The 96,357-nt window shown below is 70.5% G+C and carries 97 protein-coding genes (1 of these 97 only partly in view); 64 read left to right on the top strand and 33 right to left on the bottom strand.

Annotated features, from left to right (window positions below):
- The 8 genes from DN771_RS15655 to DN771_RS15620 all read left to right on the top strand — a co-directional run.
- Positions 1-944, top strand: a 944-nt coding sequence (locus tag DN771_RS15655; protein ID WP_162942005.1) for a tetratricopeptide repeat protein, incomplete at its 5' end; no start/stop codon positions are given.
- A gap of 35 nt (positions 945-979) precedes the next feature.
- Positions 980-1,423 carry an NUDIX domain-containing protein gene (locus tag DN771_RS15650; protein WP_116998473.1) on the top strand — a complete coding sequence of 148 codons (444 nt, stop codon included), beginning with the start codon at positions 980-982 and terminating at the stop codon, positions 1,421-1,423.
- Positions 1,420-2,745, top strand: coding sequence for a replication-associated recombination protein A (locus tag DN771_RS15645; RefSeq protein ID WP_116998472.1), 1,326 nt, complete (start codon positions 1,420-1,422; stop codon positions 2,743-2,745). Before DN771_RS15650 ends, DN771_RS15645 begins: the two co-directional genes overlap by 4 nt.
- On the top strand, positions 2,742-3,098 hold the full coding sequence (locus tag DN771_RS15640; protein ID WP_116998471.1) for a hypothetical protein: 357 nt from the start codon (positions 2,742-2,744) through the stop codon (positions 3,096-3,098). The genes DN771_RS15645 and DN771_RS15640 overlap by 4 nt, the downstream gene beginning before the upstream one ends.
- Positions 3,099-3,114: 16 nt before the next feature.
- Complete coding sequence (locus tag DN771_RS15635; RefSeq protein ID WP_116998470.1) at positions 3,115-3,465, top strand: hypothetical protein; 351 nt, start codon at positions 3,115-3,117, stop codon at positions 3,463-3,465.
- Complete coding sequence (locus DN771_RS15630; protein WP_116998469.1) at positions 3,465-4,889, top strand: FAD-binding oxidoreductase; 1,425 nt, start codon at positions 3,465-3,467, stop codon at positions 4,887-4,889. The genes DN771_RS15635 and DN771_RS15630 overlap by 1 nt, the downstream gene beginning before the upstream one ends.
- Positions 4,880-5,749, top strand: coding sequence for an FAD-binding oxidoreductase (locus DN771_RS15625; protein WP_116998468.1), 870 nt, complete (start codon positions 4,880-4,882; stop codon positions 5,747-5,749). Before DN771_RS15630 ends, DN771_RS15625 begins: the two co-directional genes overlap by 10 nt.
- Before the next feature lies 1 nt (position 5,750).
- Positions 5,751-6,653 (top strand): phosphotransferase, encoded by a 903-nt coding sequence (locus DN771_RS15620; RefSeq protein ID WP_116998467.1) that lies wholly within the window; start codon positions 5,751-5,753, stop codon positions 6,651-6,653.
- Between the two features lie 82 nt (positions 6,654-6,735).
- On the opposite strand, the gene DN771_RS15615 is transcribed toward DN771_RS15620, so the two are convergent.
- The 3 genes from DN771_RS15615 to DN771_RS15605 form a co-directional block, all read right to left on the bottom strand.
- Complete coding sequence (locus DN771_RS15615; protein WP_116998466.1) at positions 6,736-7,149, bottom strand: hypothetical protein; 414 nt, start codon at positions 7,147-7,149, stop codon at positions 6,736-6,738.
- 125 nt (positions 7,150-7,274) lie between these two features.
- Positions 7,275-8,672, bottom strand: coding sequence for an aldehyde dehydrogenase family protein (locus DN771_RS15610; protein ID WP_116998489.1), 1,398 nt, complete (start codon positions 8,670-8,672; stop codon positions 7,275-7,277).
- A 59-nt stretch (positions 8,673-8,731) separates the two neighbouring features.
- The gene (locus DN771_RS15605) at positions 8,732-9,919 is read right to left on the bottom strand and encodes an amidohydrolase family protein (protein ID WP_162942004.1); all 1,188 of its coding nucleotides are present in this window, start codon (positions 9,917-9,919) and stop codon (positions 8,732-8,734) included.
- A gap of 159 nt (positions 9,920-10,078) precedes the next feature.
- On the opposite strand from DN771_RS15605, the gene DN771_RS29580 reads away from it, so the two are divergent.
- Both DN771_RS29580 and DN771_RS15590 read left to right on the top strand, forming a co-directional pair.
- Positions 10,079-11,284 carry a (Fe-S)-binding protein gene (locus tag DN771_RS29580; protein ID WP_162942003.1) on the top strand — a complete coding sequence of 402 codons (1,206 nt, stop codon included), beginning with the start codon at positions 10,079-10,081 and terminating at the stop codon, positions 11,282-11,284.
- Positions 11,281-11,469, top strand: coding sequence for a hypothetical protein (locus DN771_RS15590; protein ID WP_116998464.1), 189 nt, complete (start codon positions 11,281-11,283; stop codon positions 11,467-11,469). The genes DN771_RS29580 and DN771_RS15590 overlap by 4 nt, the downstream gene beginning before the upstream one ends.
- Positions 11,470-11,521: 52 nt before the next feature.
- Here the strand turns inward: DN771_RS15590 and DN771_RS15585 are convergent, their stop codons facing one another.
- A complete protein-coding gene (locus DN771_RS15585) occupies positions 11,522-12,556 on the bottom strand; it encodes an LOG family protein (RefSeq protein WP_116998487.1) in 1,035 nt (344 codons plus the stop codon).
- Here DN771_RS15585 and DN771_RS15580 point away from each other — a divergent pair.
- Positions 12,555-14,213: a molybdopterin-dependent oxidoreductase gene (locus DN771_RS15580; RefSeq protein WP_116998463.1), complete on the top strand. Its 1,659-nt coding sequence runs from the start codon at positions 12,555-12,557 to the stop codon at positions 14,211-14,213. The two genes, DN771_RS15585 and DN771_RS15580, sit on opposite strands and share 2 nt — an antisense overlap.
- 38 nt (positions 14,214-14,251) lie before the next feature.
- Here the strand turns inward: DN771_RS15580 and DN771_RS15575 are convergent, their stop codons facing one another.
- Complete coding sequence (locus DN771_RS15575; RefSeq protein WP_116998462.1) at positions 14,252-15,010, bottom strand: SDR family NAD(P)-dependent oxidoreductase; 759 nt, start codon at positions 15,008-15,010, stop codon at positions 14,252-14,254.
- A 236-nt stretch (positions 15,011-15,246) separates the two neighbouring features.
- Here DN771_RS15575 and DN771_RS29575 point away from each other — a divergent pair, with 236 nt between their 5' ends.
- Entirely contained in the window at positions 15,247-16,128 is an 882-nt protein-coding gene (locus DN771_RS29575; protein WP_205528614.1) for a hypothetical protein, read from the top strand.
- A gap of 96 nt (positions 16,129-16,224) precedes the next feature.
- On the opposite strand, the gene tal is transcribed toward DN771_RS29575, so the two are convergent.
- The 3 genes from tal to DN771_RS15555 all read right to left on the bottom strand — a co-directional run bounded on the left by tal (position 16,225) and on the right by DN771_RS15555 (position 20,048).
- Complete coding sequence (tal, locus tag DN771_RS15565; protein WP_116998461.1) at positions 16,225-17,334, bottom strand: transaldolase; 1,110 nt, start codon at positions 17,332-17,334, stop codon at positions 16,225-16,227.
- A gap of 69 nt (positions 17,335-17,403) precedes the next feature.
- Positions 17,404-19,377 (bottom strand): transketolase, encoded by a 1,974-nt coding sequence (gene tkt / locus DN771_RS15560; RefSeq protein WP_116998460.1) that lies wholly within the window; start codon positions 19,375-19,377, stop codon positions 17,404-17,406.
- Between the two features lie 251 nt (positions 19,378-19,628).
- Positions 19,629-20,048, bottom strand: coding sequence for a hypothetical protein (locus DN771_RS15555; protein ID WP_162942001.1), 420 nt, complete (start codon positions 20,046-20,048; stop codon positions 19,629-19,631).
- Between the two features lie 125 nt (positions 20,049-20,173).
- Between DN771_RS15555 and DN771_RS15550 the strand changes: the two genes are divergently transcribed.
- Positions 20,174-20,749, top strand: a complete 576-nt coding sequence (locus DN771_RS15550) for a superoxide dismutase (protein ID WP_116998458.1) — start codon at positions 20,174-20,176, stop codon at positions 20,747-20,749.
- 87 nt (positions 20,750-20,836) lie between these two features.
- Here the strand turns inward: DN771_RS15550 and DN771_RS15545 are convergent, their stop codons facing one another.
- Complete coding sequence (locus DN771_RS15545; RefSeq protein ID WP_116998486.1) at positions 20,837-22,204, bottom strand: pectin acetylesterase-family hydrolase; 1,368 nt, start codon at positions 22,202-22,204, stop codon at positions 20,837-20,839.
- A gap of 114 nt (positions 22,205-22,318) precedes the next feature.
- Between DN771_RS15545 and tgt the strand changes: the two genes are divergently transcribed.
- From tgt to DN771_RS15435, 22 genes are all read left to right on the top strand, one after another.
- Positions 22,319-23,416, top strand: a complete 1,098-nt coding sequence (tgt, locus tag DN771_RS15540) for a tRNA guanosine(34) transglycosylase Tgt (protein WP_116998457.1) — start codon at positions 22,319-22,321, stop codon at positions 23,414-23,416.
- Between the two features lie 84 nt (positions 23,417-23,500).
- On the top strand, positions 23,501-24,115 hold the full coding sequence (gene yajC / locus DN771_RS15535) for a preprotein translocase subunit YajC (RefSeq protein ID WP_116998456.1): 615 nt from the start codon (positions 23,501-23,503) through the stop codon (positions 24,113-24,115).
- Positions 24,112-25,902: a protein translocase subunit SecD gene (secD, locus tag DN771_RS15530; protein ID WP_116998455.1), complete on the top strand. Its 1,791-nt coding sequence runs from the start codon at positions 24,112-24,114 to the stop codon at positions 25,900-25,902. Before yajC ends, secD begins: the two co-directional genes overlap by 4 nt.
- Positions 25,902-27,170, top strand: coding sequence for a protein translocase subunit SecF (gene secF, locus DN771_RS15525; RefSeq protein ID WP_162942000.1), 1,269 nt, complete (start codon positions 25,902-25,904; stop codon positions 27,168-27,170). Before secD ends, secF begins: the two co-directional genes overlap by 1 nt.
- Positions 27,171-27,620: 450 nt before the next feature.
- Positions 27,621-28,190: an adenine phosphoribosyltransferase gene (locus DN771_RS15520; protein ID WP_116998453.1), complete on the top strand. Its 570-nt coding sequence runs from the start codon at positions 27,621-27,623 to the stop codon at positions 28,188-28,190.
- A gap of 3 nt (positions 28,191-28,193) precedes the next feature.
- A complete protein-coding gene (locus DN771_RS15515; RefSeq protein ID WP_116998452.1) occupies positions 28,194-30,464 on the top strand; it encodes a RelA/SpoT family protein in 2,271 nt (756 codons plus the stop codon).
- A 60-nt stretch (positions 30,465-30,524) separates the two neighbouring features.
- Complete coding sequence (locus tag DN771_RS15510) at positions 30,525-31,457, top strand: tyrosine-type recombinase/integrase (RefSeq protein WP_116998451.1); 933 nt, start codon at positions 30,525-30,527, stop codon at positions 31,455-31,457.
- 518 nt (positions 31,458-31,975) lie between these two features.
- A complete protein-coding gene (locus DN771_RS15500; RefSeq protein WP_116998449.1) occupies positions 31,976-32,266 on the top strand; it encodes a hypothetical protein in 291 nt (96 codons plus the stop codon).
- 243 nt (positions 32,267-32,509) lie between these two features.
- On the top strand, positions 32,510-33,958 hold the full coding sequence (locus tag DN771_RS15495) for a DnaB-like helicase N-terminal domain-containing protein (RefSeq protein WP_116998448.1): 1,449 nt from the start codon (positions 32,510-32,512) through the stop codon (positions 33,956-33,958).
- Positions 33,959-34,075: 117 nt separating this feature from the next.
- Entirely contained in the window at positions 34,076-34,369 is a 294-nt protein-coding gene (locus tag DN771_RS15490; protein ID WP_116998447.1) for a hypothetical protein, read from the top strand.
- Positions 34,366-34,641, top strand: coding sequence for a preprotein translocase subunit YajC (locus DN771_RS15485; protein WP_116998446.1), 276 nt, complete (start codon positions 34,366-34,368; stop codon positions 34,639-34,641). Before DN771_RS15490 ends, DN771_RS15485 begins: the two co-directional genes overlap by 4 nt.
- Positions 34,631-34,840, top strand: coding sequence for a hypothetical protein (locus DN771_RS15480; RefSeq protein ID WP_116998445.1), 210 nt, complete (start codon positions 34,631-34,633; stop codon positions 34,838-34,840). The genes DN771_RS15485 and DN771_RS15480 overlap by 11 nt, the downstream gene beginning before the upstream one ends.
- On the top strand, positions 34,837-35,229 hold the full coding sequence (locus DN771_RS15475) for a hypothetical protein (RefSeq protein WP_162941999.1): 393 nt from the start codon (positions 34,837-34,839) through the stop codon (positions 35,227-35,229). Before DN771_RS15480 ends, DN771_RS15475 begins: the two co-directional genes overlap by 4 nt.
- Positions 35,226-37,073, top strand: a complete 1,848-nt coding sequence (locus DN771_RS15470) for an HK97 family phage prohead protease (protein ID WP_116998443.1) — start codon at positions 35,226-35,228, stop codon at positions 37,071-37,073. The genes DN771_RS15475 and DN771_RS15470 overlap by 4 nt, the downstream gene beginning before the upstream one ends.
- Positions 37,070-37,348 carry a hypothetical protein gene (locus DN771_RS15465; protein WP_116998442.1) on the top strand — a complete coding sequence of 93 codons (279 nt, stop codon included), beginning with the start codon at positions 37,070-37,072 and terminating at the stop codon, positions 37,346-37,348. The genes DN771_RS15470 and DN771_RS15465 overlap by 4 nt, the downstream gene beginning before the upstream one ends.
- The gene (locus tag DN771_RS15460; protein WP_116998441.1) at positions 37,345-37,812 is read left to right on the top strand and encodes a hypothetical protein; all 468 of its coding nucleotides are present in this window, start codon (positions 37,345-37,347) and stop codon (positions 37,810-37,812) included. The genes DN771_RS15465 and DN771_RS15460 overlap by 4 nt, the downstream gene beginning before the upstream one ends.
- A gap of 10 nt (positions 37,813-37,822) precedes the next feature.
- The gene (locus tag DN771_RS15455) at positions 37,823-40,468 is read left to right on the top strand and encodes a hypothetical protein (protein WP_116998440.1); all 2,646 of its coding nucleotides are present in this window, start codon (positions 37,823-37,825) and stop codon (positions 40,466-40,468) included.
- On the top strand, positions 40,465-40,737 hold the full coding sequence (locus tag DN771_RS15450) for a hypothetical protein (RefSeq protein WP_116998439.1): 273 nt from the start codon (positions 40,465-40,467) through the stop codon (positions 40,735-40,737). The genes DN771_RS15455 and DN771_RS15450 overlap by 4 nt, the downstream gene beginning before the upstream one ends.
- Positions 40,734-41,156: a hypothetical protein gene (locus tag DN771_RS15445; RefSeq protein WP_116998438.1), complete on the top strand. Its 423-nt coding sequence runs from the start codon at positions 40,734-40,736 to the stop codon at positions 41,154-41,156. Before DN771_RS15450 ends, DN771_RS15445 begins: the two co-directional genes overlap by 4 nt.
- A gap of 113 nt (positions 41,157-41,269) precedes the next feature.
- Complete coding sequence (locus tag DN771_RS29570) at positions 41,270-41,563, top strand: hypothetical protein (RefSeq protein WP_162941998.1); 294 nt, start codon at positions 41,270-41,272, stop codon at positions 41,561-41,563.
- Complete coding sequence (locus DN771_RS15440) at positions 41,560-43,074, top strand: hypothetical protein (RefSeq protein WP_162941997.1); 1,515 nt, start codon at positions 41,560-41,562, stop codon at positions 43,072-43,074. Before DN771_RS29570 ends, DN771_RS15440 begins: the two co-directional genes overlap by 4 nt.
- A 30-nt stretch (positions 43,075-43,104) precedes the next feature.
- On the top strand, positions 43,105-43,428 hold the full coding sequence (locus tag DN771_RS15435) for a hypothetical protein (protein WP_116998436.1): 324 nt from the start codon (positions 43,105-43,107) through the stop codon (positions 43,426-43,428).
- 29 nt (positions 43,429-43,457) lie between these two features.
- On the opposite strand, the gene DN771_RS15430 is transcribed toward DN771_RS15435, so the two are convergent.
- Together DN771_RS15430 and DN771_RS15425 are read right to left on the bottom strand one after the other, a co-directional pair.
- Positions 43,458-43,715, bottom strand: a complete 258-nt coding sequence (locus DN771_RS15430; protein ID WP_116998435.1) for a hypothetical protein — start codon at positions 43,713-43,715, stop codon at positions 43,458-43,460.
- Positions 43,705-44,280 carry a hypothetical protein gene (locus DN771_RS15425; protein WP_116998434.1) on the bottom strand — a complete coding sequence of 192 codons (576 nt, stop codon included), beginning with the start codon at positions 44,278-44,280 and terminating at the stop codon, positions 43,705-43,707. Before DN771_RS15425 ends, DN771_RS15430 begins: the two co-directional genes overlap by 11 nt.
- 397 nt (positions 44,281-44,677) lie before the next feature.
- Between DN771_RS15425 and DN771_RS15420 the strand changes: the two genes are divergently transcribed.
- From DN771_RS15420 to DN771_RS15410, 3 genes are all read left to right on the top strand, one after another.
- A complete protein-coding gene (locus DN771_RS15420) occupies positions 44,678-45,211 on the top strand; it encodes a hypothetical protein (RefSeq protein WP_116998433.1) in 534 nt (177 codons plus the stop codon).
- 74 nt (positions 45,212-45,285) lie between these two features.
- On the top strand, positions 45,286-45,996 hold the full coding sequence (locus DN771_RS15415; protein WP_116998432.1) for a RelA/SpoT domain-containing protein: 711 nt from the start codon (positions 45,286-45,288) through the stop codon (positions 45,994-45,996).
- Between the two features lie 32 nt (positions 45,997-46,028).
- A complete protein-coding gene (locus DN771_RS15410) occupies positions 46,029-46,247 on the top strand; it encodes a hypothetical protein (protein WP_205528613.1) in 219 nt (72 codons plus the stop codon).
- Positions 46,248-46,321: 74 nt separating this feature from the next.
- Here the strand turns inward: DN771_RS15410 and DN771_RS15405 are convergent, their stop codons facing one another.
- The 3 genes from DN771_RS15405 to DN771_RS15395 form a co-directional block, all read right to left on the bottom strand.
- Positions 46,322-47,305: a tyrosine-type recombinase/integrase gene (locus DN771_RS15405; protein WP_116998431.1), complete on the bottom strand. Its 984-nt coding sequence runs from the start codon at positions 47,303-47,305 to the stop codon at positions 46,322-46,324.
- On the bottom strand, positions 47,302-47,781 hold the full coding sequence (locus DN771_RS15400) for a hypothetical protein (RefSeq protein WP_116998430.1): 480 nt from the start codon (positions 47,779-47,781) through the stop codon (positions 47,302-47,304). Before DN771_RS15400 ends, DN771_RS15405 begins: the two co-directional genes overlap by 4 nt.
- 170 nt (positions 47,782-47,951) lie before the next feature.
- Positions 47,952-49,166, bottom strand: coding sequence for an outer membrane protein assembly factor BamB family protein (locus DN771_RS15395; RefSeq protein WP_116998429.1), 1,215 nt, complete (start codon positions 49,164-49,166; stop codon positions 47,952-47,954).
- A gap of 175 nt (positions 49,167-49,341) precedes the next feature.
- Between DN771_RS15395 and hisS the strand changes: the two genes are divergently transcribed.
- From hisS to DN771_RS15345, 10 genes are all read left to right on the top strand, one after another.
- Positions 49,342-50,586 carry a histidine--tRNA ligase gene (gene hisS, locus DN771_RS15390; protein WP_162941995.1) on the top strand — a complete coding sequence of 415 codons (1,245 nt, stop codon included), beginning with the start codon at positions 49,342-49,344 and terminating at the stop codon, positions 50,584-50,586.
- A 443-nt stretch (positions 50,587-51,029) separates the two neighbouring features.
- Complete coding sequence (locus tag DN771_RS29565; RefSeq protein ID WP_162941994.1) at positions 51,030-51,200, top strand: RNA polymerase sigma factor; 171 nt, start codon at positions 51,030-51,032, stop codon at positions 51,198-51,200.
- A complete protein-coding gene (locus DN771_RS15380) occupies positions 51,197-52,387 on the top strand; it encodes a hypothetical protein (RefSeq protein ID WP_116998426.1) in 1,191 nt (396 codons plus the stop codon). Before DN771_RS29565 ends, DN771_RS15380 begins: the two co-directional genes overlap by 4 nt.
- Positions 52,388-52,534: 147 nt before the next feature.
- Positions 52,535-54,283 carry an aspartate--tRNA ligase gene (gene aspS / locus DN771_RS15375; protein ID WP_116998425.1) on the top strand — a complete coding sequence of 583 codons (1,749 nt, stop codon included), beginning with the start codon at positions 52,535-52,537 and terminating at the stop codon, positions 54,281-54,283.
- A gap of 96 nt (positions 54,284-54,379) precedes the next feature.
- Complete coding sequence (gene fbaA / locus DN771_RS15370) at positions 54,380-55,471, top strand: class II fructose-bisphosphate aldolase (protein WP_116998424.1); 1,092 nt, start codon at positions 54,380-54,382, stop codon at positions 55,469-55,471.
- 111 nt (positions 55,472-55,582) lie between these two features.
- Positions 55,583-56,704 (top strand): sulfate ABC transporter substrate-binding protein, encoded by a 1,122-nt coding sequence (locus tag DN771_RS15365; RefSeq protein WP_205528612.1) that lies wholly within the window; start codon positions 55,583-55,585, stop codon positions 56,702-56,704.
- A gap of 46 nt (positions 56,705-56,750) precedes the next feature.
- On the top strand, positions 56,751-57,632 hold the full coding sequence (cysT, locus tag DN771_RS15360; RefSeq protein WP_116998423.1) for a sulfate ABC transporter permease subunit CysT: 882 nt from the start codon (positions 56,751-56,753) through the stop codon (positions 57,630-57,632).
- 1 nt (position 57,633) lies between these two features.
- A complete protein-coding gene (locus DN771_RS15355; protein WP_420810930.1) occupies positions 57,634-58,488 on the top strand; it encodes a sulfate ABC transporter permease in 855 nt (284 codons plus the stop codon).
- Between the two features lie 118 nt (positions 58,489-58,606).
- Positions 58,607-59,623 (top strand): sulfate/molybdate ABC transporter ATP-binding protein, encoded by a 1,017-nt coding sequence (locus DN771_RS15350; RefSeq protein WP_116998422.1) that lies wholly within the window; start codon positions 58,607-58,609, stop codon positions 59,621-59,623.
- A gap of 23 nt (positions 59,624-59,646) precedes the next feature.
- The gene (locus DN771_RS15345; protein WP_116998421.1) at positions 59,647-61,002 is read left to right on the top strand and encodes a peptidoglycan-binding protein; all 1,356 of its coding nucleotides are present in this window, start codon (positions 59,647-59,649) and stop codon (positions 61,000-61,002) included.
- 673 nt (positions 61,003-61,675) lie between these two features.
- Here the strand turns inward: DN771_RS15345 and DN771_RS15340 are convergent.
- Positions 61,676-62,857: a DUF1015 family protein gene (locus DN771_RS15340; protein WP_116998420.1), complete on the bottom strand. Its 1,182-nt coding sequence runs from the start codon at positions 62,855-62,857 to the stop codon at positions 61,676-61,678.
- Positions 62,858-62,891: 34 nt separating this feature from the next.
- Here DN771_RS15340 and DN771_RS15335 point away from each other — a divergent pair, with 34 nt between their 5' ends.
- From DN771_RS15335 to recN, 5 genes are all read left to right on the top strand, one after another.
- Positions 62,892-63,719 carry an HAD-IIA family hydrolase gene (locus tag DN771_RS15335; protein WP_116998419.1) on the top strand — a complete coding sequence of 276 codons (828 nt, stop codon included), beginning with the start codon at positions 62,892-62,894 and terminating at the stop codon, positions 63,717-63,719.
- Positions 63,720-63,729: 10 nt separating this feature from the next.
- Positions 63,730-64,212 (top strand): hypothetical protein, encoded by a 483-nt coding sequence (locus DN771_RS30080; protein WP_193615374.1) that lies wholly within the window; start codon positions 63,730-63,732, stop codon positions 64,210-64,212.
- A 71-nt stretch (positions 64,213-64,283) separates the two neighbouring features.
- Positions 64,284-65,063 carry a TlyA family RNA methyltransferase gene (locus DN771_RS15325; protein ID WP_162941993.1) on the top strand — a complete coding sequence of 260 codons (780 nt, stop codon included), beginning with the start codon at positions 64,284-64,286 and terminating at the stop codon, positions 65,061-65,063.
- Positions 65,060-65,920, top strand: a complete 861-nt coding sequence (locus tag DN771_RS15320; protein ID WP_162941992.1) for an NAD(+)/NADH kinase — start codon at positions 65,060-65,062, stop codon at positions 65,918-65,920. The genes DN771_RS15325 and DN771_RS15320 overlap by 4 nt, the downstream gene beginning before the upstream one ends.
- A gap of 159 nt (positions 65,921-66,079) precedes the next feature.
- Positions 66,080-67,678, top strand: a complete 1,599-nt coding sequence (gene recN, locus DN771_RS15315) for a DNA repair protein RecN (RefSeq protein WP_116998416.1) — start codon at positions 66,080-66,082, stop codon at positions 67,676-67,678.
- Between the two features lie 80 nt (positions 67,679-67,758).
- Here recN and DN771_RS15310 read toward each other — a convergent pair whose 3' ends face one another.
- Positions 67,759-68,439 carry a carboxymuconolactone decarboxylase family protein gene (locus DN771_RS15310; RefSeq protein WP_205528610.1) on the bottom strand — a complete coding sequence of 227 codons (681 nt, stop codon included), beginning with the start codon at positions 68,437-68,439 and terminating at the stop codon, positions 67,759-67,761.
- A 212-nt stretch (positions 68,440-68,651) separates the two neighbouring features.
- Between DN771_RS15310 and DN771_RS15305 the strand changes: the two genes are divergently transcribed.
- The 4 genes from DN771_RS15305 to DN771_RS15290 are packed head-to-tail and all read left to right on the top strand — an operon-like array spanning position 68,652 to position 72,271.
- Positions 68,652-70,304, top strand: a complete 1,653-nt coding sequence (locus DN771_RS15305; RefSeq protein WP_116998415.1) for a CTP synthase — start codon at positions 68,652-68,654, stop codon at positions 70,302-70,304.
- A complete protein-coding gene (locus DN771_RS15300; protein WP_116998414.1) occupies positions 70,301-70,870 on the top strand; it encodes an NUDIX hydrolase in 570 nt (189 codons plus the stop codon). The genes DN771_RS15305 and DN771_RS15300 overlap by 4 nt, the downstream gene beginning before the upstream one ends.
- Positions 70,870-71,793, top strand: a complete 924-nt coding sequence (locus tag DN771_RS15295; RefSeq protein ID WP_205528609.1) for a site-specific tyrosine recombinase — start codon at positions 70,870-70,872, stop codon at positions 71,791-71,793. The genes DN771_RS15300 and DN771_RS15295 overlap by 1 nt, the downstream gene beginning before the upstream one ends.
- A 13-nt stretch (positions 71,794-71,806) precedes the next feature.
- Complete coding sequence (locus DN771_RS15290; RefSeq protein WP_116998412.1) at positions 71,807-72,271, top strand: HD domain-containing protein; 465 nt, start codon at positions 71,807-71,809, stop codon at positions 72,269-72,271.
- 67 nt (positions 72,272-72,338) lie between these two features.
- Here the strand turns inward: DN771_RS15290 and DN771_RS15285 are convergent, their stop codons facing one another.
- From DN771_RS15285 to trpS, 3 genes are all read right to left on the bottom strand, one after another.
- Positions 72,339-73,082: a hypothetical protein gene (locus tag DN771_RS15285; protein ID WP_116998411.1), complete on the bottom strand. Its 744-nt coding sequence runs from the start codon at positions 73,080-73,082 to the stop codon at positions 72,339-72,341.
- A 48-nt stretch (positions 73,083-73,130) separates the two neighbouring features.
- Positions 73,131-74,381: an MATE family efflux transporter gene (locus tag DN771_RS15280; protein ID WP_276113778.1), complete on the bottom strand. Its 1,251-nt coding sequence runs from the start codon at positions 74,379-74,381 to the stop codon at positions 73,131-73,133.
- A gap of 61 nt (positions 74,382-74,442) precedes the next feature.
- A complete protein-coding gene (gene trpS / locus DN771_RS15275) occupies positions 74,443-75,429 on the bottom strand; it encodes a tryptophan--tRNA ligase (protein ID WP_227462367.1) in 987 nt (328 codons plus the stop codon).
- A gap of 70 nt (positions 75,430-75,499) precedes the next feature.
- On the opposite strand from trpS, the gene DN771_RS15270 reads away from it, so the two are divergent.
- From DN771_RS15270 to aroA, 5 genes are all read left to right on the top strand, one after another.
- On the top strand, positions 75,500-76,276 hold the full coding sequence (locus DN771_RS15270) for a segregation and condensation protein A (protein WP_116998408.1): 777 nt from the start codon (positions 75,500-75,502) through the stop codon (positions 76,274-76,276).
- A gap of 20 nt (positions 76,277-76,296) precedes the next feature.
- The gene (gene scpB, locus DN771_RS15265; RefSeq protein ID WP_116998407.1) at positions 76,297-77,178 is read left to right on the top strand and encodes an SMC-Scp complex subunit ScpB; all 882 of its coding nucleotides are present in this window, start codon (positions 76,297-76,299) and stop codon (positions 77,176-77,178) included.
- Positions 77,179-77,190: 12 nt separating this feature from the next.
- Complete coding sequence (locus DN771_RS15260; protein ID WP_227462366.1) at positions 77,191-77,991, top strand: pseudouridine synthase; 801 nt, start codon at positions 77,191-77,193, stop codon at positions 77,989-77,991.
- A 99-nt stretch (positions 77,992-78,090) separates the two neighbouring features.
- Positions 78,091-79,173, top strand: coding sequence for a prephenate dehydrogenase (locus DN771_RS15255; RefSeq protein WP_162941990.1), 1,083 nt, complete (start codon positions 78,091-78,093; stop codon positions 79,171-79,173).
- Positions 79,170-80,456: a 3-phosphoshikimate 1-carboxyvinyltransferase gene (gene aroA, locus DN771_RS15250; RefSeq protein ID WP_227462365.1), complete on the top strand. Its 1,287-nt coding sequence runs from the start codon at positions 79,170-79,172 to the stop codon at positions 80,454-80,456. Before DN771_RS15255 ends, aroA begins: the two co-directional genes overlap by 4 nt.
- A gap of 31 nt (positions 80,457-80,487) precedes the next feature.
- On the opposite strand, the gene DN771_RS29560 is transcribed toward aroA, so the two are convergent.
- Positions 80,488-81,321 carry a class I SAM-dependent methyltransferase gene (locus tag DN771_RS29560; protein WP_162941988.1) on the bottom strand — a complete coding sequence of 278 codons (834 nt, stop codon included), beginning with the start codon at positions 81,319-81,321 and terminating at the stop codon, positions 80,488-80,490.
- Between the two features lie 480 nt (positions 81,322-81,801).
- Here DN771_RS29560 and DN771_RS15240 point away from each other — a divergent pair, with 480 nt between their 5' ends.
- Positions 81,802-82,347: a hypothetical protein gene (locus DN771_RS15240; RefSeq protein WP_116998403.1), complete on the top strand. Its 546-nt coding sequence runs from the start codon at positions 81,802-81,804 to the stop codon at positions 82,345-82,347.
- A 365-nt stretch (positions 82,348-82,712) separates the two neighbouring features.
- Here the strand turns inward: DN771_RS15240 and DN771_RS15235 are convergent, their stop codons facing one another.
- The 10 genes from DN771_RS15235 to DN771_RS15190 form a co-directional block, all read right to left on the bottom strand.
- Positions 82,713-84,737, bottom strand: coding sequence for a hypothetical protein (locus tag DN771_RS15235; RefSeq protein WP_116998402.1), 2,025 nt, complete (start codon positions 84,735-84,737; stop codon positions 82,713-82,715).
- On the bottom strand, positions 84,731-85,309 hold the full coding sequence (locus DN771_RS15230; protein ID WP_116998401.1) for an HAD family hydrolase: 579 nt from the start codon (positions 85,307-85,309) through the stop codon (positions 84,731-84,733). The genes DN771_RS15235 and DN771_RS15230 overlap by 7 nt, the downstream gene beginning before the upstream one ends.
- Positions 85,306-86,109 carry an ATP-binding cassette domain-containing protein gene (locus DN771_RS15225; RefSeq protein WP_205528608.1) on the bottom strand — a complete coding sequence of 268 codons (804 nt, stop codon included), beginning with the start codon at positions 86,107-86,109 and terminating at the stop codon, positions 85,306-85,308. Before DN771_RS15225 ends, DN771_RS15230 begins: the two co-directional genes overlap by 4 nt.
- On the bottom strand, positions 86,106-86,879 hold the full coding sequence (locus DN771_RS15220) for an ATP-binding cassette domain-containing protein (protein WP_116998400.1): 774 nt from the start codon (positions 86,877-86,879) through the stop codon (positions 86,106-86,108). Before DN771_RS15220 ends, DN771_RS15225 begins: the two co-directional genes overlap by 4 nt.
- Positions 86,876-87,832: an ABC transporter permease gene (locus DN771_RS15215; protein WP_116998399.1), complete on the bottom strand. Its 957-nt coding sequence runs from the start codon at positions 87,830-87,832 to the stop codon at positions 86,876-86,878. The genes DN771_RS15220 and DN771_RS15215 overlap by 4 nt, the downstream gene beginning before the upstream one ends.
- Complete coding sequence (locus DN771_RS15210) at positions 87,829-88,779, bottom strand: ABC transporter permease (protein WP_116998398.1); 951 nt, start codon at positions 88,777-88,779, stop codon at positions 87,829-87,831. The genes DN771_RS15215 and DN771_RS15210 overlap by 4 nt, the downstream gene beginning before the upstream one ends.
- 111 nt (positions 88,780-88,890) lie before the next feature.
- Positions 88,891-90,612, bottom strand: coding sequence for an ABC transporter substrate-binding protein (locus DN771_RS15205; protein ID WP_116998397.1), 1,722 nt, complete (start codon positions 90,610-90,612; stop codon positions 88,891-88,893).
- A 55-nt stretch (positions 90,613-90,667) separates the two neighbouring features.
- On the bottom strand, positions 90,668-91,777 hold the full coding sequence (locus DN771_RS15200; protein WP_116998479.1) for an isopenicillin N synthase family dioxygenase: 1,110 nt from the start codon (positions 91,775-91,777) through the stop codon (positions 90,668-90,670).
- Between the two features lie 133 nt (positions 91,778-91,910).
- Positions 91,911-93,017 (bottom strand): P1 family peptidase, encoded by a 1,107-nt coding sequence (locus DN771_RS15195; RefSeq protein ID WP_116998396.1) that lies wholly within the window; start codon positions 93,015-93,017, stop codon positions 91,911-91,913.
- 79 nt (positions 93,018-93,096) lie between these two features.
- A complete protein-coding gene (locus DN771_RS15190) occupies positions 93,097-94,284 on the bottom strand; it encodes a M20 family metallopeptidase (RefSeq protein WP_116998395.1) in 1,188 nt (395 codons plus the stop codon).
- A 124-nt stretch (positions 94,285-94,408) separates the two neighbouring features.
- Here DN771_RS15190 and DN771_RS15185 point away from each other — a divergent pair, with 124 nt between their 5' ends.
- The gene (locus DN771_RS15185) at positions 94,409-95,101 is read left to right on the top strand and encodes an alpha/beta fold hydrolase (RefSeq protein ID WP_116998394.1); all 693 of its coding nucleotides are present in this window, start codon (positions 94,409-94,411) and stop codon (positions 95,099-95,101) included.
- Here DN771_RS15185 and DN771_RS15180 read toward each other — a convergent pair.
- The 3 genes in view from DN771_RS15180 to DN771_RS15170 are tightly spaced (at most 10 nt apart) and all read right to left on the bottom strand, a layout consistent with a single transcriptional unit that may run on beyond the window.
- Positions 95,083-95,907, bottom strand: coding sequence for an SDR family NAD(P)-dependent oxidoreductase (locus DN771_RS15180; RefSeq protein ID WP_116998393.1), 825 nt, complete (start codon positions 95,905-95,907; stop codon positions 95,083-95,085). The genes DN771_RS15185 and DN771_RS15180 overlap by 19 nt on opposite strands.
- Complete coding sequence (locus tag DN771_RS15175) at positions 95,900-96,154, bottom strand: hypothetical protein (protein WP_116998392.1); 255 nt, start codon at positions 96,152-96,154, stop codon at positions 95,900-95,902. Before DN771_RS15175 ends, DN771_RS15180 begins: the two co-directional genes overlap by 8 nt.
- A 10-nt stretch (positions 96,155-96,164) precedes the next feature.
- On the bottom strand, positions 96,165-96,357 hold the end of the coding sequence (locus DN771_RS15170) for a hypothetical protein (protein ID WP_116998391.1). 377 nt of this gene lie beyond the right edge of the window; only the last 193 of its 570 coding nucleotides appear in the window; the start codon falls outside the window, past its right edge; its stop codon occupies positions 96,165-96,167.

The raw sequence follows: 96,357 nt of genomic DNA, 5'->3' as shown, positions 1-96,357 counted from the left end.
GCAGCGGCTCCGGCCGTGCCGGGCGATCGGGCCCCAGCCGTGACGGCCGGCCGGCGCGCGGCGGCCGCGGTCGGCCGGAACGGGCACCCGAGCGCGAGCTCACCGCCGCGCAGAAGCGTGCCGCCGAGGTGCGGGCGCGGCGCGAGCCGCGCACGCCCCGCGATCCCGACGCCGAGCGGCAGCGGATCGAGTCACGCGAGATCGAGCAGTGGATCGACGAGGGCGAGGCGTCCGACCTCCGCGAGGAGGCCGCCGAGGCCGCGGCGCGGGCGGGTCGTCCGGCACGAAGCAAGCCGCGGGCCACGCCGCCGATCGATCCCGAGGTGGCTGCACAGATCTCCGCCGAGGCGTCCGACCGCCGCGTCGCCGAGCGGATGATCTCGAGGCTCGGCCAGGCTCAGGATGCCCTCGACCACGACCGGCTCGACGAGGCCCGCCGGGTGATCGGGCCGATCGTCAAGACCGTGCCCGGCGTCGCCGCCGTCCACGAGGTGTCGGGCCTGGTCGCCTACCGGCTCGGCCGCTGGCGAGACGCGGTCCGGGATCTCGAGGCCGCTACCGCCCTCAAGCCGAACGTGGAGCTGCTCCCCGTGCTCGCCGACAGCTACCGCGCCCTGCGTCGCTGGACCGACGTCGATCGGGTCTGGCTGGAGATCCGCGAGGCGTCGCCGGCGCAGGCGGTCCTCGCCGAGGGACGCATCGTCGCCGCCGGTGCGCTCGCCGATCGTGGCGATCTGGCCGGCGCGATCCGCACGATGGGCAACGTGCCGGCGTCGCCGAAGCGGGTGCGTGACCACCACTTGCGCCTGTGGTACGTGCTCGGGGATCTGCACGACCGGGCGGGCAACACGCTGGAGGCGACGCGCTGGTTCGAACGCGTCAGCCGCCACGACGCCGACTTCGTGGACGTCGCCCAACGCCTCCGGTCGCTCGGCCGGCGTTGACGCGTTCGGCCCGGCCTGGTTCGTAGGCTCGGGTCGTGGCCAGTCGTCATTTCCGGGCCGGCATCGTCGCCGTCGTGAGGCGGTCCGACGGCGCGATCTGCGCATTCGAGCGGGCCGACGCGCCCGGGAGCTGGCAGCTGCCTCAAGGGGGCATCGAGCCAGGTGAGGAACCCACCGACACGGCGTGGCGCGAGCTCAAGGAGGAGACCGGCCTCACGGCGTCCGACGTCGAGCTCGTGGCCGAGTACGGCGAATGGGTGGCCTACGTGTGGCCCGAGCGGGTCGCCGCCGGCCGCAAGGGGATGGGCCAGGTGCAGCGCTGGTTCACGTTCCGGCTGGTCGACGACGGCGTCGAGCCGACCCCCGACGGATCGGAGTTCACCGCGTGGCGGTGGGTCGACGAGGCCTGGCTGATCGACAACGTGGTGGCCTTCCGCCGCCCGGCGTACGAGCGGGTGCTCGGCGCGGCATCGTCGTGAGCGACGACCTGTTCAGCGCGGCGGCGAGCGAGCGGCTCGCCCGGCAGGCGCCACTCGCGGCCCGCCTGCGCCCGCGCACCATCGACGACGTTGTGGGGCAGGATCACCTACTCGGCCCCGGGCGGCCGCTGCGTCGCCTCGTCGAGACCGACGCGTTGTCGTCGGTCCTGCTCTGGGGCCCACCCGGAACCGGCAAGACGACGCTGGCGCTGGCCGTCGCCGGAAGCACGTCGAAGGAGTTCGAGCAGCTGTCGGCCGTGACGGCGGGCGTGAAGGACGTGCGCGAGGTGATCGAGCGCGCCCGGCAGCGGCTCGGCGAGTTCGGTCGCGGCACGATCCTGTTCCTCGACGAGATCCACCGGTTCAACAAGGCCCAGCAGGATGCCCTGTTGCCCGCCGTCGAGGACGGCACGCTCACGCTGATCGGAGCGACCACCGAGAATCCCTTCTTCGAGGTCAACCCGCCGCTGCGCAGCCGGTCGACGCTGTTCCGGTTGGAGCCGCTCACCGCAGACGCCCTGGGCGTGCTGATGCGGCGCGGCGTCGAGGCGCTGGGCACCACGGCCGACCCCGAGGCCGTCGACCTCATCGTGGCCCGATCCGGCGGCGACGGGCGCCAGGCGCTCACGTCACTCGAGGTCGCCGCCGCCCTCGCTCACCCGCGTCCGATCGGCCTGGCCGATGCCGAGGCCGCCCTGTCCACCAGCGCCGTCCGCTACGGCCGCGACGACCACTACGACGTGGTCAGTGCGTTCATCAAGTCGATGCGGGGTTCCGATCCCGACGCCGCCGTGTACTGGTTGGCGCGGATGCTCGAGGCGGGTGAGGACCCGCGCTTCATCGCCCGCCGGATGACGATCTTCGCCAGCGAGGACATCGGCATGGCCGATCCGCAGGCGTTGCTCGTCGCCGTCGCCGCTCACCAGGCGCTCGAGTTCGTCGGCCTGCCCGAAGCGCAGCTCAACCTGTCGCAGGCGGTGGTCCACCTGGCCACGGCACCCAAGAGCAACGCCAGCGCGATGGCGATCTGGAACGCCCGCAGCGATGTCGCCTCGGGCGCGCTCGGTGAGGTTCCCTCCCACCTGCGCGACAGCCATTACCAGGGGGCGAAGGTACTGGGCCACGGTGCGGGGTACGAGTACCCTCATGCTCATGAGGCCGGCTGGGTCGCTCAGCAGTACCTGCCCGATGAGCTGTCGGGCCGCACGTGGTATCACCCGACCGACCATGGCCGAGAACGCGACGTCGCGTCGCGCATGCGACACGATCGGCCACGAGATGCCAGGCAGGAGCCGCAGATGAACCAGGAGGATCCGTCATGAGCGCCGGCGAACTGGCGCTCGTCGTCGGGGCGGTGCTGTGCGCGCTGGCGTTCGCCGCCCTGGCCGTCACGCTGGTGAGGGTGCGCGACACCGTCGGTGAGCTGCGCACCGAGCTGCGCGATCTCCGTCAGACGAACCTCGACACCCGTGCCGCCGTCGTCGACGCGCTCGACGAGGCGCGGCGCGACCTCGACCGGTTCGATCACCTGTTGGGTTCGGCCGAGGCGATCAGCGGCGCGGTGGGTCGGACGAACCGGGTCGCCCGGGTGGCCATGTCCACGCCGGCGATCAAGGCGGCGGGTGTCGCCACCGGGACGTCGCGAGCGATCAAGCGTCTGCGGGGGCCGGCATGAGCCACCGGGGTGAGCGATGAGCCGCCGGGCCGTCTGGTTCGTGGGTGGGGCTGCCGCCGGTGCATCGGGGGCGGTCTACGTCAAGCGCAAGGTCACCAAGGCGGTCGACCGTGTCGTCGACACCGTGCGGCCGTCCAACGTGGCCAGCTCGGCCACCGGCGCTGTGCGCCGGGCCGGGCACCGTGTGACCGAGGCGGTGCGCGAAGGCGTCACCGCCGCCCGTCGCCGGGAGCGCGAGCTCAAGGCCGAACGGGACGGACGGCTCGTCCGGCTCGGTGACTACCTGTCGGACGGCGACGAGGTGATCGTCGACGGCGAGCCGGTGGAGTCGGCTCGCGTCATCGTGATGCGCCAACGCCAACCCTGATGGCCGCGTCCCCGCTCGTCTCGTCGCTCCGCGCGGCGCTCGACCCGACTCGCGTCCGTGACGCGGCGAGCGAGCTGTCGCTCTACCGTCACGACGCGTCGCACCTCGAAGGCGCGGCCGCGGCGGTGTGCTTCCCCACGTCGACCGACGAGGTCGCCGCGTGCGTTCGCATCGCTCGGGAGCACGGGGTGCCGTTCGTCGCTCGTGGCTCCGGAACCGGCCTGGCCGGTGGTGCGGTGCCTCCCGACGGCGCCGTCGTGATCTCCCTCACCAAGATGAATCGCGTGCTGTCGGTCGATCCGGTCAGCCGCACGGCGTGGGTGGAACCCGGCGTCTTGAACCTCGACCTCTCCCGGTCGACCGCCTCCGACGGCCTGCACTTCGCCCCCGACCCGAGCAGCCAGCAGACGTGCTCGATCGGCGGCAACGTCGCCAACAACTCCGGCGGCCCGCACTGTCTCGCCGACGGGGTGACGACCAGCCACATCCTCGCCCTCGAGGTGGTGCTGCCCGACGGCGCCGTCACCGTCCTCGGCGGCGAGGACCCCGAACCCGACGGCTACGACCTGCGGGGCGCGTTCGTGGGGAGCGAGGGGATGTGTGGCGTGGCGACGGCCATCTGCGTCAAGCTCACCCCCAACCCGCCGGCCACGTCCCTGCTTCTCCTCGACTTCGCCACCGTCGCCGACGGCGCGGCCACCGTCAGTGCGATCATCGCCGCCGGGGTCGTGCCGGCTGCGCTCGAGATGATGGACCGGCTGTGCCTGGAAGCCGTCGAGGCCTACATCGGCGCCGGGTTGCCGGTCGACTCGGCGGTCGCCCTGCTCGTCGAGCTCGTGGGGCCGCCGGCCGCCATCGCCGCCGACACCGACCTGGTCACCGGCATCGCCCGGGCCCACCGTGTGCGGACGGTCCGCGTCGCCGCCGACGAAGCGGAGCGGGCGTTGCTGTGGAAGGGCCGCAAGTCGGCGTTCGGAGCCATCGCCCGGATCAAGCCGAACTACTACCTGCACGACACGGTGGTCCCGCGCCGGGTGCTGCCAGACGTGCTGGCCAAGGTCTACGAGATCGCCGCCGCCCACGAGCTGCTCGTCCTGAACGTGTTCCACGCCGGCGACGGCAACCTCCATCCGCTGCTGGTCTACGACGCCCGCGAGCCGGGCGTGATGGAGCGCGTCGAGGCCGCTGGTCGCGAGATCGTGTCGGTCTCCGTCGCCGCCGGTGGCGTGCTGAGCGGCGAGCACGGCATCGGGCTCGAGAAGCGCGACCTGATGCCGCTGATGTTCAGCGCCGTCGACATGGCCGCTCAGGACTCCCTCCGTTCGGCGTTCGACCCCGACAGGGTGTCGAATCCGGGAAAGGTGCTGCCGAGCCCCGCCCGGTGCGCCGACTTCCAGGCGGTCCCCGCGGGCGCATGGATCTGAGGGAGTTCGCCGAGGCCATCGGCGACAGCGGGCCGGTGACGGTCACCGGCGCCGGAACGCGAGGCGGTCCCGTGAGGGAAGCCACCGTGGTTCGCGCGCCGGCCGGGATCGAATGGCTGCAGCCCGAGGAGATGACCGTGTGCTGCGGCGCGGCGACGCCGGTCGACGAGCTTGCCGCAGCACTGGCCGAGCACGGCCAGCGCGTCGCCCTGCCGTCCGGTGGCACCGTCGGGGGCGCCCTCGCCATGGGCCGCAGCGGCACCTGGCGGCTCGGCTGGGGTCCGACTCGCGACGCACTGCTGCAGGCCCGCTACGTGTCGGCGTCGGGCGACGAGGTCAAGGCGGGCGGGCCGACCGTGAAGAACGTCAGCGGGTTCGACCTGTGCCGCCTGCTCGTCGGATCCCGCGGGACGCTGGGGTTCATCGGCGAGGTGATCCTGCGGACGTGGCCGATGGCGCGGCACTCGCAGTGGTTCTCGACAGCGACCATCGAGCCCGACGAGCTGCTCGCCCGGCTGCACCGCCCGACCTCGCTGCTGTGGGACGGCACGACGGCCTGGGGCCTGCTCGAAGGGCACCCCGACGACGTGGCGGCCGCCGCTGCAGCCGCCGGGCTCGTGCCTGCCGACGGACCCCCGGAGCTGCCGACAGCGGGCCGATGGTCGATCAGGCCGGCGCAGGTGAGGTCGCTCACGGGCCGGTTCGTCGCCGAGGTGGGCGTCGGGGTGGTGCATCACAGCGAGCCAGCGCCCGCGCGCGACGTCGCCCCTGCAGTGCGCGAGCTCACCCGCCGCATCAAGCACAACTTCGATCCGGCGGGCCGGCTCAACCCCGGCGTCGACGTGCTCGACGCCGGCTGAGATGCTCGCCGCCTCGCCGTTCGTCGACCGCCCCATCGGCGACGAGGCGTCGGCCAGGCCGCTGGCCGAAGCACTCGCTGGTCGGCTCGGCCTCGGCGAACCCGTGCTGCTGCGGGCGGCGATGAACGCCACCTACATCGCCGGTGACGTCGTGATCCGCGTCGGCCGGACGACGGTGCCCGGTCACGTGGCCTACGACCTCGCCGAGGTGCTCCTCAGTGCCGGGATCAGCGTTCCGGCACCGGCGTCCGGGCACCCGGTCGAACACGACGGTGACCTCACGGCGACCGCCTGGCAGCGGATCCCGACGGTCGACGGCGGCGCCGACTGGCGCACGGTGGGCGAGATGGTCGCCCGACTTCATGCCCTGGACCCGGCAGCGGTGGGCGGCTATCCGGTGCCTCCGGCGACGTCGTTCCCGTGGTGGCACTTCGACGCGATGCTCCTGCGGGTCGAGCCCTTCGTCGACGCCGCCGACCTCGACGTTCTCGCCGCCGCCGCCGCCCGCGTCGCCGGCTGGGAGGACTCCGTCGCTCGTGAGGCGTGGGTGCTCTGTCACGGTGACGTCCACCCCCACAACGTCGTCGCCGGGCCGGACGGGCCGGTGATCGTCGACTGGGACCTCCTGTGCATCGCCCCGGCCGCCTGGGACCACGCGCCGCTGCGCTCGATGGTGGAGCGATGGGGAGGCGACCCGGCCTGGTGTGCCGACTTCGCGGCCGGCGCCGCTCTCGCCGGTGACGACGAGCCGCTCGTCGAGCGACTCGTCGAGGGACGCCTGCTCGCCGCGACGCTGATGCGGGTGATCGCCGAGGGAGCGGACCGTTCGGACGACTCTGAGGCGTCCCGTCGCCTCCGATGGTGGCGACGGGATCCCGACGCTCCCTACTGGTCGGTCGTCTGACGTCCCATTCCGCACCCACCGGTGAGAGGACTCGGCACGTCAGCCGACCGAGTCGTCACCTACAGCACCTGCCACGTTTCCTTCACGCAGCCGGGACCGGGGAGACGAGGTCGAAGTCGGTGTACTCGTCGTCGTAGGCGCTCCACATGACATTGCCGCCGGGACTCGCGGCGGGAAATGCCAGCACCACCAACGAGAACGCACCCGGGAAGAGCTCGTCCGGCGCGATGTAGTCGGTCGCCTCGACCTGCTGTCCATCTGGACCGACGTAGACGGCGCCGAACGCGTCCAACGTGACGGGCTCGGTCGTGGTGACCTCGACGATCACCACGAGCTGCGTCGCAGCCGTCGAATGGTATGACTCGACGACGGTGGCTGTGACCGGCCCCGACGTCACGGGCTCGCCGGCGGGTGGCTCAGGCGTGGTTGCTCGTGCGGTCGCGGCGCCGGTCGTCGAAGCTGCCGCGGCGAGCAAGATCAGAACGAGTCGCTTCACGGTTTCCTCCCCAGTTGTTGCTCGCCCACCGTCAACGAGCATCGCGCGATTCTTCTCGCGTGCGTGCATGACGGTGCTCCTCGCCACCCGGCCGGAGCTCGCCGACCGGACCGTCGAGATCCTGGTCAGAGGACTCGGCGCAGGATGGCTTCCTTCCAGCGCTTGTAGGGCGGGTAGAGGATCGGCGGATCGGGCTTGGTGGGCCGCGAGTACACCGCCCGCCGGTGGGAGAAGCGATCAAAGCCGGCCTCGCCGTGGTAGGCGCCGGTGCCGCTCGGACCGATGCCACCGAACGGCAGATCGGGGATGGCCACCTGGAACACGGCGTTGTTGATGCCCACGCCGCCCGAGCGGGTGCGCTCGATGACCCGCTCGGCTGCAGCCTCGTCGGAGCTGAACACGTAGAGGGCGAGGGGCCGCGGGCGATCATTGACGAACTGCACCGCGGTGTCGACGTCGGGCACGGTGAGCACGGGCAGCACCGGACCGAAGATCTCCTCCTGCATCACGGCCGCTGCCGGGTCGACGCCGGCGAGCACGGTCGGGGCGATGTACCGCTGATCCCGGTCGGTCAGACCACCGGTGACCACGGCGTCGTAGCCGCCGGCGTCGATGAGACCCTTCACCCTGTCGAAGTGACGCTCGTTGACGATGCGGCCGAAGTCGGGGGAGACCTTGGCGTTCTCGCCGTAGAAGTCGTGGACGGATCGCAGCACGGCGCCGAGGAAGCGGTCTTCGACCGATTCGGCGACGAGGACGTAGTCGGGTGCCACGCACGTCTGGCCGGCGTTGGTGAACCGTCCCCACGCGATGCGTCGCGCCGCCACGTCGATGTCGGCGTCGGCGGCCACGATCGCCGGGCTCTTGCCGCCGAGCTCGAGGGTGACGGGGGTGAGATGTTCGGCCGCCGCGCGCATGACCGCCTTGGCGACGTTGGCGCCACCGGTGTAGACGATGTGATCGAAGGGCTCGGCGAGCAGCGCCGTGGTCTCGTCCGCACCGCCGGTGACGACGGTGACGAGTCGTTCGTCGAGGTATCTCGGGACGAGCTCGGCGATCGCCGCCGCGGTGGCCGGGGCCAGCTCGGACGGCTTGAGCACGGCGGTGTTGCCCGCGGCGAGCACGCCGACGAGCGGCCCGAACGTGAGCTGCACCGGGTAGTTCCAGGGGGCGATGATCAGCACGGTGCCGAGCGGCTGGCGGACGATGCGGGACGAGCCCGGGCGGAACGTGAGCGGCGTCTTCACCTTGATCGGCTGCATCCACGCACGCAGGTGGTCGACGGCGTGGTCGATCTCGCCGATCGTGAAGCCGATCTCGGTCGTGTAGGCCTCGACGGCCGGCTTGCCGAGATCGGCGCGGAGCGCTTCGGTGAGCACGTCCTGCTGCTCGCTGAGGAGGCGGCGCAGCTGGGAGAGCTGGGTGATCCGGGCCTCGGCCTCATCGAGGGCACCGGTTCGGGCCGACTCGCGGAGCCGGGCGAGCGCTTCGGCAGGTTGGTCGGGGCCGGTCGAGTCACTCATGGATGGCCAGGTTGGCACGCCGGCGACCGTCACGGGTAGCGCAATGCGTCGACGGGGCCTCAGAGCTGGAACAGGGCCCGGGCGTTGTCGCCGATGAACTTCCGGCGATCGGCCTCGGGGAACATCGCCACCAACTCGTTGAGATCGTGGACGTACTCGGAGGTGTGGTCGGCGTGCGGAAAGTCCGACGCCCACATGAACCGCTCGACGCCGAACCGCTCGGCGAGCGCCGGGATCGTGCGCTCGTCGGGATCACAGCTGATCCAGATCCGCTCCCGGAAGTAGTCGCTCGGCTTGTTGCGCAGCGGGACCCGCTCGCCGATGAACGTGTGGGAGTAGACGGCGTCGATGCGATCGAGCCAGTAGCCGATCCAGCCGCCGCCCGATTCGAGCACGAGGATCTTGAGGCGGGGGAAGGCGTCGAACACGCCGTAGTCGAACAGCGTGGTGAACTGGTGCCGCACGCCGTCCGACGCGGCGACCGAAGCGAGCAGGCGGAGCTGCTTCACGTGCTCCCAGGTGCCCATCCTGGTGCCCTTCGTCCACTGCGGCTCGAACGTCGGGTGGATCGCCAGCGGGACGTCCAGGTCCTGGGCGGCGGCGAACACGGGATTGTTGTCGGGGTGGCCGAGCGGGACGCCGCGATGGTGGAACGGGGCGACGTAGCCGCCCTTGGCGCCCTCGCCGACCGCCCGCTCGAGCTCCTTGGCGGCGGCGACCGGATCGCTCAGCGACAGGTGGGCGGTCGGCACGAGGCGCGGCTCGTCGGCGCAGAACTCGCAGATCCAGCGGTTGTAGGCCTTGGTGTACGCCTGTGACAGCTCCGGGTCGTCGACCTCGGCCTCCCACAGCAGCCCGACCGTGGTGTAGAGGAAGGCGATGTCGATGTTCTCGGCGTCGAGGACGTCGATGCGCTCGGAGGGGTCCATCGCTCCATACGGCGACTCACCGAGATAGGTGCGCTCGGGGTTCTTCTGCATGTCGGCCAGGTCGGGTGCGCCCATCGCCCCGAGCGTCGCCGGGAACCCGCGACGAGACATCTGCGAGCGGCGCCCGTCGATCTCGAGCTCCTCGAGGCCGTTCTCGTCGACGCGGATGCGCAACGCCCGGTCACGGAACGCCGGGTCGATGTACTCCTCCCAGAGCGTCGGCGGTTCGAGGATGTGGCCGTCGGCGTCCACCGCTCCGCTCTCGGCGACGCGGTGCGCCTCGTGCATCGGCTTGCGTGCAGCAACTGTGAGCCCCATGACTCGACGTTCGCGCACCGGGACGCCCCGCGACGTACCGTGCTGGACCCTGCCGCACCCTGCCGCACCCTGCCGCACCCTGCTGCGCACTGCTGCGCACCCGGTGTCGCGGCGAGTCGTCCGGTGCGCAGCGCAAGCAGGTTGGTACGGTGGCCGCCGATGGCGACCAGCGGTGTGCTCGGCCTCAACGAGAGCGAACTGTCGACGTGCGTCGGGTGCGGCCTGTGCCTGCCGCATTGCCCGACGTTCCGCGTGACGGGCGAGGAGGGCCTCTCACCGCGGGGACGGATCGACGCGATGCGCGCCGTCGAGTGGCGTGGCGCCCCGATCGACGAGACGTTCTTGCGCTTCGTCGACACGTGCGTGCAGTGCCGCGGTTGCGAGCCGGCATGTCCGAGCGGCGTGCCCTACGGGCACCTGATCGAGTCGACCAAGGCCGCCCTCGCCGATCGGGGGACGATCACGCCGCGCTGGCAGCGTTTGGCCTATAGGGCGCTGCCCATGCACCGGCTGCTGCTCGCCGGTTCGACCATGCTGGCGTTCGCCCAACGCCTCCGCATGGTGCCGAAGCGCGCCGGCCTGTCACGTCTGCCGCTGCGGCGGGGGCCGCGCCCGGCGCCGTCGCCGGCGCCGTCCGGCGCCGAGTCGGTGTGGTTGTACCTCGGCTGTGTGATGGACGCCTGGCTGCGCGGGACGCATCGTTCGACCGCTGCGGTCATCGAGGCCACGGGAGCAACGTTCCGGTGCTCGCCCGATTCGGCAGGGTGCTGTGGCGCACTTCACGTGCACGCCGGTCTCGAGCAGGAGGCGGCAGAGCTGGCCCGCCGCACGATCGCCGCCATGCCCGGCGACGACGCCATCGTGGTCAACTCGGCCGGGTGCGGCGCGGCGATGAAGGAGTACGGGCACCTGCTCGCCACGGATGAGGCCCGCGCCTTCTCGGCCCGCGTCGTCGACGTCGACGAGTGGCTGGCCGAACGTGTCGACCGGCTTCCCGAGCCGACCGGCGAACTCGCGCCGGTGATCGTCCAGGACCCGTGCCACCTGCGTCACGTGCAGAAGGCACACCTCCCCGTGCGCACGGTGCTCGGCCGCTACGCACGTGTCGTCGAGCTCGACGACGACGGTTTGTGCTGCGGCGCCGGTGGCGCCTATTCCGTCCTTCAGCCCGAGCTCGGTACGGCGATCCGCGAGCGCAAGGTCGACGTCATCGACCGGGCCCGTCGGGCGAGCGGGGCCGCCGTGGTGGCGAGCGGCAATCCCGGTTGTGCGATGCACCTCGCCGCGGCCGGCCTCGAGGTGCGGCACCCGATCGACATCGTCGCCGAGGCGATCGGCACCGGCCGGGACCAGGTCCCGTCGTGAGCCGCTACCGCGAGCTCGCGACCGAGCTCGACGGCATCGGCTCGACGCTCGACGAGCTCAGCTTCGATCTCCTGCAGGAGGCGATGGCGGCGGGGGCGACGAAGCGCCCCGATGCCGACAAGGTGCTCACGCAGGCCCGCCGCGCCGTCGAGAAGGCCGCCCGCCTCCTCGAGTCCCTCGACTGAGGCGCTCCCGAGATAGTGCCAGGCACTATCTCGGGAACTCTCCCACCGGGGGTCAGTCGAGCGCGTTGAGCGCGTCGATCAGGGCGCGCAGCGTGCCGTAGCGGTGGCCGGTGAAGTCGAACCGGATGCGGGCGAGGTCCACCTTGTCGGCCTGGCGCAGCTCGACGGGCAGGGGACCGGTGCGCGTGATCGGCCCGTCGGCGACGACGGTGGCGGCGTCGGGCCCGAACCGGCGATTCAGCTCCAACACCTGGTCGTCGGTGGGCTCCCGGCGGATTCGCACCACCGCGGTCGAACCGATGTAACGGATCGAGTCGTAGTTGCTGTAGAAGCGCTCGATCTCCGTGCAGGCCGCGTCGCTCGAGTCGGTGACGAAGTACAGGCCGCGATCGATGGGGTTCACGAGGTGGCGGGACACCAGCTGCTTGCGGACGAAGTCGTCCACCTCGCTCCAGAACGTGTCGCCCTCGGTGTCGAGGAACACGATCGGGACCGGCATGCCCTTGCCGGTCTGGGTGAGCGTCAGCAGCTCGAACGTCTCGTCGAGCGTGCCGAACCCGCCGGGGAGGCAGACGAACGCCCGTGACTCCTTCACCAGCATCAGCTTGCGCGTGAAGAAGTACTTCATGCTGACGGCCTTGTCGTCGCCGGCGATCACGGGGTTGGCCCCTTGCTCGAAGGGGAGCCGGATCGACACGCCGATCGACCGGTCGCGGCCGGCGCCCTCCATCGCCGCCTGCATGATCCCCGGACCGGCCCCGGTGACCACCATCCAGCCGCGATCGGCCAGATCGGACGCGATCTTCGTCGCCTGCGCGTACAGCGGGTCGTGGGTCGCGGTCCGCGCCGAACCGAACACGGTGACCTTCGGGATGTCGCGGTACGGCGCGAACACGGCGAAGGCGCTGCGCATCTCGGCGAGGGCGGCCGACGCGATCTTCAGATCGAGCGTCGCCGGGTGATCGCCGATCAGTCCGATCGCCGCGGCGAGCAGCTCGCGGGCGAGGCGTTCGTCGGTCGGTGGCCCGACGTCGGCAACGAGATTCGCCACCTGCTCGGCGACGGCATCGGGCAGACTGGTGTCCATGGACGACCGATCGTACGGGCCCGAGCCGGCGCCGGGCGTGGGACTCGGTGCGCTGTCGGGCGCCGTGCTGGGAGTGGTCGCCACGGGAGCCGGTCTGGCCGCCGGGGAGCTGACCGTGGGAATCGTGTCGGGCTCGAGCTCGCCGGTCATCGCCGTCGGCAACAAGGTGATCGATCTGGTGCCGATCGGCATGAAGAACTGGGCAATCGAGACGTTCGGCACCAACGACAAGACGGTCCTCGTCGTCACCACACTGGCGTTGGTGTTCGTCGCCGGCGTCGTGGTCGGCGGTCTCGCCGCCGCCGGCCGCCTCGCTGCCGCCGTCGGGGGAACGGTCGGCGTCGGCCTGCTCGGCGTCGGTGCGGTGCTCAGTCGCCCCGATCCGTCCTTGGCCCGCCTCGCACCGATCCTCGTCGGCACGGCGGTGTCGCTGGCCGTGCTGCTGTGGCTCGCACCGCGCCGGGTTCGATCCTCGTCGACGGAGCCCGGCCTCGTCGGTCAGGCCGTCGCCGGGGTGGCCCCCGACGCCAGCCTCGAGCCGGCGAGCGCCCACCTCTACGTGCCGATGGTCGTCCCCGGGACGGGGATCGCCGACCGGAGGACGTTCGTCCTCCGCAGCGTGGGCGTGGCGTCGCTCGCGGCCATCGCTGCCGGTACCGGCCGGCTCGTGCAGGGCCGCTACTCCGTGGCCGACGAACGGGCCGCGCTGAGCCTCCCCCGGGTGGCGACACGCCCGCTCGCCCTGCCGCCCAACGCCGATCTCGACGTGCCCGGCCTGTCGCCGTTCGTCATCCCCAACGACGACTTCTACCGCATCGACACGGTGCTCACCGTGCCCCAGGTGTCGACGGCCGATTGGCGCCTGCGCATCCACGGCATGGTCGATCAGGAGTTGGAGCTGACGTTCGACGACCTGCTGGCGATGGACCAGATCGAGCGCTACGTGACGCTGTCGTGCGTGTCCAATCCGACCGGCGGGCCGTACGTCGGCAACGCCCTGTGGCAGGGCGTGCGGCTCGACTCGATCTTCGCCCAGGTCGGGTACCACCCGGAATCTACCCAGCTGGTCAGCCGCTCGGTCGACGGCTGGACGTGCGGCACACCGGTGTCGTCGCTCACCGACGGCCGCGACGCGATGCTGGCGGTCGCCATGAACGGCGAGCCGCTTCCGCCCGAGCACGGTTACCCGGTCCGCATGGTCGTGCCGGGGGAGTACGGCTACGTGTCCGCCACCAAGTGGGTGGTCGACATGGAGTTCACCACCTGGGAGGCGTACGACGCGTACTGGGTCCCTCGAGGCTGGTCGCAGCAGGCTCCGATGAAGGCGATGACGCGGATCGAGACGCCGCGCGACCGTGACGACGTGGCCCCGGGGACCGTGGAGATCGCCGGCACGGCATGGGCCGTGCACACCGGGGTGTCGGCGGTCGAGGTGCGCGTCGATGGCGGCGAGTGGATGCGGGCGCGACTCGGGGGCGTGCCGTCGGAGGACACGTGGCGCAAGTGGGTGGTCGAGTGGGACGCCGCCGAATCCGGCCGCCATCGGATCGAGGCGCGCTGCATCGACGGCGACGGCGAGGTGCAGACCGACGTCCGCGCCGACGTCGCGCCCGACGGCGCCAGCGGCTATCACGTCATCGACGTCGACGTCGCCTGACACCTCACGCCCGCCGCGGGATCGGGATTCGCGTGCGGTCAGAAGACGGTGTAGCCGCCGTCGACGACGACGGTGTCACCGGTGTGGAACGTCGCCGCGGGATCGGCGAGGAACACCGCGGCGGGACCCATCTCGTCGGGATCGGCCCAACGGCGCACCGGCGTGCGCCGGGTGGTGACCTCGCGGAAGCGGTCGTCGTTGTAGCCACCGGATGCCAGGTCGGTGATCGTCCAGCCCGGCACCAGGGCGTTGACGCGGATGCCGTAGCGGGCGAGCCCGACGGCCGTCGACCGCACGAGTCCCAGCAGCGCGGTCTTCGCCGCACCGTAGGCGTCGTTGCCGGCGGCCCCGTGGATCGCCGACGTCGACGACACGGCGACCAGCGAGCCGCCGCCCTGCTCGACCATGTGACGCGCCGCCGTGCGCAGCGTGACGAACACCGAGTCGAGGTTGATCGCCGTCACCGCGCGCCACTGCTCGAGCGTCGTGTTCAGGAACGACGTGCCGGTCCCGCCGCGGCCGGCGTTGGCGAACGCCGAGTCGATCCTGCCCCCGGCCGCGTCGACGGACGCGGCGAACGTGTCGATCACGGCCTGCTCGTCGCCGACGTCGCACACGAAGGCGTGGGCCGTGACGCCCTCCCCGGTGAGGCGTTCGACGGCAGCAGCGTTCTTGGCCTCGTCACGTCCCCAGATCACCACCTGGGCCCCGGCCCGCCCCACCGCCGAAGCCATCCCGAGTCCGATCCCGCCGTTGCCGCCGGTGATGAGCACAGTCTTGCCGTCGAGAGAAGTCACGGCCCGGTTCTACCGCGCGGGTGCCGGACGCCTCCGAACCGGACGGGCGCGGTGTGCCCGACGACCGCCGGCGCCGGCTCGGCCGGCGGGAAGTGCTGACGGTCTGGGCTCGTGGGAGCGCGTCCCGTCAGCACTTCCCGTGGAGCCGACTCGGTCGGGGTGATCCGGCGGGCAGCCGGACGGCACCCGGTGCGCGCTCGATGGAACCGTGCGGCGGCCTGGGGCGTCTGAGCGGTATGGCTCTGATCCGGTTGACGACCATCACGTCGCTGGCGGCGATCACCAGCATGTGCGCGGCCCCAGTTGCAGGCGCCGCGTTCTCCGAATCCGGCGAGCCGGCCGCCGGCGCACCCGTCGGTGAGCTCGTGGCCAGCCTGACCGTCCAGGGACTGTTCCCCGTGACGCCGCCGTTCGTGCCGAGCGGACCGACGGTCGCCGTCTACGACGACGGATCGGTGCTGGCCCTCGACCCCGCCATCCGGCTTCTCCTGGACGCTCCGCCGTATCTGCTCGACGGCTACGCCCGCGCGCAGATCGACGCCGCTGCCGTCGATCTCGTGGTGGACCGGGCCGAGGCGCTCGGGCTGACCGATGCGGCTCCGCAGTACGCGCCGAACCTGGCGATCGTCGACGCGCCGCGGACCTGGGTCGTCGTCGGCGCCGGCGAGGCCCGCCAGGTCCACGTGGTCGACGGCCTCGTCGACGACGAGGAGGATCCGCAGCGCGCCGCCGTCGCCGAGTTCGCCGCCTTGCTGCGCTCGATCGCCGACGAGGTGGTCGCGGACGGCACCGCGACCTACGAGCCGCCATCAGCGGTCGCCATCCAGGCGGCCCCCGCTGACCCGGTCGACCAGGCATCGCCGGCGACCGGGGTCGTGAGAGTCGGACCGCCGTACCCGGCGCCCGAGCCGGTTGCCTGGCCCGACCCGACCGTCCGGCTGGCCGATGCGACCGACTGCGTCATCGTCGACGATCCGGCGACGGTGACGCTCCTCGCCGACGCCGTGGTCGGCGCCACATTCGTCGACGACGGCGTGACCTACGCCGTCGCCGCCCAGCCGGTGCTCCCCGGCCACGGCTGCCGGCCCGGCACCCCGCCGTCCACCACCCCTCGCTGACCGTCTCCCATCCGAGTACGGAAGGGCCGGAATCGGGGCCCCCGGGTACTCGGGTCCGCTTGTACTCGGATGAGGAACCGAGGACGGCGAGCGGGGTCAGCTGGCGCGGAGCTCGCTGGCCTTGGTCTCGAGGGCGTCGATGAGCTCGGTGAAGCTCTTCTGGAAGCTCGACACGCCCTCGCGCTCGAGCGTGTCGGCCACGTCGTCCATGTCGACGCCGACATCGGCCAGCGCCGCCCAGGTCGCCTCGGCCTGGTCGACGTCGGCATCCACCCGGCGGGCCAGCGTGCCGTGATCGGCGAAGGCCTCGATGGTGGCGTCGGGCAGCGTGTTCACCGTGTTGGGACCGATCAGCTCGTCGACGTACAGCGTGTCGGGGTAGTCGGGATTCTTCGTCGACGTGCTCGCCCACAGCGGGCGCTGCACCCGGGCGCCGCGGGCCGCCAGGGCCTCCCAACGATCACCGGAGAACGTCTGCTGGAACTGCCGGTAGGCCAGCTTGCCCTGGGCGATGGCGGCCTTGCCCCGCAGGGCCAGCGCCTCGGGCGTGCCGATCGCGTCGAGACGACGGTCGACCTCGGTGTCGACGCGGGAGATGAAGAAGCTGGCGACGCTCGCCACCTTCGACAGGTCGGCGTCGGGATCGGTGGCGAACGCCTCGAGGCCGGCGATGTACGCGTCCATCACCGCCTGGTAGCGGTCGAGGCTGAAGATCAGCGTCACGTTGATGTTGCGGCCTTCGGCGATCATCTGCTGGATCGGCGCGACGCCGGCTTCGGTGGCCGGGATCTTCACCATCAGGTTGCGCCGGGCCACCTGCTCGTGCAGCTGCCGGGCGGCCGCCTCGGTGCCCGGACCGTCGTTGGCGAGTCCGGGGTCGACCTCGACGCTCACGTAGCCGTCGATGCCGTTCGACGACTCGTAGACGGGGTCGAACACGTCGAGGGCCCCGTTGATGTCCTGGAGCACCATCGCCCAGTAGTCGTCGATCACCGGGTGGTCGTCCGTCGTGAGGCCGCGGAACTGGTCGTCGTAGTCGGCGGAACCCTGGATCGCCTTCTGGAAGATCGTCGGATTGGACGTCAGGCCGCGGATGCCGCCGTCGCGCAGCTCGGCGAGCTGCCCCGACGTGATGTAGCCCCGCTTCAGGTTGTCGAGCCACGGGCTCTGATCGAACTGCTCATGAAGCTGAACCAGTCGTTCCATACGTCCACCCTACGGCCGCAGATCACGGCGGCGCACCCGATGGCCGTCGCGGCCGGGCGTCAGCGAGTGTCACGCACGGTCTGCGAGCAGTGCGGTGGCGCGCTCCACGACATGATCGACGTTGATGCCGAGCTCGCGCAGCACGACGTCGCCAGGCGCGCTGGCGCCGAAGCGGTCGATGCCGACGCAGTCGTCGGCGAAGCGCTCCCACCCGAACGTCGCCCCAGCCTCCACCGACAACACCGGCACGCCGGCCGGGAACAGGGTGTCCCGGTAGCCCCGGTCCTGTCGGGCCAGACGGTCCCAGCTGGGGAGGCTGACCACCTGCACCTGCGTGCCGGATCCGGCGAGCCGGTCGGCGGCGTCGATCGACAGCGCGACCTCGCTGCCGGTGGCCACGATCACGAGGTCGGGTGTGCCGTCGACGGCACGGACGATGCCGCCGCCGCGTTCCACGGCCGAGCCGTCGGTGCGCACCGGGATGCCCTGGCGCGACAGCACGAGGGCGGTGGGGCCGTCGATCTCCACGGCGGCCTTCCAGGCGGCCACGGTCTCGTTGGCGTCGGCGGGGCGGATGACCTGCAGGCCGGGAATGGCGCGCAGGGCGGCGAGATGCTCGATCGGCTGATGGGTCGGGCCGTCTTCGCCGACGCCAACCGAGTCGTGCGAGTACACGAACACGACCTTGGCCCGGGACAGCGCGGCCAGCCGCACCGACGGCTTCATGTAGTCGGAGAACACGAAGAACGTGCCGCCGATCGGAAGGATGCCGCCGTGGCGGGCCATGCCGACCATCGTCGAGCCCATCCCGTGCTCGCGGATGCCGTAGTACGTCTGGCGGCCGCCGGGTGTCTCGGCGGTCTGGGCGGTGGCGTCGGGAAGCTTGGTGCCGGTGTTGCCCGTGAGGTCGGCGGCACCGGAGACCAGGCCGGGGAACCGATCGAGGGCGGCGCCGACGGCCTTGGCGATCACCTGTCGGGTGGCGATGTTCTCGCCCTGCTCGAAGCTCGGGAGGCGATCCTCCCACCCGGGGGTGCCGCGACCGCTCCACGCCGCGTCCCACGCCTCGCGCTCGGCCGGCTCGATCGCGTCGAGCGACTTCTGCCAGCGCTCGTAGTCGGCCGCGGCGAGCTCGGCGGTGGCGTCGCGGTAGGCGCTGACCACGTCGTCGGGGGACCAGAACGGTTCGTCCGGAATCCCCATCACGGCCTTGGTCTCGGTGACGTCGGCGGCGGTGAACGGGTTGCCATGGGCCTCGTGCTCGTCGGTCCACTTCGGCGACGGCGTGCCGATGTGAGAGCGCAGGATGAGCAGACTGGGCCGGTCCTCGACCGCCTTGGCGGCGAGCAGCGCCGCCTCGAGGGCGTCGGGGTCGTCGGCGATCTCGCCGAGGTACTCGACGTGCCAGCCGTAGGCTTCGAAGCGCTGGCCGACGTCGTCGGTGCTGGCGAGCTGCGTGGACCCGTCGATGGTGATGCGGTTGTCGTCGAACACGACGTTGAGCCGGCCGAGCCCGAGGTGCCCGGCGAGCGAGGCGGCCTCGTGGCTCACCCCCTCCATCAGGCAGCCGTCACCGGCGATCGCCCAGATGTGGTGGTCGACGAGGGCGCTGCCGAAGCGGTCGCGGAGCACCCGCTCGGCCACCGCCATGCCGACGGCGTTGGCAAATCCCTGGCCAAGGGGCCCGGTGGTGACCTCGACGCCGGGCGTGTGTCCGGCCTCGGGATGGCCCGGCGTCCGCGAGCCGAACGAGCGGAACGCCCGCAGATCGTCGAGCTCGAGGCCATATCCCGACAGGTACAGCAGCGAATACTGAAGGATCGACGCATGGCCGTTGGACAACACGAACCGGTCGCGGTCGGGCCAGTTCGGGTCCGCCGGGTTGTGCTTCATCACCCGGCTGAAGAGCACGTGTCCCAGCGGGGCGAGAGCCATCGCGGTGCCCTGGTGGCCGCTCTTCGCGTGCAGCGGAGCATCCATGGCGAAGCCGCGGATCATCGAGATGGCTTGGGACTCGAGCTCGGGCGACAAGGTGGCAGGCATCGGCTCCGACCCTACCCGTCGCCGCGACCGCTGATTCAGGGGGTCGGGGGCGAAGCGGGGCCCCGACGGGCAACGGCGCGGTCGCGGCACCAGTCGGCGCTGGCGAGTGCCGAGTCGACCGATCCGTTTTCTCAGTCTCAGTCGCCGTCGGTCCAGGTGATCGGAGGCCGGACCCCGTCGATGGTTTCCCAGACGGCGACGAGTATCGCGTCCTGAGACTCGGGATGTCTGGCCCGTCCCGATCGGCTGGTTCAGGCGGGCGGCAGGAGCGTGAACGGCACCACGAGCCACGGGCCGCGGTCGATGCGGCAGTGGGCGAACACCGGGCCGTAGTCCGGGAACTCCAGCTCGCCCCGAACCAGTCGGTAGGTGAACTTGCCGGGCTCGACGGTGAACGGGCTGACGTTGCGGGCCACGTGCTCGTCGTCGACGGCCGGTACGTCGGTGCCGAGTGGGTCGCCGGTGCGGCGGAACACGACCTCGAACACGCCCTGGCCGGAGTCCGCAGGCGGGCAGTAGATCAGCGCGACGAGGTGGGGCGTGATCGTGAGGGGAGCCCGCGACGGGGCCGCCATCGAGAACATCGCCCCGGTGATGTCGATCCGCGTGGATGGTCCGGGCGCTTGGCGCATCTCGAAGTTCTCGACGAACAGAGCCGACACGATGTGCATCAGGCCACCGTACCGGGGGTGTCGGGGTCGTCCCGTCGCGGTCGCGACCGACCCGACGCCGAAGTTCACACGCGGATCGAGAATTGGGGGGAGTAATCGCTGTCGAAAAGCGGTACACCTGGGTCATGGCTTTCTCCCTGCCCGAGCTTCCGTACGCAACCGACGCCCTGCAGCCGCATCTCTCGGCGGAGACGTTCGAGTACCACCACGGCAAGCACCACAAGGCGTACATCGACACGACGAACCAGATGGTCGCCGGGACCCCGGACGAGAACCTGTCGCTGGAGGAGCTGATCCTCAAGGCCGAGGGCAAGCTCTTCAACCAGTCGGCGCAGATCTGGAACCACAACCTCTACTGGCGCTCGCTGTCGCCGAACGGCGGCGGCGCGCCGACCGGCGCGGCCGGCGACGCAATCAACGAGGCCTTCGGCAGCTACGACAAGTTCCGCGAGGAGTTCAAGGCGTCGGCCACCGCCCAGTTCGGGTCTGGGTGGACCTGGCTCACCTACGACGACGGCAAGCTGGCCATCACCAGCACCGGCAACGCCGACCTGCCGCTGAAGCACGGCTCCAACGCCGTCCTCACGTGCGACGTGTGGGAGCACGCCTACTACATCGACTACCGCAACGCGCGGCCGAACTACGTCGACGTCTTCCTCGACCACCTGATCAACTGGCAGCTCCTCGAAGACGCCCTCTGACCGTGCGGGCGCCGGTGGCGCCCCCCGCTCGTCCGCGGTGACGGCCGGTGCCCTGGGCACCGGCCGTCACGTTCGTTTTCGGGGAGATCACGACGGCGCTGCGCAGTCGACGCAACGGACGTCGTCGAGCGGGTCCCCAGCCAGCAAGGCGGCGAGCCACTCCACCAGCGTGACGCCGCCCTCCTCGAGGACGTAGAAGTCGTCGCGCTCGAGCACGCGGTGGCCGTCGCCGGCGGCCGTGAACGTGTGCAGGTCGACGCCGGCCGCTTCGATCGCGGCGTCGTTGGCGTCGATGTTCCCCAGCGTGGTGCCGTCGAGGCCGAGGCTCTCGAGCGCTCGCCCGGCGTTCGGGTCGTACGCGAAGTCGAACCGCGCCATCACGATGCCGGGGTCGTGGAGCCCGGCCTGGATCCAGAAGCGGGGGATGCCCCACTCGCCGGCGGTCAGGCCCTCGTTCACGTCCCAGTCGGGCATGTTCCCGTACGCGCCCCACAGCTCGTCGAGCACGGCGACGTTGAGATCGGGATCGTCGGGCCAGTGGCCCGAACCGGCGCCGATGACGATCACCTCGGCGTCGGGAAGCCGATCGGCGACGAGCCCACCGTACAGCGGAGCCGACACCGACCCGCCGGTGTTGCCGACGACGACCACCTGGGTGGCGTCGGGAAAGTGCTCGGCGAGGTGGTCGATGGCCGCCGAGCCGTTGACGAAGCCGTTGTGCTCCACCGTCAGGTCGGGGGAGTACTCGTGCGTCGAGTCGCCGAGATCGGCGTCGCCGGTACAGGAGCCGACGAAGACGAAGCTGTGCTCGGCGAAGGGATTGTCGGCGTGGTCGAGGTCGAGGATCCCCCTTCCGGGGAACCCGGGGTCCTTGCCGCCGATGCTCCAGGTGTAGAAGTCGCTCTCGCCGTTGCTCCCCGTGAAGGCGCACGTGAGGGCGTCGGTGCACGCGCCGCCACCGTCCAGGTAGAGCACGACGCGGGTCGGGTCGGCGTCGCGGTCCCAGAATGTGAACTCGCTGCCGTCCGCGCACTCGCAGTCGCCGCCCGGCGTGATCGCCTCCCACTCCGACGGGCCGCCGTCGGCCCCGGCACCACCGCCACCGCCGGCGTCGGGCGGAGGCTCGACCGGCGGTGCGGCTGAGGCGAGGATCGGCTCGCACACGGATTGCGCGACGGCCACCTCCTCGTTCGTGTGGGTGTTGAGGTCGAGCGGCGAGGAGATCTCCAGACCGCCCCCGTCGGTTCGCGGATCGGGGTAGTCGTCGATGCCGTTGTCGCGCAGGCACTGGGCGTACTCGAACGCCGCGTCGAGGAGCTCGTCGGCGCCGGGTGGCGGGGAGTCGGGAGGCGTCGAGGTCTCGCCAGCCTCAGCAGCAGAGGCCGCGGGGACGGCGGCGGCGAGGGCGAACAGAGAGGTACAGGCGATCAGCAGGAGGATTCGTCGGGGGATCATGTCGGCCACGGTGACGGATTCCGGCTGAGACGCCGCTGAGAGCGTGCGGCGCCGCGCCCGCCCGGCGGGCGTCGCGGGTCGGTGCCGCATTGCTGGCCCGTACAGTTGTCCGGCGTGTTCACGGTCTCCATCGACGTCCAGGCCACCGACGGGGCGGCCCGCGCCGGGGTGGCGACCACCGCCCGCGGCGACTACGACACGCCGTGCTTCATGCCGGTGGGCACCCGCGGCGCCGTGAAGTACCTGAGTGCAGACGACTACGAGCGGATCGGCGCGCGGATCGTGCTCGGCAACACCTATCACCTGATGATGCGCCCAGGCGCCGACGCCGTGGCCCGGTTCGGCGGACTCGGCCGGTTCGCCGGCTGGGACGGGCTCACGCTCACCGACTCGGGCGGCTTCCAGGTGTTCTCCCTCGATCCCAAGGTGGACGACGACGGCGTCACGTTCCGCAGCGTGTACGACGGATCGACCCACCGGTTCACTCCGGAGGGTGCAATCGACACGCAGGAGCGGCTCGGCGCCGACATCCAGATGGTGCTCGACGTGTGCCCGCCGCTGCCCAGCTCGCCCGACGTGATCGTGCTCGCCGTCCGCCGCACCTCGGAGTGGGCTGCCCGCGCCCGGGACGCCCACCGCCGCAGCGATCAGTCGCTCTTCGGCATCGTCCAGGGCGGCATCGACCCTGACCTGCGGGCCCAGAGCGCCAAGTCGACCGCCGCCCTCGAGTTCGACGGGTACGGAATCGGAGGCCTGTCCGTGGGGGAGAGCCGGGAGGAGATGGTGCCGGCTCTCGCCGCCGCCACGGCCGAGCTGCCGGTCGATCGGCCCCGCTACCTCATGGGCGTCGGCGACCCGGCGAGGATCGTCGAGGCCGTGAACCTGGGTGTCGACCAGTTCGACTGCGTCATGCAGACCCGCCTCGGGCGCCACGGAACGGCGCTGACATCGTCGGGGAAGGTCCACGTGAAGAACGCCTCGTACGCCGGCGACGACGGGCCGATCGACCCGACGTGTGGTTGCGAGGTGTGCGCGCGGCACACGCGCGGCTACCTGCGGCACCTGTTCAACGTGTCGGAGCCCACGGCGGCGCGGCTCGTCAGCATCCACAATCTGGCGTGGACGATCGACCTGATGGCCCGGATCCGGGCCTCGATCATCGCCGGAACGTTCGCCGACCTGCGTCGCGAGGTCCTGTCGGTCTGGGGATGACCATCGCGGTGAGCTTGAGCGACTCGCGTTGTAGGCTGCCCGACGGCCCGGGACCGGACCGGGACTGATCGGATCACCATCTTCATGCACCTTCACCTCACGCTGCCCGAGTCGCTCGCCGAGCACCCTGCATTCTCCGCCTCGCCGTTTGCCGCCGAGTACGTCGCGGCGAGCAGCGGCAGCGAGGCTGAAGAGGCCGCCTCGACGACGCAGGCCGAGGAAGACGACGACGACGGCTCCAGCACGGCCGCCACGATCTTCAACGTCGGCATCCTCCTGCTGATCCCGCTCGGGATGTACTTCCTGCTCATCCGGCCGAACAAGAAGCGCCGGCTGGCCGCTCAGGAGCTGCAGAGCAGCATCACCGTGGGCGACGAGGTGCTCCTCACGTCCGGCGTGTACGGGTTCATCACGGCGATGGAGGACGGCAGCGATGTGGTCTGGGTCGAGATCGACGATGACGTGCAGATCCGGGTCACCCGCGCGGCGATCTCGGGCAAGGTGAGCACGAGCGCCACGCCGGTCGCCGAGGCCGCGCCCACGGATGACGACGAGCCGGCCGACGACGACACGGACGCCGCTCCGCCGGCCGCTCCGAAGGGGGGCGCCAAGACGTCGAAGTCGGCCCCGGCGCGACCGACACTCAAGGGGACGTCGACGGCGGCGACCGCCGAGAGCGCAGAGTCCGGCGACGAATGATCCAGCGCCGGCTGTGGATCTCGCTCGGCGGGATCGTCCTCGTTGCCGCGGTCCTGCTCGGCATCAACCTGGGCGTCGGCAACGAGCCGGCGCTCGGCCTCGACCTGCAGGGTGGTGTCTCGGTCGTCCTCGCGCCGACCGAGGAGGCGACCCACGACGACCTGCTGACCATCCGTGACCTGATCCGCGACGAGCTCGAGGATCGCGGCATCGCCGAGCCCGAGGTCCGGGTCGAAGGCGACAACGTCGTGGTCGACCTGCCCGGCATCAAGGACCAGCGCGACGCCCTGGCCGCGGTCGACGTGGCCGGCATCGTCACGCTGCGGCCGGTCGTCAGCCCCTGTGTGGCGCCGACCGATGAGGCAGCCGCCGACAGCAGCGTGCCCGACAGCAGCGTGCCCGACAGCGGCGCCCCCGAATCGTCCGCCCCTGGCTCGTCGACCCCTGCCGACGAGAGCACTCCCGCGGCGAGCGACAGCCCGGCCTCGACCACCGACGCCACGGCCTCGACGGTGCCGGCGACCAGTGATCCCGCCGCCACCACCGACGGCCCCGCCGGCATGCGTCGTCCGGCCGCCGCCGGCACCTCGACGCCGCCGTCCTCCGAGCCGACCGACGCGGCGACCGACGACACCGCAACCGACGACACCGCAACCGACGACACCGCAACCGACGACACGGCGACCGACGACACGACGGTCGACAGCAGCGTCGCCGAGTCGACCACGACGACCACCGAGCCCCCGCTCGGACCGATCGGTCCCGGCGACTTCGGCACCCCGCCGGCGTCCCCGTTCACCCCGCTGCCGCCCACCGACGAGGACTCGTCCGTCGTCCTGCCCGATGTCGACGGCAACGAATGCACCGTCGGACCAGTGCAGCGCGGCCCCAACGGCGAGCTGACCGGCTTCCTCTTCGAGCGCGACTCGGCCAAGGCGACGCTGAACGGCGGCGCCTGGCAGGTCGACGTCGGGCTGTCGCCCGTGGGCTCGTCCGTCTTCAACAGCCTGGCCAGCACGTGCTTGTCGGGTGACCAGTCGTGCCCCTACGGGCTGATCGCCATCGTGATGGACGGCGTGGTGCAGAGTGCGCCCCAGGTCCAGACGGCGAACTTCAGCGAGGGCGTGTCGATCACCGGCAACTTCAGCGAGGGCGAGGCGCGTTCGCTCGCCCGAGTGCTGAACCGTGGTGCGTTCCCCATCGACGTCCGGGCCGAGAACGTGCAGACCGTGTCGGCCACGCTCGGCCGCGACTCGCTGAACGCGTCGATCTTCGCCGCCCTCGCCGGCGTCGTGCTCGTGCTCCTCCTGCTGGCGTTCTTCTACCGCCGGCTGATCGTGGTCGTCCTCGCCGGCATCGCGGTGTGGGCGATGCTCATCTACTCGGTGGCCGCCTTCGTGTCGCAGACCACCAACTACGCGCTGACGTTGGCAGGCGTGGCGGGCATCGTCGTGTCCATCGGCGTCACCGTCGACAGCTACGTCGTGTACTTCGAACGCATCAAGGACGAGGTGCGCCACGGGCGCACGATCAAGAACTCGGCCCAGCGCAGCTTCAAGTCCACGTGGCGGACGATCCTCGCCGCCGACCTGGTGTCGATCATCGCCGCCGTCGTGCTGTTCATCCTCAGCGTCGGGTCCGTCCGGGGGTTCGCCCTCTACCTCGGCATCACGACGGTGTGTGACGTGATCGTGTTCTACTTCTTCACCAGGCCCTCCGTCGTGCTGCTGGCCGCCAACGGCTGGCTCGACCGTGGCGACACCTTCGGCCTCAAGGAGTACGAGTGATGACCACGACCGACACGCTCGCCCCGGTCGACGCCGAGGCTCCCGGCCAGCGCATCGCCAAGAAGGCGAGCAAGCGGCTGTTCCTCGGACAGACGGCCATCGACTTCTGGGGTCGGCGCATGTGGGGCTTCGGCGTCTCGCTCCTCCTGATCGTCATCAGCGTGATCTCCCTGTCGACCCGCTGGCTCAACCTCGGCATCGAGTTCGAGGGCGGCATCTCCTTCGACGTGCCGGCGGCCGAGGGCTTCGACACGGACGCTGCGCGCGGTCTGCTCAGTGACAACGGCGTCAACGGCAGCGACGCCAAGGTCGAGGAACGACGCTCGTCGAGCGGCGAGATCGTCAAGATCCAGATCGAGGACGTCGATCCCGACGTGCGCGACGCCGTGCAGGTGGCGCTCGCAGAGCGGGTGGGCGTCGACGCCGAGGACGTGAGCGTCTCGGCGGTCTCGGCCAGCTGGGGCGACGAGATCACGCGTAAGGCGATCATCGCCCTGGTGGTGTTCATCGCCCTGATCTTCGTCGTGATCTCCATCCGCTTCGAATGGCGCATGGCGGTCAGCGCGATCCTCGCCATGCTCCACGACATCGTGATCGCCGCCGGCATCTACTCGGTGTTCGGGTTCGAGGTCACGCCGGCGACGGTGACGGCCTTCTTGACGATCCTCGGCTACTCGCTCTACGACACCGTCGTCGTCTTCGACCGCATCAAGGAGAACGAGCGCCGCATCGCCGCCGCCGGGCTCAACGGCGCCGATCTCGTCAACATCTCCACCAACCAGGTGCTCCTCCGGTCGCTCAACACGTCGGTGTCGGCGCTGCTGCCCGTCGTGTCGCTGCTCGTCATCGGGTCCGGCCTGCTCGGGCAGGTCACGCTGCGGGAGTTCGGCATCGCCCTGTTCATCGGCATGGTCACCGGCGCCTACTCGTCGATCTACATCGCCACGCCGATCCTCGGCTGGCTCAAGGGCGCCAACGGCGCCCGCAACGGCGAGCCCGACTGGCTGGTCGGCGAGGAGTTGCGCCACATCGTCGTCCGCGGTGTCGGGGTGCTCGCGCCGAAGACCGGGCGCCGCCGGGGCTCCCGCGGCACCGGCTCCTCCGCCGGCGAACGCCGCCGGGCAGGCGGCTCCGCCGCCGTGGACGAGGGTGAGCTCGACGAGGCGGCGCAATCGGCCGTACGGTCGCCCAAGCGGGCGCCGGTCGAGGCCACCACCGAGCAGCTGCTCAGCCACCCGCCGCGGGCCCGCAAGAAGAAGCGCCACTGATCACCTGCGTTCCCCGGCCACGCAGGCCGCGTGAACGCCTCAGTCGGAGCAAGCTCCTCCTTCGGCTTGGCCGCTCGGACTTCAGGACGCTCGCTGCGCTCGCTGAACCCGCACGCAGTTCGCACCGCTGCGTTCCCTACAAGCGCTTCGCTGAAGCTCACGGGGCAACGCAGGCCGCGTGAACGCCTCAGTCGGAGCAAGCTCCTCCTTCGGCTTGGCCGCTCGGACTTCAGGACGCTCGCTGCGCTCGCTGAACCCGCACGCAGTTCGCACCGCTGCGTTCCCTACAAGCGCTTCGCTGAAGCTCACGAGGCCACGCAGGCCGCGTGAACGCCTCGCTCGGAGCAAGCTCCTCCTTCGGCTTGGCCGCTCGGACTTCAGGACGCTCGCTGAACCCGCACGCACGCCGCATGCTGCGGTTCCGTCGGTCGTAGCCCGTATCCTTTGGTCATGACCGTGACTGCTGATGCCGGCTGGCTCACGTCGCTGATCCGCGACATCGCCGACTATCCCACCGACGGCGTCACGTTCCGTGACATCACACCACTGCTCGGCGACGCCGCCGGGTTCTCCCGGGCCGTCGACGAGCTGTCGGCACGATTCGCCGATGTCAGCGTCGACCGCGTCGTGGGCATCGAGGCTCGAGGCTTCATCCTCGCCGCGCCGGTGGCCTATCGCCTCGGCGCCGGCTTCGTCCCCGTGCGCAAGGCGGGCAAGCTCCCGTGGGCGGTCGCCCGTGAGGAGTACACGCTCGAGTACGGCTCCGACAAGCTCGAGATCCACCGCGACGCGATCCATCCCGACGAGCGCATTCTCGTGGTCGACGACGTCCTGGCGACGGGCGGCACCGCTTCCGCGACGGCCCGGCTCGTGCAGGGGCTCGGCGGTGACATCGTCGGCCTCGGATTCCTCATCGAGCTCACCGACCTGGGCGGCGTTCAGCGCCTGGCCGACTATCGCATCGAGTCGCTCGCCCGCTACCAGGCCACCGGCGCCACCTCGGACAGCGACACGGAGTAGCCGATGGGCACCGTCGATCGAGTCCTGCCCTGGCGGCGACACCATGAATCGGCCACGCCCGCCGAACTGGCACCGCTGCTGTCGTCATACCGCGGTCGCCACCCGAAGGCGCCCGTCGCCGTCATCTCCAACGCCTACCAGGTCGCCGCGGCCGCCCATCATTCCCAGCTGCGCTCCAGCGGCGAGAGCTACATCAATCACCCGCTCGCCGTGGCCCGCATCATCGCCGAGCTCGGTCTCGACGAGATCACCGTCGCCGCCGCGCTGCTCCACGACGCGGTCGAGGACACCGAGATCACCCTCGACGACGTCGACCGCAACTTCGGGGCCGAGATCGCGGCCATCGTCGATGGCGTCACCAAGCTCGACCGCATCCAGTTCGACTCCCGCGAGGCCCAGCAGGCGGCGACGATGCGCAAGATGCTCGTCGCCATGGCGGCAGACCTGCGGGTGCTGCTCATCAAGCTGGCCGACCGGCTGCACAACATGCGCACCATCGCTGCGATGCCGTCGGACAAGCAGCAGCGCATCGCCCAGGAGACCCTCGACATCTACGCCCCCCTGGCCCATCGGCTGGGCATGCAGGAGATGAAGCAGCAGCTCGAGGACCTGGCGTTCGCCAGTCTCCACCCCAAGCGCTTCGCCGAGCTCGACCAGCTCGTCAGCTCGCGGTCGCCCGAGCGCGACGTCTATCTCGCCGCGGCCGTGGCCGAGGTGCGGGCCCGCCTCGCCGAGGTGGGCATCCACGCCGAGGTCACCGGACGCGGCAAGCACCTGTGGAGCCTCTACGAGAAGATGGTGGTGAAGGGCCGCGAGTTCGACGACATCTTCGACCTCGTCGCCATCCGCCTCATCGTCGACTCGACGAAGGACTGCTACGCCGCCCTCGGCAGCATTCACGGCCGGTGGCGACCCGTCGTCGGGCGCTTCAAGGACTACATCGCGATGCCCAAGTTCAACCTCTACCAGAGTTTGCACACCACGGTCATCGGTCCGATGGGCAAGCCCATCGAGGTGCAGATCCGCACACGCGAGATGCACCAGCGCGCCGAGTGGGGCGTCGCCGCCCACTGGGCGTACAAGGACGCCAGCAAGAACCGCAACGGCCGTCCCGACACCAGCCAGTCCGCCGACATCGACTGGCTGAACCGCATCATCGACTGGCAGGCCGACGTCACCGATCCGGCCCACTTCATGCAGAGCCTGAAGACCGACCTGCAGCAGGAGGAGGTCTTCGTCTTCACGCCCAAGGGCCGGGTGATCACCCTGCCGCCGGGGTCCACCACCGTGGACTTCGCCTACGCCGTGCACACCGAGGTCGGCCACGCCTGCGTCGGCGCCAAGGTCAACGGCCGGCTCGTCTCCCTCGACTATCAGCTCGTCAGCGGCGACACGTGCGAGATCTTCACGTCCAAGGTCGAGGCGGCCGGACCGTCGCAGGACTGGCTGTCGTTCGTCAAGTCGCCGCGGGCCCGTAACAAGATCCGCCAGTGGTTCTCCCGCGAGCGGCGCGTCGACATGATCGAGAACGGCCGCGAGGCCCTTGCCGACTCACTGCGGCGCGAGGGCCTCCCTGTGCAGCGCATGTGGGCGTCCGACCAGGTGCGCGACGTCATCAGCAGTCTCGGCTATACCGATCTCGACGCCCTGTTGGCGGCCATCGGCGAGCATCACGTGTCGGCGCGGAGCGTCGCCCAGCGGGTGGCTCGTGGCCTGCACGGCGGTGACGGCGAAGAGCAGCTGCCGGCGACGGTGCAGCGTCCCCGGCGCCATCGGGCGCGCGCCGACGACGTCGGCGTCCACGTCGAAGGACTCGACGACGTCCTCGTCCGCCTCGCCGCCTGCTGCACGCCAGTGCCCGGTGACGAGATCATCGGGTTCATCACGCGCGGTCGCGGGGTCAGCGTGCATCGCGCCGACTGCGCCAACGCCGTGTCGCTCGGCAACGAGCAGTCGATCCGCATGATCGAGGTCGACTGGGAGGGCGAGCGCCACTCCGCCGTCTACCGTGCCGCCGTCGAGGTGGTGGCGCTCGACCGGTCGCGGCTGCTCCGCGACGTCGCCAACGCGATGGCCGAGAATCGGGTGAACATCGTGGCCTGCGAGACGGCCACCGGGAGCGACCGGGTGGCCAAGATGCGCTTCGAGTTCGAGCTCGCCGATCCCGGCCACCTGGCCGCCGTGGTGCGCACGATCAAGGCCATCGATTCGGTGTATGACGCCTACCGTTTGGTTCCCGGCAAGGGTGCGAGGACTGTATCCGCAGCTAGTTAGCTGTTTGGTGGATCACACCATACACCTACAACGCTCATCCATGCGGTATCTTTCGTCTCGATGACGAAGCGGAAGCCGCCGGCGCACGAGCGGATCACGGCCGGCGTCGAGCTCGAGGACGCCCTCGACGAGTGGGATCTGACGCTCCGACAGCTGAACCGGTCGCCCGAGACACGCAAGACGTACGCCACGTCCGTCGTACAGTTGCTCGAGCACCAGCGCCAGCGTGGTGTCGCCACGACCGTCGACGAGATCTCCCCGGCCGACATCCGCTCGTACCTCGTGGCGGTCCTCGAGCGCACCAGCGCCTCCACGGCCGTCACCCGATGGGGCGGCCTGCTGGCGTTCTTCAAGTGGGCGACCGTCGAGCGGCTCTGCGCCGAGGACCCGATGGCCGGCGTCGAGCGGCCGCAGCGGCCCGAACTGCTCACCCCGGTCCTCTCCGACGACGAACTCCGGCAGATCTTCGCCACCTGCGGCGCCGACTTCGACGGCGTGCGCGACCTCGCGCTCATGCGGTTCCTGCTCACCACCGGGTGCCGCCGCTCCGAGGTGGCCGGCCTCACGCTCGACGACCTCGACCTCCGTGCACAGACGGTCCGGGTGATGGGCAAGGGGCGCCGTGAGCGGCTCGTGCACATCGAGGACGGCACCGCGCTCGCGCTCCGTCGCTACTTGCGGGCCCGGAAGCTGCACCCGAAGGGCTCGACGACGGATCGGCTGTGGATCGGCAAGCTCGGGCCGCTCACCGGTGGTGGGATCCAGCAGCTGCTGCAGCGCCGCGCCGAGCGCGCCGGTGTCGAGCGGGCGAACCCGCACGCGTGGCGCCACGCGTTCGCTCACCGGTGGCTCGCCGCCGGCGGCACAGAAGGCGGGCTGATGTCCGAGGCCGGCTGGCGCTCGTCACAGATGGTCCGCCGATACGCCCGGTCCGCAGCAGCCGAGCGCGGCCGCGCCGAACATGCCCGCCTCAACATCGCCGGAGATCTGTGATGACCGAGAAGGGGCGATACTCGAAGTGGTCCCGGCTGGACCGATACGAGATGGCGCCGGGCGACGGCACGCCGGTGAACTGCTGCCGGGCGGCGTGTGATCAGCGGCGAGTCGCCCGTGTCGACGCGTACGGTTTCGCTCAGCCTGAGCCGAACGTCCGCATGCGCAACGTCAGCGGGCGCCGAGACGTCGTCCGCCAGTACGTGGGGACGTGTTCGTGCGGGCAGGAGTTCGGGCTGATCATCCGACCGACGCATGACCCCAGCACAGGCAAGAAACTCCGCGCTCGCGTCGACGTGCGTTATAGTCCGCTGTGACATAGAGCGGCCTGGCGGTACCGGCCTCCGGTACAGCACCCGAAGCGTCCGATCGAAGGACTCGTCCTCCCCCTGCACATCGGTTTGGTCGGCCGAGCCGGGAGAGACCAGCGGATCTCCGGATCCCTACCAGTACGGTGCGCACGCCCTTGGCCGGGAGAACACCAGTAGCTCAGGTGACTAGGAACCTCGGAGGTTCTGATGTCCCGCGCTGCTGCGCCACACCGTCAACTCTCCGGCCGTCTCGGCGGCCTCAAGTCCTGGGCGAACACGCCCGACCGTACCGCCCGCACCCAGCGAGGTCGCAATGCCGGCCCCGGCTCGATCGACTACTGGATCGCCAAGCTCGACCCGGTCCGCTTCGCCGACGCCACAGATGAGCAGCGGCTGGCCGCAGCTGAGGCAGCGAAGCGAGCGCACTACGCCGGACTCGCGCTGAAGTCGGCGCAGGCTCGAGCTCGGAAGCGGGCTGACGGTGCATCCGCCGCCTGACGCGCCGCCGCCGCCCGGGGATGGGACGGGCGGCGGGCGGGCGAGTTGTCTCCGAGGCGTTGGTGACGATGGGAATTCTATCCGTCGGGCACACCAGCGTTGCGCCGACGGTCGGCCGTGCGGCGAGGTGCTCGAGCGCCTGGTGGCCGCCGACCGTTCCGAGCAGGCCGGACAATCCAGCGCCGCCGACGCGCTGAGGCACACCGCCCGGCAGTATGCGGACGCCCATAGTCAGGGGTCTCGGTGACGACGACAAGCCGCCCCGAGCCACCCCACGCGCTCGACGCCGAGGGCGCGCTGTTGGGCTGTCTGCTGCTCGGCCCTGCGGTCGGAGCTGACCCGTTCGCTGCGGTTGGCCGTGCGTCGCTCGATCAGTCCGACTTCCACAGCCCGAGCCATCGCCTGATCTTCGATGCCATCTGCCAGGTGTACGCATCCGGTGACGACGTCGACGTCGTCACCGTCGCCGAGGAGATGCGCGCGGCCGGAACGCTCGACGCCGCGGGCGGGCTCGAGGCACTGCACCGGCTGCAGAACGCCACACCGAGCGTGTCCGCCGTCGGCATCTACGTCGAGCGGATCGCCGACACGTCCCGTCGGCGTCGACTCATCACCGCGGCATCTGAGCTCAGCCGAGCGGCATGGGAGGGCGACGACAGAGCGATCACCCGCGCCATCGACGAGATGCCGGCGGCGTCGCGGACGACGAGCCAGCGGGCCGGGATGGAGTTCGTCGACTGGGATGCGCTGTTCTCTGGCGTCGTCGACGAGCGCCCGGTGGTCGACGAATTTGCGTTCCGGGGCCGCTGGACAGCACTCGCGGCCAAGCCGAAGACCGGCAAGTCCACGCTCCTGATGCATGTCGCGCTCGCATGCCACCGGGGCGAGGATCCGTTCGAAGGCGGCGCACGCCGGCCGCTCTGCGTGATGGTGGTCGACCCCGAGATGGGTCGTCTCGACGTCCTCGAGCGGCTCTGCGACCTTGGCCTGACCCCTGCGGACCTGGTCGGACTGCACTACACCGACATCGTCCCGAAGCTCGACACGGCCGTTGGTGCCGGCCTGCTGCTCGCCGACGTCGACCGGCTCGGTGTCGATCTCCTCATCATCGATGGCATCAACGGGGCCGTCGATGGCCCAGAGAACGACGACACCACGTGGCGACCGTTCTACGACCTGACGATCGCTCCGCTCAAGCGTCGAGGCGTCGCGATCGTCACGACCGACAACGCTGGCCATGGCGACGAGAAACGCGCCCGTGGGTCGTCAGTGAAGGTGGACAAGCCCGACGCCGCCGTCTTCGTCTCGCGGACCGATCACGGCGTCAAGCTGACCACCACCCATCGCCGCACTGCCGCGTACGCGAAGGAGATGACGCTCGTCATTCGAGGCGCCGACGGATCCGCACCGATCAGCTACCACCGTTCGGCGTCGAGCTGGCCAGCCGGCACCGAGGCCAAGGCCCGAGAGCTCGACGAGCTCGATCTGCCCCGGGAGGCATCGAACCGGGACGCCCGTGCCGCACTCAAGGCCGCTGGCCGGCAGATCGGAACGAGCGAGGTCTTGGCGGCCGCACTGCGGTATCGCCGCACCGGTCTGACCCACTCAGGAACGGTCGGAACACCCACCGGAACATTGAGCCCGCAACTATTCGGAACACAGGTCGGACAGGAGAACGGACATGCCCTCTGACCAGGTAGGAACACCGTCCCGGAACACTTCGGAACACTCACCGAGCAGAATCGGAACACGGGGGGTGTTTCCTGAAAGGAACACCCCCGGGTCCGTTGCCCCTCCGGAGCGTCGGTCGTGATCGGCGATCGGTGGACGACGCGTGCGCAGGCGGTGGTCGCCGATGCGTTCCGGGCTTCGCTCGACGCCGCCGAGGTGAAGCTCACACCGCGCGACGAGAGGGCCGTCATCGCCGAGCTCGCCGACCTGCTCGAGGCTCTCGGCTGGTCCCCGCCCGGCTCCGCGCCGCTGTCCGAGACTGCCGAGGTCCGTGAGCGTCGGCATCAGGCCCGCCGGGATCGGGCCGCAGGTGCGCTTGATGCGTCGCCGGCGTTGCGCGGTGGCGGACCGGCGAAGGGTGGTGCCTCGTGAAGCGCCGCCGCGTCCACACGTTCGTCGGCGACGAGGTCGAGATGCGGTGCGGCCTCCGCGGCATCGTGGCCGCGGTCGAGCGGGCCGTCGTCACGCTCGAGCTCGACCACGACGTGATGGTGCGGATCGCGCCGTGGGCGATCGCAAAGGTCATTCGCCCGGCACTGACGGAGGCCGGCGACGGCGTGCTCGTCGCTCCACGCCAGACCGCCGCCGCAACTCCGGTCACGAATCCGGCACCTTCAGCCGAGGAGGCCAGCGATGGAGCATGACTGCGCTCTGTGTGCGCTTCACGAGCTGCGCTCGTCGAGGCCGGTCGACGTCGACGCCGTGTTCGGCTCGGCGATCGTCGGCCGCCGGCTCGTCCGTGCCGCGGGTCTCGTGCACCGCCGGCACCGCCGTGAGGGCCGCACCGTGCACGACCTGGCGGCACGGGCCGTCGCTGCACTCACGAGGGAGGGCGCGGCGTGAGCGTGCCGAAGCCGAAGATCGCGCCGCCACCGGAGCGAGTGCGCACGGTGGAGTACCTCGGCGAAAGGCACCGCCCGCCGGCCACGCTGACCCGACGTCTCCTCGCCGAGCACCCCGAGGTCGACATGGCAGCCGTGCTCGGCCGCCGCGGCTACCGGGCCCGCTGGCGACTCGCCGGCGAGGCCGAGCAGACCGCCACGTTCGGCCCGAACAAGCGGCGCGCCGAGCTCCTCGTCGAAGCACTGCAGCGACGGCACGGCGAGCAGCTCGCCTTCGCAGTCGTCGAGTCACGCCTCGAGTCGCCGTGGGAGCCCCTCGCCGACGCCTATCGCTCGAAGCCGCGAGCAGACCAGACACAACCGCCCGCACCCAAGGAGCAACGCCCATGAAGAACCCATACGGCTTCGAACGAGCGATCGGCAGGATCGACGTCGACCGGCTGATCGCCACCGACTACGTCCCGGCCGCCAACACCGAACGCTGGATGACGATCGGCGCGAGCATCGTCCCGGCCGCCGGGGTGCCGAACCCCGAACCGTCGTGGCGTCGCGAGCCGCTGCTGCCGGAACGGTTCGTGGTCCGCGAGCAGGTGCCGATCGTCTCGCTTCACCCGAAGGCGCTCGGGGCGACCGTCGGCTACGTCGAGCACTTCGAAACCACCGCGGCTGACGGGCTCTCCGTCGCCGGCCGCGTGATGTCGCGCGGCGAGATCCGCGCCGGGCACCGGGCCCGCTGGTACGACCTGCCGCTCCAGTCGGGCGACTGGTGGGTCACCGCCGAGTACGCCCTCGACGGCACCGACGCCGTCCTGACCGGTCTCGTGCTGACCAGCGACCGCCGCGAGCCGTGGTCCGTGAGAGCGCGGGTCCTGCCGTTCGACACCGCCCGAGAGGGCCCGGCGCCGGAGGCGTGGGGTGGGCTTTGGCGGCGAGCTCGGACGTCGATGCTCGGCAGCCTCGTGTCCCGCGCCGCCGAGGGACGTGCCCGGCCCCGCATCGTCGACGGCGACGCCACACCACCACCGCCACCGGACGACAAGCCGGCGAAGCGGTCGACGGTCGAGCTCCGGCATCAGTTCGACCGCTCACGGCTCACGCCCGACAACACCGTGACCCTGCTCGGCATCATCACGACGCCCGAGGGCATCTACCTTCACCGCGACGGCACCGGCCGAATGGCTGCCGGCTGGGCCAAGCCCGGCTACTACGACCCACAGCAGCCCGATCGCATCCCCGTGTGGTTCGAGCACCTGCCACGCCAAGCCGTCGGACAGGTCGAACTGATCGCCCGAGGCCCAACGCTCGGCGTCGCAGTCGTCGCCCGCTGTCTCGCCGACCAGATCGTGCCGATCCTGCGAGGCGAGGACTGGTACTTCAGTCCTGGCGAGTCCGGCCGCGGCGGACTCATCGAAGGCCAGGAGCACTTCCTCGTTGACCGCATCAACGAGGTGTCGCTCGTGCGTAACCCGGCGAACGTGGCCCCGTCACCGATCGAGTGGATCGAGTTCGACGTCGAACAGTCACGCCCGAGCTCGCGGCCCCGTCCGGAGCGTTACTGGCGGCTGTGGGACCTCGCCGCCGAGGCCTGCCAGCGGTGGGACCACCACACCCGCAGCACGACCCCGATCGTCGATCTCGACCCGCCAGCGCCGCCGGCCGGCAGCCTGGACGACGCGCTCGCTCACGTCGATCGACGACTCGCCGAAGCCGCTCCCAACCGCGCCCGCCCCGCCGCCCGGGCGCTGCTGGTGCGATCGTTCCCCGCCGACCTCGAGATGTCTGAGGGGCAGTTGTTCGGGCGGCTGGTGCCGTTCGACGTCTCTGCCCGGGTCGCCGACCCGCGACCCGACGGCACCTGGGACCGCTACAGCGAAGGCTTCCGCCGGGGTGCGTTCGCGGGCCAGACCGGCGGTGCCGTTGCCGGCGTCGACCTGCGCCACAAGCACGGCGGCGCCGGCCTTGGCTACCTCGGCCCGGCCACCTCGCTCGAAGAGCACACTGACGGGCTGCACGGCGAGTTCAAGGTGATCAGCACCCGCCGCGCCGACGTCGCCGACCTCCTCGCCAACGGCGTCACGGGCCTGTCGATCGAGTTCCGCGAACGACCCGGCGGCACCATCGAACGCGACGGCGTCCGCTGGCGCACCAACGTCCACCTCGACGCCGTCGCCCTCGAGCACCGCGGCGCGTACGCCGACGCCGGCGTTACCAGCTACCGGAGTCGCACAGCATGAGCACGCTCGACGACGACCGCCGCGGCTACCGCGCCACGAAGCTGCGACTCCAAGCCGCCGTACTTGAGCTCGCCCAGGCTCAGGCCGAGCAGCGCGCCATCGTGGCGATGTTCGAAGCGAACGTCGAGAGCCGTGCCGCGCTCCGCACCTGCATCGAGATGTTGCACGAGCAGCTCCTCGAATACGCGATCGAACTCGGACGCTCGGAGGTCGAAGCGCTCGACGCCGAGCTGCTCGACCACCTCGCCTCCAGCAGCGAAGGACGCCAGCTGTGATCCGCGTCAACGCCTCCGGCGCCGGTGGTCTCGGCCGGGCCCTCGCCGGCGCGTCACGCCGCGCCCAGCAACTCCCACGCACCATCGCCGCCGACGTCGCCCTACCAGCGGCCGACGCCGTCCTCGACGCGGTCCGATCCGAACGCGGCAGCCTCACGCTCTCGAACGCCCGGATGCGGCTCGACGTCGACACCGACGTCTCAGGCAGCAACGCAGGCGCCGCGCTCGAGCTGTCGGCCTCACCACGCGCCGCATGGGGGCTCGCCTCCGGTGCCAAGGCGCACACGATCCGCCCTCGCCGCGGCCGCGTCCTCAAGCTCGACAGCGGCCGCTACGCGCAGACCGTGCAGCACCCCGGCACCCGCCGCCGACCCCTCTGGCGCAACGCCACCCGCACCGCCCAAACCACGATCCGTCGCGCCGCCGACCAGTCGGCTCGCGCCAACAACCCCTTCCGCCAGTGAGGAGCACACCGTGAGCGATTCATACACCTACCGCGTCGGCTTCGACGCAGACACCTCCGGCATCGACGACGCCACCGACGCCGTCGAACGCCTCGAGGACCGCCTCGACGAGCTCGGCGACACCGACCCCAGCCGCGTCACCGAAGCCCTCGAGACGCTCCGAGCGCTCGCCGACGACGCCGAGACGGAACTGCAGGGCACCGTCGACGCCGTGAAGGCCATCGGCGACGCGCTCGGCCCCGCGTTCGACCAGCCACGCGTCGAGGAGATGGTCGCCAACTTGAGGTCGATGGGTCTCACGTTCGAGGACATCGAGGCGCAGGCGAAGGAGTTTGCCGACGTGATCGAACGCGTCGATCAGATCAAGCTCGATGCGGTCAACTCCGGCCTCACCAACGTCGACGGCGCACTCGGCCGGGTCCGTGCCTCCGGCGACCAGTCCCGCAGCGTGCTCGCCAACCTGGCCGGCAACACGGCCCAGGACCTCGGTGAGCTCGGCGGCGCCGTCGGCACCCTCGGCGTCGGGCTCGGCCAGCTCGTCGAGTACGCCGTCGACGGCAACATCTCACTCAGCAACCTCGCGAAGGTCGCCGGGCCGATGCTCGGCGTGGCCGCCGCAGGGTTCGCGGCGACGCAAGCGTTCGAGGCGTTCGGCACCCGCGCCGAACGGACCGCCGAACAGACCGCCGCCGTTGCTGACGCGGCGATCGAGGCCGCCGGCCTGCTCGACGAACTCGAGAACCGTGTCAGCGGGCTCGAAGGCGCGGCGCAAACGAGCGGCGACGCGTTCGAGCAGTTCGGCGCATCGATCGCCACGGCGCTCGCCGGCGAGGAGAACTACGGCGAGATCAACAAGATCGACGAGGCGCTCCGAGCGGTCGGGCTGACGTGGGAGGACCTCGGCGAGACGATCGCCGGTCTCGAGCGTGACACCGAGAGCGCGATGCCGACCATGCGCGCGCTCACCGAGGCGGCCGGGATCCCGCCCGAGCACATCGACGCCGTCGCCGCGATGGTGCACAACATCGAAAGCCTCGACGACGCCGCGTCGTTCCTGATCAACACGTGGGGGATGGAGGAGGACGCCGCGTTCGCGCTGGTCAACCAGTACCGGGAGCAGATCGGGGCGCTCGAGCAGCTCAACGACGTTCAGCAGGACAACGACTGGGACGGCTACGCCGAGAAGCTGCTGTCGGTCGCCGCAGCAGCCGACCCCGCCACCGCGGCACTCATCGCCGCGGCGAAAGCAGCGAACCCCGAAGCGACCGCCGGGGAGATCTGGACGCAGATCACCGGGCAGATCGACACGGCGGCCGATGCCGCTCGGCGGTGGGCAGACGCGAACCGTGAGATCGACCCGACAAGCCTCACGTGGGCGTTGATCGCCGACGCGGCGAACTCGCTCCGCGAAGGGCTCGAGCCGAGCGAAACGCAGTGGCAGGCGATCAACGCCGTGATCGAACAGACCGGCTGGGATCTCGACACCGTGCTCGACAAGGGCCTCGAGTTCTGGGAAGCACAGAGGCAGGGCGCCGACGACGCCAAGGCGGCGATCGACGCGATGGGTGACAGCCTCGCCGACATCGCCGAAGGCCTCGACGCAGCGGCATTGCGCGGTGAGGCGTTCACAGCGGCGACCGACGGCCTCGAGCGGATGAGCGAACTCACCCAGTCGATCGAGCTCGTGTCGTTCGTCGACGGCATGAACTCGCTCGGCGACGCGGTGAAGGAACTCCGCGACGAGCTCGGCTCCGAGGACTTCGCCAACCTCGACCTCGTCCCCGACAGCTGGGACGAGGTGCTGAACATGCCCGAGGAGCTCCAGCCCGTGCTGCAGGCCCTCTCGGGGTTCCGGGACAACGTTCAGTCGGAGATGGCGCAGGCCTTCGAAGCCGGCGGCGCCCCCGAGGTGCAACGCTGGGCCGAGGACACCCGCCGTGCCATCACGGACTCGCTCACCGCCGCCGGCGTCGAGTCCGACGAGCAGATCCAAGAGATCCTCGGCGCGCTGAATCTGCTGCCGCCCCAGGTGGAGACGGCGATCGTGATCTCGAACGAGCAGCAGGCGCTCAGCATCCTCGACTCGATCAAGGGTGTGATCGACGGGCTGCCGCCGGAGGTGCAGTTGCGGATCGCTGCGCTCAGCCTGGAGGACCCCGTCGCAGCAGCACAGCTGGCCATCGCCGAGCTGGAAGCCGCCTCCCCCGACTGGGAAGTCCCCGTCAACCTCAAGGCCATCGTCGACGGCCTCGAAGCTGACATCGATGCGATCGAGGAGTCCGAGCCGACCGTCGAGGTCGGGATCCTCCCCGTGACCAAGCAGTTCGACGACACGATCGGCGAGGTCACGAAGGACCGCACCACGAAGGTTGCCGTCGAGCTCGACACGTCGCTGGCGAAGGACGGCGACGTGTTCGCCGACCTCAAGGGCCAAACCATCACCGCCGACCTCGAGATCGGCAACAGCGGCGAGTTCGAGCGGCAGGTCGACGGACTCGTCGAGGAACGCACCGTCCGCGTCAACTTCGTCACGGGCACGATCGACCTCCCGACGGCCGCCGACTTCCAGGCGCGGGTCGGTACGGTCCGCGTGCCGATGGACGCCTACATCCGCCACACACCACGCATCGACGGCTCACGGCTGGTGGAGCGATGAACACCCCCAACGACGACTCGATCACGGCCGCCGTCATCGAACTCGCCACCGCAGCGATCGACGACTGGAACGAACTCGGCCGCCCCGCGCTCGCCGCGCTCACCAGAAACCCGGAGCTCCACGCCGCCGTCACCGAACGCCTCGCCCACATCGTCGCCCTCGACATCCGACGCGTCGCAGAACTCGTCGACCGCGACCCCCACGCACTCATGGCCGAGCTCGCCATCGCGTGGATCACCGACCCCGACTGGAAAGAACCCGCACCATGAACCGCCTCGCCCAAGCCCGCCAACTCATCGTCGACACGCTCGAGCCGGTCCTGCCCGGACGGGTCCACCCCTACGGGTCAGAGGCGATGCCATGCATCTACCTCGGCGTCGCCGCACCCGGCCACCGCCAATCCGGCGGCGGCACCTTCAAGGTCGCCCAAGTCCCCGTCGTCATCTCCTACGACGGCGCCGACCACGCCCAGATCGCCGGCCTCGACGAGGTCACCGCCAAAGTCTGCGACGCCATCGACGCCACCCCGGGCATCCGATGGACCGGCAGCCAAACCAGCTCACCCACCGACCGCGACCACACCGGGCTCACCCTCACCGTCGAGGTCACCATCGGCGTCGACGCCATGTGCCCACCCGACATCGTCGAAGCCGAGACGCCGCCGCCCATCCTCGAACGCGCCAGCTGAACGATGCGGAACCATAACCCCAGGTCACAGCCAGTTTTTTGTGTAGCCGTCCCAGCCGGACACTGTCCTTCGGGTGTGTGTGTCGGCGAGGTGCTGGCGGGCCGGGAGCGGTGATGCCGCGCCGTGGGTCGCCGTACGGTGAGCCGGCCTATGTGCGGGCGCTCGAGCAGCTGCGTCGCACGCCGGCGCGCTGCCACCTGTGCGGCAAGGTCGGGGCGCGGTCGATCGATCACGTCCCGGCGCTCGGGCTGCACACCCACGTGGCGGGGTCGGGCTGCTGCCGGCTGCTGCCGGCGCACCTGTCGTGCAACCAGGAATCCGGAGGGTGGAGGGTTGCCAACGCCAACCGGCGTCGCCGTGGCGCACGCGTGAAGCGGCCGGCCTCCAGGAGTTCGCTGCCGCGATGACCGATACGACGATGGCCCGGCTCGTGCCACCTCGGTTCGGCACACCGCGGGATCCGACGCGCCCCACGCTCGGCACCGCTGAGACGCAGATCGCCGACGCGATGGGCCTCGAGCTGCATCCGTGGCAGCAGTACGTCGCCGATGTGTCGGGCGAGTTCGTCGAGCGTGACCCGTCGGCCCGGCACCCGGGAGCGTCGCGGCTGCGGCTCGCCGCGCAGATCGTCGGAGTTCTCGTTGGCCGTCAGACCGGCAAGACCACGCGGGCCGCGGTGCGCATCGCGACGCAGGCGATGCTGCCGGATCTGCCTGACGTCGCCGCGCTCGTCGGGCTCGAGCGGATCGTGCCGCAGTACATCGGGTTCACGGCGCAGGACCGCGCCGCCGCGCTCAAGCGGTTCTTCGAGCACGTCGACATGATCATGTCGTCCGACCTGCGCAGCGAGGTCGACCGGGTCGTGCGTCAGCGTGGTGACGAGTCGGTGCGGTTCCGAAACGGCTCGGCGTACAGCGTGTTCACGCCGTCGGACACCGGGCCGCGTGGCTCGAAGTTCGACCTCGTGATCATCGACGAGGCCCTCGCCCACACCGTCGCGCTGCTCGGCTCGACACGGCCGACGCAGGCGCAGCGCGACGGTGCGATCGGCTGCATCGGCGCCCAGCTCGTCATCGTGTCGAACGCCGGCGATGACTCGTCGACGCTGCTCAACGCTGAGCGCGAGCTCGGCCGCCGGGCCGTCGCCGAGGGCGACCGGTCACGGGCCTGGTTCGAGTGGTCCGCCGCCGATGACGCCGACATCTACGACCCCGACGTGTGGGCGACGACGATCCCGACGCTCGATCAGCCCAACGGCCTGTCCACCGCCTACCTGCAGATCGAGGCCGAGTCGATGACGGCCCACCAGTTCCGACAGGAGTACCTCTGCATGCACACCAACCGACCCGAGCTCCAGCTCCTCGACGTCGACGCCTGGGCCGCCGCCCCGGTGATCGACATCGCCTATCCCGGCGAGCTGATGTACGCGATCGACGCCGACCCCAACGGCGACCACGCCGTCATCGCCGCGGCCGGTGAGGCCGCGGGCAGACCCGACCTCGTCGCGGTCGAGGTGTTCTTCAACGAGCCGGGCGTCGCCTGGATCGTCGACACCATCGCCACGTACGCCAACCGGGACTCGGCACCGGTCGTCGTCGACGCTCTCGGACCGCTCGCCTGGACCATCGCCGCGCTCGAGCGGGCCGGCGTCACCGTGATCGAGGCCCGCACCGCCGACATCCACACTGCGGCCGGTGAACTCGCCGCAGCGATCACCGACGGCCGCATCGCCCACCAGGACGACGAGCAGCTCGCTGAGGCGATCACGGCGGCCCGGCCGAGGTTCAGTCGTGACCGTTGGGGCATCGACCGCCACGCCGACGGTGGCGACCACGCCGCACTGATCGCCGTCAGTCTCGCACACTGGGCCGTCCACAACCACGGCGTGCCCACGGTGTACGGCGGCCCCCTTCTCTAGCTCCTTCGCCGACCTGCAACGATCACTGGGATGGACAAAGGTGACCCCGACTTTTGGTCAGCGATCGTCACACTCTCAGCTGTGTTCATGCTCGGCGGATTCGTGGAATCTGCTCGCGCTCCCAAGCGCATAGCGAAGACGTCGATGGCGCTCGTCGTGGTTCCGATCGTCGGTGCTGTGCTCGGGCTGACGGGCCTCGCTGCTAACTGGGGAGCGCCACATGCGATCTCCGTCGCGGTCGGCGGCTCGGTCGTGCTCGTCGGGCTCTGGGCTCGTCACCTCGCCTGGGAGCACGAACGGCGCGTGGATAAGACCGTCTTCAAGGTGGACGAGTACGGTTCAGACGAATACTGACCCCAGCTCGTGGTGCGAGGGTGCCCCCGTCACCGGTCGTTGCCGAACATGTGCAGACGCAGCCGCTCCGCCCGCCTGGCGATCTCGGCCCCTCGGTACTCGAGGTCCTTGATCGGATCGAGAGCGTCCAGTCCGACTTGATCGTCGGGCGACATGGCGAGGTAGCACAGCCGTGCGATGTCGAGATTCGTGAGCGCCTCGACCAGGTCGTTTCGCATGACGCCGAGTTCGAGTTTGAACATCTCGCCGTCGAAGTGCTCCGGCCCGCGAGCATCGTCACTCGACATCTGGATGGGATTCCTCTGGTGCCGGGCTCTGGGGGTGCTTGCGCGCGAGCCACTGCACCATCGCCGTCATGCCGCCGGAGTCGTACACGCGCTGCATCTCTGCCGCCCGCCGGGCGATGTCGGCGATCTCGGTGTCGGCCCCGGTACCACCGTTGATGAGGTGCGTGAGCAGCGAAATGCGCCGCGGTGCGAGGTAGGCGAGATCGATGACCGACTCAGCGAGGTCGAGCATGGCCTCGGCGTACATCTCGCCGACGTTCGCCTTGGTGTCGTAGTGCGCAGCGGAGTTGCGGGCCTTGTTGATGGCTTCGAGAACGTCAGCTGCCAGCCCGGTGAAGCCGTGTTCGACGAGTTCGGTGCGGAGCCGTCCGAGCATCGAGTCGGTACCGGTTCGGTCACGTCCGATGCCTTCGACGACTCGTCCCGCCGCCGCTGCGCTTGGTCGCCAGTACCTCTGGTTGAAGAGGTCGACCGCTTCCTCGTAGTCCTCACGGAGGTGTGCGTTGATCTCATCGATCGTGTCGAGTGGCTTCGGCTGTCGCTGTTTGCGGGCTGGCGGATGCATCCAGAGTTCTCCACGCCAATCCCCGCGACGAATGCTTCCCTCCCCCTCAATGACCAGGAAGTGAAACGCTGTCCGGCACTCGGTGTTCGGGCATTGCTGCCGGACGACGACACCGGGGTCGTAGGGAGGAAACGTGATCGAGCCGAGTCGCCCGCAACACGGACACTCGACGCGTGCGCTGCCCGGGAACCAGCGATTGCCCTGACTGCGCATTCCGATATCGGCCTGCGGGATCCTCAGCATGGCGGAGATCCTCAGCCTGCCCCACAGGCGTGGACCGCGGTGGCTCGTTGCTTCATCTTTCCCTCCCCAGGTTGCAGGCCGATCGTAGCGATCGTCCCGGCGCGACGGTCCTCAGGTCACGTCCGATCGGCCGCGCCGCGTACGCTGCGCTGACATGGCTGCTCTGGCGGTGGTGACGCATTGGAGCCACTTCGTGCCCGTGCTGGCGCTCGTGTTCACGGTGGCCTCGTTCTGGTGGATCTACGTGCGCCGCGGGAAACTGAAGACCTTCGCCCCCAATGGGTACGGATCCGTCTTTCTGGCGAAGCAAGCTCGCCTCCGGTTTCCCCTGGTGCTGACCAACACCGGCGCCCCGTCCATTGCCGTTGAGGATCTGCGGGCAGTCGTGGACGGAAACGTGCTCGAGTGGCTCACCACTCGAGCAACCCTGCGACCAGAGGCGGGTGACAGGCTCGACCTTGCAAAGCCGTTTGCCGTTGCTGGCCGGTCCGCCGTGCAGCTGGTGCCCGAGTTCGGTCAGAGCGGCGAAGGCGCGTGGCAGCCAGGCGATGGGCCGTGTGTCATGCGGCTGGAGTGGCGAGACCGAGGTCGGTGGCGCGAACTTCTCACCTTCCAGTGGTGGCCGCCGGCATCGAACCGCGGGGCCTACATTGCCCATCGGAACGCTCCGAACGCCGAGCAGGAGTAGCGGCGACGGTGGGCCCGTCTTGACACCGCGAAACCCCCATTCGACGGTCAGCCCAGTTCTGTACGGTGACGCCAATGGCTCGACTTGATCTGCGGTACTCGAAGGGCCAGGTCGACCGGGCGGGCGAGATCTGGCGCTCGTACCAGTTCGGCGATCGTCAACTGGACCTCATGCAGGTATCCGAGTCGTTCGACATCGTGGAGCACTACCGGCGGTGTCACCAGTACCCGCTGACAAAGGCCACGATGGGAATGCGCTCGTCCGTGCAGGCCGAAGGCATCCCGGTGCGTGTTTCGCAACGACTCAAGCGCCTCAACACGATCCTCGACAAGCTGCTCCGGGAACCGAGCATGAAGCTGTCCAGGATGCAGGACATCGGAGGGTGCCGGGCGGTAGTGCCGACGATTCGCGATCTCCGGGCTCTCCAGCGACGCCTCGAGGGCCGCTCCGGCTATGTCCGAAGTGTGGACTACGTCGCCACCCCTCGGTCGTCCGGCTACCGCGGGGTTCACGTGATCGTCGCGTACGACGGCCGAACCATCGAGATGCAGCTTCGAACGGTCGTGATGCACGAGTGGGCCATCGCCGTCGAGCGATTCGGGCAGCGGTTCGGGGACCTGAAGAGCGGCGCCGGGCCGCGCGAGGTTCTTGATCTCTTGCGAGTGGTGTCGCGAGCGAACGCGATCGAGGAATCCGATGAGGATGTGCCTGATGACATCCTGGACGAGATCAACGCTCTACGCTCCGAGGTATTCGGGTACATTCAACGCATGGAAGGGCAGTGATGATGTCCGGGAAGCTCATCCATTTTTTGTTGGTGTTTGACCACGGCTCGAACAGGCTTGTCCACCAGCAGAAGTTCGCAGAGTCGGACAAGGCCGTCTCGGCCTACTTCCTGATGGAGCAGACGCACAAGGATCGGCCAGAGATCGAGATCGTGCTGATCGGGTCGGACTCACTCGAGACGGTCAAGGTGACGCACGCCAACTACTTCGACGAGACCGTTGGCGTCCCGAAGTACCTCATCGGCATCTAGGCCTGTGGGGCACCGGTGGGTGTGAGGCGGGCGCAGACCGCATAGTTGATGGCGTCAATACCGGACCGGATCGTTCATCCGGCGCGCTGTTTGCGTCGTGCGGCGAGCTCGTCACCTTCCGGCGCCTCGTCGACCGGTGGTGACGCGGTGGCGGTGCCGTAGTCGCGGCCCTCCATCGCCTCGCGGAGCTTGTCGAGCGGGACTGCCCGCAGGTAGTACTTCGCGGTCGTCTCGAGTCGGGCGTGGCCGAGCATCTCCTGCACGATCCGGATCTCGCCGGAGCGTTCCATCACGTCGGACGCCGCGGTCCGACGCAACGTGTGCGCCGACCGACCATCGAGCGCGGCTTGCTTGACGCCGGCGGCCCGCAGCCATCGGCGCATGTAGTGCGACAGCGTCTTGGCATTGATCGGTGATCGGCCGTCGAGCTCGTTGCGGATCAGCGGGCCACGCGTCTTGCCGACGTCGAGGAGGTAGGCGTCGACCTCGCGTGCGGCGTGGCAGGGGACGGGCACCTGGCGCTCGTGGCCGCCCTTTCCGGTGACGTGCAGTAGGCGCCGCTCGGCGTCGTAGTCGGCCGTCGTCAGTCGCGAGACCTCGACGCAACGTAGGCCGCAGCCGACCATCAGCCACACGATCGCCCGAGCCCGCCGATTCGGACACGCTGCGAGCAGTCGGCCGACCTCGGCCTCGTTGAGTGTCCTCGGGAAGTGCCGTGGCTCCTTCACCGGCCGCACGTGCGTCGTCGGATCGCGCGGGATCTTGCCGGTGGACACGAGCCACTGGCAGAACACCCGCGTCATTGAGATGTACTGCCGCCGCGATGCCGGCGCGTAGTGGCCGAGCGTTTCGACCCAGCGGTCGATCAGCGGCGGTGACAGCTGGTCGAGACGGCGGGCCCCGAAGAACTCGGCGAACCGTCGCAGCAGATGCCAGTACGTGTCTTTGGCGGTGCGCTCGTCGATCTCGCCGCGAGCTTGCCGTGACCGCAGGTACTCCCTCGCCAGCGGGTACAGCGTGGGCAGACGGTCGGTAGCGACCGTGGCCTGGTCGCTCATGCCAACGCGCACGCCTGCTCGGCGAACCGGACGAGACGGGCGCGAGCGTCGTCGATCGGCACAACCTCGCCCCACGGCACGGTCGGGTGCACGGCCTCGAGGATGTCGAGCGCCATCTGTGCATGCCGCGGCGCGAAGCTCTGCGCACGGGCCGGCACCCCGACGCAGGCAAGGCGGGCGAGCTGTTCGGCGCGGCGCTCGTCGGGCTGGAGGGATTGCTCGACCATGATCCGCGTCGCCCACAGCAGGTGACCGACGAGCCGGCGCCGGTCCAGCCCTGCGGCCGCCTCGGCGACCAATGAGGGGTCCCACTCGGCGGCCTCGGCGATCGAGGCCGACGCGAGGTCGAGGGCGTTGTCGGCGGCGCACAGGTCGGGCCAGTCGTCAACGGCGACGGGATCGAACCCGAGGCGATCGATCAGGCCAGCCGCTTGGATGAGGGCGTACTGCCGGAGTTCGCACGCGATGATGGTCATGGTGGTGTCCCTTCCATGCGGATAGTCACCCCCGTTGCGCTCGCCGGGATCCTGGTAGTTCGTCGCTAGCTACAACGCATGTGGTCGCATAGATGACGCCTACCGCCTGGTGCCCGGTAAGGGCGCCAAGGCGGTCCAGGCGGCCAGCTGAGCCGTCCGGCCGGTTTCGATCAGCCGGCTGCGGCGCACGACGACGGGCCGGCCCCGCCGATGGCGATCAATCCCTTCGCCGTCGCCGCGTAGGCAGCTCCGCCGGTGACGACCACCGGGCTGTTGACGGAGCCGAAGCCTTCGATGCGGGCGATCTGCTCGCCCGTGGCGGCGTCGAGCAACTGCACGCTCTGCTGGAACGCCATGCCGTTGCTGCCGATGTACACGACGTCGTCGACGAGCGTCGGCGCCGACCACGAGCCACCGGTGTCGGCACGCCAGACCTCGTCACCCGTCGCCGCGTCCACGGCGACGAGGTCCCGGTTGGTGTGGGCGATGATGAGATCGTCGCCGACCGCCGGTGCCGAGAACACGTCGCCGACCGGGCTCGCCCACACCTCCTCGCCCGTCTCGGCATCGACGGCGACGAGGCCGCCGGGGCCGCCGGCGTAGACGGTCCCGTCGTGGTAGGCCGGCGTGCCCAGCCCCGCCTGCGACGGTTCGTAGGACCAGATCTCGTCCCCGGTCGCGGCGTCGAGCGCCCACAGCGACGTTCCGCCGTCGCCACCGATCGAGGTGGTGAACACGATGCCGTCCACGATGGCCGCCGACGATTCGATCGTGTAGCCGCCGTCCCCGCCGTTCTCAAACGTCCACAGCGTCGTCCCCGTCACCGGGTCGAGCGCGTAGACGGTGTCCTCGGCGTTGATCACCAGGACGCCGTCGGCGACGGCCGGCGACGACGAGATCGTCGTGGCGAGCGCCACGGTCCACGCCTCGCCATGCGTCGCGGTGTCGATGGCCGTCAGGTTGCCGTCGATGTCACCCACGACGGCGAGCCCATCGACCACGGCGACGGTCGACCCGAACGGCTGGCCGGGCAGCGGAGCGTTCCACAATTCGGCGCCCGTGGCCGTGTCGATCGCCCGGATCGCTCCGGTGCCCAGCAGGCCGTCGGCGACGTACGCGATGCCGTCCACGATGGCCGGCGACGCCGGCATCTGACCGCTCGACGGCGACGTCCACAACAGCGTCGGGCTGCCCGTGATGCCGGCCGTGGCCATCCCGGAGCCGGCGTGTCCGGCCCCGCCGAGGAACTGGTCGACATCGAAGCACGGCGACGCCGCCGTGGCGGCCGCAGCCGGGCCGTTGGCGACGCCGGCGACGAAGGCGGTCGGGGCGAGCAGGGCGCAGGCGCCGACGAGCCAACGCCGGCGAGCCTGGAGATCGATCATCTGGGATCCTCGGAGTGCGGGTTCGGGGCCCCGTGGAGCGGGGTCGGGGTTGGGCAACGTAGCGAGGTCCGACGGGGCGCGCGAGGAAATTCCCTGCTCGTCTCAGGCCGGTGGGACGGGCCGGGGAGGAATCGGAACCCACAGCCGGCGGAGCGCACCCGTAGCCTTGCTGGCCGTGCCGCAGTTCCAGACCAGCCCGGGGATGAGAGACATCCTTCCGCCCGACGCCGATCGCTGGCGCCGATTCGTCGCGGCATTCGCCGACGTGGCCGCGGCCGCCGGCTACGCCGCGTTGGCGACGCCCCTGATGGAGGACGCTGGGGTGTTCGCGGGGGTCGGAGAGGCGACCGACATCGTGCAGAAGGAGATGTACCGCTTCACCGACAATGGTGGACGGGACGTCGCCCTGCGGCCCGAGTTCACCGCCGGCGTGTGCCGCTCGTTCGCTCAGCAACGGCCGGTGACGCCGTGGAAGGTCTGGTTGGCCGGTTCCAACTTCCGGTACGAGAAGCCACAGCGGGGCCGGTACCGCCAGTTCGACCAGATCGACCTCGAGGTCCTCGGCAGCGACGATCCCTTCGTCGACGCCGAGGTGGTCGCCGTCGGCTGGCGCTTCTTCCAGCAACTCGGGTTGCAGCAGGTGACGCTGCTGATCAACTCGCTCGGCGAGCCCGCCGAGCGGGCGGCGTTCAACGATGCGTTGCGCGACTACTTCACGGCCAACATCGACGCCCTGTCGGAGGACAGCCGGGCGACGCTCGCCCGCAACCCGCTGCGCGTGCTGGACTCCAAGCGCCGTGAGGACGCCCCGGTGATCGCAGGCGCGCCGACGATCGCCGACTTCTACGGCGAGGAGTCGGCCGCCCACTTCGCGTCCGTGTTGGCGGGCCTCGACCGGCTCGGCATCCCCTACACCGTGTCGCCCCGCCTCGTACGCGGCCTCGACTACTACGTGCGCACCACGTTCGAGTTCGCCGGCGGCACCCTCGACAGCGCCCAGAACGCCCTCGGTGGCGGCGGTCGTTACGACGGCCTCGTCGAGGCGCTCGGCGGGCCGGCCACGCCGGGTATCGGTTTCGCCATCGGCGTCGATCGCACGCTGATCGCCTGCGACGACGAGGGCGTGTTCCCCGCCGATCCGCTCGAGCTCGACGTGTTCGTGGTCGACACCACCGGTGGTCTCGAAGCTCTGGCGATCAGCGAGGAGCTGCGCGCTGCAGGCCTCCGTGTCGACCGGGCCTTCGACAACCGGAGCATGAAGTCGCAGATGAAGGCGGCCGACCGCAGCGGCGCCCGCTTCGCCGTCATCGTCGGCAGCGACGAACTGGCTGCCGGGACGGCGGTCGTGCGGCCGATGCGCGACGGCGGCGACCAGTCCGTCGTCGCGCGCGCCGACCTCGCCGCCGCGCTGCAGTCCTGACCGCCCTCGAGTTCCTGTACTGGTTTCGTCCCGTAGGCGGGCCACAACCAGTACAAGAAGTTCGGGTGTCACGCGGATGGGGGTGCGGCGGAGTCATACGGTCGCATGCGCGAGATGAACGCGGAGGGGGTGCCACGACCCGAAGGGGTCCCCGACGAGCAGCCGGTGACGGCTGAGGCGCTCTGGTGTGCCCACAACACGGAGCTGATGCGGTTCGCGACCGTGCTGGTTGGGCCGGCCGACGCTCACGACGTGGTCGTCGACGCATTTCTCCGGGCGTCCGAAGCGATACTCGCCGGTGGCATCGGCAACCGGCGGGCCTACCTGTTCCGGTCCGTCTACAACGGCGCCGCCGGGCGCCGACGCGCCCAGCGACGGCGCGCCGCCCGCGAGCTCAAGGCGCTGGCCCCGGACACCCTCCGGGCGATCATCCCGACATCGATGTGCAACGGGCGGTCGCCGAACTCAGCGTGGCCCAGCGGGCCGTCGTCTACCTCGCGTACTGGTCCGACCTGTCCGAGCGAGACATCGCCGCCGAACTCGGCGTGTCGCTCGGCACCGTCCACCGTCAGCTCGTCCGGGCGCGGATCCATCTCCGAAAGGCACTGCAGTGAGCACACCCGACACCATCGAGTTCGACGACATCGTCCGGGCGGCCCTTGGCAACATCGGCGCCGCCAGCCCTCACCCGTCGTCGTGGCCGCTCACTGCGCCCGCGTCGAGCGCTTCGTCGGTGATCGATCCACGCTGGTTCGCGGCGGCCGCCGCCGGCGTAGTGGCCGTCGCTGGCGTCGGCGCCGTCGCGCTGCTCGGTGGTCGTGACGCCGACGCCCCCGGCGGCGGCTCGTCGCCTGCCTCGACCACACCACTAGACGATCCTGCGACGTCGGAGTCCGAGGTGTCGATCCGTCAGGCCTCCGCACCCGGCCCGGCGCCCACCACCGTCGTCGCGGACACCGAGCCGGTGACCTGCGGGACGGAGCTACCAGTCGACGTGACCGTGGCCGGTGCGGGCGAGATGACGCCCGGCGCCGCGCCCGGCCAACGAGCGCCGGCTGCCGGTCAGCTGGTCGGCTACTGGAACGGCGACGTCGGCACCGTCGAGATCCGCTGGCCCGCCGACCCCAAGGTGCTCTACGACCTCGCTGGTACCTGGGCCGACTCTTACGCCGGCCTCCCCGGAGAACCGTATGTTCAGGTTGGCGGAACGGGCCAGTCCGTCGAGCTGAGCCGCGAGACGCTGACTGGTCCTGGCGACACGCCGTCGGTGGACACGCTGTCGTCGGCCCCGGAGACGGCACCCGATGTCGTCGTCTCGAGGAGGCCCGGCGGCGAGGGCGACGCCGCGGTCCCGTGTGACGTGGTCCAGGTGTCCATCGGCGCGCCGGACGGCTTGCGGTGGATACACGGTCTGTTCTGGCCCGACCCCATGGGCGAACTCAGCCGCGGCCGCGGCGACCTCGGCCCGCTCATCGTGGCGACCGGCGACCCGGTGGCCGCGCCGGTGCTCGACGACGTCATTCCCTGCGACACCGCTGTCGGCCGCGTGGGTGGCACGCTGGTGGGAACGTCCTGGGCGGCGACGCCGGCTGAGGCGCTGTGGGCGTACCTCGATTCCGGCTCCTCGAACTTCCAGGGTCTGATGGACAGCGGCTACGTCGAGTACGCCGAAACGGCCGACCGGTACGTGTACACGTACTCGCCCGACTATGACGCGTCGATGATGGCCACGCTGATCGTCGTCGAACGCGACGGCGAGCGGGGTTGGCACGTAACCGCCCAGTACAACAGCGGCTGCTGACCGATCCGAGTGTGGAGCGCCCACCAGTGGGGCCTCCCACACTCGGGTGCGGTTGAACACTCGGGTGGGTCTGGCTGAGGTGCCGGGTATCGGCATCGGAAGTGCCGGGTGCGGCTCGTAGCCTGGTTGACCGTGCCTGCTACGAGTATGCGAACCCACATGTGCGGCGAACTGCGCCGCGAGCACATCGGATCGACCGTGTCGGTGTGCGGCTGGGTCGCCCGCCGCCGGGAGCACGGCGAGCACCTGGCGTTCGTCGACGTCCGCGACCACGCCGGCGTCGTCCAGTGCGTGGTTGACAACTCGGTCGACGTGCGCAGCGAGTACGTCGTGCGGATCACGGGCATCGTGCGCGAACGCCCCGAAGGCACCGTCAACCCCAACCTGCCCACCGGCGAGATCGAGCTGGGTGAGTGCCAGGTCGAGATCCTGCGCACGGCGGCGCCGCCGCCGTTCCCCATCGACGCCCGTGCCGACGAGGTGGACGAGAACATCCGGCTGCAGTACCGGTACCTCGACCTGCGCCGCGAGCGCATGCAGAAGAACCTGCGCGTCCGCGCGGCCATCAACTCGGCCGTGCGCGCGTCGATGGAGGCCCAGGGGTTCGTCGAAGTCGAGACCCCGATGCTGGTGCCGTCCACGCCCGAGGGGGCTCGCGAGTTCCTCGTGCCGTCGCGCAAGGAGCCGGGCTCGTTCTACGCCCTCCCGCAGTCACCGCAGCTCTTCAAGCAGCTGCTGATGGTTGCCGGCGTCGACCGCTACTACCAGATCGCCCGCTGCCTGCGCGACGAGGACCTGCGCGCCGACCGCCAGTACGAGTTCATGCAGCTCGACGCCGAGATGAGCTTCGTCAACCAGGACGACGTGCTCGGCGCCATCTCCGAGGCCGTCCTCGCCGCCGCCGAGGCGGCGACGGGGGAGCGCCCGCCCGAGATCGAGCGGATGACGTGGCACGACGCGATGAACCGCTTCGGCGTCGACAAGCCCGACCTGCGCTTCGGCATCGAGCTCACCGAGCTGACCGACGCCTTCGCCGCCACCGAGTTCAAGGCCTTTGCAACCGCGCCCAGCATCAAAGGGATCTGCGTGCCGGGCGTCGCTGCCGACTACGGCCGCAACCAGCTCGACAAGCTCACCGACCGGGCCAAGTCGCTCGGGGCCAAGGGCCTCGTGTGGCTCAAGGCGGTGGCCGGCGACGACCTGCAGATCGCCTTCGAATCGCCCGTCGCCAAGTTTCTCTCGGCGTCCGAGGTGGAGGCGGTCGCCACGCGCCTCGGCGTCGTCGAGGGCGACCTCGTGCTCGTCGTCGCCGACGAGTGGGAGACCACGTGCGAGGTGCTCGGCCAGCTGCGCAACGACCTCGGCCGGCCGCCGGTGCACGAGGGCCCGTACCGCTACGTGTGGGTCGTCGACTTCCCGATGTTCGTCGGCCGCGACGCCGAGACCGGCGCGCCGAAGCCCGGGCACCATCCGTTCACGCAGCCGCACCCCGACGACCTCGACCAGCTCGAGACCGACCCGATGAGCGTGCGCTCACAGGCCTACGACCTCGTGCTCAACGGGTGGGAGCTCGGTTCGGGGTCGATCCGGATCCATCAGAGCGACCTGCAGCGCCGCATCTTCTCCGTCCTCGGCATCAGCGAGGAGGAGGCGAACCGCAAGTTCGGGTTCTTCCTCAACCCGTTCGACTACGGCGCCCCGCCCCACGGCGGCTTCGCCTTCGGCCTCGACCGCCTGGTGGCCATCCTTGCCGGCGAGGAGAACATCCGCGAGGTCATCGCCTACCCGAAGACGCAGTCGGGCGCCGATCCGATGACGAACTCGCCGCTCCCGGTGGCCGCCGCCCAGCTCGATCAGCTCGGCATCCGCGTCCTCCCGCCGGCCGCCAAGGGCTGATCACCGCCACTCGCGATCCCCGACGATTCCTGTACCGCATTCGTCGCGAAATCGCGACGAATGACGCCTGAGAATCGGGTTTGTAGGATCGGGGGCATGACCGCAGTTCGCAACGACTTTGCTCCCGGCGTCGTCACCGGGGGTGACGTCAAGGACATCTTCGCCCTCGCCAAGGCCAACCAGTTCGCCCTCCCGGCGGCCAACTGCACGGGCTCCAACACGATGAACGGGGTGATGGAGACGGCGGCGAAGATCAACTCGCCGGTGATCATCCAGTTCTCGTACACCGGGGCCCAGTTCGTCGGCGGCAAGGGGCTCGCCGTCAACGGCGTGAAGGGCGATCAGGCGTCCATCGTCGGCGCCATCGCCGGTGCCGCCCACGTGAACGCCCTGGCTGCGGCGTACGGCGCCCGTGTTATCCTCCACACCGACCACTGCTCGAAGGACAAGCTCGGCTGGATCGACGGCCTGCTCGACGCCGGCGAGGAGTACTTCGCCGAGCATGGCCGTCCGCTGTTCTCGTCGCACATGCTCGACCTGTCCGAGGAGTCGCTCGAGGAGAACGTCGAGATCTCCAAGCGCTACCTGCAACGCATGGAGAAGCTGGGCATGACGCTCGAGATCGAGCTGGGCATCACCGGCGGTGAAGAGGACGGCGTCGACAACAGCCATCGTGACCAGAGCGACCTGTACTCGAAGCCCGAAGAGGTCGACTACGCCTACACCGAGCTGAGTGCGATCAGCGACCGGTTCACCATCGCTGCAGCGTTCGGCAACGTGCACGGCGTGTACAAGCCGGGCAACGTCAAGCTCACGCCGTCGATCCTCGGCGACAGCCAGAAGTACATCGCCGCCAAGCACCCCGGCGTCGGCGACAAGCCGGTCGACTTCGTGTTCCACGGCGGCTCCGGCTCCAGCGCCGCCGAGATCGCCGAGGCGCTCAGCTACGGCGTGGTGAAGATGAACATCGACACCGACCTCCAGTGGGCCCTGTGGGACGGAATCCGGGCCTTCGAGGCCGAGAAGCACGACTACCTCCAGGGCCAGATCGGCAACCCCGAGGGCGAGGACAAGCCGAACAAGAAGATCTACGACCCTCGGGTCTGGCTGCGGGCGGGGGAGGAGAGCTTCGTCAAGCGTCTCGAGCTCGCCTTCGCCGAGCTGAACAACGTCGGCACGCTGGCCTGACGTCGGTAACAGATGGTGCCTGGCACCATCTGTTACCGCGCGCGTTCCCCGACCGAGAAATCTGATCGGGAAAGTCGACAATGAACATGGCGGTCGCTAATCTCGACCGTCGTGGTCAGAATTACCCGCACCCCGCTGGTCGTCGCCGCGGCGATTGCCGCCGTCGGCGCCTCGCTCGCCGCTCCGGCCCTGGCGTCGACCGAGCCCGAGACCACCGACGGCGCATCCGGCACCGAGTCCGTCGAGGCGACGTACCCGCCGAACACGGCTGACGAGGTGGCGGCCGAGTCCGGCGAGCCCGTCACGCTCGACCTCGTCGGCTTCGCCGTCCCCGAGGCGGGTAACGAGGCCGCCCAGGCCGCCTTCGCCGAGACCCCCGAGGGCGCGGGCGTCGAGTGGCTCACGTCGTACGGAGCCTCGGGCGACCAGAGCCGCGCCGTGGCCGACGGCAAGGCCGCCGACTACGTCCACTTCTCGCAGTCCGGCGACGTCACGCGGCTCGTCGACGCCGGCCTCGTGGCGGAGACCTGGGACGACGGGCCCAACCACGGCATCGCCACCGACTCGGTCGTCGTGCTCGTCGTCCGCCCCGGGAACCCCGAGGGCATCGAGGGCTGGGACGACCTCATCGGCGAGGGCATCGAGATCGTCACGCCCAACCCCGGCTCGTCGGGAGCGGCGCGCTGGAACATCCTCGCCGGGTGGGGCGCGGTGACCGCCAACGGCGGCACCGAGGAGGACGCGGCCGCGTACTTCGCCGACTTCTTCGCCAACGTCGTGGCCCTGCCCGGCAGCGGTCGCGAAGCGACGACGGCGTTCCTCGAGGGCACGGGTGACGTGCTCATCTCCTACGAGAACGAGGCCATCCTCGCCCGCCAGAACGGCGCCGAGATCGACTACGTCGTGCCGTCGACGACGCTGCTCATCGAGAATCCGGCCGCCGTGCTGATCGACGCCGACCCGCACGCCCAGGCCTACCTCAACTTCGTGCTCAGCCCCGAGGGCCAGGCCGCCTTCGCCACCGTCGGTTTCCGCCCGATCGACGGCACCCTCCCGCACGACGAGGTCACCGGCATCGAGGGCGCCAACGATCCCGACAACCCCTTCCCTGCGCCCGAGACGCTGCTGACGATCGACGGCGACTTCGGCGGATGGTCCGAGGCCGGCGCTAAGTACTTCAACGAGGACGACGGCATCATCACGCTGATCCAGCAGGAGGCCGGCCGCACGTGACGCGAACACGTGGCCAGCAGCCGGCCTCGCCGGCGGAGGCAGCGAGATGACCGTGGTCGACTTCGAGTCGGCTGCCGCCGCGGGCGACGCTTCCCCCCAGCGTCGCCCGCTGGCGCGCGCCCGCAGGGCGATCGGGCGGTCGACCACGCTCACGCCCGCGTCGGGTCTCGGTCTCGGCGTGGCGGTGCTGTGGTTGAGCGTCCTCGTGCTCATCCCGCTCTGTGCCGTCGTGGTCGAGGCGTCGGCGGGTGGCTGGTCGGAGTTCTGGAACACGATCACCAACGTCCAGACGGCGGCGGCGATCCGGATGACGCTGATGCAGGCGTTCCTCGTCACCCTCGTCAACGTCGTCATGGGGACGCTGATCGCGTGGGTGCTGGTGCGTGACGACTTCTTCGGCAAGCGGGCCCTGGAGATCCTCATCGACATCCCCTTCGCCCTACCGACGATCGTCGCCGGGCTCGTGCTGCTCACCCTCTACGGGCCGAAGAGCCCGATGGGACTCGACGTTGCGTTCACCCGTCCGGCGATCTTCCTCGCCTTCCTGTTCGTCACCCTGCCGTTCGTGGTCCGGACCGTGCAGCCGGTGCTCGCCGAGCTCGACCCCGACGCCGAGGAGGCGGCAGCGTCGCTCGGTGCGAGCCGCTTCACGGTGTTCCGGCGCATCATCCTGCCCAGCCTCGTGCCGGCGATCAGCGCCGGTGCGGCGATGTCGTTCGCCCGGGCCATCAGCGAGTACGGCTCGCTCGTGCTGCTCTCCGGCAACAAGCCGCTGCGGACCGAGGTGACGTCGGTGCGCATCCTCACCTACATCGAGAACGGCAACATGGCCGCGGCCGCTGCGGTCGCGTCGGTGCTCCTGTTCATCGCCCTCGTCGTCATCGTCGCCCTCGACCTGCTCCAACGCCGGGTGGCCCGCCGTGGCTGAGGTGATCGCGCCGCCGCGCCGCACCACGCGGCGGAAGAGCTCCACCAGGTGGGTGTTCCGGGTGCTCGCCATCGGCTACCTGTTCCTGCTCGTGGCGTGGCCGGTGAGCCTCGTCGCCAAGGAGACCTTCGCCGACGGCTTCCAGTCGCTCGGCGACGCGTTCAGCGACCCCGACGTCACCAGCGCCCTCTGGCTCACCGCGCGCATCGCCCTGCTCGCCGTGCTGATCAACACCGTGTTCGGTGTCGGCGTCTCGATCCTGCTCGTCCGCTACCGGTTCCCGGGCCGGCGCCTGCTCAGTGCGTTCGTCGATCTGCCGCTGTCGGTCTCGCCCGTGGTCGTCGGCCTGTCGCTGATGCTGGTCTACGGCGGGCGCAACGGATGGTTCGGGCCGTGGCTCGAGGACCACGCCTTCCAGGTGGTCTTCGCCGTCCCGGCGATGGTGATGGCGACGTCGTTCGTGTCGCTCCCGCTGGTGATCCGCGAGGTCGTCCCCGTGCTGCACGAGGTCGGTACCGACCAGGAGCAGGCGGCCAAGAGCCTCGGCGCCAGCGCGCCGCAGACGTTCTGGCGTATCACGCTGCCGGCCATCAAATGGGCGGTGGTCTACGGCGTCGTGCTCAGCCTGGCCCGCTCGCTCGGCGAGTTCGGCGCCGTCAAGGTGGTCTCGGGCAACGTGGCCGGCCGCACCCAGACGGCGACGCTGGTCGTCGACGACAAGTACCGCAACTTCGCCCAGCCCGAGGCGTACGCCATGTCCTTCGTGCTCGCCGCCGTGTCGGTGGTGTGCATCATCGTCGTTTCCCTCCTGCGGCCGAACCACAGCGGCCGCACGACATCGAAGGGATCGGCATGATCCCAGTTCAGCGAGCGCCAGCGAGCGTCCTGGGGTTCGAGCGGTCAAGCCGAGGGAGGAGCTTGCTCCGACCGAGGCGTTCAAGCGGCCTGCGTGGCCGGGGAACGCAGAGGAAACAGTGAGTATCGAAGTTCGCAACATCTCCAAGTACTTCGGGTCGTTCGTCGCGCTCGACAACGTCTCGGTGAGCATCCCCACCGGACAGCTCACGGCGCTGCTCGGCCCGAGCGGCGGCGGCAAGTCGACCCTGCTCAGGGTGATCGCCGGGCTCGAGACGTCCGACGCCGGCATCGTGGAGATCGAAGGCGTGGACGCCACGTCGCTCGCGCCGCAGAAGCGCAACGTCGGCTTCGTGTTCCAGCACTACGCAGCGTTCAAGCACATGACCGTGGCCAAGAACGTGGCGTTCGGGCTGGAGATCCGCCGCAAGCCGAAGGACGAGATCCGCGACCGGGTGCAGCAGTTGCTCGAACTGGTGCACCTGGAGAACTTCGCCGATCGCCTGCCCTCGCAGCTGTCGGGCGGTCAACGCCAGCGCATGGCGCTCGCCCGGGCGCTGGCCATCGAGCCCAAGGTGCTGCTCCTCGACGAGCCGTTCGGTGCGCTCGACGCCAAGGTGCGCAAAGAGCTGCGTGACTGGCTCCGCCGCCTCCACGACGAGGTGCACGTGACCACGGTGTTCGTCACCCACGACCAGGAAGAGGCGCTCGAGGTGGCCGACGAGATCGTCGTGATCAACGACGGGCGCATCGAGCAGGTGGGGACTCCCGACGAGTTGTACGACGCCCCGGCCAACGACTTCGTGATGAGCTTCCTCGGACCCGTCACGTCGCTCCACGGGCAGCTCGTCCGGCCCCACGACCTGGTGATCGAGCGGAGGCCGTCGGCAGGAGCGGCACTCGGCGCGATCAGGCGTCTCGTCCGCGTCGGCTTCGAGGTCCGTGTCGACATCCAGGTGGATGGGGCCGGTGACGCCCCCGTTCAGGTGATCGTCACGCGGGCCGAGGCTCGGCATCTCGGCCTGGAGGTCGGCGACGAGGTGTGGGTCACCCCGACACCGGGCGCGGTGCTCGTGGAGCGCACGTCGGCGACGGTGCCGGCCGACACTGTCGGCGCCACCCTGGTCGGCGCCTGACCGCGCCTGACATACTGGCGGCTATGCCTTCACCCCACCGGCGCGGAGCGCGCCCCTCGATCGGTCGGCGGGTGGGCGCCGTCGCCATGGCCATCGCATCGCTGTCGGCGGTGTTCGTGGCGGCGGGAACGGCTGGGTCTCCGGTCGCGTCGGCTGCCTGTTCGATCTCCGCCAACCTCGGCCTCGGATCGACCGGGCCGGCCGTGCAGTGCCTCCAGCAGACGCTGAACGCGCAAGGCTTCAACTCGGGGCCCGTCGACGGCAAGTTCGGGTCGGTGACCTACCGGGCCGTGCGTTCCTACCAGCAGGCCAAGGGGCTGTACGTCGACGGCATCGTCGGCCGCCAGACCGGCTCGGCGCTCGGCATCTGGGGCACCGGCGGATCCACCGGTGGCAGCACAGGGGGCGGATCGACCGGTGGGTCGTCCGGTGGCGGTGGCGCGCCGGCACCAGCGGGATGCACGATCAGCTCGTCGCTGCGAGTCGGCTCGTCGGGCGCGCCGGTGCGTTGTCTCCAGCAGGCGTTGGCCGCGAACGGCTACTCCCCGGGTCCGGTCGACGGGGCGTTCGGCAGCCAGACGCGCGGCGCCGTGGTGCGCTTCCAACAGGCCAAGGGCCTGTACGTCGACGGGATCGCCGGCCGCCAGACCGGCACGGCGCTTGGCATCTGGGGGTCGGGCGGTTCCACGGGAGGCGGCTCCACCGGTGGCGGCACGAGCGGTGGGGGAGCCACGTGCACGCCGCCCGAATCCGGCCTGCCGGCCGGCGCTCGCCAGGTGGTCGTCGTCACGGCCAGCGGCACTCGCGCCGACGTCGACCTGTACGTCCACAACGGCTCGGCGTGGACGTGTGCCCGGTCCAACATGAGCGGCCGCGTCGGTCGCAGCGGCGTCACCCCGCTCGCCAATCGCCGTTCCGGCGACGGTTCGACGCCCGGTGGTGTGTTCCCGCTCGGCTCGATGACCGCTCCTGACGGCCAGACGTTCCAGTTCTTCGGCAACGGCGTCAACCCGGGTGTGCACGGCACGTGGCGCCAGGTCCGCAACGGCGACTGCTGGGTGGCCACGCCGAACACGGCGGCGTACAACACGCTCGTCACCCGCACGGCGGCTACGTGCACCGGTGACGACGAGTTCCTGATCAACTACCAGAACGCCTACTCGCGTGCGGCGATCATCGGGGCCAACCTCGGGCCCAACCGCTCGGGCGACCAGGCCGGCGAGCCTCCGCTGGCCGCGGCGATCTTCCTCCATCGCCACAGCTACGACGCGGCGGGCAACAGCAAGCCCACGGCCGGCTGCGTCTCGCTGAACAACAACGACCTCGTCGCCGTCCTCCAGGCCCTCGTGCCCGGCCAGGCCTTTTTCGTCATTCGCTGAAAGGGGGGAGAGCAAGCTCTCCCCTTTCGAACCCCCGCTCGATGCAGCCGTAGTCGGCCGGCAGAGCCCGGCCGCCTACGGCGCCCTTGTCGGACCGGTGGGTCAGGGACAGGTGTGATCGCTGTGCTGCGGCACGATTGTCTGCTCCTGAAGCTGGAGTGCCGTCGTCGGACGCCGGCACCTTGTCGGTGCGACGGGACGGTTTGGGTCGCCGGTTGCGGTTGCCGCACTCTCCGTCACCCACTTCGGGGTCTCGACGCCGGCGCGGCTCGCGGGGATGTTTCGGGGGCTGGATCGTGACGGTTTTCGTCACGATCCAGCCCTCGATCACCGAATGGCACGATCGAGCCCCAGAATCTCGACGTGGTCCAGCTTCCACCCGGCCACTGACGTCGATCACCTCACCTTCGGAGCAGGAGCCGCCACCGGCGACACAGCCCAACCTGCGGCCAGCAGAAGACGAGACAGGCGCGACGGCCCCGCCGAAGTGCCGACCCAGCGCGCTCCCAGAGCGCCACCCCGTACGCACTTCCACCGTTCACAACCCACGAAAGCGACAGGAGCGCCGCAAAGTCCGGCCGCCTACGGCGCCGAAGCATTCTCCAGCGTCATCTCAACTCGCACTCCGATGTCGCAGCCCCACGTCGGAGCTGCCCAAGCCGGCGCGCGGACCTCAGGTCTGAGAGAGGGGGCGGATGACGAAGCCGGTGCGCAGCTTTGGCGTGAAGAAGGTCGACTTCGGGGGCATGAGGACGCCCTCTCGTGCCGTGCGCTCGATCTCGGCCACGCTGACCGGCCGGATGAGCACCGCGGCCGCGGCGCGGCCCGACTCGACGGCTGCGGTCACCTCGGCGAGGCCGTGCTGATAGTCGACGACGGCGGGGCTGCCCGCTAGCGCGTGTTCGAGCCACGCGCCGTCGATGGCCCGCACGCCGTCGAACGCGGCGGGTTTGGCGTCGAGACGCTGCGCGCCTTCGGGCGTGATCAGCACGAGGAACCCTTCGGCGACCATCGCGGCCAGCGTGGCCGGCGTCGGATCGTCGATCGGCGTGAGGTCGAACGACCCGGCGAGGGTCGCCGCCAGCTCGTCGGCCGTGACCCCGGTGTAGATGCGGTGGATCGCCTCGACGCTGAGCTGCTCGGCGACGAGCTCGCCGATGAACGCCAAGGTCTGCTCGGCCGGCGTGTCGGAGTGGCCGGTCGTCGCCCGCACCTCGTCGCGGTAGGTGCGCGAGATGCTGTACCGGTGGTGGCCGTCGGCGATCAGCACGTCGTGCGGCGCCACGTGATCCCGGATCGCCGCCACCCGCTCCGGATCCGACACCCGCTCGACGATGTGGCGGACGCCGTCGACCATCACCTCGCCGACCGGCTCGCCCGGCTCGGCGAGTAGCTCGCTGAGGCCGGCCGCCAGCGACAGACCCCACACCGGTGACAGGTTGGCCGACGTCGCCCGGGTGAGGTCGAAGCGATCGGTGGACGCCTTGGGCGTGGTGCGCTCGTGGGGCAGCACACCGCCGGCTCCGACGTCGACCACCTCGAGCCCGCCGAGCACGCCGACCAGGGCCCGGTCGGCACCGGTCGCGTCGGTGAACAGCATTCGGTAGATCGTGAACGACGGCTCGTCGTCGGCCACGAGCACGCCGTCATCCACCCAACCGGCGAGCACCCTCGCGGCGTTCTCGTAGCGCTCGTCGCCGCCGGCCGGCACGTCGACGTGGACGATGTTGCTCGGACTCCGCGCCGCCAGCTCGGCGACGTCGTCGGGGGACAAGACGTCGTAGGGCGGAGCGATGAGATCGTCGAGATCGGACGCGGCGTAGCGGAGGGCACGGAAGGGCTCGAAGCGCGGCACACGTTCAGATTGGCACGCCACTACCTTGACCGCCATGTCAGTGGCGACCGGGTCTCCGGTTCACACGGTGCTGTGCGACCTCGACGGCGTGGTGTGGTTGGCCGGTGTGCCGATCCCCGGTTCGGTCGAGGCGATCGACAAGCTGCGGGCGGCGGGACGACGGGTGGTCTTCGTGACGAACTCGTCAGCCCCGACGATCGCCGAACACACCGCGGCCCTCGCCGCTGTGGGCATCGAGGCGTCGGGTGACGTGATCTCGTCGGCGACGGCTGCCGCCGCGCTGGTGTCGCCAGGCGAGCGTGTGCTCGTGTGCGGCGGTGCCGGCGTACACGAGGCGGTGCTGTCGGCCGGTGCGGTGTCGATCGACGGTTCCGACGAGGCGGGGGCGGCCGACGGCGTCGATGCCGTCGTCGTCGGGCTCCATCGCACGTTCGACTACGAGCGGCTGCGCATCGCCGTCGCCGCGCTGCAGCGTGGTGCCCGGTTCATCGCGTGCAACCGGGACCCGCTGTTCCCGACTCCTGCGGGCCGCGTACCCGGGGCCGGTGCGATCGTCGCGGCGCTCGCCGCGTCGGCGCAACGTGAGCCCGAGGTGGCGGGCAAGCCGCATCGCGCCGCCGCGGAGGCGGTGGCCGCGCATCTCGGCATTTCCCTCGACGACGACGCCGCGTTCATCAGGGGTCTCGTGATGGTGGGCGATCAGGTCAGCACCGACGGCCTCTTCGCCGAGTTGCTCGCCTGCCGTTTCGCGCTGGTCCGGACCGGCAACACGGCGCCGGCGGCGGCGATCGAGATGGATGCCGCGTTCGACGGATTCGACCTGAGCGCGGTCGCGAGCGCGATGCTTGCTACTGGCGAGTAACCTTGGGGCCATGGCCAAGAATCCGATTCAGAAGCTGATCGACACCGGTCTCCAGGCGACCGAAGATCAGCGCGCCCAGGCCGAGAAGGCCGTCAAGCACCTCGTCCAGGCCGGTGAGGTTCGCCGGGGCGAGGCCGAGAAGGTGATCGGCGCCCTGATCGAGCGCGGCAAGGAGACGTCGGCGGCGATCGCCGAGGTCGTCCAGCGCGAGGTCGCCAAGCAGATCGGCTGGCTTGCCGGCCGCGTCGACGACGTCGAGGAGCAGTTGGAGGCGGTCGTCGGCCGCATCGCCGGCGGCAAGCCGGCCAAGCCGGCAGCCCCCGCTGCGCCGGCCCCGGCTGCGAAGAAGACCGCTGCGAAGAAGACCGCTGCGAAGAAGACCGCTGCCAAGAAGACCGCGGCGAAGAAGACGGCTGCCAAGAAGGCGCCGGCGAAGAAGGCCGCTGCCAAGAAGGCACCGGCCAAGAAGGCGGCCGCCGCCAAGAAGGCCTGAGCCGAACCTGACGGGATGTGCCCGGCACGTCCCGTCGTCGCACGTTCGGCTTCGTCGGGCAGACTGCACGGATGGCCGCTCGCCGCCGCCTCGATCTCGAGCTCGTCGCCTCCGGGGCGGCGCCCAGCCGGGCCGCAGCCACCGACCTGATCGCCGCCGGGCGCGTCCACGTGAACGGTGCCGTGGCCGACAAGCCGGCCCGGCTCGTCGCCCCGTCCGACAACGTGCTCGTCGCCGGCCCACCGGCGCGGTTCGTCGGCCGCGGTGGCGAGAAGCTCGACGCCGCGCTGTCCCACTTCGGCGTCGAGGTCACCGGTGCCCGTTACCTCGACTGTGGCGCCTCCACCGGCGGGTTCACCGATTGCCTGCTCCAGCGCGGCGCCGCCCACGTCGTGGCCCTCGACGTCGGCCACGGCCAGCTGCACCCGAAGTTGCGCGACGACAATCGGGTGACCGTGCTCGAGCGGACGAACATGCGCACCACCGACGCCGCGGCCATCGGCGGTCCGGTGGACGGCGTCGTGGTCGACGTGTCGTTCATCTCGCTCACGGCGATCATCCCGGCGCTCGTCGGCGTGTGCAAGCCTGGGGCCACCATGGTGATGCTCGTCAAACCGCAGTTCGAGGCCGGTCGGGCCGAGGTCAGCAAGGGCCGGGGCATCATCACCGACCCCGCGGTGCACGAGCGGGTGCAGGCCGAGGTGGGCGCCGCGCTCGAGGCTGCCGGCTGCCACGTCCAGGGATGGAGCGAGTCGCCGATCAAGGGCGGCGAGGGCAACGTCGAGTTCCTCGTCCACGCGACGGCGCCGACCTCGGGACCCACTGCAGCCGGCGACGGGGCACGCCGATGACGCGCGTCGCCGTCTGCGCCCATCACGAGCGGCCCGAGGTGGTCGAGCTCATCGAGGGCCTCATGAAGTGGCTCGCCGACAACGGTCACGAGGGCTGGGTGATCGACGACGACGGCGACGAGCTCGGGCTTGCCCACCTGGCCGCCGACCGACCGCTCGCCGACGCCGACTTGGTGATCTCGCTGGGCGGCGACGGGACGATGCTGCGAGCGGTCGGAGCGCTGGAGGGTGCCGCCGTTCCGTTGCTCGGGGTCAACCTCGGTCAGCTCGGCTACCTCACCGAGGTCGAACCGGCCGACCTGAACGACGCAGTCGCCCGCTTCGTGGCCGGTAGCGAGGCCGGCGGGTGGCACCTCGACGAGCGGTTGATGCTGCACATCGACGTGTTGCGTGGCGGGGAGCGGCGCGGCACGTGGCGGGCCCTCAACGAGGTGGTCGTCGAGCGCTCGGCCGCCGGGCACACCGTGCGGCTGATCGCCCGCATCGACGGCGAGCCGTTCACGAGCTACGCCGCCGACGGCCTGATCGTCTCCACGCCCACCGGATCGACGGCCTATTCGCTGTCGGCGCGCGGCCCGATCGTGTCGCCCCGCCACCGGGCGCTGCTGCTCACCCCCGTGTCGCCGCACATGCTGTTCGACCGCACGCTGGTGCTCGACCCGTCCGAGGTGGTCGACATCGAGGTGGCCGGGCACCGCCGAGCCGAGGTGTGCGTGGACGGACGGGTGGTGATCACGGCGGACGCCGGCGACGTGGTGAGCTGCCGGCCGGCCGAGGCGACGGCGCGGTTCGTCCGCTTCGGGCCGTACCGGTACCACCAGATCCTCAAGTCCAAATTCGGTCTCGCCGACCGCTGAGCTCCGCCGACATCGACACGCGGCGGCAACAGTCACCCACGCGCGCCGCACGGTCTCCGAGATAGTGCCTGGCACTATCTCGGAGGGCGGCGGCGGCGAGAACCCGCCACGCGGCCCGCTACCGTCCCCCGTGATGCGACACGAGGACGGGAACCCGGTGTGCTGACCGAACTCCACATCGAGAACCTGGGCGTGATCGAGCGGACCGACCTGGTGCTCGGACCAGGGCTGACGGCGATCACCGGCGAGACGGGCGCGGGCAAGACGATGCTCGTCGAGGCCCTCGACCTCGTCGTCGGCGGCCGGGCCGAGTCGATCGTGGTGCGGCATGGCGCGGCCGAGGCGCGCGTCGATGCCCGCTTCGTCTGCGGTGACCACGAAGTGGTGCTGTCCCGGGTCGTCCCGGCCGAGGGGCGGTCGCGGGCCTACGTCGACGGCCGCCCGGCCACCGTGGCCGCCCTGGCCGATGCGGCAGCCGACCTCGTCGATCTGCACGGCCAGCACGCCCATCAACGGCTACTGTCGCCGGCCAGCCAGCGCGAGGCGCTCGATGCCTTCGGTGGCGTCGACCTCGCTCCGTTGCGGGCGGCCCGGGCCCGCGTCACCGAGATCGAGGCCGAGCTGGCGACGCTCGGCGGCGACGAGCGGACGCGGTCTCGGCAACTCGACGTGGCTCGCTACCAGCTGGCCGAGCTGGACGCCGCCGACATCAGCGATCCGGACGAGGACACAACGCTCGAGGCCGCCGAGGACACGCTGGCGGGAGCCGTCGAGCACAAGGAGACGGGGGCGATCGCCCACGAGGCGCTCACGGGCGATGGTGGCGGTCGCGACGCGCTGGCGGCGGCGGCAGCGGCGATCGCCGGCCGCGCGCCCTACCGGGAGTACGCCGATCGTCTGGCCGACGTGCTCGCCGAGCTCGACGACCTCGCCGCCGGTATCCGCGACACCGCCGAGTCGATCGACGAAGACCCCGAGCGGCTCGAAGCCGTCCGGCAACGCCGCCAGCTCCTGCACGACATGCAGCGCAAGTACGGCGACGACCTCGCCGAGGTGATGCAGTATCACCGCGAGGTGGCCGAGCGGGTGGACGAGCTGGAGCGGTTCGACGAACGCGCTGAGGCGCTGGACACCGCCCGGCGCGAGGCGTTGGCGGAGGTGGGTGCCGCCGCTCGGGCGGTGCGGGCCCAGCGCCAGGCGGCCGCGCCTGAACTTGGCACGGCGATCACCGAACGCCTTGCCGACCTGGCGATGCCGAATGCCGTCGTCGAGGTCACGGTGGCCGACTCCGGGGCGGGCGACGACGTGACGTTCCTGCTGGCGGCGAACCCCGGCACGCCGCCCTTGCCGTTCACCAAGATCGCATCGGGGGGCGAACTGGCCCGCACGATGCTCGCCCTCCGCCTCGTGATGATCGGTCACGAGTTGCCCGCCCAGCCGGGCAGCGGGGTGGTCGCGACGCTCGTGTTCGACGAGGTGGACGCCGGCATCGGTGGCGGGGCGGCCACCGCCGTGGGCCGCGCCCTGGCCGAGGTCGGGGCGGCGTTCCAGGTCCTGGTCGTCACCCACCTCCCCCAGGTGGCCGCGGCGGCCGACACCCAGATCTCCGTGGAGAAGCGCGTCGCCGACGGGGCGACGACAACGTCGGCCACCGTGATCGACGGCCGCCGTCGCGTCAGCGAGATTGCTCGGATGCTGTCGGGAGACGAGGGTGGCGCGGCCGCGGAACGCCACGCCCGCCAGCTCCTCGCCCGCTGATGGTCCTGCTCGTGGGGTGGTCGCCCGTCCCGGCCGGCGGATGGTGAGGGCGGTGGCGGCCGGCGGGGACGGGGCGGCGATCAGACGCCCGGCACACGAGTCGACCTCGGCGGGTCGATGTCCGGGGTGCGGCCGTATGTGACCGCGTTGCGGACCGGATGGGGAGCGAACTGGGCGATCGCCGCATCGGGCCGCCCGCCGAGCGCACTGTTGACGGTGCTGAACGCCATACGAAGCGCGGCGAACGCGGTGACGGCGAAGATCGCCGTGTCGCCGAACCCGGCCTGCCGGAGCTCGTCGACGTCGGGCCCGCTCGTGCCGTTCGGCGTCGCCACGACCCGCCGCGCCCAGCGCGCCAGGGCGGCGTCGGGCTCGTCGAGGTGGTCGTCGATGCCTCGCAGGACCTCGCCGGCCACGTGGGGTCCGACGTGGCGGGCGAGCCGGGTACCCCACGCCAGGGAGCCGGACGCGTCCGCCCGGGCCGCGGCGGTGGTGGTGCCGATGATGGCGCACTGACGCTGGGTGAGACCCCCGGCACCGGCCAGCGTGTCCAGCAGGGTGCGGACGGCGGTGTCGGCTGCCGGCACGTGTGCCCAGAGGCGGATGGGCGTCGTCACGTATCCATGGCGGTCGACATCGGCGGCGAACATCTGGTCGGCGCCGGGGGAGGGGGGAGCGGGGCGGAGGAACCCGCCCGTGGCCGGATCGGCGGTGCACGTGGAGACGGTGTCGTCGGGGGCCGATCCGGTGAGCGAGGGCATGCAGGCGACGGTACGGAACGACGAGACCACGCGGCATCGGTGCCGCCACCCATTCCTCGCGATCCGGCGGCCACCGGTGATGTCGGTTGACGCGTAGCTGCCGGCACAGCACACCGCGCAGCAACGGGGTGTGACACGCGGTTCCCCACGCGGTCCCTCGCGGCGCGGTAGGATGATGTCCCGTCGTGATTCGAGACGGGAGGCGCACGCCGATGCCAAAGCACATCTTCGTGACGGGTGGGGTTGCAAGTTCGCTGGGCAAGGGGCTGACCGCCTCGTCGCTGGGCCGGTTGCTCAAGCTGCGGGGCCTGCGGGTGACGATGCAGAAGCTCGACCCGTACATCAACGTCGACCCCGGCACGATGAACCCCTACGAGCACGGTGAGGTCTTCGTCACCGACGACGGCGGCGAGACCGACTTGGACCTCGGCCACTACGAGCGCTTCACCGACGAGAACCTCACGCGCAACTCGAACGCCACGACCGGCTCGATCTACCAGGCCGTGCTCGCCGCCGAGCGCCGCGGCGACTACCTCGGCAAGACGGTCCAGGTGATCCCGCACATCACCGACGAGATCAAGCGCCGCATCTCGCGCATCGCCACCGACGACATCGACGTCGTGATCACCGAGGTCGGCGGCACAGTCGGCGACATCGAGATCCTCCCGTTCCTCGAAGCGATCCGTCAGTTCCGCAAGGAGGCCGGTCGCGACAACGTGTGCTACGTGCACGTCACGCTGGTGCCGTTCATCGGGCCGTCGGGGGAGCAGAAGACCAAGCCGACGCAGCACTCCGTCACCGAGCTGCGCAGCCGAGGCATCCAGCCCGACCTCATCGTGTGCCGGAGCGAGGAGCCGCTCTCCGACGACCTCAAGGTGAAGATCTCCAACCTCTGTGACGTCGACGCCAAGGCCGTGGTCAACGCCGCCGACGCCCGCAACATCTACGAGCTGCCGCTGATCCTCCACGACGAGGGGCTCGACGACGTGGCGTGCGAGGTGCTGCGGATCGACACCGACGCCTACCCGTTGGATCTCGGGCCGTGGGAGTCGGTCGTGCAGCTCGTCGAGTCGGCCACGCGGCCGGTCCGCATCGGCCTGATCGGCAAGTACGTCCAGCTCCCCGATGCCTATCTGTCGGTCGTCGAATCGTTGAAGCACGCCGGGTTCCACCACGGCGCGGCGGTCGAGATCGACTGGATCCAGGCCGAGGAGGTCGAAGGTTTGCTCGCCGACGGGCGACTCGCCGACCTCGACGGCATGGTGATTCCGGGCGGGTTCGGCGCCCGGGGCGTCGAAGGCAAGATCGCCGCCGCCCGGTATGCCCGCGAGGAGCTGCTCCCGTGCCTGGGGCTCTGCCTCGGCCTGCAGACGATGACGATCGAGTTCGCCCGCAACGTCGTCGGCCTCACGGGCGCCAACTCCACCGAGTTCGACCCGACGACGCCGCATCCCGTCATCGACCTGATGCACGACCAGCGCGACGTGTCCGACAAGGGCGGCACGATGCGGCTCGGCGCCTACTACGCCGTGCTCGAGCCCGGCACCAAGGTGGCCGCGGCGTACGGCGAGCAGGTGGTCAGCGAGCGGCATCGCCACCGTTGGGAGTTCAACGCCAACTACCGGGCCCGGCTCGCCGAGCACGGGTTCGTCTGCTCGGGCACGTCGCCCGACCGCCGCCTCGTCGAGTTCATCGAGCTGGCCGACCACCCGTTCTGGGTCGGCACCCAGGCCCACCCCGAGTTCAAGAGCCGCCCCGACCGGCCGCACCCGCTCTTCCGCGAGCTGATCGCCCACGCCCTCACGTTCCGTGAGCAGCGCCTCGGCGCCGGCGTCCCCCACGCCGTGTCTGCCGGCGTGTCGTGAGCGGCTTCCGCCAGGTCGACGAACGCGAGATCTGGTCGGGATTCGTCTACCGCCTCGTCGCCGGCACCTTCGAGTCGCCGAGCGGTGACCGGTTCGAGCGCTTCGTCTTCCGAACGTCGGGGGCGGTGTCGGTCGTCCCGATCGTGTACGCCGCGGACGACGCTGCCCGCGAGGAACCGCGGGTGGTGCTCATCTCGCAGTACCGGGCGGCCCACGACGAGATCGTCGTCGAGATCCCGGCCGGCGTGCGCGACGTCGAGGGCGAGGCGGACGAGGACAATGCCCGGCGCGAGCTCGTCGAGGAGGTCGGGCTGATCGCCGGCCGCATCGAACCACTCGGCACGATCTATCCGAGCGCCGGCATGACCGATTCGACCAACTCCATCTTTCTCGCCACCGAGCTGACGCCCACCGCGGCCAGCCCTCACGGCCCCGAGGAGCGCCACAGCGAGGTGTTCGACATCCCGCTGCGCGAGGCGATCGAGTGGATCGAGTCGGGCCGCATCGTCGATGCCAAGTCGGTCGTCGGCATCCTCCTCGCCGAACGGCGCCTCCGGGGCGGATGATGGTCCCCATCGAGGTCGAGGAGTTCCTCGCCTGGATGGTGTCCGAGCGCGGACGGGCGGCCAACACCGTCGCCGCCTACCGGCGCGACCTCACGGGGTACACCGAGTGGCTCGACGAGCGGGGTCTGGCGCTCGACTCGGTGGAACCCGACGACCTGATCGAGTTCGTCGACGCCCGGCGCAAGGCGGGCCTGGCACCGTCGTCGGTCGCCCGGCAGCTGGCGGCGATCCGCATGCTCCACCGGCACCTCGTGCTCGAAGGCGAGCGCAGCGACGACCCGACCGCCGACCTGGAGGGCGTGAAGGTGCCGTCGGGGATCCCCAAACCGCTCAGCGAGGCCGAGGTCACGGCGTTGCTCGACGCGGTGACGGGCAACGATCCGGTGGCGCGCCGCGATCGCGCCCTCCTCGAGCTGCTCTACGGCACCGGCGCGCGCATCTCGGAGGTGTGCGGCCTGTCGATGGGCGACATCGACTTCGACGGCCAGCTCGTCCGCCTGTTCGGCAAAGGGTCGAAGGAGCGGATCGTGCCGTTCGGACGCACGGCCGCCGCTGCGCTCGACGCGTGGTTCGGTCCCGGGGGTCGCGTCGATCTGGCCCCGGTCCAGTGGCGTCATCGCGACGATGCCCAGGCGGTGTTCCTCAACACCCGGGGTGCCCGGCTGACCAGACAGGCGGCGTGGGCATTGATCAAGAAGTACGGCAAGCGCGCCCGGCTCGACCCTCTGCACGCACTGTCGCCGCACGTCCTGCGGCACAGCTGCGCCACGCACATGCTCGATCACGGTGCCGACCTGCGCGTGGTCCAGGAGATGCTCGGCCATGCCTCGATCTCGACCACGCAGGTGTACACCAAGGTGAGCCAGGAGCGCCTGTGGCAGGTGTACCGCGAGGCCCACCCGCGGGCCCGGATGGCCTCGTGAGCGCGGGACTGCCATGACCGAGCCCAACCGTTCCAGCCTCGGCCACCTGGCCCGACGCTTCGCCACCTCGCTGTCGCGGCGGCCGCCGTCGGCCGACGACGACGCGTGGGTCGGCAGCCAGCTCGGCGCGGGCGAGCTGGCCCTGTGGGCGTCGATGCCGGTCGCCGATCGGCGTCACTCGATCGAGGTCGCCCGGCGGTTGGTGGCGTCCCGGCCGTCGGCGGTGCGGGACGAGGTCGCCGCCGCCCTGCTGCACGACGTCGGCAAGGTGCGCAGCGGGCTCGGCACGTTCGGCCGCGTGGTGGCCACGGTGGCGGGGCCACGCACCCGCCGCTTCCGGCTGTACCACGATCACGAGGCGATGGGGGCCGAGCTGGCGGCGGCTGCCGGCTCGTCGGCGCTCACCATCGCCCTCATCGGCGGCGGCGGTCCGCCCGATGCCGCCTCTGCCCTCCAGGCCGCCGACGACTCGATCTGACCTGCGGGGTTGTGAACACTCTCTGCAACGTGTGCGGGGCGTGAACACGACCCGCACAGGGGCTCGGCTACGCCAGGCGGTCGCGCGCTGTCGTCAGCCAGGCCTGGGCGATGGCCTCGTCGATTGGGTCTCCGTCGTACTCGGTGGAGAGCCCGAGGGCCCCCGAGTACTCGCTGTCGGCTCCTTCGACCTGGAACAGCTCGGCGTAGCCCTCGGGGATGCCATCGATGTCCAGCGGCTCCGACAGCAGGGCGAACACCACGAGTGGGCGGATGTCATCGTCGGCCGCGTCGCTCGTCGTGTCCGAAGGGTCGCTCGTCGTGTCCGGAGCGTCGCCGGTGGTCGCCGGCTCGGACTCGGCGCCGGGGCCGGGGCCGGTGGAGTCGGTCGCGATCTCGAGCGCGTCCTCGCTGTCGGCCGGCACGTAGCCGCACGAGTACCCGATCCCGCCACCGCCGAGATTGACCAGGCCGCTGTTCTCGGCGATGGCCAACTCCCCGTCGAGGCCGAGCACTGCGGCGACCTCCTCGGGGGTGCCGAAGACGAACGAGCAGAAGGCGGCATCCTTCTCGGCGCTCTGGTCGCTGTTCTCGGGGAAGTACAGGCGTCCCTGGTCGTCGAACCAGGTGCCCTCCTGCAGGACCTCCGGCGCCACGCCTCCCGGGACGTCGAACTCTGAGGCCGCGCCCACGCTCGTGTCGGTCGGAGGCTGCGGTTCGGTCGCCGAGGCGACCGCTGCGGATCCGAGCATCGTGAGCATGGCGACACCGGCGAGGGCGGGGCCGCGACGAAGGGGCATGAGTGGGCGCATGTCCCGGACGGTAGCCCTCCCGGGCGCTCGCATCCGGTCACGGCGCAGTCACGTCCCGAACAGTCGACGCGCTCTCATGATGTTCACGATGGCCCGCAGCACCATCCAGGTGGCGATGGCGAGCCAGATCGCCGTGATGCCGGCATCGGTGAGGAGGATGACGGCGCCGATCGGCACGAGGGCGGCGAGGTAGGCGAACGACGCCCGCCCCAAGAAGCGGTAGTCGCCGGCGCCGATGAGGGCACCGTCGGTGGCGTAGGCGATGCCGCCGGGCAGCAGCACGACGAGGCCGAGGATGGCGAGCGCTGCGGAGGCCCGGGAGATCACGGCCCCGTCACCGGTGAAGGCGCGCGGGAGCAGGGGAGCGGTGGCGGCGATCGCGGCACCGGCGAGCGCCGCACACCACACCGTCAAGCGGACGACCCGCCGGTTGATGCCGGCGGCCGAGGCAGGGTCGTCGCGCCCGAGCGAGTCGGCGACGAGCGTCTGGGCCGGGATCGCCAGGGCGTCGAGGGCGAGAGCGACGAACGTCAGGATGCTGGCCACGATCTGGTGGGCGCCGAGGGTGGCGTCGTCGGTGCGGGATGCGAGTGACGTGGCGCCCACGAGCACGACGAGCATCGACGCCGACCTGAGGATCAGGTGTCGGCCTGCGGTGACGAGGGGTCGCATGCCGTGCCAACTCGGCCGCCGATGCTCGGCCGGACGGAGGTGGCGGCGGATCACCACCACGAACGCAGCGGCGGCGAGGACCTGGGCGATCACCGTGGACCAGGCCGAGCCGGGCACGCCGAGATCGAGCCCGAACACCATCACCACCTCGAGCACAGCGTTGACCGCATTGGAGGCGAGCAGGATGACCATCGGCGTGCGGTAGTCGGACACGCCTCGTTGCACACCCTGGGCGCACAGCATGAACACCACCGCCGGGACGGCCACCGCCGAGATCCGCAGATACGTCGCCGCGTGGCCGAGCACGTCGTCGGAGCCGCCGAGGGCGACCGCCAGCGGCCGCGCGCCCAGCCCCACGGCAACGGCGATCGGGACGCTGACGATCGCACCGAGCCAGATCGCCTGCACGCCGACGTCGGCGGCGGCCGCCGCCTGACCGGCGCCGACGCGACGGGCGACGCGCTCGGTGGTGCCGTAGGTGAGGAACGTGCAGGCGCTGACGACCAGCGACAGCACCGTGGCCGAGAGGGCCAGCCCGCCCAGCTGGGCGGTGCCGAGGCGGCCGACGATCGCCGTGTCGACGAGCACGTAGAGCGGCTCGACCGCCAGGCTGCCGAGGGCCGGGATGGCGAGCGCGACGATGCGCCGGTCGATCGGGTTCAGGAGGCTCGACCCGTCAGGCGCTGACTCAGCAGGAAACGAGTCCGACCGCGTCGTAGGCGCGCTTCAGCGTGGCCGAGGCGATCTCGCGGGCCTTGCCCGACCCCTTCCGCAACAGGTCCGCCAGTTCGGCCCGGTCGGTGAGCAGTTCGTTGGCCCGCTCGCGGATCGGTCGCAGACGCTCGACCACCTCTTCACCCGCCGCCGTCTTGAGCGGCCCGTACTGGGTGAACTCGGCCGCCACGGCCTCGGCGGTCGTGTCGCGGACGGCGGCGAGGATGTCGAGGAGATTGCTGACGCCCGGCTTGTTCGCCCGGTCGTAGCGGACCTCGTTGTCGGAGTCGGTGACCGCCCGCTTGAACTTGCGCATGATCACGTCGGGCTCGTCGAGCAGGTAGACGATGCCGCTGTCGGTGGCGGACGACTTCGACATCTTCGACGTCGGATCCTGCAGGTCCATCACCCGGGCGCCGGCCTTGGGGGTGACGGCTTCGGGGAGCACGAACACGTCGCCGAAGCGATGGTTGAAGCGGACGGCGATCTCTCGCGTGATCTCCACGTGCTGTCGCTGATCGTCCCCGATGGGCACCTCGTTGGCGTCGTAGAGGAGAATGTCGGCGGCCTGCAGGGCCGGGTACGTGAACAGACCGGCCGAGATGAAGTCGCCCTGGCGCTTCGAGGACTTGTCCTTGAACTGCGTCATGCGCGACAGCTCGCCGAAGCTGACGTTGCACTCCATCAGCCACGCCAGCTGCGAGTGCTCGGGTACGTGGCTCTGCACGAAGATCGTGGCCACGTCGGGGTCGAGGCCGACGGCGAAGAAGATCGCCGCCAGCTCGATGGTGCGCTGGCCGACGACGTCGGGCACGTCCATGACGGTGAGGGCGTGGAGGTCGACGATCCCGTGGAAGACGTCGCGGTCGTGCTGACCGGTGACCCAGTTCCGCAGCGCACCCAGGTAACTCCCGAGATGGACGTCGCCCGTGGGCTGCATGCAGGAAAGGACTCTGGTCACGGCACTCAACGCTACTGGGGGTCGCGCGGTCCGTGCGGTCCGTGTTTCACCGGTGTAGTTTGGGTCCGGCATGGCGATCGACGTCGCGACACCCGTCTACGAGGGTCCGTTCGACCTGCTCCTCCAGCTGATCCTGGCCGAGGAGGTCGACCTCTACGAGGTCAATCTGGCGCGGATCGTCGACGCCTACCTGGCCGAGATCGAGAGGATGCAGTCCCTCGACCTCGACGTCGCCACGGAGTTCCTGCTCATCGCCGCCACGCTGGTCGAGCTCAAGGCCCGCCGGTTGCTGCCGGGCCGGGCCGACGTCGATCTCGACGAGGAGTTCGCCCTGTGGGAGGAGCGCGACCTGCTCCTGGCCCGCCTGCTCGAGTGCAAGACCTTCAAGGACGTCGCCGCCGTGTTCGGCACGCTCACCGACATGGCCGGCCGGAGCGCGCCGCGCGAGGTCGGACCCGACGAGCGGTTCGCCGACGTCGCCCCCGACCTGCTGGCCGGCGTCACCCCGCAACGCCTCCACGACGCCGCCGTCCGGGCCCTCACGCCCAAGCCGGTGCCGCGCATCGACCTGTTCCACGTGGCCCCCGTGCGGGTCAGCGTGGCCGACGCCGTCGCCGAGCTCATCGACGAGCTGCCGCGGGTCGGACGCATCTCGTTCCGGCGGCTCACCGCCGACCTGGGCGAACGGCTCGACGTGATCGTCCGGTTCCTGGCCGTCCTCGAGATGTTCAAGCAGGGATTGGTCGAACTGGATCAACCGGTGCATTTCGGTGATATCCAGGTGGAATGGATTGGTGGCGACCCCGCCGAGGCGATGGCATTGGCCGTCGACTCCTACGAAGGCTGACGAGAGGAAGGGGGCGAAGCATGTCCGACCCGTTCGACTCACCGGTCACTCGAGATGCCGGCGCACCCGCTGATCCCGCTGTCGAGGCGGAGGACGACGCGGTCGCCGCTGATGCCGAGGTCACGATTGATGCCGAGGTCGCCACGCCGGTCGAGGCCGAGGTCGCCCCCGAGGCCGAGCTCGCCGCCGACGCTGATGTCGTCGCCGAGGCTGAACCGCGCGCTGACGACGAGCCCGTTGCCGGGGTCGACGTCGTCCCCGCCCAACCCGAACCGCTCGACCTCGGGGAGCCGGCCGAGGTGGCGCAGCCGGAGCTGGCCGCGGTCGGCGAGACGCCCGAGGCCGACTATCTCCGGGCGATCGAGGCGGTCGTCCTCGTCGCCCACGACCCCGTCGCGCCCGACGTCCTCGCCCAGCTCATCGAGCGGCCCGTCGTCGACGTCGAGGCGTGGTGCGAGCAGCTGGCCGAGCAGTACCGGGCCGCCAACCGCGGCTTCGAGCTCGTCCGCGTCGCCGGTGGCTACCGCTACCAGACCCACAGCGACCTGGCCCCGTACGTCGAGCGCTTCCTCCTGCACGATCAGCGGGCCCGGCTGTCGGGCGCGGCGCTCGAGACGCTCGCCATCGTGGCGTACAAGCAGCCGATCTCCCGTGCGCAGATCGCCTCGATCCGCGGCGTCGATCCCGACGGCGTGCTGCGCACGCTGCAGTCGCGCGGCTACATCGACGCCGTCGGCCGCGACACCGGTCCCGGCCAGGCGGTGCTGTTCGGTACCACCCGCGAGTTCCTCGAGCGGCTGGGCCTGGACTCGATCAACGGACTGCCGGCGATCGCCGACTTCATCCCGGGTGCCGACGTCGTCGAGGCGTTGGAGTCCGGGCTCCGCATCAGCAACGACTGAGGCGTTCATCGCGTGACCGAGCCTCCACTCTGGGAGCAGGCGTCGCCGGAGGGCGAACGGCTGCAGAAGGTGCTGGCCACGCGGGGCTGGGGTAGCCGCCGGGTCTCCGAGGAGCTGATCGCCGCCGGGCGGGTCACCGTCAACGGTGAGGTCGCCGTGCTCGGGCGCCGCGTCGACCCCGAGCGCGACCTGATCGAGGTGGACGGGGCACCGGTCGGCACCAAGGCCGATCTCGTCTACTACCTGCTCAACAAGACGACCGGCGTGGTCACCACGGCGAAGGACACCCACGGGCGGCCCACGGTGCTCGACGACCTTCCGCCCGAGCCGCGGGTCTATCCGGTCGGCCGCCTCGACGCCGACAGCGAGGGTCTCATCATCGTCACCAACGACGGCGAGCTGGCCAATCGCATCGCCCATCCGTCCACGGGCCTCGAGAAGGAGTATCTCGTGGAGGTGAGCCTGGGCGGCTCCCGCGAGGTGCCGGCCGGCGCCATCCGCACCCTGCGCGACGGCGTCGAGCTCGACGATGGCCGCACCGCGCCCGCCGAGGTGTCACAGCCGTCGCCTGGCGTCCTGCGCATCGTCATCCACGAGGGCCGCAACCGTCAGATCCGGCGCATGTGCGACGCCGTCGGCTTTCCGGTCGCACGGCTCGTGCGCACCCGCATCGGTCCCCTGTCCGACCGGCGCCTGAAGCCGGGAACGTGGCGGCCGCTGACCGACGAGGAGGTGCGCAGCCTGGCCGTCGCCACCGCGGTGAAGCCGTCGCGAGCCGAGCGCCGGGCCCGGATGAACCGTCGGCCCGACTGATCCGGACGCAGGTTTCGGTCCGGCCTGCGACGCGTCGCCGCCGGTACGGCCGGAATCGGCCGGGGTGGCGTCGCCACCGCCCCGGTACGATCGCACGACGTGACAAGCGACGACGCCGCAGGTGGGCCGATGCGGGCCAACGTGGTCGGCCTCGGGCTGATCGGCGGCTCGATCGCCCTCGGTCTGCGGTCCCACGGTTGGCACGTCAGCGGCGACGATGTCGTCGACGGTCGGGCCGCCGAAGCCGTCCGGCGGGGCGTGGTCGACCAGGCCGGCATCGATGCCGACGCCGACATCACGTTCGTCGCCGTGCCGGTGCTCGCCGCCGTCGACGCCGTGCAGCATGCGCTCAAGGCGACAACCGGGGTCGTCACCGATGTGGGCAGCGTGAAGGGCGCCGTCGGTACCGGTGTCGACGACGAGCGCTTCGTCGGTGGACATCCGATGGCCGGCAGCGAGTTGGAGGGGCTCGACGGCGCCGACGCATCGATGTTCAACGGTGCCGTCTGGGTGCTCACACCCACGCCGGCCACCTCGCACGTGACGCTGTCGATGGTGACCAAGGCCGTGCGCCTGCTCGGCGCCGAGATGGTGGCGATGACGCCGGCGCGACACGACGAGATGGTGGCCGTGGTGAGCCACGTCCCACATCTCACGGCGGCGAGCCTGATGGGGGTGGCGGCCGACGGCGCCGAGGAGCACGCGGCTCTGTTGCGGTTGGCGGCCGGCGGCTTCCGCGACATGACGCGCATCGCCAGCGGGCATCCCGACATCTGGCTCGACATCTGCGAACAGAACCGGCCGGCCATCGTGTCGGCGCTCGACCGGCTGATCGACGGGCTCACCGACATGCGCGAGATCGTCAGCACGTCCGACCGTGACGGGCTCCTCGGCCGTCTGCAGCGAGCACGCGCCGCCCGGAGCAACCTGCCCAGCCGCATCAGCCGGCCGGAGCAGCTCGCCGAGGTGCGCATCCCGATCCCGGACCGCCTCGGCGCAGCGGCCGAGATCTTCACCCTGGCCGCCCGCGAATCCGTCAACATCGCCAGCTTCGAAGTGGTGCATCTGGCCGAGAGCAACACCGGTGTCGCCGTCGTCCTCGTCGACGCCGATGCCGCCGTTCGCTATCGCGACGCCCTGGCCTCGCACGGCTTCCGCCCGGCGATCACCCCGCTCTCGTGAAGCGGCTACGGGCCTTCGGGCGCGCGGTCGAGGGAGCCGTCTCCGTGCCCGGGTCGAAGAGCATCGCCAATCGGGCGCTCGCCATCGCCGCCCTCGCCGGTGGCCAGTCCACGGTGCGCGGTCTCCCCGACGGAGATGACACGACGGCGATGCTGCGGGCCCTCGCCGGCCTGGGCATCGCGTGCGAGACCGCGGCCGACGGTTCGACCACCGTGGCCGGCCGCGGCGGGGCGTTCTCCCCGGTGACCGAGCGGGTGCACGCGGCGCTGGCCGGCACGACGTCCCGGTTCGTCACGGCGCTGGCGGCGCTGGCCGACCGGCCGGTGGTGGTGGACGGCGACGCGCCGTTGCGGGCCCGCCCGATGCGTGCGCTCCACGGCGCCCTCGGTTCGTTGGGCGCCACGCTGACCTACGAGGAGGGCGAGGGCCGGTTGCCGGTGCAGGTGGCCGGTCCCCTCCGGCAGGGGGGATCCGTCGTGCTGCGCGGTGACGTGTCGAGCCAGTTCGTGTCGGCGTTGATGATGATCGGCCCGTGCCTGGGCGGCGGGTTGCGGATCGAGCTGTCGTCGCCGCTGGTCTCGGTGCCCTACGTCGAGCTCACCGCCCGGGTGATGGCCGACTTCGGCGTGCCCGGCGTGGAGGTGACCGCCGATTCGATCATCGTGCCCGAGGGACGGTACGTGGCCCGCGAGTACGACGTGGAGCCCGACGCCTCGTCGGCCAGCTACCCGCTCGCCATCGCCGCCGTGTGCGGTGGAACGGTGACGATCCCCGGGCTGACGATGCTGTCGCCGCAGGGCGACATGGCGTTCGCATCGCTGCTCGCCCGGATGGGGTGCGACGTCCTCCACGGCGTCGACGGCATCGGCATCCGCCGCTCGCTCGACGATCCACTGCTCGGTGTCGATGCCGACATGGCCGACGTGTCCGACCTGGTGCCGACGCTCGCCGTGGTCGGGGCCGTGGCCTCGACGCCCACCACGATCCGTGGTGTGGGGTTCATCCGGGCGAAGGAGAGCGACCGTCTGGGCGACCTCGCCGCCGAGCTCGGCAAGCTCGGCGCGGCCGTCACGGTGACCGACGACGGCCTGCACATCGAGCCGGTGGGCGGGGGAGCTGCCGGGCTCCACGGCGCCATGCTCGACACCCATCACGACCACCGCTTGGCGATGGCGTTCGCCGTACTCGGCACCGTGGTCGACGGCATCGAGGTCGCCGACCCCGACGTGGTGTCGAAGAGCTGGCCCGGCTTCTGGTCGGCCTACGACTCGCTGGTCGCCTGAACCTGGTTCGCCCGATGCGTCGGGCGCGACGTCACAAATGGTAGATCTGGCGCTGCAGGGTCTCGCCGTTGGCGCGGCGATAGCGGGGGGCGACGATCTGGTCGAACTCGATCGGTCGACGGCGGTCGATACGCTTGGGACCGTGGCGCAGGGGAAGCGCGCACAGCGCCGTTACCGCCCGGCTGACGAGGCTCTGGCTCACGTGGTGGTGAGCGTCGGCCTCGAGCGCAGCGGCCACGAACCTGGGATCGAGTTCGCCGACCACGCGCACGTCGACGCGACCGCTCCACGGCAGGGCGATCACGCGATGATCGAACTCGGAGTCGAGCAGCCTGGCCATGCGATCTTCCACGCCCGACCGCTTCAGGTAGCCGGCGATCTCGTCGTCGAACGCCCGCCGCGACTTCGCCTCGAACACCAGTGTCCCGCCATCGGCCCGGACCCACCAGAGGTGGCTCGGGAAGTCGAGGATCTTGGCGCTGGAAGCCTCCGGCACCTCGATGTAGCCGGCCTTGCCCACTCGGGTCATCTCGGCGACGACGGCCGCCGGGTCGGGGACGTGCTCGAGCACATGAGAGCAGACGACGTAGTCGAACACGCCGTCGGCGAAGGGCATGTCGGCGGCGTCGGCGTCGAAGAGCGGGCGCGAGATCCTGGCCTCGGCTCGCCCGGATCGCTGGCCGGCGTGGGTGGCATCGACGTAGCGGTCGAGCAGCACATCGGCCCGCCAGTGTGGCTTGTCCCCGCTGCCGACGTCGAGGACGAGGGCGTCCGAGTCGACGGGGATGGCGATCCGGCGCCGGTAGAAGGAGCTGGCACTCCGTCCGATGCGAGTGCGTCGGAGGAGCCGAGCGACGGAGGCCACCCGAGGAGTCTGCCATCCCGCCCCGGGGGTCAGGTCGGTCGGGCGTTCCCCGCGCGTGCCTGCCGGCAGCAGTTCGCGGGTATGAGGGACCTCTATGTGGTCGCCTCCTGACCCGTGGGGGCCCGATCCGCCCGACGTGCCCCCTGGCCCAGAGGACGACTGGGACGCCGATCTCCTCCCCGAGTACGAGCTGGGGCCGCGGGCGTGGTGGAGCGAACGAGCCGCGGTGATCAGCATCTCGACGGGTGTGGTCCTCGCTCTGGCCGGCCTCGTCGCCGTCGCCGTGTTCGCAGTCGGCCCGACCCAGAGCCAACGGACGATTCCCGAGCCGGACGGGCCCGACCGGCCTCCCACGACGGTGCCGATCATGGCGCCGCCATCCTCGGTGACCACGACCACCGCCCCGCCGGTCGTCGCCCAGGCGGCGACCGTGCCGACGACGCAAGCCCCGGAACTGCCGCGCCGGGCGAATGCGCCGCAATGGGTCCCCCCGTCCTCGTCGACGACGACGAGTTCCACGACGACCAGCTCGACCACGTCGACGTCGACGTCGACCTCCACATCGACGACGTCGACCTCGACCACCACATCGACGACGTCGACCTCGACCACCACATCGAGTACGACCACGACGATCTCGCGAGTGATCCTGCCGACGACCACGAACGAGCCCTCGACAACGACGTCGTCGTCGACGACCACGTCCACCCCGGCGTCCTCGACCACCCCATCGAGCACCTCCACGTCGACCTCGACCTCTACCTCTCCCTCGACGACATCGACGACATCGTCCACGACGACCACGAGCACCAGCACGACATCGAGCACCACGACGACGACCACGTCGACGAGCACCAGCACCACGAGCACGACACTCGCTCCCGGGGCCTCGACCACCAGCACCTCGGTCACCACGGGCCCACCACCCCCGACACCGCCCGCATGAGGTGCCGATCGTCCCGCAATCCGGCACGATCTCGACCCCGGGCGACCCGTTGCCTTTACCGCATTCCGGTGCTGCTCTGATCGCGTTTTCGGTGGCCGGGTGGACGCTGGACAACGTCGAGAATCTGGGGCTCGATCGTGCCATTCGATGATCGGGGGCTGGATCGTGACGAAAACCGTCACGATCCAGCCCCCGAAACATCCCCCACGAGCCGCGCCGGCGTCGAAACCCCGAGGTAGGTGACGGAGAGTGCGGCAACCGCAACCGGCGACCCAAACCGCCCCGTCGCACCGACAAGGTGCCGACGACCGACGACGGCACTCCAGCCTCAGGAGCAGACAATCGTGCCGAAGCCAAGCGATCACACCTGTGCCTGACCCACAGGTCCGACAGGAGAGCCCGAAAACGCGACCGGAGACGGCTGAGAATCGGGATTCTGGAAGCGTCAGTCGATGGGGACGCCGTAGTCGTAGCCGGGAGGGATGCGGTCGCAGTCGTCGACGCCGCTGGGGATGATCGGCCGGAGGTAGATCGCCATGCGGTCCTCGTCGGCCCGCTGCTCCAGCTCCGCCCACTCGGCGAGGTCCGCCCGCAGCTCGTCGGCGCGCTCCTCGTCGAGATGCACGGCACCGAGGTAGGCGAACCCGTTGAGGAAGTCGGCGAGACCGCGGGCGTCGGCGCCGTCGGTCTCGCGGGCCCGCTCGACGAGCGGCGGGACCTCGGCATCGAACCACTCGACCTGGTCGTCGTCCACGACGACCGTGCCGTCGCGGAGGTACTCGCCGAACGCCGTCGCCAATTCGAGCGACCGGCGGGCCTCGGCGACGGTGAGACCGGGCACGGCGGCGAGCAGGGTGCCGGCGGTGCCGACCGACAGCGCGTCGCCGCCCTGGCGAAGCGTCAGCAACCAGGCGGCCGTCCCGTCGTCGCATCGGCCCGCGCCGAAGCGCGAGATGTTCGTCGAGCCGGGGGAGAAGCGGAAGTCGATGCCGTGGGACTGCAGCTCGGCCAGCATCGTGTAGCGGACGTGCCGCGCGCCGCCCGGGTCGACGAGGACGGGGGCGTCGAAGTGGTACCGATCGAGCGAGTCGTCGAGCTCGTCGAGCAGGTCGGGTGCGTGGGTTCGGGCGACGGCCCACTCGTGGCGAGTCTCGGGGAGCTGGTTGGTCGGCCGGTACAGGGGGACCGCGACCGCCGCGATCCCGACGGCCCCGAGCCACGGCGCGGCCCGGCCGAGTGGTGACGCCTGCGAGGCGTGTGTCGTCGCCGACAGCTGCCACATGAGCCACGACACGCCCTGGCCGATGATGGGCGAGGCGATGAAGACGCCGACCGGCCAGGCCCAGTAGTAGTTCTGGGCGATGATCCCGAACTGCTCGGTCGGGGGGATCTGTGCCGTCGCGTAGGCGCCGGCGCCGAGCACCACCAGCGCAACCGCGGCCATCGGCGCCCGGGCCGACGAGGTGCGCCGGGCGGCGACGATGACGAGCACCAGGAGTGCGGCCCACACGACCAGGGCGACGACCGAGGCCCACAGCGACGGCCGGCTGCCCTGCCGCAACATGTCGCCCATCGATCCCGGCACGAACAGCGGTGGGACGAAGCCGGTCTCGGCCAGCAGGCGCAGGCCTCGCGACCAGCCGACCGGCTCCTGGGTCCCGGTGTCGCGACGGAGCACCTCGGCGAGGTTCCCCGAGCCGACGAGCTGGTCCCACACGGTGGGCAGCCAGCAGGCGACGGCCACGGCCCCGGTGACGATGGCGACCCCGGTGAGGTCGGCGAGGCGACCGCGGTACCGCACGACGAGGGCGATCGCGGCCGACAACGCCGCAGCCGCTGCCTGGTAGGCGTAGGTGAAGTGGGTCTGCAGCACGAAGCTGGCGACGAAGACCATCCACGGAGCGGCCCAGCGGTCGCCGTGCCACACTGCGGTGGCGAGCCACAGCAGGCACCACATCGGCAGCACGAGGGCGAGCTGCTGGCGGGCCTCGATGAGCATCAGGCTGCCCATGTCGAGTTGCAGCAGCACGGACCCCGCCATCGCGCCCATCACACCGGCCGGGCCGAACAGGCGACGGCTGACGAGCCACACGCCGGCGATGGCGGCGATGTTGGTCAAGCCGACGCCGAGGGCCGTCCCCCAGTAGGGGTCGAGCTTCGTGAACGGCGCCAGCACGTCGAGCTGGAGCGGGCCCAGGTTGTTGACCCAGACGCCGGCGCCTCTCGAGCCCATCGACCACGCACCGACGAGGGGGTTGTGTGAGGTGGCGACGTCGCGGGATCGAACCGTGAAGTAGGCGGCGTCGAAGAGCGGCACCCAGCCCGTCGCGACGGCCCGGACGATCATCACGATGGTCGGGAGGACGGCGCCGGCGAGGGCGACGAGCTCGGCGGGAAAGCGTCGGCGACGGTGGGCAGCGGCGGGTGAAGGAGGAACCGTACGGTCGGGCGTGAGTTCGGCGACTACCACGTCGCCAGCCGCGCCGCCACGGCGGCGAGGTCGGGGGCCGCAGGGTGGTCGCCGCGATAGCTGCCCCATCGATCGAGGACGATGCCGCGGACCCCCACTCGGGCGAAGGCCGTGATGTGCTGCGGGCCGTCGTCGATGGCGACGCAGCTGCGCGATTCCAGACCGAGGCGGGCCAGGACGACGGTCTTGTCCTGTGCGAGGTTGATCGTGTCGACGACGATGCCATGCCGGTCGAGCCAGTGTTGGGTGGCGTCGAACGCCTCGGCCTCGATGCCGCGGACGTCGCGCGCCGTGACGACGTGGATGCGATGGCCGGCGTCACGGATGGCGGCGACGGCGTCGACGACCTCGTCGTACGGATCGCCCGACCACCACAAGCGACGCTCGCGGACGCCCTCGCCGAGGAGTTCGACGAAGTCGTCGTAGCCGAGTCCCCAGTCGCGGTAGAACTCCCAGTTGGTGGTGTCGAGCTCCAGCGGCCGGCCGAGCTGCTCGGCGGCGTACGTGGTGAACAGCTCGGGCAGCGGGTACAGCACGCCGTCGACGTCGAGGAGGATGTCGAGCCGGTTCATGGGAGTCGCGGCACGGCGGCGACGAGCCGTCGGGTGTAGTCGTCGGTGGGATCGCGGAAGACGTCGGCCGCTCGACCACGCTCGACGCAGCGGCCGCGATGGAGCACCAGGACGTCGTCGCACAGCGTGTTGATCACCCCAAGATCATGGGACACCATGACGAGGCTGAGGTGGAATTCGCGCATCAGGTGGGCGAGGAGGTCGAGGATCTGTGCCCGAACCGAGACGTCGAGCGCACTGACCGGCTCGTCGGCCACGAGGACCCGGGGTCGAGGGGCGATCGCTCTGGCGATGGCGATGCGCTGCTGCTGGCCACCGGAGAACTCGTGCGGGTAGCGGTGCCGGGCGTCGGGATCGATGCCCACGGCGGAGAGCACCTCGACGACCCGTTCGGTGTGGTCGCCGTCGACGTCCAGTCCGACGAGCGGCTCGCGGACGATCGACGCGATCGTCATCCGCGGGTCGAGCGAGCTGAGCGGGTCCTGGAACACGATCTGCACCTCGCGTCGCAACCAGCGCAATGACGCCGGGGGGCCGGGCCGGACGTCGCGGCCGCGGTAGGTCACGGTTCCGGCGGTCGCCTTGTCGAGGCCGAGGAGGATGCGGGCGAGCGTCGACTTGCCGGAACCGGACTCGCCGACGATGCCGATGGACGCGCCGGCGGGGATGTCGAGGTCGACGCCGTCGAGGGCGCGGCGCTCGCCCCGGGCCCCGAACAGTGAGGTGCGGGGGAGCCGGTAGACCCGTTCGATCCCGCGAGCCGACAGCAGCACGTCGCCGGAGACGACGGGGCTGGTCACAGTGCGGTCTTCCTGGCGGCGGCGAGCAGCGAGGTGGTGTACTCGTGGGTGGGCGAGGCGATCAGGTCGGCGGCCGACCCCGACTCGACCACGCGGCCTTGGCGCATCACGAGCAGCCGGTCGGCGACGATGGGGACGAGGGCGACGTCGTGGGTGATGAACAGGAGTGCCGTCGACTCCTGCTGGACCAGATCGGCGAGCACGGTCAGCACCTCGGCCTGGACGGTGACGTCGAGCGCCGTCGTCGGTTCGTCGGCGATGAGCAGCGCCGGCCGGCAGGCGAGGGCCATCGCCATGCCGACGCGTTGGCGCTGGCCGCCCGACATCTGGTGCGGGTAGGAGCGCACGATCCGTTCCGGCTCGGGCAGGCCGACGCGCTGGCACAGCTCGATGGCCGCGGTGCGTGCGGCGGATCGACTCATGCCGTGGTGGCGGCGAAGGGGTTCGGCGATCTGCTTGCCGACGCGCATCAGCGGGTTGAGCGACGTCAGGGGGTTCTGGAAGACCATGGCGATGTCCTCGCCCCGTGTCTTCGACAGCTGCCGGTCGGTCCGGCCGATCAGCTCGGTGCCCTCGAACACGATGCTGCCGGTGACGGTGGCGGTGTCGGGAGCGAGGCCGATGATGGACAGCGCGGTGATCGTCTTGCCCGAGCCGGACTCGCCGATGATGGCGATCCGCTCGCCGGTGTCGATGGCGAACGAGACGTGGTCGACGACGACCTGGTCGCCGAAGGCCACGGTGAGGTCGGTGACGGTGAGCAGGCTCACAAGAGACTCGCTTCGTCGACCACGGTCACCACCGGCGCTTCGTCGGCGACGACGCCCGGTGCTGCGCCGCGTCGCCCGCTGAGGCGCAGGCGCGGATCGATCGCGTCCCGAAGGCCGTCGCCGAGCAGGTTGAAGCCGAGCGTGGCGATCACGAGGACGATGCTGGTTGGAACGGCGGAGCCGAGGTGGGCGGTGATGCTCCCCTGCAGCTCGCCCAGCGTGCGGCCCCACGAGGCCCGGTTGAGCGATGACACGCCGAGGAAGGCGAGCGACGTCTCGGCCACGATCGCCAGGCCGGCGATCAGCGAGAGCTGGACGATGGCGACCGGCGCCACGTTCGGCAACACGTGGCGCCACGTGGTGCGCCACGTGGACGTACCCGACGCGGCGGCCGCCATGATGTAGTCCTGCGTCATCACGCGCAGCCCCTCTCCGCGGACGATGCGGGCGAGGGCGACACCGAATCCGACCCCGAGGGCGAGCGTGATGACGAGGACCGATGCCGAGAAGACGCCGACGAGGACGAGGGCGAAGATGAGCGTCGGGATGGCGATCATCACGTCGACGAAGTAGGCGATGGGGTCGCCGAGGCGGCTGGGCAGCACGGCGCTGAAGATGCCGAGACCGAGCCCGACGGCGGCGGCGATGGCGGCCGTGACAAGGGCGACGAACAGACTGACGCGGCTCCCTTCGAGCGCCTGGGAGAAGAGGTCCTTGCCGGCGCCGTCGGTGCCGAACCAGTGATCACGCGAGATCGGCAGCCACTTGTCGGTGGGCACCACCTCGAGCGGGTCGTAGGGGACCCAGAACAGCGACACGATCGCCGCGGCGACGATGATCGACACGAAGATCAGACCGATGCGGCCGCTCCACGACCGCCAGATGGCCGTCAGGATGCCGACCACAGCATTGCCCGGCCCGGACGGGCGAACGTCGGGCGTGGCGTCGGTCATCGGGCGAGCCGCAGGCGGGGATCGACGAGATGGTGGATGACGTCGACGAGGAAGCCGATCACGAGGACGGCGGCGACGAGCAGCAGGAGCGTTCCCTGCACCTTGTCCATGTCGCGGTTGCTGACGTCCTTGAGGAGCATCTGGCCGACGCCGGGAAGGTTGAACACCCGCTCGATCACCACGACGCCGGCGAGCAGCCCGGCGATCTGGATGCCGACGACGGAGATGACCGGGACGGATGCGTTGCGCATCCCGTGGAGCAGCAGCGCCCGCCCGCGGGTGAGGCCCTTGGCGCGGGCCGTGCGGATGTAGTCCTGGTTCATCACTTCGATCGTCGAGGTCCGCACGAACCGCATCAGCACCGCCGTCTGGGCCAGCGCCAGGGTCATCGTCGGCAGCACCATCGACCGGATCGAGCGGCCCCAATCGTCGCTCCAACCCTTGCGGGGGAAGCCCTGCGACGGCAGCTGGAACCTGCCGCTGAGGGCGGCGATCAGCACGATGCCCACGATGAACTGCGGCGTGGCGAACCCGATCTGACTGCCGGCCGAGAGTGCGACGCCGTCGGCCTTGCGGTGACGCATCGCCGCATACATCCCGAGGGGGAGCGAGACGGCGAGCGACACGACCGTCGACGCGGCCACGAGGGGGCCGGTGATCGTGAGCTTCTCGCCGAGCTGCGACGTGACCGACGACCTGGTGAGCGCCGACTGCCCGAGATCGCCCTGCAGGACGCCGCCGATCCACTCGAAGTACTGCGTGAGGAGCGGCCGGTTGAGGCCGAGCCGCTCGCGAATCGCGGCCAGGTCCTCCTGGGACGCCTCGAGACCGCCGACGGTGGCGGCGAGATCCCCGGGGATGACGCGCAGCAGCAGGAACACCACCACGCTGGCCACCGCGAGGGCGACGACGAGCAGGCCGAGTCGTCGCAGCAGGAACCAGAGCACGGTCAGAATCTAGGCAATCGACGTCCCGGACGCAGGGGGCCCGGACGAACGGCGGGCGGCACCACGAGGGTGCCGCCCGCCATCGTCATCGCGGTCCGATGCGGAGCCGGCTCAGCTGGTGACGGCCACGCCCGTCACGTCGAAGCGCGAGTTCGCGTCGAACGTCGGGTAGCCGTAGATGCGGGTGTTGGCGACGATCACGTCGTCGTACACGATCAGCACGTTGGTGGCCGCGTCCTCGGCGATAATCGCCGCCGCCTGGCGACGCAGCTCGTTGGAGGCGTCGACGTCGACCTCGAGCCGGGACTGGTCGAGCAGGGCGATCACCTCGGGGTTGTTGTACTGCCAGTAGTAGTCGGGGTTCCCGTAGTTGAAGATGTCCCGGGGCTCGACGTGCAGCACGGCCGTGAGGTCGTAGTCGTGGTTGGTGTACACCTGCTCGAGCCACGTCGGGAACTCGACGAGCTGGAGGTCGACCGTGATGCCGACGTCGCCGAGCTGCGACACGACGTAGTCGGCGATGCTCTGCGGGTAGTGGTTGGGAACCACGAAGCTGAGCGTGAGTCCGTCGCCGTAGCCGGCTTCCTCGAGCAGGGCGCGGGCCGCGTCGGGGTCGTACGGGTAGAGGCCGGTGAGGTCCTCGTACCACGGGTCGAACGGCGGCACCGGAGCACCGACGATGGTGCCGTAGCCGTTGAACAGCGCCTGGACGCCGGCCTTGTCGATGGCCTGCGTGATGGCCTGGCGGACCCGCTGGTCGGAGAGAACCTCGCCGCCGTTGTTGTAGCCGAGCGTGAACTCGCCGTTGGACGGCCCCGACGTGATCACCCAGTCGGGATTGTCCTCGAACTCGCCGATCAGGTCGGTGTTGACCGCCACGGCGATGTCGATGTCCCCGTCGCTCAAGGCGTTCACGAGGGCGTTGGGTTCGGGGTAGAACTGGAACACGACCTCGGCCACGTTGGCGGGCTCGCCCCAGTAGTCGTCGTTGCGCTCGAGCGTGATCGACGAGCCCTGGCTCCACTCGGCGAGGGTGAACGGTCCCGTGCCGTTGGCCGACGTCTCGACATCCGTGGCGCCTTCGTTGAGCACCACGCCACCGCGGCGCGACAGGTTGAACGCCAACTCGCTGTCGGGCTGGCTGAGCGTGAGCACCACGGTGAGGTCGTCGGGCGCCTCGATGGTCTCGACGCTGGAGAAGTCCTCCTTGTTGACGCCGTTGGCCTTGGTCTCCTCGAGCGTGGCGACGACGTCGGAGGCGGTGAGCGGGTCACCGTCGTGGAACGTCACGCCCTCGGGCAGCGTGAACGTGTAGGTCAGGCCGTCCTCGGAGATCTCGAGCGAGGCGAGGCCCGGTGACGTGGTGCCGTCCGGCGCGCCGGTGAGGAGCGTCTCGTAGACGTTGTCGAGGAGGAGCTGCTCGAGGGCGGCACCAGCCTGGTGCACGATGTCGAGGTTGGTCGGCTCGAGCACGATGCCGATCGCCGCGGTGCCCTCGGTGTCGATGTCGGCCGGCAAGGTGGCGGCGGGTGCCTCGGGCGCTGCCGTTCCGGGTGCGTCGGTCGCTGCCGGAGCGCTGGACGACGGAGCGTCGGACCCCGGGGCCTCGCTACCGGGAGCGTCGGTGCCCGGGGCGTCGGTGCCCGGGACGTCTGTGCCGGGAGCGTCGGTGGCCGGAGCCTCGGTGCCCGGGACCGACGTGTCGGGACCGGTGGGCGGCGACGTGGCGCCGGCTGCGGTGGCGGCCGCCGTCGCGCCGAGGAGGGCGACGACGATGGCTGCGGCGGTGCGCCGGCGGGCCGGCTGGGGCGGGGACGTGCCTCGACGGAACATGGTTGCACTGTAGTGCGATGTAATCCCGATCCAACAAGTCGGGATTATGGGAGAGTCACTCCGCGCTCGACGTCACCGACCAACGCCCGGCTGCGAGCAGGTCGGCGTGGTGGATCTCGGCGACGTCGGGATGGGCGCGCAGCCGGACCTTGAGCGAGTTGTCGCCGTAGTTGGCGAGGATCGGGTTGTCGGGGTCGACGCTCTCGCCGCCGCTCGCCTCCGCTGCCAAGGCCGGGGGCAGGTCGACCGGAGCGAGCGTGGCCTCCAACCGGGGATTGAAGAAGTAGGCGAGCGACACCCGGTCGGTCCCCGGCGGCGGGCTGACCACGCGGTGCACGGTGGCTTTGAAGTAGCCCCGCGTCACCAGCTGGAACATCTCGCCGATGTTGACGACGAACGCGTCGGGCCGCACGGGGACGTCGACGAACGTGCCGTCGCGCTCAACCTGGAGACCACCCACATCGTGCTGGTAGACGAACGTGAGGAATCCCGTGTCCCGGTGCGCTCCCACGCCTTGCCGATCGGCGACTCCGTCGCTTTGCCGATCGGCGACTCCGTCGCTTTGCCGATCGGCGACTCCGTCGCTGTCGTTGCCACCCGGGCTGTCGCTGGGCGTGCGGTAGCGGATCACCTTGAGCAGCACCTCGGGCGGGCTGACGGCGTCGGCGAAGCGATCGGGGCGCTGTCCGAGGGCTTGGCTCATCGCCTGCAGGAGCACCGCCCCGACGCGCTCGAGGTGGTCCATCCACACGGTCATCGTTGGGCGCAGCTCGGGCAGCGCGCTCGGCCAGAGGTTGGGCCCACGCAGGCGCAGCCACGCCGGATCGTCGGGACCGAGGTTCGGTGGGGGCAGCTCGCGGCCGATGTCGATCTGGTCGCGCAGGTCGGCCCGGCCGTTGGTGTGCTCGTGGCCGAAGCGCGTGTAGCCGCGGAACTGTGGGGATTTGACGTTGTCGATCTCGAAGCGGTCTTCGTCCGGGAGGGCGAAGAAGCGTTCGGCCACCTCGGGGGCCTCGGCGAGCAGCTCGTCGGGGACGCCGTGGCCGACGAGCTGGAAGAACCCGATCGTGTGCACGACGTCGCGGAGTCGCTCGACGAACAACTCGGCGGACACGCCGCCATGCTCGAACTCCCGCAGATCGAACACCGGAAGGTCGGTCGTCATGCCACCCACGCTAGGGCTCGGCCAGAGGCGTGACGATCTGGGCACCGTTTGTGCCGTCGCCGGGTCGATCGGTGTCCAGATCGGCGAATGACACGATCGGTGCCCAGATCGGCGGGCGGCAGGATGTGACGGATCAGCGGGAGGTGACGGCGGACGGGAAGCGGTTGCCGTAGCTCAGCATGCTGCCCGCACTGGTGGCGGCGAGGGCGGCGTGAACGATGGCCCGGGCCACGGTGTCGGCGGCCGCGGCGAACACCGGGATGAGGTCGAGTGGGCGTGATGTCCACGGCCGGATCGCCCCGTCGGGCTGCGCCGGCGGATCGGCGTCACCGTCGGTGGACGAATCGGTCTCGAACGGCAGCGTCGCACGAGGCACCGGCAACTGACCGGTCGCCAGGGAGAACACCACGTCGCCATCGACGTACTGGTGGATCGGGTCGATCGCTCGGGCCATGCCGTCGTGGGCGCAGCCCGCCATGCGGGTCAGTTCCGCCTTGCTCATCGCCACGTCGGTGGCGACCACGGCCAGCGTCGTGTTCAGCGAGGGTCGGCTGAGCGGCTCGTCGAGGTGCCGGCGCAGGTCGGCGCGGCTCGGGGCGCGCACGTGGGCGAACTCGTCGCCGAGTCCCCGTTCGAGTGCCCAGAGCTCGCCGGTGCGGGGGTCGAAGATCGACCCGCTGGAGTTGAGGGCCACCAGCGCGGCCACGGTGACGCCGGACGTCAGCACGACGCTCGCCGAACCGATGCCGCCCTTGAGGAGTTGGGCGTGAGCGCCGGTGCCGGCGCCGACGGTTCCTTGCGCCACCCGGCGAGACGACGCCGCGGCGGCGGCCCGCACGCCGAACGAGGCGTCGGGCCGATTGGCGAATCGCCCGCCGGCGCCGAGGTCGAACAGCACGGCGGTCGGCACGATGGGAACGACGTGATGGGGCTCGGGCCCGACCCGGAAGCCCTGGTTGCGATCGGCCAGCCAGCCCATCACGCCGTCACCCGTCGCCAATCCGTAGGCGCTGCCGCCGGAGAGGCAGATGGCGTCGGGCGACTCCACCATGTTCTCGGGGCGCAGCGTGTCGATGTCCCGGGTGCCTGGCCCTCCGCCGCGCACGTCGGCACCGCCGATGGTGCCGGGCGGTGGCAGCACGACCGTGGTGCCGGTGAGCCAGCCGCGGCCACGGCGCTGGTACTGCCCGACCCGGATGCCGGCGACGTCGGTGATGTCGTTGTGCGCCCCCGGCCTCACTCGGTTCCCCCCACGTTCTTGTACTGGTTTCGTCCCGCGTACGGGTCAGAACCAGTACAGGAACTCGATGGTGCGGCGGTCATCCGGCGAGGAAGTTGTGGGCGGCGGCGACGTAGACGTTGGCGTGGGTGACGAGGTCGTCGACCTCGACGAACTCGTCCGCCTGGTGGGCGATCCACTTGCCGCCCGGTCCGTAGACGACGGACGGGATGTGCCCGCGCGACGTCAGCATCGTGCCGTCGGTCGCTCCGGGGACGCCGCCGAGCCGCGGCGCGCTGGCCGCCACCGAGGCGTGGGCGTCCCAGATCGCCGTGACGAGCGGATCGGTCTCGTCCACCTCCACCGCCGGGCGGTCGTCGATGACCGAGATCTCGACGCCGACGCCCAGCTGCTCGGTCGCCGCCGAGGCCGTGGCGCCGACCTCGGCGATCAGCTCGGCGTGGTCGATGGCGGGCACGGTGCGCACGTCGAGCCACATGGACGCACCGGCGGGCATGACGTTCATCTGCACCGGCTCGCCCGCGCGCAGGACGGTCGGTGTGATCCACGTGAGGCCGAGGTGCTCGTGCTCGCCCGGCGAGGCCTGCAGCCGTCCCTCGAGCTCGGCGAGGGCCGCGATCGTCGCGGCGAGGGCCCGGTTGGGGTTACGGCCCTCGAACGGCATCGCGCCGTGGGCCATCGCCCCGAGGAAGTCGAGCCGCAGTCGCAGCGCGCCCTTGGCGACGTGACAGATCTCGCCGCCCTCGGGCTCGCAGCAGATCGCCCCGTCGACGCCGTCGGTGTGGCCGTTGGCGACGAAGTGCTTGGCGCCGGTCATCATCCCCTCCTCGTCGACGAGGGCGGCGACGACCAGGCGGCCGGGGAAGGATCCCGAGCGCACGACGGCGTCGGCGGCGAACAGCATCGCCGCCACGCCCGCCTTCATGTCGGCCGCGCCGCGGCCCCAGATCCGCCCGTCGCGCAGCTCGGCGCCGAACGGGTCGACCGACCAATTGCCGTGATCGCCCTCGGTGACGACGTCGGTGTGGCCCTCGAACATGAGCGTGCGACCGGGACGGTCGCCCTCGAGCACGGCGATCACGTTGGGGCGCCCGGGCTCGACGAGCTCGAGGCGCGGTTCCCACCCGAACGAGCGCATCTGCTCGGCGACGAGCTCCGCCGCCGGTTCCTCGCTGAGACCCCGAGCCGGGTCGTACACACTGGGGATCCGCACGAGCGCCTGGGTGAACGCCACCAGTGCGTCGACGTCGATGGTCGGGGTGCTCACGACGCCGACTGTACGACGACCACCGCCTGCGGGTGGTGTTCACCGCCCGCAGGCCGTGCGGGTCGTGAACACGACCGGCAGCCAACGAGCGATGAGTCGTCGCCCCCGCCGCCGTCTGAGTGGCATGTCCACCTTCGTCCTCATCCCCGGCGCCGGCTCGTCCGCGTGGTACTGGCACCTGGTTACACCCCTGCTCGAGGCTCACGGCCACGACACCGTGGCGGTCGAGCTGCCCTATGGCGACGAGTCGGCGGATTTCGGCGACTACGTCAAGGCAACGCTCGACGCCATCGGCGAGCGGCGCGACCTTGTCGTGGTCGGCCACTCGCTCGGCGCGTACACCGCCACGCTGGTGTGCGCCGAGCTCCCGGTCGACCTCCTCGTACTGGTGGCCGCGATGGTGCCGCGGCCCGGCGAGTCGGCGGGGGACTGGTGGGCGAACACCGGCCATTCGTCTCCCGAGCCGTTCGACGAGGTGGAGGTGTTCCTCCACGACGTGAGCGAGGAGCTGGTCGCCGAGGGCTGGGATCACGTCGGTGAGCAGGCCGGGCGGCCGTTCGAGGACCCGTGGCCGCTCACCGAGTGGCCCGATGTGCCCACCCGCTTCCTGCTCTGTCGCGACGACCGCTTCTTCACCGCCGAGTTCCAGCGCCGGGTCGTGCGTGAGCGGCTCCGCATCGAGCCCGACGAGATGGGCGGTGGACACCTGCCTGCGCTCGCCCGCCCCGCCGAGCTCGCCGACCGGCTGCTGCGCTATGTCGGCGAGCTGGACGCCCACCGGGACGACTGGCGGATCGCTCAGACGTTGGGGGAGTAGCGACCGTCGGCGGCGGTCCAGCCGCCGTCGACGAAGAGCGTGGTGCCCGTGACGTAGCTCGACGCGTCGGACGCCAGGAAGACGGCCGCCCCGACGAGCTCGCTCGGCACCGCCCAGCGCCCGAGGATCGCCTTGTCGGCGTATGCCTGGTACCAGGCCGGATCGTCGGTGATCGGCTTGGTGAGCGGCGTCTCCACCACCCCCGGGGCGATCACGTTGGCCCGGACGCCCGACGGCCCGAGTTCCGCGGCCAGCGTCTTGAACAGCATCACCGTCGCCGCCTTCGTGGCCGCGTAGGCGCCCTGGCCGGGTTCGGTGGTCTGGGACCGCACGGACGAGAACCCGATCATCGATCCGCCGCCGGCCTCAGCCATCGCCCGGCCGAAGGTGCGGCACAGCCGGAACAGGCCCTTGATGTTGAGGTCGACGACACGGTCGAGCTCGTCGTCGGTGTAGTCGACGATGCGCTTGCGCACGTTGATCGACGGCGTGGTGACGAGCACGTCGGGGGCGCCGGTGATGGCGAGCACACGGGCCGGGTCCTCGGGCTCGAGCAGGTCGAGCCCGAGGGCCTCGGCCGGCGGCACGTCGGCCCCGGTCGCGGCGGCGCTGGCGTTGATCGCTTCGGCCGTGACGGTGGCGGCGTCGAGCCGGGAGTCGGCGCAGGTGACGCGCGCGCCGAACGTGGCGAGACCCACGGCGATCGCTTCGCCGATGCCGCTGCCCGAGCCGACGACGAGTGCAGTACGTCCGTCGAGCCGGAACAGACCCGGGTCGACGATGGGTGCGGCAGACGCGTCAGGCATCGGGTTCTTCAACGGCGTCGAGGAAGGCTTCGACGTCGTCCTCGTCGCCGCCGACGAGCCAGATCACCCGGCTCTCCTCGGCACTGAGATCGGCATCGTCGTCCTCCCAGGGGAGCACGCCGTCGACCGGGTAGCGGTCGACGGTGATGTCGTCGGAGTCCTCCTCGACGGGAGCGACCACGGCCAGCTCGACCTCGAGATCTCCGGGATGGTCGCTCAGGATGTCGATCAGTTCACGCACCAGCATGGGCGGAGTATTACAGGTCGCCGAACCAGTTCTTCGCCTGTTCGAGCAGGAACAGGCTCACCCGCTTGCAGCGTTCCAGATCGTTGGCCACGCTGCCGTCGTTGTTGAGGTACACGTCCGAGAGGTCGACGCTGGTGCGGGCCACCAGACTGAGCGATCGTTCGGCGGCGTCGGTGACGTTGGCGAACGAGTCGATGGCCGAC

The sequence above is a fragment of the Desertimonas flava genome, assembly GCF_003426815.1.
GTDB lineage: Bacteria > Actinomycetota > Acidimicrobiia > Acidimicrobiales > Ilumatobacteraceae > Desertimonas > Desertimonas flava.
This window is presented reverse-complemented; position numbering and strand designations above follow the sequence as displayed.

Coding starts and splice junctions, on each gene's coding strand:
- DN771_RS15175 (WP_116998392.1), bottom strand. CDS start 96,154: ATGCTGGTGCGTGAACTGATCGACATCCTGAGCGACCATCCCGGAGAT.
- DN771_RS15555 (WP_162942001.1), bottom strand. CDS start 20,048: ATGCACATCGTGTCGGCTCTGTTCGTCGAGAACTTCGAGATGCGCCAA.
- DN771_RS30080 (WP_193615374.1), top strand. CDS start 63,730: ATGGCCAAGAATCCGATTCAGAAGCTGATCGACACCGGTCTCCAGGCG.
- DN771_RS15310 (WP_205528610.1), bottom strand. CDS start 68,439: ATGCCCTCGCTCACCGGATCGGCCCCCGACGACACCGTCTCCACGTGC.
- DN771_RS15420 (WP_116998433.1), top strand. CDS start 44,678: ATGGCTGCTCTGGCGGTGGTGACGCATTGGAGCCACTTCGTGCCCGTG.
- DN771_RS15435 (WP_116998436.1), top strand. CDS start 43,105: ATGGACAAAGGTGACCCCGACTTTTGGTCAGCGATCGTCACACTCTCA.
- DN771_RS29570 (WP_162941998.1), top strand. CDS start 41,270: ATGCCGCGCCGTGGGTCGCCGTACGGTGAGCCGGCCTATGTGCGGGCG.
- DN771_RS15625 (WP_116998468.1), top strand. CDS start 4,880: ATGGATCTGAGGGAGTTCGCCGAGGCCATCGGCGACAGCGGGCCGGTG.
- DN771_RS15295 (WP_205528609.1), top strand. CDS start 70,870: ATGGTCCCCATCGAGGTCGAGGAGTTCCTCGCCTGGATGGTGTCCGAG.
- DN771_RS15185 (WP_116998394.1), top strand. CDS start 94,409: ATGTCCACCTTCGTCCTCATCCCCGGCGCCGGCTCGTCCGCGTGGTAC.
- DN771_RS15400 (WP_116998430.1), bottom strand. CDS start 47,781: ATGACCATCATCGCGTGCGAACTCCGGCAGTACGCCCTCATCCAAGCG.
- DN771_RS15285 (WP_116998411.1), bottom strand. CDS start 73,082: ATGCGCCCACTCATGCCCCTTCGTCGCGGCCCCGCCCTCGCCGGTGTC.
- DN771_RS15630 (WP_116998469.1), top strand. CDS start 3,465: ATGGCCGCGTCCCCGCTCGTCTCGTCGCTCCGCGCGGCGCTCGACCCG.
- DN771_RS15620 (WP_116998467.1), top strand. CDS start 5,751: ATGCTCGCCGCCTCGCCGTTCGTCGACCGCCCCATCGGCGACGAGGCG.
- aspS (WP_116998425.1), top strand. CDS start 52,535: ATGCGAACCCACATGTGCGGCGAACTGCGCCGCGAGCACATCGGATCG.
- fbaA (WP_116998424.1), top strand. CDS start 54,380: ATGACCGCAGTTCGCAACGACTTTGCTCCCGGCGTCGTCACCGGGGGT.
- DN771_RS15470 (WP_116998443.1), top strand. CDS start 35,226: ATGAAGAACCCATACGGCTTCGAACGAGCGATCGGCAGGATCGACGTC.
- DN771_RS15500 (WP_116998449.1), top strand. CDS start 31,976: ATGTCCCGCGCTGCTGCGCCACACCGTCAACTCTCCGGCCGTCTCGGC.
- DN771_RS15335 (WP_116998419.1), top strand. CDS start 62,892: ATGTCAGTGGCGACCGGGTCTCCGGTTCACACGGTGCTGTGCGACCTC.
- DN771_RS15290 (WP_116998412.1), top strand. CDS start 71,807: ATGACCGAGCCCAACCGTTCCAGCCTCGGCCACCTGGCCCGACGCTTC.
- DN771_RS15440 (WP_162941997.1), top strand. CDS start 41,560: ATGACCGATACGACGATGGCCCGGCTCGTGCCACCTCGGTTCGGCACA.
- DN771_RS15325 (WP_162941993.1), top strand. CDS start 64,284: ATGGCCGCTCGCCGCCGCCTCGATCTCGAGCTCGTCGCCTCCGGGGCG.
- DN771_RS15395 (WP_116998429.1), bottom strand. CDS start 49,166: ATGATCGATCTCCAGGCTCGCCGGCGTTGGCTCGTCGGCGCCTGCGCC.
- scpB (WP_116998407.1), top strand. CDS start 76,297: ATGTCCGACCCGTTCGACTCACCGGTCACTCGAGATGCCGGCGCACCC.
- DN771_RS15270 (WP_116998408.1), top strand. CDS start 75,500: ATGGCGATCGACGTCGCGACACCCGTCTACGAGGGTCCGTTCGACCTG.
- DN771_RS15305 (WP_116998415.1), top strand. CDS start 68,652: ATGCCAAAGCACATCTTCGTGACGGGTGGGGTTGCAAGTTCGCTGGGC.
- DN771_RS15215 (WP_116998399.1), bottom strand. CDS start 87,832: ATGACCGACGCCACGCCCGACGTTCGCCCGTCCGGGCCGGGCAATGCT.
- tkt (WP_116998460.1), bottom strand. CDS start 19,377: ATGCCTGCCACCTTGTCGCCCGAGCTCGAGTCCCAAGCCATCTCGATG.
- DN771_RS15445 (WP_116998438.1), top strand. CDS start 40,734: ATGAACCGCCTCGCCCAAGCCCGCCAACTCATCGTCGACACGCTCGAG.
- DN771_RS29575 (WP_205528614.1), top strand. CDS start 15,247: ATGGCTCTGATCCGGTTGACGACCATCACGTCGCTGGCGGCGATCACC.
- DN771_RS29580 (WP_162942003.1), top strand. CDS start 10,079: ATGGCGACCAGCGGTGTGCTCGGCCTCAACGAGAGCGAACTGTCGACG.
- tal (WP_116998461.1), bottom strand. CDS start 17,334: ATGGAACGACTGGTTCAGCTTCATGAGCAGTTCGATCAGAGCCCGTGG.
- DN771_RS15585 (WP_116998487.1), bottom strand. CDS start 12,556: ATGGACACCAGTCTGCCCGATGCCGTCGCCGAGCAGGTGGCGAATCTC.
- DN771_RS15230 (WP_116998401.1), bottom strand. CDS start 85,309: ATGAACCGGCTCGACATCCTCCTCGACGTCGACGGCGTGCTGTACCCG.
- DN771_RS15200 (WP_116998479.1), bottom strand. CDS start 91,777: ATGACGACCGACCTTCCGGTGTTCGATCTGCGGGAGTTCGAGCATGGC.
- secF (WP_162942000.1), top strand. CDS start 25,902: ATGACCACGACCGACACGCTCGCCCCGGTCGACGCCGAGGCTCCCGGC.
- DN771_RS15320 (WP_162941992.1), top strand. CDS start 65,060: ATGACGCGCGTCGCCGTCTGCGCCCATCACGAGCGGCCCGAGGTGGTC.
- DN771_RS15640 (WP_116998471.1), top strand. CDS start 2,742: ATGAGCGCCGGCGAACTGGCGCTCGTCGTCGGGGCGGTGCTGTGCGCG.
- DN771_RS15480 (WP_116998445.1), top strand. CDS start 34,631: ATGGAGCATGACTGCGCTCTGTGTGCGCTTCACGAGCTGCGCTCGTCG.
- secD (WP_116998455.1), top strand. CDS start 24,112: ATGATCCAGCGCCGGCTGTGGATCTCGCTCGGCGGGATCGTCCTCGTT.
- DN771_RS15635 (WP_116998470.1), top strand. CDS start 3,115: ATGAGCCGCCGGGCCGTCTGGTTCGTGGGTGGGGCTGCCGCCGGTGCA.
- DN771_RS15550 (WP_116998458.1), top strand. CDS start 20,174: ATGGCTTTCTCCCTGCCCGAGCTTCCGTACGCAACCGACGCCCTGCAG.
- DN771_RS15510 (WP_116998451.1), top strand. CDS start 30,525: ATGACGAAGCGGAAGCCGCCGGCGCACGAGCGGATCACGGCCGGCGTC.
- DN771_RS15345 (WP_116998421.1), top strand. CDS start 59,647: ATGCCTTCACCCCACCGGCGCGGAGCGCGCCCCTCGATCGGTCGGCGG.
- DN771_RS15180 (WP_116998393.1), bottom strand. CDS start 95,907: ATGCCTGACGCGTCTGCCGCACCCATCGTCGACCCGGGTCTGTTCCGG.
- DN771_RS15405 (WP_116998431.1), bottom strand. CDS start 47,305: ATGAGCGACCAGGCCACGGTCGCTACCGACCGTCTGCCCACGCTGTAC.
- DN771_RS15205 (WP_116998397.1), bottom strand. CDS start 90,612: ATGTTCCGTCGAGGCACGTCCCCGCCCCAGCCGGCCCGCCGGCGCACC.
- DN771_RS15240 (WP_116998403.1), top strand. CDS start 81,802: ATGGGTCCCCCCGTCCTCGTCGACGACGACGAGTTCCACGACGACCAG.
- DN771_RS15465 (WP_116998442.1), top strand. CDS start 37,070: ATGAGCACGCTCGACGACGACCGCCGCGGCTACCGCGCCACGAAGCTG.
- DN771_RS15520 (WP_116998453.1), top strand. CDS start 27,621: ATGACCGTGACTGCTGATGCCGGCTGGCTCACGTCGCTGATCCGCGAC.
- DN771_RS15515 (WP_116998452.1), top strand. CDS start 28,194: ATGGGCACCGTCGATCGAGTCCTGCCCTGGCGGCGACACCATGAATCG.
- DN771_RS15415 (WP_116998432.1), top strand. CDS start 45,286: ATGGCTCGACTTGATCTGCGGTACTCGAAGGGCCAGGTCGACCGGGCG.
- DN771_RS15545 (WP_116998486.1), bottom strand. CDS start 22,204: ATGATCCCCCGACGAATCCTCCTGCTGATCGCCTGTACCTCTCTGTTC.
- DN771_RS15425 (WP_116998434.1), bottom strand. CDS start 44,280: ATGCATCCGCCAGCCCGCAAACAGCGACAGCCGAAGCCACTCGACACG.
- DN771_RS15450 (WP_116998439.1), top strand. CDS start 40,465: ATGAACACCCCCAACGACGACTCGATCACGGCCGCCGTCATCGAACTC.
- DN771_RS15430 (WP_116998435.1), bottom strand. CDS start 43,715: ATGTCGAGTGACGATGCTCGCGGGCCGGAGCACTTCGACGGCGAGATG.
- yajC (WP_116998456.1), top strand. CDS start 23,501: ATGCACCTTCACCTCACGCTGCCCGAGTCGCTCGCCGAGCACCCTGCA.
- cysT (WP_116998423.1), top strand. CDS start 56,751: ATGACCGTGGTCGACTTCGAGTCGGCTGCCGCCGCGGGCGACGCTTCC.
- DN771_RS15605 (WP_162942004.1), bottom strand. CDS start 9,919: ATGGGGCTCACAGTTGCTGCACGCAAGCCGATGCACGAGGCGCACCGC.
- DN771_RS15580 (WP_116998463.1), top strand. CDS start 12,555: ATGGACGACCGATCGTACGGGCCCGAGCCGGCGCCGGGCGTGGGACTC.
- DN771_RS15610 (WP_116998489.1), bottom strand. CDS start 8,672: ATGAGTGACTCGACCGGCCCCGACCAACCTGCCGAAGCGCTCGCCCGG.